The 115,343-nt window shown below is 36.9% G+C and carries 96 protein-coding genes and 2 riboswitches (1 of these 98 running past the window's edge); of the genes, 39 read left to right on the forward strand and 57 right to left on the reverse strand.

Annotation, left to right across the window (positions count from 1 at the left end):
- Positions 1–609: 609 nt before the first annotated feature.
- The 19 genes from CRS_RS15930 to CRS_RS16020 all read right to left on the reverse strand — a co-directional run bounded on the left by CRS_RS15930 (position 610) and on the right by CRS_RS16020 (position 26,339).
- Positions 610–1,287: a hypothetical protein gene (locus CRS_RS15930; protein ID WP_142725014.1), complete on the reverse strand. Its 678-nt coding sequence runs from the start codon at positions 1,285–1,287 to the stop codon at positions 610–612.
- Positions 1,288–1,294: 7 nt separating this feature from the next.
- Positions 1,295–2,158, reverse strand: coding sequence for a dTDP-4-dehydrorhamnose reductase (gene rfbD, locus CRS_RS15935; RefSeq protein WP_142725015.1), 864 nt, complete (start codon positions 2,156–2,158; stop codon positions 1,295–1,297).
- A gap of 44 nt (positions 2,159–2,202) precedes the next feature.
- Entirely contained in the window at positions 2,203–2,688 is a 486-nt protein-coding gene (locus CRS_RS15940) for a thioesterase family protein (protein WP_142725016.1), read from the reverse strand.
- A 70-nt stretch (positions 2,689–2,758) separates the two neighbouring features.
- Entirely contained in the window at positions 2,759–3,262 is a 504-nt protein-coding gene (locus CRS_RS15945) for an OmpH family outer membrane protein (protein ID WP_142725017.1), read from the reverse strand.
- 65 nt (positions 3,263–3,327) lie between these two features.
- A complete protein-coding gene (locus CRS_RS15950) occupies positions 3,328–3,882 on the reverse strand; it encodes an OmpH family outer membrane protein (RefSeq protein WP_142725018.1) in 555 nt (184 codons plus the stop codon).
- Between the two features lie 8 nt (positions 3,883–3,890).
- Positions 3,891–6,425 carry an outer membrane protein assembly factor BamA gene (gene bamA, locus CRS_RS15955; protein ID WP_142725019.1) on the reverse strand — a complete coding sequence of 845 codons (2,535 nt, stop codon included), beginning with the start codon at positions 6,423–6,425 and terminating at the stop codon, positions 3,891–3,893.
- 28 nt (positions 6,426–6,453) lie between these two features.
- A complete protein-coding gene (locus CRS_RS15960) occupies positions 6,454–7,203 on the reverse strand; it encodes an isoprenyl transferase (protein WP_142725020.1) in 750 nt (249 codons plus the stop codon).
- Between the two features lies 1 nt (position 7,204).
- On the reverse strand, positions 7,205–8,095 hold the full coding sequence (locus tag CRS_RS15965; RefSeq protein WP_142725021.1) for a DUF6089 family protein: 891 nt from the start codon (positions 8,093–8,095) through the stop codon (positions 7,205–7,207).
- A gap of 213 nt (positions 8,096–8,308) precedes the next feature.
- Entirely contained in the window at positions 8,309–10,810 is a 2,502-nt protein-coding gene (locus CRS_RS15970; protein WP_142725022.1) for a polysaccharide biosynthesis tyrosine autokinase, read from the reverse strand.
- Positions 10,811–10,812: 2 nt separating this feature from the next.
- On the reverse strand, positions 10,813–11,697 hold the full coding sequence (locus CRS_RS15975; protein ID WP_142725023.1) for a polysaccharide biosynthesis/export family protein: 885 nt from the start codon (positions 11,695–11,697) through the stop codon (positions 10,813–10,815).
- A gap of 34 nt (positions 11,698–11,731) precedes the next feature.
- Entirely contained in the window at positions 11,732–12,850 is a 1,119-nt protein-coding gene (locus tag CRS_RS15980) for a glycosyltransferase family 4 protein (protein WP_142725024.1), read from the reverse strand.
- Positions 12,851–12,964: 114 nt separating this feature from the next.
- Complete coding sequence (locus tag CRS_RS15985; RefSeq protein WP_142725025.1) at positions 12,965–13,966, reverse strand: glycosyltransferase family 2 protein; 1,002 nt, start codon at positions 13,964–13,966, stop codon at positions 12,965–12,967.
- A gap of 3 nt (positions 13,967–13,969) precedes the next feature.
- Positions 13,970–15,040, reverse strand: a complete 1,071-nt coding sequence (locus tag CRS_RS15990; protein ID WP_142725026.1) for a formimidoylglutamase — start codon at positions 15,038–15,040, stop codon at positions 13,970–13,972.
- 105 nt (positions 15,041–15,145) lie between these two features.
- Positions 15,146–16,606: a T9SS type A sorting domain-containing protein gene (locus tag CRS_RS15995; protein WP_172617094.1), complete on the reverse strand. Its 1,461-nt coding sequence runs from the start codon at positions 16,604–16,606 to the stop codon at positions 15,146–15,148.
- 366 nt (positions 16,607–16,972) lie between these two features.
- Positions 16,973–17,347, reverse strand: coding sequence for a hypothetical protein (locus CRS_RS16000; RefSeq protein WP_142725028.1), 375 nt, complete (start codon positions 17,345–17,347; stop codon positions 16,973–16,975).
- A gap of 368 nt (positions 17,348–17,715) precedes the next feature.
- Positions 17,716–20,277, reverse strand: coding sequence for a type I DNA topoisomerase (topA, locus tag CRS_RS16005; protein WP_142725029.1), 2,562 nt, complete (start codon positions 20,275–20,277; stop codon positions 17,716–17,718).
- 278 nt (positions 20,278–20,555) lie between these two features.
- Positions 20,556–23,975, reverse strand: a complete 3,420-nt coding sequence (locus tag CRS_RS16010) for a T9SS type A sorting domain-containing protein (protein WP_142725030.1) — start codon at positions 23,973–23,975, stop codon at positions 20,556–20,558.
- Between the two features lie 215 nt (positions 23,976–24,190).
- Positions 24,191–25,330 (reverse strand): EpsG family protein, encoded by a 1,140-nt coding sequence (locus CRS_RS16015; protein WP_228451277.1) that lies wholly within the window; start codon positions 25,328–25,330, stop codon positions 24,191–24,193.
- A gap of 1 nt (position 25,331) precedes the next feature.
- Positions 25,332–26,339: a hypothetical protein gene (locus tag CRS_RS16020; protein ID WP_142725031.1), complete on the reverse strand. Its 1,008-nt coding sequence runs from the start codon at positions 26,337–26,339 to the stop codon at positions 25,332–25,334.
- A 193-nt stretch (positions 26,340–26,532) separates the two neighbouring features.
- On the opposite strand from CRS_RS16020, the gene CRS_RS16025 reads away from it, so the two are divergent.
- The 5 genes from CRS_RS16025 to CRS_RS16045 are packed head-to-tail and all read left to right on the forward strand — an operon-like array spanning position 26,533 to position 33,166.
- On the forward strand, positions 26,533–30,186 hold the full coding sequence (locus tag CRS_RS16025) for an MMPL family transporter (RefSeq protein ID WP_142725032.1): 3,654 nt from the start codon (positions 26,533–26,535) through the stop codon (positions 30,184–30,186).
- A gap of 42 nt (positions 30,187–30,228) precedes the next feature.
- Positions 30,229–31,143 carry a dialkylrecorsinol condensing enzyme DarA gene (locus tag CRS_RS16030; protein ID WP_142725033.1) on the forward strand — a complete coding sequence of 305 codons (915 nt, stop codon included), beginning with the start codon at positions 30,229–30,231 and terminating at the stop codon, positions 31,141–31,143.
- Between the two features lies 1 nt (position 31,144).
- Positions 31,145–32,284, forward strand: coding sequence for a beta-ketoacyl-ACP synthase III (locus CRS_RS16035; RefSeq protein WP_142725034.1), 1,140 nt, complete (start codon positions 31,145–31,147; stop codon positions 32,282–32,284).
- Entirely contained in the window at positions 32,284–32,715 is a 432-nt protein-coding gene (locus CRS_RS16040; RefSeq protein ID WP_142725035.1) for a hypothetical protein, read from the forward strand. The genes CRS_RS16035 and CRS_RS16040 overlap by 1 nt, the downstream gene beginning before the upstream one ends.
- A gap of 7 nt (positions 32,716–32,722) precedes the next feature.
- A complete protein-coding gene (locus CRS_RS16045) occupies positions 32,723–33,166 on the forward strand; it encodes an ABC transporter permease (protein ID WP_142725036.1) in 444 nt (147 codons plus the stop codon).
- Positions 33,167–33,569: 403 nt separating this feature from the next.
- Here CRS_RS16045 and CRS_RS16050 read toward each other — a convergent pair whose 3' ends face one another.
- Positions 33,570–36,482, reverse strand: coding sequence for a pitrilysin family protein (locus CRS_RS16050; protein WP_142725037.1), 2,913 nt, complete (start codon positions 36,480–36,482; stop codon positions 33,570–33,572).
- Between the two features lie 356 nt (positions 36,483–36,838).
- Between CRS_RS16050 and CRS_RS16055 the strand changes: the two genes are divergently transcribed.
- The 16 genes from CRS_RS16055 (at position 36,839) to CRS_RS16130 (ending at position 49,363) form a co-directional block, all read left to right on the forward strand.
- Positions 36,839–37,243: a hypothetical protein gene (locus CRS_RS16055; protein WP_142725038.1), complete on the forward strand. Its 405-nt coding sequence runs from the start codon at positions 36,839–36,841 to the stop codon at positions 37,241–37,243.
- Between the two features lie 62 nt (positions 37,244–37,305).
- On the forward strand, positions 37,306–38,301 hold the full coding sequence (locus CRS_RS16060) for a BtrH N-terminal domain-containing protein (RefSeq protein ID WP_142725039.1): 996 nt from the start codon (positions 37,306–37,308) through the stop codon (positions 38,299–38,301).
- A 1-nt stretch (position 38,302) separates the two neighbouring features.
- Complete coding sequence (locus CRS_RS16065) at positions 38,303–39,061, forward strand: ABC transporter ATP-binding protein (protein ID WP_142725040.1); 759 nt, start codon at positions 38,303–38,305, stop codon at positions 39,059–39,061.
- Entirely contained in the window at positions 39,048–40,316 is a 1,269-nt protein-coding gene (locus CRS_RS16070) for an ABC transporter permease (protein WP_142725041.1), read from the forward strand. Before CRS_RS16065 ends, CRS_RS16070 begins: the two co-directional genes overlap by 14 nt.
- Positions 40,306–40,734, forward strand: coding sequence for a thioesterase family protein (locus CRS_RS16075; protein ID WP_142725042.1), 429 nt, complete (start codon positions 40,306–40,308; stop codon positions 40,732–40,734). Before CRS_RS16070 ends, CRS_RS16075 begins: the two co-directional genes overlap by 11 nt.
- Positions 40,731–41,873 (forward strand): beta-ketoacyl synthase N-terminal-like domain-containing protein, encoded by a 1,143-nt coding sequence (locus CRS_RS16080; RefSeq protein WP_142725043.1) that lies wholly within the window; start codon positions 40,731–40,733, stop codon positions 41,871–41,873. Before CRS_RS16075 ends, CRS_RS16080 begins: the two co-directional genes overlap by 4 nt.
- A gap of 10 nt (positions 41,874–41,883) precedes the next feature.
- Positions 41,884–42,423 carry a 3-oxoacyl-ACP synthase gene (locus tag CRS_RS16085; RefSeq protein ID WP_142725044.1) on the forward strand — a complete coding sequence of 180 codons (540 nt, stop codon included), beginning with the start codon at positions 41,884–41,886 and terminating at the stop codon, positions 42,421–42,423.
- Between the two features lie 99 nt (positions 42,424–42,522).
- Positions 42,523–42,780: a phosphopantetheine-binding protein gene (locus CRS_RS16090; RefSeq protein ID WP_002983724.1), complete on the forward strand. Its 258-nt coding sequence runs from the start codon at positions 42,523–42,525 to the stop codon at positions 42,778–42,780.
- Positions 42,781–42,864: 84 nt separating this feature from the next.
- Positions 42,865–44,064, forward strand: coding sequence for a beta-ketoacyl synthase (locus CRS_RS16095; protein WP_142725045.1), 1,200 nt, complete (start codon positions 42,865–42,867; stop codon positions 44,062–44,064).
- A complete protein-coding gene (locus CRS_RS16100) occupies positions 44,061–45,122 on the forward strand; it encodes a beta-ketoacyl synthase N-terminal-like domain-containing protein (RefSeq protein ID WP_142725046.1) in 1,062 nt (353 codons plus the stop codon). Before CRS_RS16095 ends, CRS_RS16100 begins: the two co-directional genes overlap by 4 nt.
- 152 nt (positions 45,123–45,274) lie before the next feature.
- Entirely contained in the window at positions 45,275–46,030 is a 756-nt protein-coding gene (locus CRS_RS16105; RefSeq protein ID WP_142725047.1) for a polysaccharide deacetylase family protein, read from the forward strand.
- Complete coding sequence (locus CRS_RS16110) at positions 46,023–46,649, forward strand: outer membrane lipoprotein carrier protein LolA (protein ID WP_142725048.1); 627 nt, start codon at positions 46,023–46,025, stop codon at positions 46,647–46,649. Before CRS_RS16105 ends, CRS_RS16110 begins: the two co-directional genes overlap by 8 nt.
- Positions 46,615–47,250, forward strand: coding sequence for a hypothetical protein (locus tag CRS_RS16115; protein ID WP_142725049.1), 636 nt, complete (start codon positions 46,615–46,617; stop codon positions 47,248–47,250). Before CRS_RS16110 ends, CRS_RS16115 begins: the two co-directional genes overlap by 35 nt.
- Before the next feature lie 82 nt (positions 47,251–47,332).
- Positions 47,333–47,713, forward strand: coding sequence for a 3-hydroxyacyl-ACP dehydratase (locus tag CRS_RS16120; protein WP_142725050.1), 381 nt, complete (start codon positions 47,333–47,335; stop codon positions 47,711–47,713).
- Positions 47,710–48,186, forward strand: coding sequence for a hypothetical protein (locus CRS_RS16125; RefSeq protein ID WP_142725051.1), 477 nt, complete (start codon positions 47,710–47,712; stop codon positions 48,184–48,186). Before CRS_RS16120 ends, CRS_RS16125 begins: the two co-directional genes overlap by 4 nt.
- 4 nt (positions 48,187–48,190) lie before the next feature.
- Positions 48,191–49,363, forward strand: a complete 1,173-nt coding sequence (locus CRS_RS16130; RefSeq protein WP_142725052.1) for a DUF2062 domain-containing protein — start codon at positions 48,191–48,193, stop codon at positions 49,361–49,363.
- A gap of 52 nt (positions 49,364–49,415) precedes the next feature.
- On the opposite strand, the gene CRS_RS16135 is transcribed toward CRS_RS16130, so the two are convergent.
- The 10 genes from CRS_RS16135 to hutH form a co-directional block, all read right to left on the reverse strand.
- Positions 49,416–52,052 carry a T9SS-dependent M36 family metallopeptidase gene (locus CRS_RS16135; RefSeq protein WP_142725053.1) on the reverse strand — a complete coding sequence of 879 codons (2,637 nt, stop codon included), beginning with the start codon at positions 52,050–52,052 and terminating at the stop codon, positions 49,416–49,418.
- A gap of 151 nt (positions 52,053–52,203) precedes the next feature.
- The gene (locus CRS_RS16140) at positions 52,204–53,457 is read right to left on the reverse strand and encodes a DUF3887 domain-containing protein (protein WP_228451278.1); all 1,254 of its coding nucleotides are present in this window, start codon (positions 53,455–53,457) and stop codon (positions 52,204–52,206) included.
- 6 nt (positions 53,458–53,463) lie between these two features.
- Entirely contained in the window at positions 53,464–53,829 is a 366-nt protein-coding gene (locus tag CRS_RS16145; RefSeq protein ID WP_142725055.1) for a hypothetical protein, read from the reverse strand.
- Positions 53,826–55,514, reverse strand: a complete 1,689-nt coding sequence (locus CRS_RS16150; protein ID WP_142725056.1) for a C45 family peptidase — start codon at positions 55,512–55,514, stop codon at positions 53,826–53,828. The genes CRS_RS16145 and CRS_RS16150 overlap by 4 nt, the downstream gene beginning before the upstream one ends.
- Position 55,515: 1 nt before the next feature.
- The gene (locus tag CRS_RS16155) at positions 55,516–57,042 is read right to left on the reverse strand and encodes an NAD(P)/FAD-dependent oxidoreductase (RefSeq protein ID WP_142725057.1); all 1,527 of its coding nucleotides are present in this window, start codon (positions 57,040–57,042) and stop codon (positions 55,516–55,518) included.
- 174 nt (positions 57,043–57,216) lie between these two features.
- A complete protein-coding gene (locus tag CRS_RS16160; protein ID WP_142725058.1) occupies positions 57,217–58,101 on the reverse strand; it encodes a lipid A biosynthesis acyltransferase in 885 nt (294 codons plus the stop codon).
- Between the two features lie 116 nt (positions 58,102–58,217).
- Positions 58,218–58,472: an acyl carrier protein gene (locus CRS_RS16165; protein ID WP_047377388.1), complete on the reverse strand. Its 255-nt coding sequence runs from the start codon at positions 58,470–58,472 to the stop codon at positions 58,218–58,220.
- Between the two features lie 4 nt (positions 58,473–58,476).
- Positions 58,477–59,697 carry a beta-ketoacyl synthase gene (locus tag CRS_RS16170; RefSeq protein WP_142725059.1) on the reverse strand — a complete coding sequence of 407 codons (1,221 nt, stop codon included), beginning with the start codon at positions 59,695–59,697 and terminating at the stop codon, positions 58,477–58,479.
- 105 nt (positions 59,698–59,802) lie between these two features.
- Entirely contained in the window at positions 59,803–60,534 is a 732-nt protein-coding gene (gene fabG, locus CRS_RS16175) for a 3-oxoacyl-ACP reductase FabG (RefSeq protein WP_142725060.1), read from the reverse strand.
- A gap of 77 nt (positions 60,535–60,611) precedes the next feature.
- Positions 60,612–62,132, reverse strand: a complete 1,521-nt coding sequence (gene hutH, locus CRS_RS16180; RefSeq protein WP_172617095.1) for a histidine ammonia-lyase — start codon at positions 62,130–62,132, stop codon at positions 60,612–60,614.
- 98 nt (positions 62,133–62,230) lie between these two features.
- Between hutH and CRS_RS16185 the strand changes: the two genes are divergently transcribed.
- Complete coding sequence (locus CRS_RS16185; protein ID WP_142725062.1) at positions 62,231–63,487, forward strand: NAD(P)/FAD-dependent oxidoreductase; 1,257 nt, start codon at positions 62,231–62,233, stop codon at positions 63,485–63,487.
- 32 nt (positions 63,488–63,519) lie between these two features.
- On the opposite strand, the gene CRS_RS16190 is transcribed toward CRS_RS16185, so the two are convergent.
- The 3 genes from CRS_RS16190 to CRS_RS16200 form a co-directional block, all read right to left on the reverse strand.
- The gene (locus CRS_RS16190; protein WP_142725063.1) at positions 63,520–64,128 is read right to left on the reverse strand and encodes a hypothetical protein; all 609 of its coding nucleotides are present in this window, start codon (positions 64,126–64,128) and stop codon (positions 63,520–63,522) included.
- A gap of 71 nt (positions 64,129–64,199) precedes the next feature.
- Entirely contained in the window at positions 64,200–65,492 is a 1,293-nt protein-coding gene (locus CRS_RS16195) for a phenylacetate--CoA ligase family protein (protein WP_142725064.1), read from the reverse strand.
- 92 nt (positions 65,493–65,584) lie between these two features.
- The gene (locus CRS_RS16200; protein WP_142725065.1) at positions 65,585–67,273 is read right to left on the reverse strand and encodes a M23 family metallopeptidase; all 1,689 of its coding nucleotides are present in this window, start codon (positions 67,271–67,273) and stop codon (positions 65,585–65,587) included.
- A gap of 450 nt (positions 67,274–67,723) precedes the next feature.
- Between CRS_RS16200 and ileS the strand changes: the two genes are divergently transcribed.
- From ileS to trpS, 7 genes are all read left to right on the forward strand, one after another.
- Entirely contained in the window at positions 67,724–71,119 is a 3,396-nt protein-coding gene (gene ileS, locus CRS_RS16205) for an isoleucine--tRNA ligase (protein WP_142725066.1), read from the forward strand.
- Positions 71,120–71,177: 58 nt separating this feature from the next.
- Positions 71,178–71,558 (forward strand): TraR/DksA C4-type zinc finger protein, encoded by a 381-nt coding sequence (locus tag CRS_RS16210; RefSeq protein WP_050019754.1) that lies wholly within the window; start codon positions 71,178–71,180, stop codon positions 71,556–71,558.
- 78 nt (positions 71,559–71,636) lie between these two features.
- Positions 71,637–71,882: a DUF6576 domain-containing protein gene (locus tag CRS_RS16215; protein ID WP_142725067.1), complete on the forward strand. Its 246-nt coding sequence runs from the start codon at positions 71,637–71,639 to the stop codon at positions 71,880–71,882.
- Positions 71,883–71,898: 16 nt separating this feature from the next.
- Positions 71,899–72,093: a DUF2683 family protein gene (locus CRS_RS16220; RefSeq protein WP_002983775.1), complete on the forward strand. Its 195-nt coding sequence runs from the start codon at positions 71,899–71,901 to the stop codon at positions 72,091–72,093.
- A complete protein-coding gene (locus CRS_RS16225) occupies positions 72,093–72,731 on the forward strand; it encodes a lipoprotein signal peptidase (protein WP_142725068.1) in 639 nt (212 codons plus the stop codon). The genes CRS_RS16220 and CRS_RS16225 overlap by 1 nt, the downstream gene beginning before the upstream one ends.
- Positions 72,732–72,744: 13 nt before the next feature.
- Positions 72,745–73,389, forward strand: coding sequence for a vancomycin high temperature exclusion protein (locus CRS_RS16230; protein ID WP_142725069.1), 645 nt, complete (start codon positions 72,745–72,747; stop codon positions 73,387–73,389).
- A 271-nt stretch (positions 73,390–73,660) separates the two neighbouring features.
- Positions 73,661–74,629 (forward strand): tryptophan--tRNA ligase, encoded by a 969-nt coding sequence (gene trpS, locus CRS_RS16235; protein WP_142725070.1) that lies wholly within the window; start codon positions 73,661–73,663, stop codon positions 74,627–74,629.
- A 47-nt stretch (positions 74,630–74,676) separates the two neighbouring features.
- Here the strand turns inward: trpS and CRS_RS16240 are convergent, their stop codons facing one another.
- The 9 genes from CRS_RS16240 to CRS_RS16280 all read right to left on the reverse strand — a co-directional run bounded on the left by CRS_RS16240 (position 74,677) and on the right by CRS_RS16280 (position 82,434).
- Positions 74,677–75,972 (reverse strand): HAMP domain-containing sensor histidine kinase, encoded by a 1,296-nt coding sequence (locus CRS_RS16240; RefSeq protein ID WP_142725071.1) that lies wholly within the window; start codon positions 75,970–75,972, stop codon positions 74,677–74,679.
- Complete coding sequence (locus CRS_RS16245; RefSeq protein WP_142725072.1) at positions 75,972–76,643, reverse strand: response regulator transcription factor; 672 nt, start codon at positions 76,641–76,643, stop codon at positions 75,972–75,974. Before CRS_RS16245 ends, CRS_RS16240 begins: the two co-directional genes overlap by 1 nt.
- 156 nt (positions 76,644–76,799) lie before the next feature.
- A complete protein-coding gene (locus CRS_RS16250) occupies positions 76,800–77,009 on the reverse strand; it encodes a PepSY-like domain-containing protein (RefSeq protein WP_142725073.1) in 210 nt (69 codons plus the stop codon).
- A gap of 28 nt (positions 77,010–77,037) precedes the next feature.
- Positions 77,038–77,487 carry a PepSY-like domain-containing protein gene (locus CRS_RS16255; RefSeq protein WP_142725074.1) on the reverse strand — a complete coding sequence of 150 codons (450 nt, stop codon included), beginning with the start codon at positions 77,485–77,487 and terminating at the stop codon, positions 77,038–77,040.
- Positions 77,488–77,708: 221 nt separating this feature from the next.
- Positions 77,709–78,404: a YjjG family noncanonical pyrimidine nucleotidase gene (locus tag CRS_RS16260; RefSeq protein ID WP_142725075.1), complete on the reverse strand. Its 696-nt coding sequence runs from the start codon at positions 78,402–78,404 to the stop codon at positions 77,709–77,711.
- A 203-nt stretch (positions 78,405–78,607) separates the two neighbouring features.
- The gene (locus CRS_RS16265) at positions 78,608–79,198 is read right to left on the reverse strand and encodes an RNA polymerase sigma factor (protein ID WP_142725076.1); all 591 of its coding nucleotides are present in this window, start codon (positions 79,196–79,198) and stop codon (positions 78,608–78,610) included.
- 193 nt (positions 79,199–79,391) lie between these two features.
- Positions 79,392–79,883 (reverse strand): hypothetical protein, encoded by a 492-nt coding sequence (locus CRS_RS16270; protein ID WP_142725077.1) that lies wholly within the window; start codon positions 79,881–79,883, stop codon positions 79,392–79,394.
- Between the two features lie 85 nt (positions 79,884–79,968).
- Positions 79,969–81,249 (reverse strand): methionine adenosyltransferase, encoded by a 1,281-nt coding sequence (gene metK / locus CRS_RS16275; RefSeq protein WP_142725078.1) that lies wholly within the window; start codon positions 81,247–81,249, stop codon positions 79,969–79,971.
- Positions 81,250–81,483: 234 nt separating this feature from the next.
- Positions 81,484–82,434 carry a LysR substrate-binding domain-containing protein gene (locus CRS_RS16280; protein ID WP_065396444.1) on the reverse strand — a complete coding sequence of 317 codons (951 nt, stop codon included), beginning with the start codon at positions 82,432–82,434 and terminating at the stop codon, positions 81,484–81,486.
- Between the two features lie 130 nt (positions 82,435–82,564).
- Here CRS_RS16280 and CRS_RS16285 point away from each other — a divergent pair, with 130 nt between their 5' ends.
- The 5 genes from CRS_RS16285 to CRS_RS16305 all read left to right on the forward strand — a co-directional run bounded on the left by CRS_RS16285 (position 82,565) and on the right by CRS_RS16305 (position 86,817).
- Complete coding sequence (locus tag CRS_RS16285) at positions 82,565–84,052, forward strand: catalase (RefSeq protein WP_142725079.1); 1,488 nt, start codon at positions 82,565–82,567, stop codon at positions 84,050–84,052.
- A gap of 105 nt (positions 84,053–84,157) precedes the next feature.
- Positions 84,158–84,925 carry an enoyl-CoA hydratase/isomerase family protein gene (locus CRS_RS16290; protein WP_142725080.1) on the forward strand — a complete coding sequence of 256 codons (768 nt, stop codon included), beginning with the start codon at positions 84,158–84,160 and terminating at the stop codon, positions 84,923–84,925.
- A gap of 39 nt (positions 84,926–84,964) precedes the next feature.
- Positions 84,965–85,387, forward strand: coding sequence for a dCMP deaminase family protein (locus tag CRS_RS16295; RefSeq protein WP_002983800.1), 423 nt, complete (start codon positions 84,965–84,967; stop codon positions 85,385–85,387).
- 6 nt (positions 85,388–85,393) lie between these two features.
- Complete coding sequence (xerD, locus tag CRS_RS16300) at positions 85,394–86,308, forward strand: site-specific tyrosine recombinase XerD (RefSeq protein WP_142725081.1); 915 nt, start codon at positions 85,394–85,396, stop codon at positions 86,306–86,308.
- Positions 86,305–86,817, forward strand: coding sequence for an NUDIX domain-containing protein (locus CRS_RS16305; RefSeq protein WP_142725082.1), 513 nt, complete (start codon positions 86,305–86,307; stop codon positions 86,815–86,817). The genes xerD and CRS_RS16305 overlap by 4 nt, the downstream gene beginning before the upstream one ends.
- Before the next feature lie 97 nt (positions 86,818–86,914).
- Here the strand turns inward: CRS_RS16305 and CRS_RS16310 are convergent, their stop codons facing one another.
- The 9 genes from CRS_RS16310 to CRS_RS16350 all read right to left on the reverse strand — a co-directional run bounded on the left by CRS_RS16310 (position 86,915) and on the right by CRS_RS16350 (position 96,942).
- A complete protein-coding gene (locus tag CRS_RS16310; protein ID WP_142725083.1) occupies positions 86,915–87,373 on the reverse strand; it encodes a heme-binding domain-containing protein in 459 nt (152 codons plus the stop codon).
- A gap of 4 nt (positions 87,374–87,377) precedes the next feature.
- Positions 87,378–89,183, reverse strand: a complete 1,806-nt coding sequence (locus tag CRS_RS16315; protein WP_142725084.1) for an Ig-like domain-containing protein — start codon at positions 89,181–89,183, stop codon at positions 87,378–87,380.
- Positions 89,184–89,208: 25 nt separating this feature from the next.
- The gene (locus CRS_RS16320) at positions 89,209–90,471 is read right to left on the reverse strand and encodes a serine hydrolase (RefSeq protein ID WP_142725085.1); all 1,263 of its coding nucleotides are present in this window, start codon (positions 90,469–90,471) and stop codon (positions 89,209–89,211) included.
- Between the two features lie 159 nt (positions 90,472–90,630).
- Positions 90,631–90,987 (reverse strand): hypothetical protein, encoded by a 357-nt coding sequence (locus tag CRS_RS16325; RefSeq protein WP_228451279.1) that lies wholly within the window; start codon positions 90,985–90,987, stop codon positions 90,631–90,633.
- Between the two features lie 107 nt (positions 90,988–91,094).
- Positions 91,095–92,024 carry a 2-hydroxyacid dehydrogenase gene (locus tag CRS_RS16330; RefSeq protein WP_142725086.1) on the reverse strand — a complete coding sequence of 310 codons (930 nt, stop codon included), beginning with the start codon at positions 92,022–92,024 and terminating at the stop codon, positions 91,095–91,097.
- A gap of 163 nt (positions 92,025–92,187) precedes the next feature.
- Positions 92,188–92,730, reverse strand: a complete 543-nt coding sequence (locus tag CRS_RS16335) for an acyl-CoA thioesterase (protein WP_002983813.1) — start codon at positions 92,728–92,730, stop codon at positions 92,188–92,190.
- Positions 92,718–93,470, reverse strand: a complete 753-nt coding sequence (locus CRS_RS16340) for a hypothetical protein (RefSeq protein WP_142725087.1) — start codon at positions 93,468–93,470, stop codon at positions 92,718–92,720. The genes CRS_RS16335 and CRS_RS16340 overlap by 13 nt, the downstream gene beginning before the upstream one ends.
- A 224-nt stretch (positions 93,471–93,694) precedes the next feature.
- Positions 93,695–95,812 (reverse strand): TonB-dependent receptor, encoded by a 2,118-nt coding sequence (locus CRS_RS16345; RefSeq protein ID WP_142725088.1) that lies wholly within the window; start codon positions 95,810–95,812, stop codon positions 93,695–93,697.
- Positions 95,813–95,919: 107 nt separating this feature from the next.
- Positions 95,920–96,011: riboswitch (TPP riboswitch) on the reverse strand.
- A gap of 160 nt (positions 96,012–96,171) precedes the next feature.
- Positions 96,172–96,942, reverse strand: coding sequence for a WG repeat-containing protein (locus CRS_RS16350; protein WP_228451280.1), 771 nt, complete (start codon positions 96,940–96,942; stop codon positions 96,172–96,174).
- A gap of 288 nt (positions 96,943–97,230) precedes the next feature.
- On the opposite strand from CRS_RS16350, the gene CRS_RS16355 reads away from it, so the two are divergent.
- Positions 97,231–100,014 carry a bifunctional aconitate hydratase 2/2-methylisocitrate dehydratase gene (locus tag CRS_RS16355; RefSeq protein WP_142725090.1) on the forward strand — a complete coding sequence of 928 codons (2,784 nt, stop codon included), beginning with the start codon at positions 97,231–97,233 and terminating at the stop codon, positions 100,012–100,014.
- 315 nt (positions 100,015–100,329) lie between these two features.
- Complete coding sequence (locus tag CRS_RS16360) at positions 100,330–102,597, forward strand: aconitate hydratase (RefSeq protein WP_142725091.1); 2,268 nt, start codon at positions 100,330–100,332, stop codon at positions 102,595–102,597.
- Positions 102,598–102,733: 136 nt separating this feature from the next.
- On the opposite strand, the gene CRS_RS16365 is transcribed toward CRS_RS16360, so the two are convergent.
- Complete coding sequence (locus CRS_RS16365) at positions 102,734–103,411, reverse strand: LytTR family DNA-binding domain-containing protein (RefSeq protein WP_142725092.1); 678 nt, start codon at positions 103,409–103,411, stop codon at positions 102,734–102,736.
- On the reverse strand, positions 103,404–104,423 hold the full coding sequence (locus tag CRS_RS16370) for a sensor histidine kinase (RefSeq protein WP_142725093.1): 1,020 nt from the start codon (positions 104,421–104,423) through the stop codon (positions 103,404–103,406). The genes CRS_RS16365 and CRS_RS16370 overlap by 8 nt, the downstream gene beginning before the upstream one ends.
- 189 nt (positions 104,424–104,612) lie before the next feature.
- Here CRS_RS16370 and CRS_RS16375 point away from each other — a divergent pair, with 189 nt between their 5' ends.
- The gene (locus CRS_RS16375) at positions 104,613–106,736 is read left to right on the forward strand and encodes an outer membrane beta-barrel family protein (RefSeq protein ID WP_142725094.1); all 2,124 of its coding nucleotides are present in this window, start codon (positions 104,613–104,615) and stop codon (positions 106,734–106,736) included.
- Between the two features lie 29 nt (positions 106,737–106,765).
- On the forward strand, positions 106,766–107,605 hold the full coding sequence (locus tag CRS_RS16380) for a DUF5694 domain-containing protein (RefSeq protein ID WP_142725095.1): 840 nt from the start codon (positions 106,766–106,768) through the stop codon (positions 107,603–107,605).
- Positions 107,606–107,661: 56 nt separating this feature from the next.
- Here the strand turns inward: CRS_RS16380 and CRS_RS16385 are convergent, their stop codons facing one another.
- Positions 107,662–110,406: a TonB-dependent siderophore receptor gene (locus CRS_RS16385; RefSeq protein ID WP_228451281.1), complete on the reverse strand. Its 2,745-nt coding sequence runs from the start codon at positions 110,404–110,406 to the stop codon at positions 107,662–107,664.
- Positions 110,407–110,701: 295 nt separating this feature from the next.
- Positions 110,702–110,799, reverse strand: a riboswitch (SAM-I-IV-variant riboswitch).
- Positions 110,800–110,918: 119 nt separating this feature from the next.
- Here CRS_RS16385 and CRS_RS16390 point away from each other — a divergent pair.
- Entirely contained in the window at positions 110,919–113,144 is a 2,226-nt protein-coding gene (locus tag CRS_RS16390) for an outer membrane beta-barrel protein (RefSeq protein WP_142725097.1), read from the forward strand.
- 193 nt (positions 113,145–113,337) lie between these two features.
- Here CRS_RS16390 and CRS_RS16395 read toward each other — a convergent pair whose 3' ends face one another.
- The 3 genes from CRS_RS16395 to CRS_RS16405 all read right to left on the reverse strand — a co-directional run.
- A complete protein-coding gene (locus CRS_RS16395; RefSeq protein WP_142725098.1) occupies positions 113,338–114,048 on the reverse strand; it encodes a HesA/MoeB/ThiF family protein in 711 nt (236 codons plus the stop codon).
- Positions 114,049–114,182: 134 nt separating this feature from the next.
- Positions 114,183–115,301, reverse strand: a complete 1,119-nt coding sequence (thiH, locus tag CRS_RS16400; RefSeq protein ID WP_142725099.1) for a 2-iminoacetate synthase ThiH — start codon at positions 115,299–115,301, stop codon at positions 114,183–114,185.
- 9 nt (positions 115,302–115,310) lie between these two features.
- Positions 115,311–115,343 carry the 3' portion of a thiazole synthase gene (locus tag CRS_RS16405; RefSeq protein WP_142725100.1) on the reverse strand. 744 nt of this gene lie beyond the right edge of the window, so only the last 33 of its 777 coding nucleotides appear in the window; the start codon falls outside the window, past its right edge — the gene reads right to left on this strand; it ends in the stop codon at positions 115,311–115,313.

The raw sequence follows: 115,343 nt of genomic DNA on the forward strand, positions 1-115,343 counted from the left end.
CCTGAGCCAGGATCAAACTCTCCATTGTATGTTTGTCTGACTCACTCAAAGTTTTTAACGCTTTAGTTTTTCCTTACTTGGTTGTTATATTGTATGTCAATGATCTTTATATCTTTCGCTTTTCACGAAGCAATCTCTCTGTCAGTGTCGCTCCGTATTTGCGAATGCAAAAGTAAAACTTTATTTCTTAATGACCAAATGTTTCTAAAGAAAATTTTAAAGTTTTTTAAGTAACCTTAATTCCTTTACTAACCCTCAATCATCCTACTCCTGCGCTCCCTTAATTGGGACTGCAAAGATACAAACTCTTTTTTATCCCGCAACTCTTTTTTAAAAAAAGTTTAAAGTTTTTTTCGCCTGTTTCTTTTTTGAAGTAATAATGTTTTTGCCTATCTAAAGGCTCTCCTGCGCTACTGATCTACTCTCGTTTTCAGTGGGGCAAAGATAACAACTTCATACAACGCAAAACAAGTTTATTTAACATAAATTTTACCGTTTCGTAATATTAAACCCTAAACCACTGAAAATAAGGAAGAAAAATTTAACTAACAAAAATTACTCAGTCCATTCTTTCCAATATGAACCATAAAAAACTGCTATAATTGATGTTTATGGGTTCTTTTCTTTATAGATTACGCTCAAAAATTCTGCATAAGACTTTTCAAGACCAATAATATCTCCCGATTTCAGGTTTAAACCTCCTACTCCTGAGTTATCGGATTTTACTTTTAAAGAAGAAACCTGGAAATACAGATTGTCATCATTCGCTTTTGGCTGAACTTTAACTGTAGACCCTAACAATTTTTTTGTTGAGATGGTATAGATTTCTCCCGGAACAATTTTTAATTTTAAAAACGATCTGGGCGAAATAGTATAATCTTTTCGGTTGACACTTATTTTCTGATCTTTTTCAGAAGAGGCAAATATATACATATCGCCATGTTTAGCAGCTAATTTTTCTTTGGGCGTATAGTATAAAGCAACTTTATAATTCGCAGCATTGAATGGCTGGGGTGTGCCGTCAATATTTTCGAAAGGCTTTAACTCAAACGTATTGGCACCGATCTCTTTTGCCTTTTTATATACTGAAGAAAATACAAGTGCATCATCTTTTGAAAATCCCTGTACTTCTATTTCTCCTAAATAAACAGCATCTGTAGCATCTTCTTTTCTGTAGAAGAATTTATCTGTGTTATCATTTGTCTTTTCCACCCTGGTCATATAAACATTCTGCGCGCTCCACAGCTGGATACATACTACAGAAAAGATGATTGCAATATTCTTCATATATATATTATTGATGTGAAAGTATTTCAACACATTCTTCAAGACTGTTTTCCCAATGCCTTGGTTCTATGTGATATGTTTCCTCTATTTTGTCCAGAGACATTGTACTTCTCGCTGGTCTTTTGGCAGGAGTGGGATACTGTTCGGTTGTTAAAGCATTTAATTTTATCGTTGATTTTGAGAACTCAGCAATTTTTTTTGCAAATTCAAACCAGGTCGTCTCCGGATAGTTTGAAAAATGGAAAATTCCATAGGTTTTTTGTGGAGCCTGAATGATCTCTATAATGGCTTCTGCCAAATCATTGGCATTAGTAGGCTGCCCGTACTGGTCAGCTACGATTCCCAACTCATCTTTCTGAGAGAACAGATTCAACATTGTTTTTACAAAATTCTTATTGAATTCAGAGTATAACCATGAAGTTCTCAGAATGATCGTTTTGGGATTAATTTCCAGAGCAAGCTCCTCTCCCTTTCTTTTTGATTCTCCGTAAACTCCTATAGGATTGGTAAAATCATCTTCAGAATAAGGAAGATTAGTGGTTCCATCAAAAACATAGTCCGTTGAAACATGAATCAGAGTAGATTTATAGTCTGCACAAGCCTGAGCAAGATGAGCTACTCCGCTTGCATTTACCGCAAAGGCTTTTTCTTTTTCTTTTTCTGCCAGATCAACCGCTGTATATGCAGAAGCATTGATGCAGTAATCAGGTTTGTTATCATAAAAAAAATCGTTCACCTGCTCTTCATTGGTAACATCTAAGGTGGATGAATCTGTAAATAAGAATTCATATTGATGTTCAAAATCAGGAGCTATCTTTTTTATACAGTTTCCTAATTGCCCGTTACTACCTATTACTGCTATTTTCTTCATTTATTTATTATTTAATTTAATTGGAACCTCAATAAGAAATGGATCTAAGAGTTTTTAGCATTTTGGGTTCTCAAGAACTTCACTCTTGACTGGAAGTCTTTCTGAATAAGATCTACATAGAATTTATCAAAAATTCCTTTGATTTCTTCCGGATGCACTTCAGATTTTCTTGTTTTAACATTGAAATAAATAACAGTCACCCAAAGTACAGCATGAATTGTTTTTTCATCCAGGCTTTTCATCAGGATTTCGACTTTTGCCGTTCTGTCCTGTACATCGATGGTTTTGCTGCTGATTACTACCTGAGTGTTGTATCTTACTTCTTTTAGGTAGGCGATTTCATTTTGAATTGCAATCCATGTACAGCCTGTTTTCTTGGTATATTCTTCGTAGGTAAAACCATAAAATGTTTCTACATGATCCTCTCTGGCATTGAACATATAATCAAGATATTTCACATTATTCAAATGTCCTATCGGATCACAGTCACTAAACCTCACTTTTACCGTGGTTGATACTTCTTTTTCCATTCCGCAAAAATAAAAAAACCACCTCTAAAAGAGGTGGTTAGTTTTATAAATCTTTGTTAATTTGCCGAAATTATTGAATTCCTAGTTCTTTTTTTACAGCAGCAGTAGCATCTGGTCCTGCTTTATAAAGGAATGCCGTTGAGTTTGCATCCATAATGTAGTCATAACCGTTAGCTTTAGCTACTTTTTCTACAGCATCATTTAATTTCTTTTCAATAGGTCCGAAAGCTACATCCTGCTTAGACTGCAGATCTTTTTGAGCTTTGTCCTGCATTTGCTGGATTTCATCTGCTAATTTTTTCATCTCCTCTTCTCTTGCTTTGTTTTCATCAGCTGTTTTTTTAGGAGCTTCTGTCTGATATTGCTGATATTTAGTCTGAGCAGCGTCTGCTTTTTTCTTAATCTCAGCTTGTTTAGTATCTAAGAATGTTTTTAGATCAGCATCTGCTTTCTTTTTCTCCGGCATAGCGTTAAGAACTCCCATTACATCTAAAGTAGCAATTTTTTGAGCTTTTGCCATACCTACAGATACAACCATCATTACTGCTGCAAATAATACACTTAATTTTTTCATAACTGGTAAATAAATAATTTAATTTGTTTTTAGATTTTAAAATATAGCAAAAGTTAATTTTAAAATTATTTTTTGCTTTTGCTATTTGTTTTTTCCTTCTTATCTGTTCCTTTTAACAGAATAGATAATACTTTTTCGGTATAATCATACTTTGACTGAAGGAAAATAACACTAATGTTATTGCTTTTATCAAGAACTATGCCCAAGCCGTTTTTTTCGGACATTGTTTTGATGGCTCCCCAGATCTGGTCCTGAAAAGGCTGCACCAGATTGGTTCTCAGTTTTGTGATTTCACCGTTAGCTCCAAAACGTAAGCTTGTTGTCGTTTTAATATTTTTATCAAGGTCCGTTACTTCTTTTTCTCTAAGTTTAAGCTGGTCCCCTATCAATAAAACTTTTTCACTCTCAAAAGCAGCCTTTTTTCTTTCATATTCAGATTGAAGGCTTTGAAGTTCAGATTCCCAGGTATCGATCTGAGAATTTAATCTTGCTTCAGCTTCTTTATACTGAGGTAATTTATTCAAAATTTCATTAGTATCCACTACTCCTATTTTCTGAGCATTGCCCAATCCGAAAATCAGAAGTAATATGAATATGAAAGTTATTTTAAAGTGCTTCATATTTGTAATTATAATGTTTGGTTCATCAAGAAGTGGTTACGCCATCCGGACTTGTCACCTGACAATGTTTTATCAAGACCAAGCGCGAAGTCAAATCCGATTAATCCAAATGCTCCCATATAAACCCTTACTCCTACACCGACTGATCTTTTCAACTGGAACGGGCTGTAAGTACTCCATGAATTCCATACGTTACCTCCTTCAGCAAATGTCAATGCATAAATTTTTGCAGTCTGGCTCATTGAGATCGGGTATCTTAATTCTAAGGTAAATCTGTTATAGATGGTACCTCCTCCTTTCTGGGTAATATCTTCTGCCTGACCTCCTTCTGTGGTGGCATTTTCGTACCCTCTTAAAGGAATCAATTCTCTACCGTCATATCTTCCTCCGAAAAGTCCTGTACCTCCCATATAGAATCTTTCAAATGGCGGTGCTCCCAGTTTACTGTTATATCCGTCCATGAATCCCATTTCAGCAGATGATCTCAGCACAAGTTTTCCGATGATTTCATTGTAAACATCTGCTTTAAACTTGATTTTATAGAACTCCATCCACTTGTACTTGTCAATTGGTGACATCGTAGAGTAATCTTTACTTTTAAATAAAGAGTACGGAGGAGTCAGTTTTGCTGAAAGCTCTATATTGGATCCCATTGTCGGGAAGATCGGGTCAATACCTGCTGAGTTTCTGCTCAGCCCCAAATTGACACTGAAGTTATTGGCTGTACCATTATATTCTGTAGTATCACCAAACTGGAACGGATAATTGTTGAAGTCATACTTCTGGAACTGTAATCCTGTATACAGGGAGAAGTAATCATCAGGCCAGTTCAATAATCTGTTCAATCCTGCTGATGCAGAGAAAATGTTCAATTTTTGAGCACTTCCATATTGGTCTGTATATCTTACTCTTGAGTTGTTCAAACTTACAGAGAGAGCAGTTGCCCTTGTACCGAATAACCAAGGTTCCGTGAATGATACTCCATAGTTCTGGAAGTACTGTCCTGCCTGTACCTGAATAGAGAAAGTCTGTCCGTCTCCCTGAGGTACCGGTTTGAAATCTTTGAACTTAAGGAAGTTCTTTAATGAAAAGTTATTAAATGTAAGTCCTAAAGTCCCAATAAAGCTGTTACCACCGTAACCTGCCTGCAGCTGTACCTGAGAAGATCCTTTTTCTACCAGTTTCCAGTTGATATCTACAGTATTATCCTGCTGATTGGGTTGGATATCCTGTCCAATCTGCTGGGGATCAAAGAATGACATCCCTGCAAGATCGAAATATGTTCTTTTAATTTCTGTTTTCTTGAATAATTCTCCCGGTTTTGTTCTCAGTGCTCTAAGAATTACGTGGTCATGGGTAGTTGTATTTCCCTGCCATGTTACTTTATTCCAGGTAGCCTGCTCTCCTTCATTAATTCTTACTTCAAGGTTTACGGCATCTCCTGATACTGATTTTTCAACAGGTGTTACGTTGGAGAAAAGGTAACCATTGTTCATATAAACAGATTTGATATCTGAATCGTCTTCTTTACCTCCGTCTTCTCCTACTTTTTTGTTGAAACCTACAGCATCGTAGATATCTCCTTTTTTATATCCAAGTAATCGCTGTAAATATTCTGTAGCGTATACTGTATTTCCCGTGAATGTAATATCCCCGATATAATATTTTTTACCCTCGTTAAGCTTTACATTGATTTCGTAGTTATTTCTTTTGTTTCTCCAAACAGAATCAGAAACGATTTTCGCATCTCTGTATCCCAGGGAGTTGTAATAACTGATAAGGCTTTGCTTATCCTCCTGATATTTATCTTCAATGAATTTTGAGGATTTCAGAATCCCGCCGATACCGAAACGTTTTTGTTTTGTTTCTTTGAAAGCTTTGTTTCTAAGCTTTCTATCGGAAACATTTTCGTTCCCTTCGAATTCAATATGGTCAATTTTAATTCTTTTCCCTTTATCTACATTAATTGTCCAGTCTACTAAGGCAGGATCTCCTGCATTTACTTTATCCTGGATACTGATTTTGGCATCTGCAAAACCTTTTTTAATATAATCTTTAGGAACATTGGTTTTAAGGCTTGAAACCAGGTTTTGAGTAATTTTGGTTCCAGGTTTAAGGTTGTTATCCTTTGCCAGTTTTTCACTTTTAGATTTACCGATTCCTTTCCCTGTAAATTTTACTTCTCCAAGTTCCTTCAGATCCTGCAGGTAAAATTTCAGAACGATTGTCTGTCCTTCAATGCTTTGAACATAAACTTCCACCTCAGAAAAAGATTGGGTATCCCAAAGCTTTTTTACAGCATTGCTGATTTTCTGTCCCGGAATGTCTACACTCTCTCCCTTTGTAAGGCCCGTAAATCTTAAGATCTGAGCTGGTGTATATTTTTTTACCCCATCTACAACGATGTCTTTAAGTGTGTAAGTACCTGCCTCATTTTCTGCATGTACAGCATTATTTACTTTTGTGCTGTCTTGTGGAGTTACTTGTCCATAAAAATGTGCAGAAGCAGCAAACATAATGATGGGTAATAGTCTAAACTTCATTTTATCGAGTCTTTCTTTTCTTAAAATTTTATTGGCCTTTTACTTGCTCACCGGTTAAACCGTATCTTCTCTCTTTGTTTTGATAATCAACAATACATTGAAAGAAAATATCTTTGGTAAAATCCGGCCACAGAACATTTAAAAACTGTAATTCTGCATAAGCGATCTGCCAAAGCAGGAAATTGCTTATTCTTATTTCACCGCTGGTTCTGATCAGTAAATCTACAGGAGGAAAATCTTTTGTATACAGATAACTTTCAAATAAACTTTCGTTAATATCTTCCAGCTCTACTTTTCCTTCTTTTACATCAGAACTTATATTTTTAACGGCTTCCAGTATTTCATTTTGTGAGCCATAGCTTATCGCCAATACAAGGTTTCCTTTTGTGTTTTCTTTTGTAAGTTCTACTACACGTTCCAGCTGCTCTCTTACTAATGGGGGAAGTTTTTCCAGATTCCCTATCACATGCATTCTCAATCCTTTGCTGAAGATCTCTTCTGCTTCAAGCAGCAAGGTTTCTACCAACAGATTCATCAGGGTATTCACTTCTTCTGCCGGACGGCTCCAGTTTTCTGAAGAGAATGTATACAGTGTTAAGTAAGGGATATTGATCTCATTACAGGCATTAATGGCATTCCTTACTGCATTAATGGCATTTTTGTGACCGAAAGTTCTTTCTTCGCCACGAGATTTTGCCCATCTTCCATTACCATCCATAATGATGGCTACGTGTTTCGGTAAATTCTCAGAATTTATTTTATCTTTAATCAACGACATATTATTCACAATAACATGGAGGTCTTCCGAACGAATACGTCAGTCCTAAGCTGAATGTATTGATCCAGTCATTGGATCTGTCATCTCCAATATTTCTCTTTTTAATAAACTCTGCTTCTCTTTCTTTAGAAACTGCATAGTAATTTCCAGACTGTAATAATGAACCACCGGTAGCAGGGTCCAAGATATCAGCATTAAAAGAAGTTTTTACATCTTTGGAAAGGATCTTACTGTGATCCAACTGATCCGTCAATGTATATCTGAACGTAGCTTCTGCAAATATAGCCCAGGAATGGTTGAATTTATACTTCAGACCGACACCAAAAGGGATATGCATAGTTACTTTTTTTCCCAATGAATAATTTGTTGTAGTGGTAAAATCCAATTCATTGATCGGAGCCTGTGCTACACCATCGGCATCTCTTCTGAAATCATTCATAAGTGTAGCTTTCGGCGCATCAAACATCAAAGCACCAACACCTCCGAAGATGTAAGGGCTTAGCATGCTGATCTGCTCATTATTGACAGGGAAAAAGTTATATTCAAACATTAAACTCGCCTCATACACATTGTTTTTTCCGTATGAGTTTCTATTTCTTCTGTAATCTTCCTTTGCCGCTTTATCGCTAAACTGAATCTGGTTATATCCTAAATCCAACCTAACGGTCTGATGCGGGTTAAAATTAAATCTATATAATAAACCACCATAAAATGGGACACCCCAATCTGACGTTCTGCTTAAATCCAACGGCTTTTGTAAAATATAATTTGTCCTTCCTACATCTCCCACTAGGTTACTCATACCTAGACGAACTCCCAATTCGTTTCTTTGTGCTTTGACACTTACCACTCCAAGGAAGGCAAGGAAGCTAAACAATAATTTTTTATTCATAAAAGAATATGGATTTATGGTTATTTTAAAATTTAATTTTTGCAAATATAAAACATTTTTATATTAATGATAATCTTAATGTTTAGTTAAAAATAAACAAAAAAACATAATTTGTTATAAAGTAAACGGCAAAGTGGCAAAAATATTCTTTTTTTCATAGAATGAAAATATAATAAATATGAAAAAACCCCCATTAAATGAGGGTTTAATGCTTTATTTTTTATTAAATAACACCCGTACTTTATTTCTGATTCTTATCAACAATGGCTCTTTATAATTTTTATCTTCATCAAAATAGCCGTAACCATAACCGTAACCGTAGCCATAACCGTAGCCATAACCATATCCCTGTTTTGTATTATAGTCATTATAAATAAGGCCCAGATTGTCAATTTCATCATTATGATATTTTTCCGTAATCATTTTCAGCATATACTTTTCTGTGTATTCATGGCGTACAACATAAAGATTAGCATCAGAAAGCTTCATCAGTTCATATGAATCTGCTACCAATCCTACCGGTGGTGAATCTATAATAATAAAATCGTATTTTTCTTTAAGTTCTTCTATAAATTTGATATTTCTCTGGCTCATTAAAAGCTCAGAGGGGTTTGGCGGGATGGGCCCCGAAGTAGCAACATCCAGATTAGGGATTTTTGTTTTGTTTACAATCTGATCAATTCCCACTTCACCCGTAAGGTAATTTGATATCCCATATTTATTATCAATCTTAAAATCTCCAAAGATTTTCGGTTTTCTAAGATCCATACCCAGCAAGATTGTTTTTTTGTCACTCAACCCTATAACTGAAGCTAAATTGATGGAAATATATGTTTTACCTTCTCCTCCTATGGATGATGTAATCAAAATGACTTTACCTTTCTCATTTTCATTATCCATGAGAAATCTCATATTTGCCCGTATTCCCCTAAAAGCTTCAGATACCGATGATTTTGGCTGCTCCAAAACGGTAAGCATATTTTCATTACTGTTATTTCCAATGACCCCAAGAAGCGGAATTTTCGTAGCACTTAAGAGTTCTTTGATATTCCTTATTTTGTTATCCAATACTTCTCCAACAAGGATAAATAACAACGGAAGCAGAAGCAGTCCTAAAATAATCACCGTCTTTGCCAGCTTTACATTAGGTCCTATAGGTCTTTGTCCTACATTTTTAGCAGGGTCAATTACTGTGATATCAGATTGATTGGTTGCCATTCTCATCTGTGTATCGCTCTGTCTACCCAAAAGACTGTTATAAGTGGCCTCAATCATATTATAACCTCTTTCTGCATCCAAATATCTTCTTTCTTTTTCAGGGTAAGAGGCTAAATCTGAGTTGGCTCCCGCTATTTCGCGGTCTATTTTATTGATTTCATCATAATATCTGTTGTAATAACCTCTCAGGCTATTGGATGATCCCATTCTCGCTTCATCAATCAGCCTGTTGATTTCTCTCATTGGTTCTGATGAAGGCTTGTAAATGGTAGCCATTTCTGCTTTTTTGGTATACAATGCTCTCAATTCAGAAACAGTGGCAGAGAAGACACCATCTTCAAAACCAGCAGCATTTGTTCCGATCATTTTGTCAAAATTCTGAGACTGAAGAGTATTTTTGATATTGTTAAGAGAACTGATTTTACTAATAATATCTGCTTTTTTTGCTTCCAGCTCTTTTATTCTTTCCAGAGATTTTTCGTCTCTGTCTTTAATATTATAAAGTTTTTCTGAAGTTTTCAGGTAATTCAGCACATTTGCACTTGAATCAAGTTTTTTACGGATATTACCAAGGTTTTCTTTTAAAAATACATCTGTATTTTTATTAACAATGTTTTTATCAGCCAGTCTCTTTTTCTGCAGTTCTGCAACGGATTTGTTCAGGAAATTAACCGTACTGTTAAGATTATACCCTTTTTTGGTAATAATCATAATAGATCTGATTTCTTTATCAAAATCTACCCCGGTTGTAGATACAATTTCATCTACACTCTGATTCACAGAGTTCAGGCTTATAATGATATTATCCAGCTTGATTTTAGTGGGAACGGGGTTTTTAAGCAATCTGAATCTAAGATTGGGAGAGTTATACCATTCATTGATCTTTATCACTTTATTAGCCGGTCTGCTGTAAGGGCTGATGCTTTGGAATCCTTCAACTTCATAATTATATAAGCTTGTAGACTCACCTTCATCAGGCAAAACCACCTCATAGGCCCCATTATCTTTGGGAATCAAAGTAATAGGATAATTGATCTGCTGAAGATGGCCTCTGTCTATCTGAAGAAAAACAGGGGAATCATCTTTGTCCAGGTAAGTAGATTTTATAAGTCCTTTGGTAGAATAGTTCACAAAAAGATCCAATTCTTTTACCAGGAACTCATTATGAGATCTGGATAGGAGCATTTTTTTCAGATAAAGCCCATCCTGATTTCCTGTATCACCCCAAATGAAATTAATAGACTGATTGGATTGGGTTGGCAGGAATTCTGACCCTTTGCTGGAAGTACTTAGTGATAAATCCGACGCATAAATATTTTGTGCATAATATTTACTGTATATCCAGGCAATGGCATAGCCTATAAAAAACATGAACACAAACCAGTACCAGTTTTTAAGAATTCTTCTTAAAAAGTGTTCTATGTCAAATAATGCGAACGACCCATACTTGTCTTTCTGAGAATTTTTCTCTGCAGCGGTTACTTTTTCTGGAATCATGACTATAGATTTTTAAGAAGTAAATAAATAGACAATGCAGTAGTAATCACTGAAACTCCGGTAGTCAAAGTCTGAATCGGATCTTTACCGAATCCATTCAAGCTTTTCGCTCTTGTGTTCAGATAAATTTCATCTCCGTTCTGGATATAATAAAAAGGGGAATTCATAAGATCTTCCCGGGTAAGGTCTATTTTGGCAATTTTGATTCCTTCCGGGAGCTTTCTGTGAATAACGATCTCTCTCTTATCAATGGTTCTGTTCAATCCTCCATTAATGGCCAGTGCCTCGGTAATGGTAAGCGTATTTTTATGAACCACCTTTTCTCCGGAAAGCCCTGTGGTTTCAACATCCCCCAGAATATAATAAGTAATACCGTCTATATTCAGTCGTACTTCAGATTTTCCTTCCTGGAAGTTTTCATTTACTTTTTCCTGTATTTCTTTTGAAATATCATCAAGGGTTCTTCCTTCAGCTTTGACATAGCCAATTCCAAAAACATTGATTTCCCCATTGCCGTCAACTTTCAGACCATTGAAATAAAAATTCATATTTCCTCCCCTGCTTCCTCCGGAATTAATACCGGCTGATCCTGCTACACTCCCTCCGCCAGAAATCGCAGAACTTGTTACACTTCCGCCGGCTATTCCACCGGAAGTATTGTAAGAGGAATAAAATTGTGCAGCATCTCCTTTGGGAGTTGTCACAATATTAAGATTAAGGATATCATTTTTAGTAATTCTGTATACAGGAATGTTGTAGGGAACAAGACCTTCTTCATTAATCACAAGGCTTTCACTTGGCTGTAAATATCTTACATCCTTTGTTGTGATACATGAGGTAACTAAAAGAGGGAATATTAGAAATAAATATTTAAAGTTCTTCATCATATATAATATTGTTTACAAAAGTAATATTTAATTGTTAATTTTTGTTATTTCTTAACCGATATAGCAAATCCGGGAGGTAAGCACCGAAAAATCCTAATAAAATAATCACCAATAATAAAAGATTGACATTCATGTGTCTTAAGTAATAAGCTACCCCTACAATCATCAGATAATAAAGAATAATATAAAAAGTAGCTCTTCTGTGAGTAAGATCCAGCTTAAGCAACTTATGGTGAATATGGTTTTTATCGGCGTCGAATGGTGATTTCTTGTTGTAAAGCCTGATCATAATTACATTCAATGTATCTACAATCGGAAGAATAAGAATAGCCACAGCTACTACAGGAGCAGACTGCAGATGATATCTTGGCACATCTGCCAGTTTTTTATCTATAAAAATATCTATAAAACAAATGGAAGTAAAGGCAAGTAAAAAACCAAGCAGCATAGACCCCGTATCTCCCATAAATATTTTACGGGTCCTGTAATTGGACAGATTATAATAGAGAAATGCCAGCACTGTCCCGATAATAACCACAGACAATACGACCAGCGGATAATTATATTCTCCCAACCGATAATAGCTTATTCCAAATAAGGCACTGCAGATGACGGAATATCCACCGGCCAATCCATCTATCCCATCTATCAGATTGAAAGCATTGATCAGGATAATAAAAGTAATAATACTGAATATCACACTTACAAAATACTCCAGCTCATAAACCCCGAATATTCCAAATAAACTTCTGATCCTGATATCTGAACCAATAACCACCAACGCGGAAACTACAATCTGTGCAACAAGCTTTTTATAAGCTCTCATCACCACAATATCATCCATCACTCCCACATACAGAAGGATAATCAGTGAGGCAAATAAAAATTTGTAGAGATCAAACAGCTCATAGGCAAAAATAGAAGCACAGATTCCTATCGAATAAAAGATAGCGATCCCACCTAAGTTAGGAATTTCTCTAAGGTGAGAGCTTCTTATTCCAGGCTCATCCATCAGATTTTTTCTTCTTGAAATCTTGACAATGGTAGGAATGGAGAAAAATGTAATTAAAAAGGAGAATACAAAGCCTAATCCTATTTTTATATAGAAAATAGGTATTCCCGATCCGCTTAAGAACAATTCAAAGTTTTTCATTCTTTCTTACTCAGCACTTGTATCCTGTGAATAAAAAATTATAACGCCGGCTGTTATCAAAAACCTCACTACTATTTTTTATTGACCGAAACAATAGTACTACATTTGTGTTTACTAAATCAGTTTTCTTATCAATTTTTTCTGTCCCGCAAAAAATAACAGATAAAAAATTTTTTTCTTCAAGGGCAAAGATAAAAGATAATTCTTACCAAAACGACTATACTTCAATATATCTTGAATTTTTATCTGTCTTTCTTTCATAAAAAGAACCAGCTGCTCAGACATTTCATAGAATATTTCTTCTTTTTTCACGAAGGCCAGATAGGCCAGAAACGAATATACTCCTTCAAAAATCTGAAAATTTTTCAGTTCTTCCTGTTTGCTGGCATATGGGGACTCTCTGAACACCTTTTCTACATCTGATACCGCTTTCAGCATATCAAGTCCTTTTTCTGTATGGGTCTTTGTAATAGAATCTGTACGTTCAAAGTACTGATAATGGAAACTCTGCGTCTGTGCTATAACATCACATTCCAGCAAAAGCTGTGGAATAAGCTGAATATCTTCAAAATGAATTCCTTTTTTAAATCTTTTCCGGTCAAAAAGTTCTTTTTTGAACAGCTTATTACATGCAAAGTAGCTGATATCAGAAAATACAGAAAAGTTACTTTCAAGGATAATTTTTTCAGGCATATTGGGAAGCTGAGTCAGTTTTTGGGTGACTTTTCCGTTTTCGTCCACTTTCTGAATATTACAGATCACCATTTTTGCATGATGTTTTTCTGCTAAAAGAAGCATTTCCTCAAACATATTTTCTGTGACATAGTCATCACTGTCCACAAATCCTATATAATCACCGGTCGCCCTATCAATCCCAAAATTACGGGCGTCGCTTAAACCTCCATTTTCTTTGGTAAAAGCTTTTATTTTATCCGGATATTTCTGAGCATATTCTGTAATGATTTTTTCAGAACGATCTTTACTTCCGTCATTCACAACAAGAATCTCAATATCCGGGAGACTTTGGTTTACCAGAGAGTCAAGGCATTTTGTCAGATAATTTTCTACATTGTAAACGGGAACAATAATGGATACTCTTGAGGGAACATTTGTCATACATTAAATTTTCGTCAGTCTTGCATTCAGCCATCCTTTTTTAGCTTCGTCAAAATCTTTTCTGGAACACGGAATGCAGTTTTCTATATTTTCATCATCACCAAAATACCACAAATTACTGAAAGTATCACGCCTGAATGCATACTGCCTGTCATCTATTAAAACATAGAACAGCTCATAATTTCTTTCTTTCGGATGAGAGTGCTGAATGTTGATCCCTTCAATCAGATACCATAACATCTGCGCTAAAAGCTGATGGTTCAGCTGGTTTTCCGAATAGATATTATAATTAAAGATCCCGACAGACTTCAGGTTTTCACTCAGTCCTATTTCCTTCATGTAGGCACAGATTTCTCTTCTGTTCAATCCGTTGACCTGTGGATTCATAGAAAAAGGCTCACTGAAACTTTCGACAGCATCACAGTTTACAGTCACCAGGTCTGCTTTTCTGAAGAAAGGCTCTGTTTTTTCTGTTGAGTTCATCATTTCAGCAAGACGGATAATATCAAATTCCACTTCTTTGATCAGTCTTACAGAATCCATTTCGTTCAAATGTTTCTGATAACCTAAATGATGATAATTTTTAATGGAAAAATTTTTGGCACCAAAAATTTTGCTTAAAAAGGTATGTTCATTGATTGTCTCTCCCTGCTGGAGAGAAATAATGTTACTGATCTGGGTATAATTGAGACTTTTCTTGTGAAAATTCAATGCTGAAAATAATGAAAAGGCAAAATCATTGGAACCTCCGATAATCACCGGAATAGCTCTTTTATAGTGACATGCTGACAGAACTTCCTGCAAGATATAGTGGGTATCCTGAACTGATTTTCCTGATACCAGATCTCCAAGATCTACTACAGGAATTTCAAAGTCCATTTGTGAGAGCTTGTAAAATTCTTTTCTTACTGCTGTAAAGTCCTGCACTTCCGCATCTCCACCAGCTCCTCTGTAATCTGACACAAACAAGAGAACAATGCTGTCCTCTCTGATATCTTTAGTAATCCGATTTCCTATCTGCCAGCTTTCTGTTTTGAAATTCCTTGGTGAAATGATAAAGTCTTCGAAATCCATATTTTAATTTGAAATGTAATAAATGATTAATTGCTTGATCTAACAAACTTACAAAAAAAGCCTTCCTGGAAGAAGACTTTTGGTAAGATAAGAATTATTTATCAATTATTTTTTTATAAATTTTGATACAACACTTCCTTTAATTGTTTTCATATCGATAAAATACAGCCCTGAAAGAAGACTACTTACATTAATCCCCCCTTCTGATAATTGAGTTTCCGAATACATTATTTTTCTGCCATTTGCGTCATATATAGCATAACCCATTATTTTATCAATTGATGTAACATTCAGAAAATCTTTAGCAGGATTTGGGTAGAGCCCTATTCTTTCCACTGCTGTTTCGGAGGTTTTCAGACTGCTTGCATTGAAAAAATATTTACGGGCAGTTCCTACATAACGAGTTTGCGCTCCATACCATATTGAATAAACCCCAAATAAAACGATTGAATTTCCATACAGTTCGAATCCTCCATTGTACACACTCTTATTCAGCATTTGTGGGGTAATGATTTTACCATTTAATCCAAAGGAGTTATCAAGATCTCCATTTTCATCCATCTTCAAAGCATAGGTATTGTACCAACCTGTTCCTGAAATCATAAAGCTGCCATCCGGAAGGCGAATCACTTTCATAGGAGTTGAATCAGATTGGACCGGAATAACACTAATTCCTGTATTTTTAAATGTTGTATCTAAAGTTCCGTTTGCATTCAGCCGATAGGTAATCAGTCCAAAACAATTACTTCCGTTACAAATACTTCCAGCAGTTAATCCCAATATTTTTCCATTATCCAAAAACATTAAATGAGCACTGCTGTTTACGTTCTGCCCTGGTGAATACAGAAAAGTACCTGCATTTCCGAAAGACATATCAAAACTACCGTTAGCCTGAAGCTTTGTAACCACGATCCTCTGATCACTCACTGCAACAATTTTCTGGCCAGCCATAAAGATTTCATTATTGTTATTTACGCTTACTTTTCTGTACCGATACGTAAACCCTAAAGCCAGTGTACCTCCGTTTCCAAAAGAAGCATCTACGGTTCCGTCTGGTAAAAGACGTACCAGGCTGTAATCTGAGCCGGAATTGGATGTTGTATATTTCAGAAGATAAATTCTTCCACTTTGATCTATATCTATATCTGCATAGGATGCAGATTGGGTGTAGGGAGTAAAATTATTGACAAAATTTCCATTTTCATCTATTTTTTGTACCCCTCCGAATCCTATATCCATGATAATATAATTACCATCGCCTGCAGGTTTTATACGACCATAGTTTTTCTGGGAAAAAAGCTTATATCCGGAACCATTGGAAAATGAAGTATCTAATATCCCATTAGAAGTAAAACGGGCAATGAAACTTACTCCTACTGCCAAAACTTTTCCATCAGGAAGTTTTGTTGTAGCCTGAATTTCCAGCCCTCCAGACATTTGACTGCCATTATAAAAAGCAAAATCGGTATACCCACCGCTTAAACCATACGTTGTGTCCAGCAGGTTTTCCTGTGCGAAGACATTCATAGTGATGAAAAGCCCTAAAACAGATAGAATTTTATACATAAGCCTCAATTTAAAATACATTTCAGGTTATTAGTTAGTTTTTAAACGGTCAAAGGTAGAGATTTCATCATAAAACTAATGAAAAAATTTTCCTACAATAATTATAAAGGAACCACGAATAAACAACATTAGCAGTTCCTTTATTCTGTTACATTTCTATTAGCAGCTGGAATTTCATTTTCACCAAAAGTTTCAGTATCCCAAAAAACCTATTCTGCCAAGGAAAATTATCATACAACAAGATTTTAAATTAAAATAATTTTTATTTTCAGGTGTCATTCATTTTTTTTACATCCTAAGACTTCAAAAACAAATCCGTCCCATATAGCATATGAGACGGATTTTATTCTAATCAGAAACGATTAATTAGCACTTTCCGAATGACTGGCTGATAATTGTTATTCCGGCTATATTAATATTAACTCTAATTCCTGTTGGGATCCCCCAGGTAGTACATATTGATAAACAAGCCTGACCCGCTGTTCCATTAGGAATACTTAATGGGATGCTAAAGCAATATTTCCCAAAACCTAACGGTAAATTGATACAGACTTTGTTATTCTCAACAGTAATTGATATACACTCTGCCGTTACAAGAAGATAACCGGCACTGGCATTCACCAGGCTTAAATCTGATTCTGCTCCTACCGCACGGCGACTTGCCTGGCTGTCATCGTGTGATCTTTTTGCTGCTTCTAATGCGTGTGAGATAGCTTCTTTGCTAAAATTAAATTCTGACATGATCTTATAGTTTTTGTTTTCTTACTCATATGGCTTTTCAGAATCCGCCCCGTTTTTAAAGTGGTTTCTGAACTCCACTCTCTGTAATATTACGATGTAAAACTACAGATTTAAAATACTGAATATCACAGTCTTAGTACTGTATTTTTCATTTACGTATTTATACTTAGAACTAAGCAATCATCGCCATCCGCAAGGTTAAATCCCTACAAAGAGAATTTAGTTAACTGTTATCATAGGTCTTTTTATATTTTTTAATGATTCTCAATGAAAAGCACTAGCCCATATAACCATCATTTAGCAGCCAGCTTTATAAAAGCAAAAAAGCACAGACTTTGTCTGCGCTTTCATATTGTATTAAAAACTATTTATTTCTTTTTGGCAGCGGTTTTCTTTACCGCTGTTGTTTTCTTTGTAGTAGCAGTTTTTTTAGCTGCTGGTTTTTTCTTTTCCGCAAAGGCTTTCGGATCCTGATCAGTAATCCATTTTTTAACCTCATCTAAAGAAATTTCTTTCAGTTCATCTGATTCATATTTTGTATCATCAGCTTTCTTTGGAATTTTGAACATTGCTTTTCCGAATTTGATGAAAGGACCCCATCTTCCGTTTTCAATGGAAATTTTTTCTTTTTCCCACTGTTGGATGTACCGGTTCGCCTCTTTTTCAAGTTTAGCATCAATCAGTTCATTGATATCACTCTGAGAAAGGTTTTCAAAATCATATCTCTTAGGAACATTTACGAAAATATCCCTGTACTTGATAAATGGCCCGAATCTTCCTGTACCTTTTGTTACGGGTTCCCCTTTATACGTTGCAATCGGAGCATCAGCAATTTTCTTTTCACTGATAATTTCCTCAGCACGTTTCTGATCTACAGAAAGCGGATCTTCACCTTTCGGAATACTGATATAAGTTTCTCCCCATTTTACATAAGGTCCAAATCTGCCCACTCCAACAGAAACCGGTTGTCCGTCAACTTCATTTAAGTCAAAAGGTAATTTGAACAATTCCAAAGCTTCTTCAAAAGTAATGGTTGCAATATTCTGTCCAGCCATTAAGGAGGCAAAGATCGGTTTTTCCTCATCATCTGTTTCTCCAATCTGGATCATTGCTCCAAATCTTCCGATTCTGGCATGTACATTTTTACCGGTCTTAGGATCTACTCCTAAAAGTCTGTCTCCTGTTGCACGGTCTGCATTTTCTTCTACGTCTTCAATTCTCGGGTGGAATTTTGAGTAGAAATTCGTCATCATCTCCTTCCATTTCTGATCACCGCTTGCAATTTCGTCAAAGCTTTCCTCCACTCTTGCTGTGAAACCATAATCAAGAATTTCTCTAAAGTTATCTGTTAAGAAATCATTGACAACTTCACCGATATCTGTAGGTACAAATTTATTTTTATCACCACCGAATTTCTCTTCAAGAACCACTTTTTTGATCTTGTCATTCAGCAGAGACATTTTGATTACTTCACGGGTTTGTGGTTCTATTTCTCTTTTATCCACATATTCCCTGTTCTGTATCGTCTGAATTGTAGGCGCATAAGTAGAAGGCCTCCCAATTCCCAGTTCTTCAAGTTTCTTCACCAATCCGGCTTCAGTATACCTTGCGCTTGGCCTTGTGAATTTTTCAGTGGCTGTTATAGATTTATAATTCAGGATCTCACCTACCTTTACTTTCGGAAGTAATTTTTCATTGTTTTCTTCATCATCGTCCTCCGCTTTTACAATTCCATAAGCTTTCAGGAAACCGTCGAATATAATAACCTCTCCCTGTGCTTCAAAATGATGCGGCAATGATGTATTGCCTATTTCAATCACTGTCTTTTCAATTTTGGCATTAGCCATCTGAGAAGCCAGTGTTCTTCTGTATATTAATTGATACAACCTGTTGAGCTGCGCATCTCCTATACTTTTCACTCCAAAATCCGTAGGACGGATGGCCTCGTGAGCTTCCTGTGCTGAAGCTGACTTTGTAGTATAGTTTCTCGGAGAAGAATATTCTGCTCCATATTCTGATACAATTTGTTTTTTCGCTCCTTCAATAGCTTCCTGCGAAAGATTCACAGAGTCTGTTCTCATATAGGTAATGAAACCCTCTTCGTATAGCCTCTGAGCCAGGCGCATCGTATTGGTTACGTTATATCCAAGTCTTGAAGAAGCTTCCTGTTGTAAAGTAGATGTTGTAAAAGGTGCTGAAGCCGAACGTGTACCTGGTTTGGTTTCAACATTCAGAACTTTAAATTCCGTAGTCCTGGACTGTTCCAGGAATTTTTCTGCTTCTTCCTCTTTTTCAAAGTCTTTTTTCAGCTTGGCAGCAATTTCCTGCTCAGCTTTATTTAAAAAGATCCCATCAAGCTTAAAACTTGCCTTTGGCGTAAACTCACGGATCTCCTTTTCTCTTTCAACAATCAGTCTTACCGCTACAGACTGTACCCTTCCTGCAGACAGTCCCGGTTTTACTTTCTTCCATAAAACGGGTGACATTTCAAAACCTACAATTCTGTCCAGCACTCTTCTTGCCTGCTGGGCATTCACCAAATTCTGATCAATATCTCTGGGATTGTCGATTGCTTTTAGAATGGCATTTTTAGTAATCTCATGGAAAACAATTCTCTTTCTGTTCTCAGGCTTCAGCTTCAGTTCATCCGCAAGATGCCATGCAATGGCCTCTCCTTCACGGTCCTCATCGGAAGCAAGCCATACCATATCTGCTTTCTTTACAGCGGCCTTTAATTCGGTTACCAATTTCTTTTTGTCTGCTGAAACTTCGTAATCAGGACTGAAGGTAGCAAGGTCTATCCCCATTCCTTTTTTAGGGAGATCCCGGATATGCCCGAAACTGGATTTCACTTCAAAATCCTTTCCTAAATATTTTTGAATAGTTTTTGCTTTAGCCGGGGACTCTACGATTACTAAATTTTTCGACATTCTAACTAAAAATTTTTGCAAAAGTAAAGCTTTTTTATTATATACTTTTTGTTAAACGGCTTTAATTTAACAAACAAATTAGTTTATTCACTATTTCAACACCTCTTTTTAAAAGAAACAAATGCCTTTCCAGTATAGGTTTTAGGCTGTTATGAACATATCAACATATAATGATATAGAATTTTTCATCATTCATGATAGATGCAAGAAATATGCATATTAGTAAAACAGCGGAATAAGAGATCTTATACCGCTGTTCAACTGTCTTTTTTTCAGTATTACCGTTTTATAATTTTTACCATTGCCTCTGAATTATTTATCCTTATTAAATACACGCCTGTATTTAAAGATGAGAGATCTGTCTGATTATTGATGAACTTTCCTGATTTTACAAGCTGTCCCAAGGCATTAAAAATTTGAAAATTATATTCTTTATTTTCCGTTGCCTTTATATAGAGAATATTGGATACAGGGCTTGGATATAGGGATATCTTGTTCTCAACAGTTTTAAATACTGTATTTGCAGTACTTAATGTAGGACCATTGGGTATTATGGTAGTTCTTGAAGCAGGTCCTTCTTCATTACCATTGGCATCATATTCTATTTTCACGCATCGGCATCCTGTTCCGAAGTAAGGATCATTATTATCATGAAAAACTATTATTCTATTAGTTGTAGCAGCTGCATCAAATAAGACATTGACTGATCTTCCCAGATAATTAGAATTTAAAGCAGCCGTCCAGACAGCAGGATACTGAAAGTTCAGAACATTAAATGTTCCCTGTGCTGTTTGATTCGCGGTCACACTTCTGAATCCTCTTGATCCGGCATCAGGATAATTTCCCAAAGGATATACAGGATTATTGAAGGTATATCCTACCGTAGCATTGGCAGAGTTTCTCACTCTTGTACCTGAATAATCCGTAGCAATACTGTATGACGTTGCTACATTTTTATCTTTTTTATACCAGGGAGTCTGCCCGAAATCTGTTCCTGAAACCAAAGCGACATTGGTAAGATCAGGAACCCTCCATCCTTCAGGACAAGGATCAAAAGGTGATTTCCTGCCTCCTCTCCCCCATCTGTCCGGAGCTAAGTTAGGCTCTGTTGCAAGCCAGTCTGTTCCGTTGGTATAATTAGGTGTCGTGCTGTTGTAAGGGGCAAAAGAACTGGGAATCATATACACCAAAGGGTTCTTCACAGAATAAGATAATATTTTGGAAATTTTGTCTGCCGGTTTATCTACAACCTGTACATTAGATGATGCAGCATAAGTATTGTAAGGCACAATATAACTTCCTGAAAGATTGTTGTAGTCCGTGGGATTGAGTGTACTGTAGGTAACAGTTCCATTAGCTGCTGCTGTCCCTAAAAACACATTATAGAAACTTCTGTTATCTGCATATTGAAATACAGGAATAGGATCTTTTCTTCCCCATTGATAGTGCAGGCCGGTAGAGGCGCGTATTTTTAAAAGTTCATCAACAGTAGGAGCCTGCGGATTGGCAATTGCAGGAAAAGCATCTGTAGCCCCAAGATTCCGATCCATAAAAGTCGTCTGGAAAACTACATCGGCTTTATCTGCATAATTTACATAGTTCGTAACTGTTGCCGGAGCTTCAGTTGTATAAGTATAAGATCCTACAGGAGAATCTGTCACCCAGACATGCCAGCTCCAGTATACCGGTGAAGATATACTGCCGTTATGCAATGTCACAACTGCATTTCCACTCTCATTGGGAGCAATTTCTACAGATAATTTAGAATTGACAATATCCTGCAGTGATGAAGGTGAAGGGTTCACTACTGAAATTTTACTGACAAGGCCTGCATTGGTTGTCCAGAGAACATTTCCTTTTAAATTGTTAAAACTGGAAGGATTTAGTATTTCAGCATTATTCAATAATTGACTTTGCACAGAAAATGCTTTACTGACCGGAATTTCGATGATAGTCACAGCCCCGCTTTTTACAATCTGGTAGGTATTCGGATTATTGAATCCTTCTTTATATTCTGCAGCTGAAGGCAGATATTCAGTTGGAAAATCATAGTCATTGATCACATAGAGTGGATCTTTTATACATCTGCAGCCATTCGCATCCGAAGTGTACATTATGGACATTGGAAAATAATAATAGCGTCCTTTAATATTAGGGTAGTTTGCATCCGGGACATCAGGTTGTGTCTTGTCCGGAATCATAGAAAGTCCTCTGACCGTAACGGCAGGAGAAGTATCAAACTGCCGGGCCATGGTAGCCGTCCAAAGTGCCGTGTGGTGCTGATCAGTATACTGCCCCTGGTGAGCACCCCTGATAAGCTGCCCGTTTCCGGGGAAGATTCCCATATTATATCCCCCCACAGATGAAAGATCAAAACCCCAATTGGGATAAATTTTAATTCCTGTCATGAAAGCAGGGACGCCTGCATCAGTAGGTTTTATAATGTGATATTTATTGGTTTCAAAAACATTTTTCGCCATATTGGTTCTCACTCCGAAGGGTGAAAAGTCTATTCTTATATCATCTACATAAGATGAGGAAGCAAGATTTGCAACAAGCATAGAGGGTACACGCCATCCGTTGGGGCATGGATCATATGGCGATTTATCTCTATAAGGTTTTGCTTTATCATCAGTATTGTAAACAGATTCTATTTTTCCCTGTGCATTATCAGACCAGAGATTAAGCTCTGAAAGCCTGTTATTCGGTAAAGCTGTCGATTTTCCAAACCAATTGACAGGGAGATTAAGATTATTGTTGTAATAAGCCTGGCCAGAGTTATCATCTTTGTTCACATAAATAAGGCTCAAAGGATTTTTTACAGAAAGCCTTATATTATTGGTTACTTCTGCTTCAGAAAGCAGAACGAATTTCCTGAGGTCATCAATACTTACAGCATTGGTCATATTCTTTGCTCCTCTATGCCTGATTCTGCCTATAGATCCTGAGGCTTCATAAAAATCATTTCCTCTGGTAACTAATGGAGGAATAGGATCTTTTCGTCCCCACTGATAAAGGAGCCCAATGCTTCTATTCCAGTCTGATGCAGTGATAGAGCTTGTAATTGCTCCAAGATTCCTATCCATCCACTTCCAGTCGGAGTCAGGAATAACTTCGGTACTCCCGTCTGATTTCATTCTTTTAACATTGCTGAAACTTCTGTAAGCAGCTCCGTTTGTGGGATCATCAGTCACCCAGATATGCCAGCTCCAATAAATTTCTCCGTTTACTTTGAAAGCAATGACGGCATTTCCTTTTTTTGTTTTATTGACCGGAATTTTTATTTTGGCATCCTGTCCGGTTCCTGTTATTTCAAGAGCATAGTTTACTCCGGATTTTATAAGTCCATGAACATCTTCCCATAAAACATCCGCCGTTACGGTACCAGCCGGGATACCACTCCCATTAAGATACCCCCCTCCTTCCCACATGGCGTAGGCCTTCTTTACCGGAACCAGTAATCCCTCGCTATTCTGACCGGGATCAAAAATGTAACTGTTAGGAGCTTTTTTCCAATCCGGAAGGAATAATTTTGCCAATTCGGGTAACGGTCTGGCCAGTGAGTCCGTATTTTCAGCAATCCATACTGCTCTTATAGGTCCATGTGAGGAAAGACTCTCTCTGGTGCTTCCTTTAGAACAGATTCCCAATGATATCAGACAGAAGACTGTCGCTAATTTTTCAGCTAACCTTTTCATACCTTATAATTTAGTGTCATTACCCAAATACAATTTTTAAGCCTATCTCAACAAAAAGAGATTTATTTTATAAATAAAAACAACATAAATTAAATATGTTATTAATAATTTAAAAACAAAACTAGTAAACAGTATAAACATGAACAAACCTTTCATAAAAAAAGACAGCTGTAAGGCTGTCTTTTTTTATCTGATTATATCTAATCTCCGAAATCCTATGGAAGAATATAATTTTGATAACGTTCTATTGAAAATCGTCCGGCCTTGATATTATTAAAAATCGCAAAAACGACAAAATTGAAGACGACGAGTGAAATAATGAAGGCATAAATCATATTTCTGACCCTTCCGGAAACAACATACATTGCATTGGGAATAATGATGTATGAGAAGCCGATGAAAGCGCCTGCCAGCCTCGACGAAAATATAGGGTTATTTCTAAAAATAAAGTAAAGGCATATTCCTATTACAGCATAATTCCTATGATATTCATAATAAGGATACAGCGCTTTCATCTTGTTATCAAAAGCAAAAAGAAAGAATGTCAGGATAGCCATCATGACTTCCGGAATTCCAATACCTCCGTTCAGTCGCTGCACCGTTTCATCCATATACCCGTTAAACCCTTCCACAAGCATATTATCAGAGGCCATCCCATCTAAAAAGCTACCAAAACTTCGGTATATTTCAAATGGAGACAGGAAAACCGAGCCAATAATCATAACCAGCATCACTGTCTTATTCAGCGGAACACGAGCCAGCCAGTACATTGGCAGGAATAAATAACAAACACTGTGTATCCCGGACCCTATAAATATGAAAAATAAGTAATGCCAGAATTTTCGTTCTTTGATATACCGTATGGCAAAATAAACAATAAAAGTTCCCAGGTTTTGTCTGATCTGCCCGCTTTCTCCGATAAAAAAATTGGGAATAAACATGAAAAGGGTAAAAGTAAAAGGGTAAAAGGTATTATCCTCTGTATATTCCACCTTTAGGATCATTGCAAAAATAGCAATAACCAGAGTCACCATATAAAAAGGAGCATCAAAAACATTGAGCAGAATTTTATTGATCAGTGTATACAGCCATTCCACATCCAGGTTTTCCGTCCCCTTCATGTGAAGCATTTTCATAAATATGCTGTAATAGCTTTTGGTATCCGAGTAAATATAAATTCCTTTGTAACTTCCGTAGTCCGGTCCTACATCTTTTCTAAAACCAACAATAATAATAAAATAAACAGCAAGGAACCAGAACCATTTTTTATCAACTTTTTTCCCAAACACCTCCTGAACACTGAAGAACAGCATATAAAGGATTGCAATTAAATAATACGGATGTAGTAAACTCATGCTAAATCTCTGATGTTTTTTTAAACTGATGATATGCTGTGATAATTCCGGTCAGGATTAAAGGTAAAAAAAGCCTTACTTCCCAAAAAAGCCCTACTAAAGTAATCATAATAAGATAAGGGATGGAAAAGAAAAAGTATTTTCCAAAAATACTTCTGTTTTCTTCTTCTGCGCAAAGCCTGTATATAAAATAAATCACAATAAGCGCAAAGACAAGTCCGGCAAGATTGAAGGGGCTGGAAAAATTTCTGTTGATGTAGAACCCTTCCACAAAAGTAGTTTCATCCTGTACAAGTACCGCTCTCAATCCAAGATACGGAATAAGAAAAGCAATCACCAGCGGAATTGTTTTCCAGATTACCTGATAATTTCTTTTTTTAAGCTCATCAATATCAAAAAATACTGCCGCAAAAAAAGCAATATTCAGACAGGCCGTTTCTCTTACCAGTGTAGAGATCCCAATCAGGCCAATGAGAATAAAAAAGAAAATATTTCTTCCGGTGTCTAAATATTTCAACGTTAGGAATACACCTGTCAGATAACAGAAAAGCGCTATCGTGTCACAGTTGGTTGGTGCATACTGTGTGATTACAATAAAAAAAACAGATAAAAGATGGATAATCCTTCTGGCATTAATATTCAGAAGAAGTCCTGTTGATTTCATTTTGAAAACAGCATTTAAAATCAAAGAACACCCAATAAAGAAAACACTGTTCATCAGGAAAAGCCCATGATAGAAAGGGGTTCCGTTCTTTGACAGAAAATCTTTGAAGAAGGAAAGAGGGCCGTTGATCAGATGGTACATCAGATCTGTCATCTGCACACTCAGATAATTGGGGATTACCCTGTAAGCATATACCGAGGAAAATAAAAATTCGGGGGTGGTTTCTGACGTCTTAAGTCTTGTATAGGAAGATTCAAATCCATAATAAGACATCGCAAACAACAGAAGCGGAAGTACTATTACAAATAGAAATCCGTTTAATTTTTCATCATTTCTTTTCAACATATCTAAAACAGATTCTTATTTATTTAATAATAATGGTGGTTTAAAATACATTTTTTCAAAAGGGAACTTTTGCAAAAGTAGAATATTTTTTGAATCTTCCTAGAATATTTTATTGATTTTCAGCCAAAACTTATCCTTAACTATTTTGAACTAATACTTAAAAAATTAAATTTGCAGACTTGATTTAAATGCAATGCATCGCTTTTTTATATTTTTATATTATCTGATTTCCAAAAATAAAATCCTTTCTGTACTGACAGCTCTGGGAATTGCTTTTTTATGCATTTTCTTTGCATCAAAGATCAATTTTGAGGAAGACATCAATCAGATTATCCCAAAAAATGAAAAATCCGATCTCACAGCAAAGGTTCTTAAACAGCTCAATTTTTCGGATAAGATCATTGTTATTATTGAGAACAGATCAGGTGAAGACAGCTTCCTGCTCTCTGAAACGGCAGATACTTTCCTGAAAAAAATCGAACCTCTGCAAAAATACATTGGTTCCGTTCAGGGTAAAGTGAATGATAATGAGATTTCTGAAACCTTTGATTTTGTGAATCAAAACCTGCCACTATTCCTTAATGAGAGTGATTATAAGCAAATTGACGGAAAGCTTCAGAAAGACAGCATTGCCAGACAGGTAGAGAATAATTACATCTCTCTGGTTTCTCCGACAAGTCTTGTTACAAAAGAATTCATTAAAAAGGATCCTCTGGGACTTACTTTTTTAGGAATTAAAAAACTGAATGCCCTGAACATCAGTAAAGATTTCAAACTGGAAGACAGCTATATTGTAACCAAAGACGGCAAAAATCTCTTACTGTTCATTGATCCCAAAAACAAAAGCAATGATACAAAGGCAAACGAAGCATTTGTCGACCAGCTTAATTCTATTAAAGACAGCATCAATAAACAGTTCAGAGGAAAAACAGAAATCAGTTATTTCGGTTCCCCTGTCATTGCCGTGGCCAATGCCCAACAGATCAAAAAGGACATCCAGAATACGGTAGTCATTTCAATGACGGTTCTTTTAATTCTTTTGATTTATTATTTCCGGAATTTCTTTACACCCATCATAGTATTTCTGCCCACCGTATTTTCAGTACTGCTTGCTTTATTGGTCCTTTACTTTATTAAGGACAAAATTTCAGCCATTTCATTAAGTGTAGGTGCTATTCTGATTGGGATCACAATAGATTACGCCCTGCATATTCTTACGCATTACAAGCACAACAATAATATTGAAGAGCTTTACAAAGAGATCACCCAGCCGATTATATTAAGCAGTGCAACGACTGCCGTTTCATTCTTATGCCTGGTCTTTGTACGTTCTGAAGCATTGAAGGACTTAGGACTTTTTGCCGCTATAACAGTAATTCTTTCTTCAATCACAGCATTGATTATCGTCCCCCAACTTTATAAACCAAAAGAAAAAGGAGAACACCTCAACACTAATTTTATCGATAGGATCGGGTCTTATCCATACGAAAAAAACAAGCCTTTGATCATAGGCTGTTCCATTATTATCCTTGCCTGCCTGTTTGGATTCAGGCATGTAGGCTTCAATGAAGACATCGGCGATCTGAATTATATCCCAAAAGAATTAAAAATAAGTGAAGCAAAGCTGCAGAAACTTTCCGACATCACTTCAAAATCTATCTATACCATTTCTTACGGAAATTCTGAAGAAGAGGCATTAACCAGAAATTCTGAACTAAGCCGTTTTCTTGAAAGCGAGAAAAAAGAAGGTAAGATTCTAAGCTATAATTCGATCGGAAGTATTGTACTTTCAGAAAAAGATCAGCAGAAAAAGCTTGATGAATGGAACCATTTCTGGGATGAACAAAAAAAGAATCACACTATTTCAGAGCTGATCAGTAATGGAAATAAATTCGGATTCAACGGTTCTGCCTTTGATCATTTCAATGAAGCTTTGCACAAAAATTATACGGTCCTGAGTCTGAAAGACTATCAAAAAGTGAAAGCGCTTCAGATTTCAGAATTCATGAGCAACGAAAACGGCTTCTATACCGTTTCCAACGTCGTAAAAGTAGATGAAAATAAGCGGGATATTTTCATCAAAGATATTGAGAAGAAACATGATGCCATTGCTATTGACCGCCAGCAGATGAATGAAAATTTCCTTGGTTTGCTGAAAAGAGACTTCAATACCTTAATCAATTATTCTCTTCTTGCGATCATTTTAACGATTATCGTTTTCTTCAGAAATTTTGAATTAACTGTTCTTACCATGTTCCCGATCGTCTTAACAGGAGTTGTGACAGCCGGAATCCTCTATTTTCTGGGACTAGAACTGAATATTTTCAGCACAGTAGTGTGTACGTTGGTATTTGGGGTTGGAGATGATTTCAGCATTTTTCTTACCCAAGCCATGCAGAAGGAACATACTACAGGGAAAAACGAACTGCCTACCTATAGGATCTCCATTATTCTTGCCGTATTCACGACTATCCTTTCTATTGGCTCCCTGATTTTTGCCAAGCATCCGGCTCTGCATTCTTTAGCTTTAGTAGCATTGATTGGAATGTTTTCAGTAATTATTATCACCTCTACCTTATATCCTTTCTGGTTCAGACTCCTGATAACCAACAGGGCAAAAAAAGGACTTTCCCCCATCACGTTCAGAATGTTTATATGCGCAGTTTTCTCATTTTTGTATTATGGTGTGGGCGGGCTCCTGTTTTCTGCTTTCGGAAGTTTCTTTGTCAAAAACTCCAGCGGAAATATCCTGAATATTATCAAAATTATTTTAGCCCGATTTTTAACTTCTGTCCTTTATTCTAATCCTTTTGTAAAGAAGAAGGTCATTAAAAATCCGGCAGAAGATTTCAGTAAGCCTGCTGTAATCATTGCCAATCATACTTCCTTCCTGGATACGCTGGCTATTGCAATGGCCACCCATAAAATCATCTATCTTGTAAATGACTGGGTGTACCAGTCGCCTATTTTTGGAAAGCTGGTGAGAGCTCTTGGGTTTTATCCTGTTTCACAGGGAATTGAAAATGGGATGGAAAAGCTGAGAGAAAAAGTTGAACAAGGCTATTCACTGGTTGTTTTCCCAGAAGCTGAACGTTCTTATACCAATGATATCAAAAGATTTCATAAAGGAGCATTTTATCTGGCAGAACAGTTCGGACTGGATATTCTTCCAATTTACATTCATGGAAATTCTGAGGTATTGCCGAAAGGTGATTTTATTATCTACGATGGAAGCATTACTGTAAAAGTAGGTGACAGAATCAGTAAAGACAATGTGAGTTTCGGCAAAAATTATTCTGAGAGAACAAAAAAAATCAATGCTTATTTCAGAGAAGAATTCGCAAAACTGCGTGAAGAGATTGAGGATGAAAATTATTTTAAAAAGAAACTGTTCCTCAGCTACCTGTATAAAGACAGCGAAGTGGTAAAAGAAGTAAAAGAAGACTTCAACACCAACAAATCGGTGTATTTTGAGCTCAACAAACATATCTCCAGCCAAGCCAATATTCTTCATATCGCTGATGATTTTGGACAAAAGGATGCATTGTTAACATTATATCAGGCAGGCAGAAGAGTCTTTTCTCTGATCAGAGATAACGAAAAAAGAGAAACAGCAGCACACAGCTATCTGATAAAGAGAAGAAAGATACATTATATAAAAGATCTTTCCGCGATAAATAAAAAGATTGATGTACTGCTTGTCTCTGATGAGCACTTTCCAATGAATGACCTGCATGAACTTCCCGAAACCATCATTTTTGTAAATATAAAAAACACCTTATTTGAAAGTGAAAATTATACATTAAAATGGAGCTCTGAGTCCATAAAAATATTTAAAACCAAATAATAAATATGAAAAACATATTTTTGTAAACGCTAAAGAAAACTAATGAAAAAAAATATACTTGTCATATATTATTCACAAACAGGCCAGCTCGAAGATATTGTGAAGAATATAGCTAAGCCTTTTGAAGCCCAGAAGGAGCAGTATGACGTTACTTATTACAATATTCAGCTAAAGGAGGATTTTCCGTTTCCGTGGCCAGGTGATGTTTTTTTCAACACTTTTCCGGAATCTTATCTGCAGATTCCCAAAGAAATTCTTCCCCCGTCAGAAGAAATTCTGAACAAAAAATATGATCTTATTTTCTTTGGATATCAGGTATGGTATCTCACACCATCCATCCCTATTATTTCATTCTTAAAGAGTGACTATGCCGGACGCATCCTTAAAGATACTGCTGTAGTCACCATTTCCGGAACCAGAAATATGTGGATGCTTTCCCAGGAAAAATTAAAAGTATACTTAAGAGATTTACAGGCGAAACTTGTCGGAAATATAGCACTGGTAGACAGACATGACAATTATACCAGCGTGCTGACTATTCTCAGATGGCTTACTACAGGGCAAAAAGAAAAATCGGGAATGCTTCCGGCCGCAGGAGTTTCCGATGAAGAAATTTCAGGTTCGGTAAAGTATGGCGAGATTATTGAAAGACATCTTCATAATAATGATCTGAATAATCTGCAGCCTGATCTTGTGAAAAACGGAGCTATTGAAATCCGTGCGTTTTTGGTGCGGGTAGAAAAGGTTGGAAATAAAATTTTTACGGTATGGTCTAATCTGATTATCAAGAAAAAAGAGAAACGCCCATTGCTGATAAAATTCTTTAAGGTATATTTGATGGCAGCGATATGGATTATCTCACCTGTCGTTTTGGTATTACACCTGCTTACAACCCCTATATTTTGGTTTAAAAGACAAAAACAAAAAAGATATTTACAAGGAATTAATTTAAAATAGAATGTACGACGTATTTATAACAAAAGCATCAAAATACTTACCCAATGAGCCGGTAGCGAATGATGAAATGGAGACTTATCTTGGGCTTATCAATGATGCGCCATCTAAAGCAAAATCACTTATCCTAAGAAATAATAAAATCACAACAAGATACTACGCTTTAGATAAAGAAGGAAACCCTACCCATTCCAATGCGCAGCTTACAGCAAAAGCAATAGAAGGTCTTTTTGATGAAAATTTCAAAAAGGAAGATATGAAACTGTTATCTGTAGGAACTACTTCACCAGACCAGATTCAGCCCTCTCATGCTTCTATGGTCCATGGTGAGCTGAATATCGGAAAATCTATTGAAATTAATACTTCAACAGGTCTTTGTAACTCAGGAATGAATGCCCTTAATTACGGATTTCTTTCCGTAAAAGCCGGCGTGCAGGAAAATGCAGTGTGTGCAGGTTCTGAAAGAATGTCTGCATGGATGACAGCTGATAAATTCAACCATGAAGCTGAAAATTTAAAACTGCTGGAAGAAAGACCTATTATTGCTTTCAAAAGAGAGTTCCTGAGATGGATGCTTTCTGACGGAGCAGGAGCCTTCCTTCTGGAAAATAAACCGAGAGAAAACAGTACTTCTTTAAAAATAGAGTTCATTGATTTTTATTCTTATGCTCACGAAATTGAAGCATGCATGTATGCAGGATGTGACAAGCAGGAAGACGGAAGTCTGAAATCATGGGCAGATTACCCTTCTGATGAATGGCTGAAACAATCTATTTTTGCCATCAAACAGGATACTAAAATCCTTGATAAATACATCCTTGTAAAAGGAGCGGAAAGTTTAAGGTCTTCTTTTGACAAACATAATCTGGATCCTGAAAAAATTGATCACGTACTGGCTCATATTTCTTCAGGGTATTTTAAAGATGGACTGAAAGAAGAATTTGCCAAAAAAGGAATGGATTTCCCTGCAGAAAAATGGTTCTACAACCTTTCCGAAGTAGGAAACATCGGAGCCGGGTCTATTTTTATCGCTCTTGAAGAACTGATGAATTCGGGAAAACTGAAAAAAGGAGAAAAAGTACTTCTTTGTGTCCCTGAAAGCGGAAGATTTGCCTATTCCTGTGCCTTATTAACAGTTTGCTAATGGAAACCAGACTGCCCACATCCGATACAGATTTTGTAGAAAGCCTAATTCCGCAAAGATATCCATTTGTGATGGTACACGAATTGACAGAATATTCTGAAAATCATCTTCTGTCAGGCTTTGAAATAAAAGCTGACAATCTTTTCATTCAGGATGGCCTGTTTCAGGCTTCAGGATTGATTGAACACCAGGCACAGAGTGTTGCACTGCACACAGGATATAAATATTATTTATTGGGAAGAGAAGCTCCTACAGGCTATATAGGCGCCATCAAATCTTTTGAAGCTGAAGTATTACCTAAAATAGGTGATCAGCTGACATCTGAAGTAACCATCCTCAACGAAGTAATGGGAGTGACCCTTGTAGATATCGTTACCAAACTGAACGGTGAAGTGATTGCAAAATCCCAAATGAAAACTGCTGTAAAATAAACAGGAAATGGAAATAAAGGAAGATAATATCATTAATATACACAACTTTTTACCGCATCGCGAACCGATGCTTATGGCAGACTATATCCTGGAACTGACCAAGGAAAAAGTAGTAACTTCCTTTGAAATCAAAGAAGACAATATATTTGTTCACAATAATGAGTTCGCTGAGGCAGGATTAATTGAAAATCTTGCGCAAACCTGTTCATCTATCCTTGGACAAAGCTTCTTTGAAAATCCTGAAGCAGATACCAAAGTAATAGGCTTTATCACCAATATCAAGAAAATCGAAGTTTTTGCTCTTCCAAAAGTAAATGACAAGATCATTTCAAAAGCATCCCTGATTTCCCAGTTTGAAAACATCTGCCACATCTTCTGCGAAACCTTCAATAATGACGAATTATTGATCAGAGCGGAAATTAATCTTTTTATTCAGGAAGTAAAGTCGTAAAGACCCATTCAACATAAAATAGAAAAGCTGTACAAAACGTACAGCTTTTTTGTTGCTAACACTCCATATTATTCTGCAGTGGCTTTGTGAAGCTTTGTGCAATCCATTGGTAATTTTGTATTGAATTAAGTTTCAGTTAAAAGGCTGCTCCTATTGAACTGATTATAAAAACATTACAATAGAAACATCCATTTTTCGTTATATTCTACATTTATTACATTACAGCAAAACAACTGATAACCAATTTACTACAAGTACAAAAACCTCATCATAACATGAATTATTTCACGTGAAACATTAGACAAATCCGTGGAACACCTATTATCAGAGAGAAGTATATTCAGACAACAAAAAAGTGAGACATTGCTGCCTCACTTTTAAAATTATTTTGTCTTTAAAAGAATTAGTACCCAAAGATCTCTTCAAGAGATACTTCCTGAAATTCTCCCATTTTATTAACAGATTCCATGTTAAGGTTTTCTTTTTTACCGATAATGGCTGTATTATATTTTACAGGTTTCACTTCTGTATTGTAGAATCCTGTAAGCTGCGGTAATGACAGTCCTTGAATTTCGGCATAAATATCTTTTCTGATATCATAATCAACTCCCAGTTTTTTTAATGCCAGCTGATTGAAGAAAATATTTGTTCTGTTGATTCTGTTGGAAGCAATCTGCTTTAATGCGGAACCTTTTGCATTTTCAAACTGCGCAGGAATCTGTGGCAACGATACCATAAGATCATTCATTGCATTTACCGCTAAAGGAAGCTTATTAGCCTGTGTTCCGATATAATTGGTTACATAATTCGCTTTACCCTTTTCCGAAGCATTGGCATAAGAAACATACGCTGTATAAGCCAATGATTTACTTTCTCTGATTTCCTGGAAAACGATTGAGGATAAACCTCTTCCAAAATATTCATTGAAAACGTTTGCTTTACCAAAGTTACCAAGGTTTACCGTATTGGCTTTCGCTACCTTGGACATTTCCATCTGTACCATATCATAATTGGTAAAATATACTTTTCCTTCGGTAGCCGGCTCTGCATATACTTTAGCCTGTGCAGGCTGAAGTGTTGTATTGGAAATAAATGGTTTCACAGCTTTCTCCAACCCTGCCTGATCCTGTCCGTAAAGCAATACCTGATAAGGATATTGGTTCAGGGTCTTCACTTTTTTCATCAGTTCTGAAGCATCAATACTCTCAAGACGCTCTTTGGAAACAATATCTGTCATTCTTGAGTTTTTACCAAATTTGGCATAATTCGAAAGCGCTGCCATAATTCTCACTTTATCTTTCTTTGCAGCAGCTCTTGATTCCAGGATGGTTTTTACAGTCTGAGCATAGATCGCTTTATCAGCTTTTACGTTGCTCATCCAGTGGTTCATCAGCTCAACACCTTTCTTCATATTGCTTTCAAGCCCACTCAGGGTGATCACGATCTGATCATTGCCAGTTCTAAGGCTATAGCTGATTCCCAGTTTATAAAACTCTTCTTTCAACTGCTCCGGAGTATATTTATCCGTTCCCAGATATTCAAAAAGAGTTCCTGCAACAGAAAGTTCCTTATCATGATCTGTCCCGAAAGGAAATACATAACTTACCTGAGCGATATCATTATACCTGTTCTTTACAAAACTTACTTTTTTATCTTTGATCTGAGAAGTTTGAATAGCTGTTTTATAATCAATAAATTCTGGCTTGATCTCAGGTACTTTTGTATTCAGAATATCCTTAAGGAAAGGAGACTGTGCCTCTCTGTTCAGTTTAATCGGTGTAATTCCCGGATTTTCTACACGGACAAGCTTATCATTCACTCCTTTTTCTTTATAAACAACCACATAGTTATCCTTAAAGAAACTGTTGGCAAATTTTATAACATCCGCCTTCGTGATCTTCTCGTACTGATTGATCTCGTCAAGCTCCTGTTCCCAGCTTCTTCCATTGATATAAGAATCATAAAGTTCTGTCGCCAGCCCATCAGCCGTTTCCCAGTCCTTCATACGCTGAACTTTTTTATCATTTACAATAGCTTTAAGCATCCAGTCCGGAAACTGTCCCTTTTTTATCAGGTCCAGCTGATCCATTAATAATTTTTTTGCTTCATCAAAGCTTTGTCCTTCCTTAGGAGTTACTACCAAAGAAAATGAACCGTACATTTTGAATGGTGACTCATAAGCACCTGCTCCAAGCGTTTTCTGTTTCTGATTAATATTAAGGTCAATTAACCCTGCATCTCCCCTATTGCTCAAAATTCCAGCAACAACATCTGCTAATCTGGCCTCCTGCGTTCCATAAGAATCTGTTCTCCAGGCAATGGTCATTCTCGGAGTAGATGGGCTTTTTACTGTTCTCGAAACAATCTGGGTCATCGGTTCTTCGGTAACCATTTTTTTCATTGGAAGCTCTTTGTACTTGAATCCTCCAAAATACTGATCAACTAATTTTATAGTTTTATCATAATCAAGATCCCCAACCAATACCACAGCCATATTATTTGGCACATAATACGTGTCAAAGTATTTATGGATGGCTACCATCGAAGGACTTTTTAAGTGCTCAGAAGTTCCTATTGTTGTCTGCTGGCCATTCGGATGTTTCGGGAAAAGAGCTTCCATCAAAGCATAGTTTACAAGACGTCCGTCATTATCCTGAGCTCTGTTGTATTCTTCGTATACGGCTTCAAGCTCTGTATGGAAGAGACGCAGCACCAATTCTGAAAAACGCTCCTTTTCCACTCTCAGCCATTTCTCCAGTTCATTAGAAGGAATATTGTTTTTGTAAACCGTTTCATCCAGCCATGTATGTGCGTTTGTTCCTGTAGCGCCCAGCGAAGAAATTGCTTTGTCATATTCATTCGCAATCGCATATTTAGAAGCTTCCTGAGAAACTTCATCAATTCTTTTGTAAAGCTCTTTCTTTTTTACAGGATCTTTCTCCGCTTTATGCTGTTCATAAAGATCAGAGATCTGCTGTAATAAAACTTTTTCCTTTGCCCAGTCCTGGGTTCCCAGATGTGAAGTTCCCTTGAAAACCATATGCTCAAGATAGTGAGCCAATCCGGTATTATCACTTGGATCATTATTAGATCCTGTTCTTACCGGAATATATGTTTGAATTCTCGGTGCATCTTCATTTTTTGCAAGATAAACCTTAAGCCCGTTTTTCAAAGTGTAAACGCGTACACCGGCTTGATCATTCTTTACAGTTTCATAAGTATACCCTTGGGCATCAGTTTGCTTCTGGGTTTCAAATTTCTGTGCCATTGCGCTGATCATGCAGAAAAGCGAAACAGAAATAAAAAACTTTTTCATAGTTGTTATTTAATAATTATTTTTTCTATCCAAATTTCTTAACTATTAGTCTTATTTATATAGACACTTGTTACAGGAAAACTGTTACAGGCATAAACAATCAGCCAACAGTTCATTTAAGATGCTTTATGATAGAATTAGTTAAGAAGCCATCTTTCAAAATGAGGAAAAAGAAAGACCTTTCAATCAGAAATATGTGGATTTTGTCGGTAAAGCCTTTATTTCAAAGCAATAATCCACCGAGATTTAATATGATTTACATATAATGTATTTTCACTATTTTAGCCACCTGATTAAAAGAATCAAAAAACAGGTGAACCATTTTCATCTGGAATCTAAAAAATAATATTATTTAGATGAAAAAACAAGACCTACCTCAAGATGAAAGTAACCTGAAATCCGCTAACATGACAGAAGTTCTGTACGTAACGGATGAGAACGACAACTACACGACAGCAAACAGTACAGGCTGGGATGCCAAGAAAGCTGCTCTGGATGAATCGATGGAACTTATTTATGAAAGAATTGAGGAAGCAAAGCAAAATGTCGCCAATAATACAGTAAGCCCCATCGTTTATTTCATGGAACTGAATAAAATGGACATTGGCGTTCTTGCTTCTTATGTAGGAATGTGGCAATGGAGGGTAAAAAGACATTTTAAACCCAAAATATTTAACACACTAAGCGAAACTACACTGAAAAAATATGCTGATGCATTCGGAATTTCAGTGGATGAATTAAAAAACTTCGACGGGAAATAAATGAACAAGGCTAAAATGCAATGCCTGTTTCATTTAACCAATGAAAAAGATAAAAGCTGCAAATGAAATTAAACTTTGAACACCATCAGACTGCGCATTGCGAAAACGGTGTTGCTTCTAATCTACTGCTTAATAAAGGACTGAAACTAAGTGAGCCCATGATCTTCGGAATCGGTTCCGGGCTTTTTTTTGTCTACCTTCCTTTTTTAAAGGTGAATTTTGCTCCTGGCTTCAGCTATCGCCCGATGCCGGGTGCTATTTTCAGTAAAGCTGCCAAAAGATTAGGAATTAAAATCAAAAGAGAAAAGTTCTCAAATCCTAAAGATGCCCAGAAAGCGCTGGAAAGAAATCTGGAACAAAATATACCTACGGGACTTCAGGTGGGTGTTTTCAATCTTACTTACTTCCCGGAAGAATACAAATTCCATTTCAATGCCCACAACCTGGTGGTCTACGGAAAAGAAAACGGAAAATTTCTTATCAGCGATCCGGTAATGGATTATGTGACCAGTCTTTCAGAAGCAGAGCTTGAAAAAGTAAGATATGCAAAAGGTGCGTTGCCTCCCAAAGGACATATGTACTATCCTATCTATGTTCCGGAAAACATCAATCTTGAAGAAGCCATTAAAAAGGGAATAAAAGATACCTGCAAAAATATGCTCGCTCCGGTACCGCTTATTGGCGTAAAAGCCATGAGATGGGTAGCGAAAAGTATCCCTAAATGGGCAGAGAAAAAAGGCACAAAAGTAACCAATCATTATTTGGGACAGCTGATCAGAATGCAGGAGGAGATCGGAACCGGAGGTGGTGGATTCAGATTTATCTACGGAGCATTTCTTCAGGAAGCGGCTGTTATTCTTAAAAATGATGAGCTTAAGGAATTGTCCAAAGAAATTACCTCTATTGGTGACCTTTGGAGAGATTTTGCCGTGGATATTGCCAGAGTTTATAAAAACCGAAACTCGAAAAGTAATATCTACAATGAACTTTCAAAAACAATGCTGCACATTGCAGATCTGGAAGAAGCTTTCTATAAAAAACTGAGAAAAGCGATCTGATATGGCGGAAAATATGATTGAGATCAGGAACTTATATAAGAAATACAAAAATTCTGAAGATTTTTCGGTAAATGATATCTCATTAACGATCACCAAAAATGAAATCTACGGAATTCTGGGACCTAACGGCGCTGGAAAAACGACTTTAATTTCCATGCTTTCCGGTCTGATAAAGCCTACTTCAGGTCAGTTTACCATCAATGGTTTATCTCCGCAGAAAGATGGCTTTAAAATCAGGCAGATCATCGGAATTGTTCCTCAGGAATATGCTTTATATCCTACCCTTACCGCTAAAGAAAATCTTATGTTTTTTGGAAGTTTGTATGGATTAAAGCACAACCAGCTAAAAAAGGCGATTGATGAATCCCTGGAAATCATGGGACTTTCGAAATTTGCCAATAAGCAGGTAGGACAGTTTTCAGGAGGGATGAAACGCCGCTGCAACCTCATCGCCGGAACGCTTCACAATCCTAGAGTTCTGTTTCTCGATGAACCTACTGTTGGGGTAGATGTTCAATCTAAAAAAGCGATTATTGACTATCTTTTGGATTTAAATAAACAGGGAACCTGTATTATTTACACGTCACACCATCTTTCAGAAGCAGAGGAATTCTGTACTAAAATTGCCATTATTGACCATGGAAAAATCCATGCGGTAGGGACCCCTGAAGAACTGGTGAACAGAGTAGCAAGCGCAGAAAACCTTGAAGATGTTTTCATTTCATTAACCGGAAAAGAACTAAGAGATGTTGTTGTATAAACTGTGGAGAAGCTTTATTAAAGAAATTCTTCTGCTGAAAAGAGATATCGGCGGGATTGTCATCATCTTTGTGATGCCGCTACTTCTGATTGTCACCATTACCCTTATTCAGGATTCTACCTTTAAAAACCTTGAAGGTTCAAAGATTCCGATTATTTTTATTGATAATGACAAATCTGATGTTTCCAAAAATATAAAAGCAGAACTGGAAAACAGTAAAACATTCCAGCTGCTGACCAACTTCAATGAGAAATCTGCTCAGGATGCTGTTTTCTCCGGAGATTATCAGATGGCTATTGTCATCCCCGAAAACTTAACGAAAGATTTAAACTCCAATATTGATTCTAAAGTTCAGACTATTGTAAGTTCATTCGGGCTGGAAGGAGATTCCGCAAAGGTGCATAAAATAGCACCGAAAGCGAAAGAAATTCATTTATACTTTGATCCTGCAACCAATATAGGATTCAAAAATTCTGTCATGAATTCCGTCAATAAAATGGTTTTCGAGATTGAAAACAAAAAGATCTACAAAGCATTCCAGGATCAGCTGGGTACCACAGAAAATCTTGACGAGAATAAAAACCTGATCAGTTTTAAAGAAATCACCCCAAAGAAAGGAGAAATGGATGTTATGCCGAATTCTGTTCAGCACAACGTTCCCGCGTGGACTCTTTTTGCAATTTTCTTCATTGTGGTTCCCTTATCCATCAATCTGGTTAAAGAAAAGAGCCAGGGAACAAGCGTAAGGGCAAGAATAAGCCCTACTCCCTACTTTGTACATATTTTAGGAAAAACATTTACCTACCTGATCATCTGTATCATTCAGTTTTTACTGATGGTTGCCGTAGGAATCTATCTTTTCCCTTACATGGATCTTCCGGCCTTTGATGTATCCGGAAAGATGTTCCCGCTTGTGATTGTAACCCTCTTTGCCGGGTTGGCAGCCATCGGATTTGGTGTCCTATTGGGAACTGTTGCTGATACTCAGGAACAGTCTGCCCCTTTCGGAGCAACTTCTGTAGTGGTTCTGGCTGCTGTGGGAGGAATTTGGGTTCCTGTATTTTTAATGCCGGAATTCATGCAGACTGTAGCCAAATTCTCTCCAATGAACTGGGGACTGAATGCTTACTATGATATTATTTTAAGAAACAGCGGCATTGGTGGAATTGCCAAAGAACTGGTTTTACTGTTCTTATTTTACCTTGCCACAGTGGCTGTTTCCTTATTTTACGAAAAGAAACAAAATGCAGTCTAAAGAAAATATATTAACCTGTACTGAGGAAGTCAGAGTTCGGTTCAATGAAACGGATCCGCTGGGAATTGTCTGGCATGGACATTATATCGTGTATTTTGAAGATGGACGAGAAGCTTTCGGGCGCCAGCATGGTCTTACTTATCTTGACATTCAGAACGCGGGATATGTAACCCCCATAGTAAAAAGTACCTGTGAACATTTTCTTCCTTTAAAATATGGAGAAACCTTCAGAATTGTAACAACGTTCATTAATTCTGTTTCCGCCAAGCTGATCTACCGATATGAACTTTTCAATCAGGAAAACCAATTGGTATGCAGTGGTGAAACCATTCAGGTATTTCTGGACAGTAATGGAAGTTTATGCCTGTACAATCCGGAATTTTTTCAGAACTGGAAAGATAAAATGGGGTTATCATGAAGAAAGAAATTTACATCACAGATTACAATTGTGTAACTCCGTTGGGCTACAATGTAGATTCCAACTGGAATGCCCTTCTGGAAGGAAAATCAGGGGTTGCTTTACATAGCATCATAGATAATCAGGAGGCTTTTTATGCTTCCATGATTGATTCTGATCAGCTTAATGAAACATTTAACAGATATTACGATCAGAATGAAAACTATACCTTTACAAGACTGGAGAAAATGCTTCTTTTAAGCTTACAGCCTCTTGTAGAAAGACACACCCTATCAGAAGATACTGCTTTTATTCTTTCAACAACAAAAGGAAATATAAGCCTGTTAAAAAACCAGCCTGAACTGCCGGAAGGCGTTTACTTATCAAGACTGGCACAGAAAATAGCAGACTTCTTTGGATTTAAAACAAAGCCAATCGTGGTTTCCAATGCCTGTGTTTCAGGAGTAATGGTAATTGCTGTTGCCAAAAACATGATTCAGGCAGGAAAATATAAAGATGCTTTCATTATAGCCGGAGATGAGCTATCTGAATTTGTTATTTCAGGATTCAATTCATTTCAGGCAATAGGATCAGGACCATGCAAACCCTATGATAAAGACAGAGACGGAATCAATATTGGCGAGGCTGCTGCTTCTGCTTATATCACTTCAGAACCCTCCGAAAACGAAAAATTTAGATTTAAAGTTCTCGGAGATTCCGCTGTTAACGACGCCAACCACATTTCCGGACCTTCAAGAACAGGTGACGGTTTATACGCCAGTATCAGAAATGCCATGGCTGAAGCAAATATTTCTTCTGAACAGATTGATTTTATTTCTGCTCACGGAACGGCCACTTTATATAATGATGAAATGGAAGCAATTGCCTTCAACAGAATGGAACTTCAGAATATTCCCCTCAACAGTATGAAAGGCTATTACGGACATTGTCTGGGTGCATCCGGACTTTTGGAAAGTATTATTTCTATGGAAAGCTCTCTTCACAGTACTTTGCTTCCCTCAAAGAATTTTGGAGAAATGGGAGTAACCCAGCCATTGAATATCATCAGAGAAAATCAAATGGCAGAAATTAAATATATTCTAAAGACTGCTTCCGGTTTTGGAGGCTGTAATGCGGCAGTTGTGCTGGAAAAATGTTAAAATGAATGTCATGAAGAAAACAAACAGCTGTACTATAGAACATTCAAAAATAACCGTTGACGGAAATCTTATTTTTGAAAGCCAAAGCGAAACCTTCCAGGAGTTTGCCAAGGAAGCCTATAAGAGTTTAGATCTTAGCTATCCTAAATTTCATAAAATGGATCATCTGAGTAAACTGGCGTTTCTTTCTGCCGAGCCCATCTTGAAAGATGAAGATCACAGCAGAACGGCTATTGTTTTTGCCAATAGATCATCCAGCCTGGATACAGATTTTAAATATCAGGAAAGCATCAATGATCCTGATAACTTCTATCCGAGTCCCGCAGTTTTTGTTTATACTTTACCCAACATCTGTGTCGGGGAAATCAGCATCAAGCATAAGATGCAGACAGAAAATGCCTTTTTTATTTTGGATGAACCTGACGAGAGTTTTTTAAACGACTATTCTGAACAGATTCTGCGATCCGGAAAGGCAGACAAAGTATTATGCGGCTGGATGGAATTGTATCAGGAAAATTATAAAGCTTTTGTATATTTGCTCACATTATAATTCAACAATGTACCAATCTGATCATGTACCAATGCTAAAGGCAATAACAACTATTGGTCAACTGGTACATTGATATATTGTTACATTAAAATAATATTTATGGAAAATTTAAAAACAGAATTGAAGCACAAAATTATTGAAGTCCTTAACCTTGAAGACGTATCTGTGGAGGAAATAAAAGATGCTGATCCGTTATTCGGAGGAGGACTAGGACTGGATTCAATCGATGCTTTGGAATTAATCGTTCTTCTTGATAAAGACTATGGAATAAAACTAGCTGATCCTAAAAAAGGAAAGGAAATTTTCCAATCTATCGATACGATGGCTGCCTTCATCGAGAACAACAGAACAAAATAAATGAATGTAACAATCTAACAGTGTATCAATGTAGCAATTATTGGTAAATTGTTAGATTGATGCATTGGTACATTATATAATACCATGAGTCAAAAAATTGCCATAACGGGAATGGGCATCATTTCCTCCATCGGAAACAATGTGGAGGAAAATTTTATTTCATTACGGTCCGGAAAACATGGGATTTCAGATATTGAAATGTTTGAAACCCGGCATAACGGGCTCATTAAAACGGGTGAAATAAAATTATCCAACGAAGAACTTGTACAGAAACTTCATCTTGATGAAGACAACAATGTCACAAGAACGTCTTTACTGGGAATGATTGCAGCTAAAGAAGCTGTAGAAAGTGCAGGAATTTCAGATATCAATAGTTACAGAACCGGCCTGATATCTTCTACCAGTGTAGCCGGAATGGATATCACTGAAAAGTACTTCTACTCATACGAAGACTTCCCCGAAAAGCAAAAGTATATTGACGCCCACGATGCCGGAAATTCTTCATTAGCCATTGCTGATTATCTTGGATTAAAAGGAATGGTTTCTACCATCAGTACAGCGTGTTCATCAGCAGCCAATGCTATTATGATGGGGGCTAAACTGATTAAAAACGGAGTTTTGGACCGTGTCATTGTGGGAGGAACAGATTCTCTTTCAAAATTTACCCTGAACGGATTCAATACCCTGATGATCCTTACGGACTCTTACAATACTCCTTTTGACAATAACAGAAAAGGACTTAATCTTGGAGAAGCTGCTGCTTTTTTAGTCCTTGAATCTGAAGAAACAGTCAAAAAAGAAAATAAAAAAATCCTGGCTTATCTTTCCGGGTATGGAAATGCCAATGATGCCCATCATCAGACAGCCTCTTCTGAAAACGGACAGGGGGCATATTTAGCTATGCAGAAAGCATTGAAAATCTCCGGATTGGATAAGGAAAACATAGATTATATCAATGTTCATGGGACAGCTACCCCCAATAATGACTTATCTGAGGGAATTGCCATGATCAGAATTTTTGGTGAAAATCAGGTTCCTGAATTCAGCTCTACGAAAGCATTTACAGGACATACATTAGCTGCCGCTGCCGGAATTGAAGCCGTTTTTTCAATTTTAGCGATGCAGCACAGTCTTATTTTCCCGAATCTGAATTTCAAAACTAAAATGGAAGAGTTTGACCTTGTTCCTGTCACTGAACTGAAAGTAAAGAACATCAATCATGTGCTTTCCAATTCATTCGGATTTGGAGGAAACTGTTCAACTTTAATTTTCTCAAAATCATGAGTCCGGTATACATCAACAGTGCATCCTGTATATCTGTTCAGGACACTTTAAACGAAAATATCCTTCAGAACCTTATTCCTGAAATTTCTTCCAACATCCTCAAGGCTGTAGAACCCAATTACAAAGAGTTCATTCCGCCTGCTATGATCCGAAGAATGTCTAAAACCGTAAAAATGAGTTCTGTAGCGTCGCATTATGCATTGAAAGAAGCCGGCATTGAGCAGCCGGACGCCATCATCGTAGGAACCGGAATGGGTTGTTCCCAGGATTCTGAAAAGTTCCTTAAAAATGTGATCGACAATCATGAAGAGTTCCTAACGCCTACTTTTTTTATACAATCTACCCATAACACAGTAGCCGGACAGATTGCTCTGGGATTACAGTGCCATGCTTATAACTTCACCTACGTAAACACTTCTTCTTCACTGGAGTTTTCATTACTGGATGCTCAGCTTCAGCTCAATGACGGAGAAGCAGAAAATGTTCTTGTGGGCTCTACAGATGAGCAGACTGCCAGAACAATGGAACTTTACTGTTTAAATAATACTATAAAAAAAGAAGCAGATCTTCCCGCTGATTATCTGCATTCCACCAGCAATGGAGTGATTTGGGGTGAAGGTGCCAGCTTTTTTATAATAGGTAAAGATAAAACTGAAAGTTCTTACGCCAGACTTCACAATATCTGCATCAGCAACAAAGTTGAATTGAATGACGTTCAGGATTTCATTAAGAATTTCTTGGCTCAAAATAATCTTTCCAATCATGATATTGATGTTGTAATCTTTGGATTCAGTGGAGACGCAGAATCCGATGTTTATTATACAAAAGCAATAGATCTGTTTCATGGCTCATCACAGCTGTATTATAAACATCTGAGTGGAGAGTTCAACACGGCAAGTGGTTTTTCAACATTTATAGCCTGTCATATCCTTAAGGAACAGCAGATCCCGGAAATAATGATGATCAACTCTGAGAAAAAAGAAAATGTGAAGAATGTTCTTCTTTACAATCATCTTGGGGGCAATGATCATAGTTTGGTGTTATTGGAAAAGGCATAATTGATGAGAGATAATAAAAGCAGTACTGTTGTCATTCTGACGAAGGAAGAATCTCTGCTTTTATATGATAGATTCTTCATTTTGCTTCACTACACTCAGAATGACAAAAAGCATATAAATCAAGAAAGTTTAACCATATTAAACACCCAGCAATGAAGCACTACCCATTCATCCTGTTCTATCTTTTCTGTAACGTTTTTATTTACGCGTTCCATGGAAGTTTTTGGGTATATCTGTTTTGCTTTTTTGCTTTTTTCGCAGTGATTATCTGGGGTTCTTTTGATATTGAACTGGGATATTTTATCAACAGTATCACCCATAAACGCACCAGAATTAAGGAAGTTGCCCTTACTTTTGATGACGGACCTACTGAATTTACGCCAAAGTTTTTAGACCTTCTTAAAGAGCATCAGGTAAAAGCCACCTTTTTCTGTATTGGAAAACAGATTGAAAAATATCCTGAAACGTTTCAGAGAATCATCGCAGAGGGGCATACTATCGGAAATCATACCTTATCACACTCCAATTCCACGGGATTTTTGTCCACTTCCAAAATGACTGAGGAAATTGAAGGATGTGATGAAGTCATAAAAAATATTGGAAATATCAGGACCACCCTCTACAGACCTCCTTTTGGCGTTACCAATCCCAATATTGCAAAAGCGGTCAAAAGAACCCATAAAGTAAGCATAGGATGGAATGTACGCTCTCTGGACACCATCATTGACGATGAAAAGAAAATCTATCACAGGGTAACTAAAGGCCTGAAAAAGGGCAGTATTATCCTTCTTCATGACACTTCGGAAAAGACCTGTCGCGTACTGGCAGATTTATTAGTATTTTTGAAGAACAAAAAATATTCAACTTTTACTGTTGATACAGTGATAAATTCAAATAGAAATGATTAAAAATATTGCTTTCGGAGCACTCATACTGGTTTCAGGATTCTCTTCTGCACAAAATACAGCAATGTCAGGAGCTGAAGCTAAGGCATTTGTGTCTAAAGTTTCTTCAGACACCAAAGAGATCAAAACTTTACAGAGTGATTTTACCCAGACTAAAAAGATGGATTTTCTGGATAAAAATATTGTCACCTATGGGAAAATGTCACTGCAGACCCCCAATATGCTGAGCTGGAAATATACCAAACCTTACCAATACAGCATTGTTTTTAAAAGCAATAAGATCTACATCAATGACCAGGGGAAAAAATCTTCTGTAGATGCCAAGAGCAAAACCTTTGAAAAAATCAATAAACTGATTGTCGGAAGTTCCAACGGAACGATGTTCAATGATCCTGAATTTACCGTAACTTATTTTAAAAATGGGAATTATAATGTGGCAAAGTTTATTCCTAAAACACCCCAGCTTTTAAAATACATCAAACAGATTGAATTGTATTTCCCCAGGAATCAGTCTACAGTTTCCCAGGTGAATATGACTGAGGCTTCCGGAGATACCACGAATATTGTTTTTAAAAATACAAAGATCAATGCTTCCATTCCTGCGTCAGAGTTTTCTTTATAGCCTGATTCTTGCACTGGCTGTTTCCTGTAAGACGTATAAGTTAACAGATGTAAAGCCTGTTTCTTTGTCTGAAAAAACGGTGGAAAACTTATATTTTACTTCTGGTGAAGATTATGTTTACAAGTGTCAGATGGATATCTATAAAAACCATGTGAGTGGTATTCTGATTATCAAAAAACTGAATGAAACGACACACCGCGTCGCTTTAACTTCTGACTTCGGGAATAAACTGATTGATTTTGAAGTCTCAGACAATGATTTCAAACTGAATTATGTACTCCCCGATCTGGATAAAAAAATAGTCATCAACTTTCTGAAAAATGACTTCCAACAGCTACTGAAAAGACAATATCCGGTAAATGAAAGCTTTGAGAATAAAAATGCTAACATCTATCTTTCCAAAATTGATAATAAAAGCTATTATTTATTCTTCAGTAAAGAAAATAATTTGCTGAAGCAGATTATTTACACGAAAAATAACAAGGAAAAAATCGATTTTACTTTTGATGCAAAAAAAACTATCTTCGCGGATAGTTTAAATCTGCAGCACAAAGACTTTAAGATCAACATAAAACTATTTCAAATAACCGAAACGGAGTAATTTCACAGGAAAAACTACCTAAATATCCATGTAGTTCCCGGAAAGAAACTGATGATACATTTAATCTTAAAAAAATAAGATCATGCAAACCATTCTTACAGACTTTTATACTTTAACATCATACGAGAAGACAGAAGACGGAAAGTTTACTGCTTACATTCATCTGAATAAAGACCATGATATTTTCAAAGGCCACTTTCCCGGAAATCCGGTAACGCCCGGCGTATGCATGATGCAGATTATCAAAGAACTGACGGAGGAGCTTACAGGTTCAAAATTATTCTTAAAAACAGCATCAAATGTAAAATTCATGGCGATCATCAATCCTTTTGAAACTCCTGATTTACAGCTTCAGCTTGATATTGATGAAAACGGCGAGGATGTTAAAGTAAAAAATACAACTTCTTTTGGCGAGACTATTGCATTGAAACTGTCTGTAAGCTATAAAAAAATAACGTTATGAAACTAATTTTGTCATTTTTAACGGCATTTATTTTTTTCTTTCAATCTGATCTTGAAACATTGAGAAACAGTTATGCCAAAGCCAACGAATCCAATAGCAATACGGAAAGTTTCATCAATACAGCGGAAAAACAATCCGGATCTGATGCAGTAACTTTAGGATATAAGGCAGCAGCGAAAATCATGGAAGCGAAAATTGCCAAAAGCAATAGAAAAGCCTTGGTAAAAACAGGAGCAACAAGTCTTGAAGGCATTATCAAAAGTAATCCCAACAATGCAGAGCTTCGTCTGATCAGATTAAGTGTTCAGGAAAATATTCCAAAAATTGTAGGATACCGAGGAAGCCTGAAAGATGATAAAGCTTTCCTGTTGAATAATTACAGCAAACAGAATACAGCATTGAAAGGCTATATCAAGAGGTTTGCTATGCAGTCTAAAACCATTACAGAGGCAGAAAGAGCCACTTTAAAATAAAAAAATGTCCTTTGCTGAAGTACAAAATGCAATTTCTGAAAAGAAAATATGCGTTTTAATACCTACCTACAATAATGAAAAAACCCTGAGAAGGGTAATTGACGGTGTTCTTAACTACACCGGAAGTATTGTTGTGGTCAACGATGGCTCTACAGATTCTACACCTCAGATTCTTGCTGAATATCCTCAGATCACGGTAATCTCTTTACCGGAGAACAAAGGCAAAGGAAACGGGGTTAAAATAGGCTTCAGAGAGGCAAAAAAATCAGGATATGATTATGCCATCACCATTGATTCAGATGGGCAGCATTACCCGGATGACATTCCTGTATTTGTAGAAGCACTGCTGCAGGAAAAAGAAGATGTTCTCCTGATTGGAAACAGAAATATGTCTCAGGATGGCATTCCTAAAAAAAGCAGTTTCGGGAACCGTTTTTCCAATTTCTGGTTTTGGTTCGAAACAGGTATCAAACTGGAAGATACACAATCCGGCTACAGGCTCTATCCTTTACATAAAATTCCAAAGAAATATTTTACCCCTAAGTTTGAATTTGAAATTGAAATCATTGTAAGAACTGCATGGAGACATGTTCCGGTAAAAAATGTTCCGATCAAGGTCTTGTATGACCCTGCTGAACGGGTTTCCCATTTCAGACCTTTCAAGGATTTTACAAGGATCAGTATTCTGAATACGATACTGGTAACGATTACTCTGCTTTATATTATTCCGAGAAACTTTGTGAATAATTTCAAAAAAAAAAGCTTTAAAAGATTCATACAGGAAGATGTCTTAGAAAGTGACGGTAGCAACCGTACAAAAGCTTTTTCCATTGCATTGGGAGTATTTATAGGGCTTTCACCTTTCTGGGGATTCCAGACTCTTCTTGTGATCAGCCTGTCTGTGCTTTTTAAACTCAATAAAGTCCTTGCTTTTGTAGCTTCCAATGTGAGTCTTCCTCCTTTTATCCCTTTCATTATTGCAGCTTCTCTATTTCTGGGAGCACCATTTGTAAGTGGAGACAGCAATATTTTACATCAGGATTTAAATTTTGAACTGATCAAGAACAACCTGCTGCAATATGTCATAGGCAGTTTTATATTAAGCACAGCTCTTTCAGCTGTTGCAGGAGTAACTTCTTTTCTGTTTCTGAATAAAGTAAGTCCTGAAACCAATTAAAAGATAAAAGCCTGGAACTTGTTCCAGGCTCATCATAATTAGGTATTATTTTCTATTTTGAAACTATAATTTTCTGAGAGTAATCCATTGAGTCGTTACTAACTTTCACAATATAAGTACCATTAATCAGCTTCTCAGCACTGATCGTATTCTGCTTATTAAGATTGATACTTTCTTTGGATATCAGTTTTCCTGTAAAATCAAAGATAGAAACAGTCGTAATTCCTGACAGATTAACATCCGATGGAGTTTTTATCGTGAATTCATTTCTTACAGGATTCGGATAGATGGATATTCCCTTAGAGCTGTTGATTTCTTTCACTGCCAGCGCACATTCTGCAGGAACAGTAAAATCTTCTACCTGATCACTCATATCCGCTAACGGCTGGTTCGCACCAAACTCCAAACCATTAAGGCCCCCTGCAGATGCATTCACTCCTAACCCTCTTTTAGCGAATGCAGTCCAGATCATACATTTGTTCTGTCCTCCTGTGGACGCCTGATCAGCAGCAAGAATTGCATCTCTCCCCTGAACAAACGTAGGGTTACATGGCTGTAATTTGAGAGCATCCATTACCAACTGTAGAACTCTTGCGCTTCCACTGTTCGGATCTGCAAGAACATTACTATTATACCCGTATTTTTCTACATATTTCCAGTTAAGATCCCAAAGCATTGAAGCCCAGATAAATCCGATACTATGAACATCTGGCACCGTAACAGGGATTCCCTGAATACTTGTGCTTATTTTCATCCCGTTTGTACGTCCATAAGTATAATCATTGATGGCAAAATCAGGTGAATATTTTGCAGGTCTGATTCCTCCTCCTGTAGTAGTCTGCCCTGAAACAAAAGTTCCTACGCCTCTGGCCATAGAAGAAGTATCTCCAGGTCTAGTTGTCATCATCAATGCGAAGAAGTCAGACCATCCTTCCCCCATCTGCTCATTGGAAGAAATATAAGACAAACATGAACTTCCTGTTCCGGTAAGTCGGTTAGAAATTCCATGACCATATTCGTGGCTGATTACTCCGTTATCTAAGCTGGCATCTTTATAAACCGCTGTAGTTTTTAATGTTGCATTTCCAACAACACCATTGGTTAATTCATTAACTAGAAACTGTCCTTCTGATAAGCCTACCATTATTGTTGGGATGGTAATGGTAGCATCTGTTCCCCCCATTCCTACAGGAGTATTACTTGACGGGTGGTATTGTATAACACCTACCGCTCCTGCATTTTGCAAATTCTTCGTTTTAACAGAAAAATTACATCCTGCTGCATTTACTACTGCAATTTTTCCTGTAAGGCTTCCTGCAGTAACTGCAGTACATGCGTCGGCCGGAGTTGAAAGAGCAAGATCTCCCGTTACAGGTGGATTTCCCATAATCTGAGGTCCAAAATTGGCAGGTGCAGTGAGTGGAGCTCTGGAAGTATAAGTTGAAGGTGAATTATAATAAAGATATCTTATATTTCCACTCGGTGAAAAAAGAAACATCTGCATTCTTCCGCTTGTTCCGTCAACCCCTGGATTAAAGTTTGCATTGTTCAGACCGCTCCCATCTCTTGATTCTGCAAGAACAGGATCGTTACCCGTTCCCCCGTTGCCAAAATTGTTTACCTGATAATTTCTTGCAGATTCTGTAAATCCGAACTTATAAAATACATCGTGCATTTTATTTGCGTTGTAGAATAAATTGGTTACCGCTGCTGAGGTATAGGTTGTATGAGCTGCTGTTACATCTAAAGGAAAATCAAATACGCGGTTTGCACCTCCGTCAGGAGAAAATTGAGGTGTATTGGTATTATTTTCGTCAGTATATGCAAAGGTATTATTCCCTCTTGTTATTGTATAATGATTGGTTCCATCAGAATGCCAACCTTCCGGTGAAGCTGTCAGGTCCCACGGGTTTGTAAGAAGTGTTCTTGTACCAAATGTAGGAGCTTCAGTAGGGAATGCAAATACGTTATAAGAAGCATTATCAGGTGCCAGTACAAAATTTGCAGTCCTCTGCAGATCTGTTGCAGCAACATTTTCAGGTAAAGAAGCCGCAATATTTTGTGCAGATGAACCAGAGTGGTGGTCATAAGCTTCATCATGAAAACTGCATGACAATGTTGTATTTTCCTTATATAAAACGGTCCCGTCTTCTGCATTGACAATAGTGTTCCATACGTTACCGGTTCCTTTTTCTTCTACATAAAACTGATACCCTAATATCAATTCTCCTCCTTTTGCAAAATAAACAGAATTAGCCTCTACTGGCTTTTCTTTTCCGTTGATATCTTTTACTGTTGATAAACCATTCAGTTTTGTAATAGTTTCTGCTACTAAAGCAGCTTTTCTGCCACTTTCTTTTCCTTTGATGGCAGAAGGATAATTCTTAATAAAAGTATCTGCAAAGTTTAAAACTTTTCCATCTCGGATTAAAACATTCGCAGAGCTCCCAAAAACAGGAATTCCATTAACTGTTTGCTGTATACCTACAACATCTCCATTTAAGCTTTTGGAAGGATCTACATTGATGATTTTAAATACTTTCAGTTCAGGATTTACTCTTTGAAATGATCCCTGAGCAGAATTAACATAGTCCTTAATAGTCTGCTCATATTTTTGTGCGGATAATGCACTTACGCCGAAAAGACAACAACATAACAACAGCTTAACACTTAGTCGAATTTTTTTCATTTAGATTACTTTTAACAAATATTAATAGATTAGATGCAACAGTTAGTAGGAAAATAATCTAAAATGTTACATATTTCCACAATATTTATTTAAAAGCCCAAACCAAATGATATGTATTGCATTTATTTAACCGTTTTTCAAAATCTAAAAACTATTTCAGAATAAACTGAATAAGATCCTTTAAAAACTGCTCATCCACCTTTCCTTTTATTTCATAGTCTTTTGGTGAAGGTTTTCCGGAACCTGCAATAAATAAATGGCTTAATGCCGGATAAAATTTAAAAACAGCTGTTTTATCATTTTTCAAAGTATTTTTCCAAAGATTAAAATCTTTTTCGGTTACCTGATAATCCCTTCCTCCCTGTGCAAAAAACATGGGAGCCTGGATTTTTTTCACTTCATTAAGCTGATTGTAATCCTTCAAATATTTCCAGTAAGCAGCGGACTGCCCCAGTGGAAGTTCTGACTTAAGTGAATTTAAGTTGAATTTGGATGAGTTTAAAAAAGCAACCTGCTTTTTTATTTCCTGAACTGCTTCTGCTGGGACTTTTGTCGGGTCTAAAGAGTGAAGATATTCGTACTGTTCAACTAACAGGTCCTGCAAAGGTCTTGCATTCCCAGCCATAAAAATATATTTCGACACCTGGGCTTTCTTTGCTATTTCAGGCATCAGATAAGCACCCTGACTGTGTCCCAGGATAATAATCTCGTAGCCTTTATAATCAGGAAGATTTTTAAAATAAAGAGCCGCATTTACCGCATCATTAATTGTTTCCTCCTCCACAGTAGATTGGTCATTAAATGTTTCAGAATAGGAATAAGTTCTTTTATCATACCGGTAGGAGGTAATTCCGTTGGTGAGAAGATATTCTGCGATATCTTTAAAGGGTTTGTTTTCACCAATTGTTTCGTCTCTGTCATGGGCTCCCGAACCATGCACGAAAATCACCAGTCTCTTTTTATTGTTGGAAGGGGGAACCAACAGCGTACCATTCAGTTCAATAGCGTCACTCTTTATTTTGAGTACCGTCTTCTCATCATGCTTTTCAAATGTTTTATGAGGGACGAAGAAGAAACCCAACAGTTTATTGTTCTCACCAAAGGTAAGCTGGACATCCAGTTTTGTCTTTTCAAATTCAGTATAGTAATAGTAAATATTTCCTTCGTTATTCACTTCAAGGACATTTTTCAATGCACCAATCTGTCCCTGAAGCTGTTCTGGAAGAGCTTTGAGCTGTTCCACAGGAATCTGGCCGGCAACGGAAGAATCAAAATAAGAATGGGCCTTCTCTGCATTTTTGTCAACCAATAATGTTTTGATGAAAGTATTTCCGATCTCTTTTCTGTCCTGAGAAAATGACAATAGAAACCAGATGGTAAGCAATAGGGTTAAAAGTTTTTTCATAATCAATTATTTATAGACCACATCAGAAAATGATAGCGGAGTCATCATTATGGTAACAAATATCGCAATAATTACCAAAGCCAACTGTGTGATATGGTATATTCTTTCTATTTCGTTTTCGTTGATTTCAAAGGTAAACTTTATTTTATCCGGCCTCCTGATAACCAGCCAGATAAAAATAAGTACAGCCAGGTTCATCAGGATCGGAAACACCAGAAATATTTTACTTCCGTAGTTATCTTTCATATTTCCATATCCGTGAATCGGAATGACGGCAGGTATCGAGCTGTACACCGTACATAAGTACACCGAATAACAAATGATAATGACAAAAGGAATGCAGAACAGCAGTTTTATGTATTTGGGGATCATTTCAGTTTCTTTAAAGTTTTCTTCAGGTATTTTTCTACATTTTTCCTGTCCGGGACGGTTGTAATCTCTTTTGTAAGGGCTTTTTCAAACGCTTTTTTTGCCTGTGAATATTCTTTTTTATTAAAGTAATATTTCCCTGACTGATAATACACCAGCCAAAAGTCGGGATTCACAGCCTGATAAGAAGAAATCAGATCGTCTGTCAACAGTATATTTTTATCGTTAGCAGCCTCGCCTATTTCTTTACCATACATTTTAGAGCGTTCATAGTTCTGGAATTCTTCAGAATCGGCAAATGGATCCTTTACAATATTGAGTTCTGTTCTGGCTTTCAGACTTTGCGATAATGGCTTACCTGAAAAAATCTCATTCAGGTCGTAACAAACAAATTCTCCTAACTGATACGGATTGGAGGAAACCCAGACCAGCTTTTTCTGAGGTGAAAATATAACGGCATGGTGCGCCAGAAGCTGGTTGAGTGCTTTTTCATTTCCATAACCGATGTTTTCATCTTTTAAGCCGGACCTGTTTCTTAAAATAGAAGCCATTTTTTCAGGAGTTAATTTTTTTTCTTCCTGCAAAAGCTCCTGAAGTCTTTCATAACGGTATTCGGAATGGCTTTCTTCAATATGTTTATGATTTCTTTTGTCGTCCTTATATGCCTCCGACTGAAAATGATTGGTACAAACCACCCTACTGGTATTCTGAACGCTGTACACTCCGAAATTTTTAGGCGAAACTTCAATGATTACTGCATTTTTGTCTGCGGCACTTCCCACCAGAATAGATTCGGAAACGAATACTTTTCTTTTTTTAGCAATCACAATCGCCTCTTCTATATTTTTTGCATACTGCAGAATTTCTCTTGTAACAAATGAAATCGGGGTTTTTGCTGTCAAAGGAATTTTTGATTTCCCGGCATTAATGGTCACAGTAATTCCTTCTTTATTCATTCCGGAAACGACCCCAATCATTCCCGGCCAGCTTACCGACATATAAGGAATTCCTTCGTCCGGCTGAACAAATTCTATCAGTTTGTTCTTTGCAAAATCATCACCTACATAAAAATCAAAATTTCTTCCTATTAACAGATCTCCATCTTCAGTATTTTCGTTCCACACGGCAAGTGAACTACAGCCTACCATCGCCAGGTCCTGCATGGCATGCCCAATATCATGAGCTCCGTGCAGGTAAAGGTTTCTTAAATATTTAGGAGCAATAAAATCATAACGGTCAGATGAATATTGTGACAGACCATATAGTTCTGCCTGATAATCTTCTCTTACATTGAGGTACATTTTTCTGTTATACCATTTTAAAAAACCTCTTAAGAGCCGCTGCTTGAATTTTGATGGCACAAATCCTTCCACTTTTGAGAAAAAAATTTCTTCCTGCTTCTGCATTAAGTTTTGTGTCAAAGCTCCGTTATTATACCCCAGTTGTAAAGGATTTCCTTTGATATAAAGTTCCCAGAGCTGCTGTTTATTTTTGGTAAGATAGTTTTGATTGTAGCTGAAAGTGCTGTCATTCATTCTGTCTACTTTAGGAACATCTAATGAATAACGTTGTACATCAGGAACATGATGTACAGACTTTGATATTCCACAGGACGTAAGGGAAAAGCAAAGAGCAAGATAAAGGAGACTGTTTTTATGGGATGAAGAGATGGTATTAGTTTTTTTCACTTTAGTCTTTATTAATCATTCGGGCCAGTCTCATATCAATCGTTTCTTTTCCAAGAATTTCCGCACAGGTATTAAAAGCACCGATGGTCACTCCTAAAATTCCATGCATATTGACAGACTGTCCTGTCAGATAGAGATTGTCAATTTTAGTGCGGGGAGAAACCATTGTTTTAAGCGGGTTCTCTGAACTTTTCATGTATCCGTACATATTACCTTCAAAATTACCGATATAATCTCTGTACGATAAAGGAGAAGACGTATATATTGTTTTGATGGCATGCTTTATGTTCGGAATTTTCTTTTCCAGGGCATCCAGCATCTTTTCCGTCTTTTCAAGTTTAAATCTTTCATAAGCCTCTCCTCTTTCATGTTCATCTGCTACGGTATTGAAAGTATTCTCCCATGCTTTAACCTCCTCAAAATCCATATAGGAAATAGCGGTAAGGCTTTCTGCAAATTCAGGATGATGTTTCGAAGGCGTGGAGGAAAGCATATAGGTTTCCGGCCATGATTCTTTTTGATATTGGAATGCGTTCCAGACCAGATCCTCTGATGCGTAATGATATCTGTTATAATTAAAATTCGGAAGACTGTGAGGTTTTAAAACCAGATAAATACTAAAGCAGGATGAAACCGGCTTCCAGCTTAAAACTCTGTTCAGAAAGGATTTCTTCAGTCTTTCTTCACCTATCAGCTTAATGGTGGAACGAATCTCAATATTGGAAATAAATTGTTTTGAGGCATATTCTTTTCCTGTCTTTGTTTTTACAGATGTCAACACGTTATTTTCATTAAAAACAAATTCAGAAACCTCTGAATGCTTGTGGACTTCAGCTCCATATTCCCTAAGCTTTCTGATCAGGAGTTTAGAAATCTGGCTTCCTCCTTTTACACATTTGTAGGCACTTTGGATGTAGGAATTTACTGTTAAGGCATGTATATAAAAAGGGATATTTTCAGAGTCTCCGGCATATAAAAAGTTGGAGCCCAGTAAAACCGACTGAAGCTTTTTGTTATGGGTAACAGATTCAATGAATCTTTTCGTATTGAGATGCAGGATTTCTTCATTGTAACTGTCTTTTCCTACTACATGGTATCTTGGGAACTGACTACAGACATATTGAATTTCTTCACAATAGTTCTCAAGGTTTTCTTTTTCTTCCGGAAAATATTTTGAAAGCTGTTCCACAAAATTCTGATAACCCTGTGCATGTGGGTATTCTATTTCATCATCACCAAAACTGATCCTGTCATAGCCGTCTTCATCCATCAGCTGCAGTTCAAGATCATCCATAATTTCGAGATAGGAAAAGAAACGGTTCAGATTCTGACCTTCTGATAAACCTCCCAGATAATGAACTCCGGTGTCAAAAATAAGTTTGTTTCTCGAAAAGGTCTGCAGATTTCCTCCATATTGGTTATTCTTCTCAAGAACACATACCTTCAGACCTTCTTTCGCCAAAATAAGAGCCGAAACAAGACCTCCCAATCCGCTGCCGATTACAAGTATGTCATATTCTTTTTTCAAAAGAGAATGTGCTTTTAATAATTAAGAAACAGGGAATTTAAGATATTTAAAGATGACTTTAGTATAGTAAGTAAAGATTTTATCTGAAAAAATACTATTTCATGATCTTAATTCTCTGTACCTCTTAATGGCTTTTAGTTTTTTGTTAGTTTTTATGGGATAAAAATAGAAAAATTAATCAACATCATCCCAAAAATCAAAATAATTGAACCATTGAAGCGGATATTTTTTCACCATGGCTTCTAGATTCTGAACATAAGACTGTAAAAGCCCCTGCGAATCTCGGTTTTTAATATTTTGAGCGACTCTTGCATACAGATGGTAATGGAGGTTATTCTCTTTCATCACATACACATAGACAACGGGAACACCTAATCTTGAAGCAATTAAAAACGGGCCGGCCGGAAATTTTGCACTTTTACCAAGCAGTTCCGCTTCCAGATATTTTGACCCTTCAAAATAGCGGTCTCCGGTAAAACAGATCAGTTCATTTTCTGACAAAGCTTTGTTAATCTCAAAGATATGCGACATATCATCTTTGACATAGATGAATTTAATGTTGCTCTTTTTTACAGCAACACTTTCCAGATATTCCTTGATTACCGTCACTTCCTGATCTGTGGTCACCAGATTGATCTGGCAGTCGAAGTCAATATCAGCAAAAAAGTGTTCTGCAATTTCAAAATTACCGATATGGGCACTGATGAGAATTCCTCCTTTTTTAGCGGCTAAAAGATTTCTCAGGTTTTCAATACCATCAAATTCATAAGTATATTTTTCTCTGAGCCCGGCAGAAATAGCTGTTTTATCAATCAAAACTTTTCCGAAGGTAAAATAGCTTTTAAAAACAGACATTTTGGATTTCCAGTATCCGTAGTTCAGTCTTTTTCTGAAGTAATAAAGAATATATTCGTTGCTTTTTTTCTGAAACAGTGAATAGTAGGCCGCTACAAAGTAAAGCACCCCATATGAACTTCTGATGCCGATATTTCTAATACACCAGACGAATATTCTGTATCCGAGTACTGTTCCTTTAGATTTACCTTTCCACTTGTTCATATATGCAGTTTAATATAACAGAGAACCAATGTAATATTATCTTTAAGTGCTCATTACCGAAGCACTGCGATATTATTACATTGGCACATTTTATAGAATAAAGATTGACTCAATAACTATGCGTTTTTTTCAGCAATCTTATTTTCAATCGTTGTATAGAAATCGTCAAATGTTACCATTTTCTTGAAATCTGCTTCTCCTAATTTCACCCCGAAATTGGATTCGATCACGACTACCATGTCGATATAATCAAGGCTGTCTAAGCCCAGAGTATTTTTAAGGTTGGCATCATTACTGATTTCATCCCCGTCAACCTCGAATTCATTGACCAGAAAATCATTAACGATAGCAACAATTTTTTCCCTTTCCATGTTTTTAATCAAATTTTTTAACTATTAATGCAGAATTGGTTCCCCCAAACCCAAAAGAATTCGACAAAAATACATCAATTTTTTGATTTTTTGTTTTTGCAACTAAATTTATCTTTTGTGCTTCATTATCAGGGTTTTCCAGATTAATATTCGGAGCAACGAAATCGTTCTGCATCATCAGAATAGAGTAGATAACTTCACTTGCGCCCGCCATCCAGCACTCATGTCCGGTCATGGATTTGGTAGAACTTACCGGAACTTCACCACCAAAGATTTCATAAATGGCTTTCGCTTCATTAGCATCCCCAATTGGGGTAGAAGTTGCATGAGCATTGATATAATCAATGTCTGAAGCTTTTAAGCCTGACTGTTTTAAAGCCCGGTCCATTGCTAAGGCCGGTCCATCCACATTCGGCGTTGAAATATGCCCTCCGTTTGAAGAGAAACCGTACCCGATAATTTCTGCAATAATCGGAACCCCTCTTCTTTGAGCCGACTCTAAACTTTCCACAATCAAAGTAGCTGCTCCCCCACTTGGAATCAATCCGTCTCTTGCGGCATCGAAAGGTCTGGACGCTTTTGTAGGTTCATCTTCTCTGGCTGAGAAAACTCCCAATCCGTCAAAGCTCGCCATGGAATATTTATTGGTTTCCTGAGCCCCGCCACAGATGATCATATCCTGAAATCCATTTTTGATCATCATATACGCCAGTCCCAAAGAATGTGAGCCGCTGGCACATGCTGCACTGATGGTAAGATTGATCCCTTTCAGTTTAAAGATGGTTGAAAGGTTCATTGTTACTGTTGAATTCATTGATTTGAAGATCGCTCCCGATCCCATCAATGTTGTATCTTTCTTTTCCCTTGCAATATCGATAGACTCTACAACTGCCTGAGAAACACTGTCATTTCCGTATAAAATTCCCACCTCATGGGAATCTAAGAACTCCTCATCCAGATTCGCCTGTTTCAATGCATCAATGGTCGCCAGATAAGCATATTCACTTTCTTCTCCCATGCTGACACGCTGGCGTCTGTTCAGAAGATTTTTAAGATCCGGTTTTGGAACCACACCCGTAAGACCTGACCTGAACCCAAATTCCTTTCTCTGCTGATCTAAAACAATACCGGATTTTCCTTGATATAGGGATTCCCTGACCTCTTCTAAAGACGTCCCGATGCAGGAATAAATTCCCATTCCGGTAATTACAACCCTATTTTCCATTTATTTATATTGAATTTAGTAATGTATCAGTCTAGCAATGTAACCATATTTCATTGAGATCAACCAACATTGTTACACTGGTACATTGGTATATTGTTAGACTATTTATGAGTAAATTCCTCCGTTAATATTAATTACTTCTCCTGTAATGTAGGATGATTTTTTAGACGCTAAAAATGCGACAAGATCTGCCACTTCTTCTGCTTCTCCGAATCTGTTGGCAGGAATCATTGCCTTCAGTTCTTCCTCATTGAATTCCTGGGTCATATCTGTCCTGATAAAACCGGGAGCCACAGCATTTACTGTAACATTTCTTTTGGCAACTTCCTGTGCAAGAGCTTTCGTTGCCCCTACCAAGGCTCCTTTTGCCGCAGAGTAGTTCGTCTGGCCGGCTGTTCCTTTTACTCCGGATACAGAAACCATATTGATAATTCTTCCGTATTTGTTACGAAGCAGCTTTTGGATGAAAAAATTGGTCACATTGAAAAACCCATCCAGACTGGTATTGATCACATGGTTCCAGTCTTCTTTCTGCATCCACATAAAAAGACCGTCTCTTGTGATTCCGGCATTATTGACAATCACTTCTACCACCGCATCAGGATTTCTTTCCTGCCATTCCGTTAAAACAGCCTTTGTTTCTTCGGTATTGCCTACGTCAAATTTAAGAATTTCCCCTGTTGTTCCCAGCTCTTCTACTTTAGCCAATGTCTCCTTTGCTGCCGTTTCGTTTGAAGCGTAGTTGATAAGGATATGATAGTTTTTCTCTTCAGCCAGTTTTATACAGATTGCTCTGCCGATTCCTCTGGAGCCCCCTGTTACAATTGCACATTTCATGCGTTAGTGTTTATATCGTTTTTAGTTTTTTTAAGTTGTACCGGATCCCTTTATAGACAATCCATGGCAGCTAATCGTTACATTCCTTTCAGGTATTTCTTTACTTCTTCCAGGTATGGATACATGACCATATCACTTGAGAAGGCAGGAATAATTTTTCTGATTTCATGATACAATTCTTTTGTAGATGAAGAAATCTTATCCTGGAATCCAAGATATTCAATAGCCTGAACAATAGTAATGGCTTCTATCGCCAATACTTCAAAAGCATTTTCAATGACTTTTCTGCAGATTACCGCAGCATTGGTTCCCATACTAACGATATCCTGGTTATCATTATTATTCGGAATACTGTGAACATACATAGAATTCGACAACATCTGGCTTTCCGCTGTAGTGGAAGTTGCCGTAAACTGTACACCCTGCATCCCGAAATTGAAACCTAATTTACCCAAATTGACAAAAGGCGGTAAAATTTCATTGATTTTAGCATTCAGAAGATAGTTTAGCTGTCTTTCTGCAAGCATAGTCAGCTTCGTTACCACAATTTTCAGTTTATCCATTTCCAGGGAAATATAATCTCCATGGAAGTTTCCTCCGTGATAGACGTGCTGGTCTTCCACGTTGATAATCGGGTTATCATTGGCTGAATTGATCTCATTTTCAAGAACTTTTTCTGTATATTCCAGCGTATCCAATACCGGGCCTAAGATCTGAGGAACACATCTTAAAGAATAATATTCCTGAACTTTTTCCTTGAATACTTTTTCCTGTTCCTCGAAATGAGTATAAAGGTGATCTTCTCTTTTTCTGATCAGTTTACTGTCTGCCAAATGAGCGCGCATTCTCTCTGCCACTTTCTGCTGGCCAGCATGTCTTTTTGTTCCGTTCAACGCTTCTGATAAATGATCATCATAAGCCTGAACAATCTCATTGATTGCACAGGAAAGCCTTAAAGAAATATCCGTCAGCTGATTAGCTTTGTAAGCATTCACAATACCAATCCCTGACATTACCGAAGTTCCGTTCATCAAGGCGAGACCTTCACGGATCTCTACTTTTATCGGTGCTAAGTTCTCTGCTTCAAAAACCTCTTTTGTAGATTTTCTTGCTCCTTTATAAAACACTTCTCCTTCTCCGATCAGTACCAGAGCCAGATGAGCCAGCTGAACAAGATCTCCGCTTGCTCCTACTCCTCCATGTTCAAAGATCAGTGGAGTAATATCTCTGTTGATCAATTCCTGAAGAAGATAGATGACAGACTGATGTACTCCTGAATTCCCTAATGATAAAGTATTCAGCCTCGCCAGCATACATGCTTTTACTTCTTCTGCAGGCAAAGGATTGCCTATTCCTGAAGAATGGCTTCTGATAAGATTATACTGAAGCTGGTGTGTGTCTTCGTCACTGATCTTGAATTGGGCCATCGGGCCAAAACCAGTGTTCACACCGTATATTACTTTATTTTTTGAAAACTCTTTTAAAAACTGAAAACTTTTATCCACTCTTGATAAAAGTGATTCATCCAGTTCTATTTTTTCATTCTCAATGATAATTTTTTGAAAGTCTTTCAGTTCTAAAAAGTTATTTATTTTCATCAATTAAAAGTAATAGTTGATAATTTTGTAAAATATTAATTATTTGTCACTAATTTTGCGGCAAAGATAAAAGTTATTATTAAAATAAAAAATCAAAGATGAGCAAAGAATTTGTTGACGTTCTTGTAATCGGAGCCGGACCTTCCGGATGCGTGTCTTCTTCGTACTTAAAGAAGAATAACGTCAACGTGAAAGTAGTCGAAAAAACAAAATTCCCCAGACTGGTAGTTGGAGAGAGCTTAATCCCAAGGGTAATGGACCACTTTGAAGAGGCCGGCCTTTTCCCTGCATTAGACAAAATGGGTTTTGAAAAAAAGCTTGGAGCGCGCTTCCTTCGTGGTGATGAAGTCTGTATTTTTGATTTCAGCAACAAATTCGGAGAAGGCTGGGACTGGACCTGGCAGGTTCCAAGAGCTGATTTTGACAATACTCTTGCTCAGGAAGTGATTAATAAAGGCATTGATCTTGAATTCGAGACTGAAGTTATTGATATTAAGTTTGACGGAACAGATTCTGTGACTACAGTAAGAAATAAAGATGGAGAAACGAAAGAAATTCATGCGAAGTTTGTTATTGATTCCAGCGGTTACGGAAGAGTACTGCCCCGCCTGCTTGATCTTGAAAAGCCTTCAAAACTGTCTCCTCACTCTGCAATCTTCTCTCATGTCAACGATATTAACAGAGAGCCGGGAGAAGAAGGAACTTTGATTTCTTTTGATATTATTGAAACAGAAGTATGGCTTTGGGTAATTCCTTTTTCCAACGGAAACACAAGTTTAGGAATTGTAGGCCCTACTGACTATATTGACAGATTATCTGAAAACGGAGACCCCACTGAAGCTTTAAGAAAGGCAATCTCTCTTTCTGATTATTATGTAAAACGTTTTGGGAATGTAGATTTCCTTTTTGAACCAAAGCATCTGAAAGATTATTCCTGCTCGGTAAAAAGTTTATTCGGAGACGGATTTGCTTTAACGGGGAATGCTTCGGAATTCCTTGACCCGGTATTTTCTTCGGGAATGGCTTTCGCTACAGAATCGGGAATGCTGGCAGCAAAACTGGCGTTAAAACAATTAAACGGAGAAAAAATCAACTGGCAGACAGAGTACACTGATTATATTTTATACGGAGTGGATGTTTTCACCACATATGTAAAAGAATGGTATACCGGAAATCTTCAGGAATTATTTTTCCACCAGCCGGAAAACCCTGATGTAAAGAAAAAGATATGTGCAGTTTTAGCAGGCTATGTCTGGAATAAGGACAATCCTTTTGTAAAAAAACATGATACAGTGATTAAAAATCTTGCGAATCTGATCAAACTAGAAAAACAGGAACAGCAAAATCAAGCATAAAAAACGGTCTGAATTTTTCAGACCGTTTTTTGTTATTTTAAAGATTTTTTGATTTCTCTTCCCAAATATCTTCCGACAGATTCATAAGCTGCTGCTATTCTTCCATACTCCATTACAAATTCTTCATTTTGCACAAATTTATCAAACTTTTTAAGCTCTATTTCAGCTAAAACAGTAGAAGGATTATTGGTTTCCACCAGTTTTATTTTTCCAGTTATTTCGGCAGTCATTGCTGTAATTCCCGCATGCCAGCCAGGAAAAATCCAATTTGTCTCTACCAACAGGGTATATTTTGCGGCTGCATCTTTTTTAAATGAAATATTTTTGTAAGTTTTATTCAGTCCTTTTGCGAAATAATCCACATAATATTCCTTTTTATATTTTTCCCATTCTCCAATCCATTTTTTCCAGGCTTCTTCGCCTCTTTTGGGATTTTCAATAACTTGTTTTTTTCTGTTTTCAAGGTATTGAGCTTCTGTAATATTTTCTTTCATAAATAGTACGTTCTCAAATTTTACCTCAACATTTACTTCGGTCTGATCTTTCAAAACACTCAAACTTCCGGCAACTATTTTCATTTTCTCCTGTCCGAAAGCTGTAGTCATTATAACTAAAAAGACCAGCAATAATAATTTTTTCATATGGTATTAGTTTATTTTAAGAGTCCAAAGATATTATAAAAGAAGGTTTCTATTGACTCTTTATTTTAAATTTATCTTAAATCAATAAAAGTAATAGGCTTTCTGCTGTTTGGATTAAAAACGGTTTTAGATAATATATCAAAATCAATGATTTCAATTTTTGGGCTTACTCTCAATTTTGCCCTGAAATGGTCTCTGACTTCGTTCACAAAGCTATCGTGTTCTTCTTCTGTGCTTAGTTTAATAATAATCTCATCAAGACCAATTTCGTTGGCCTGAATAACAATCTGATAGCATAAAATATTGTTGAAATCATTCAAAATATCATTCATGGCCGGCGGATACAGCGTTGTTCCCTTATATTTGATCATCTGCTGTTTTCTACCTAGTACAGGTCCTAACCTCATTGTATTTCTTCCGCACTGACACGGCTCATGATGAGCTTTTACGATATCCCCTGTTTTAAATCTTAATAAGGGAATGGCTTCAACACCTAAAGTTGTAATGGTAAGCTCCCCACTTTCTCCTTCTTTAACTGGATTTCCGTTATCGTCCAGAATTTCTGTAATAATTAATTCCGGATGGTGATGTCCTCCGATCTGGAATTCGCACTCTGTGAAAGCAGTACTCATCTCGGTAGAAGCATAGGTTGAAAAGAGTTTGATATTCCACTTTTCCTTAATTTTCTGCGAAAGAATATTATCCGTAAAATCCTGATTTTTGATACTTTCTCCGATACATACAGCTCCGTAGACACTTGAATTTTTGTAATCCAATCCATGCTTTTCAGCATAATCAATCATTTTCAGCAGAAAAGAAGGTACTGTGATCAGGTATTTCGGTTTGTATCTGAAAATAGAATCCCATTGCAGTTCAGGAATTCCCGGCCCCATTCTCACCACACTTGCCCCCATTTTTCTTAAGCCTAAAAAATAAGCAAGTCCAGCCATAAACCGCTTGTCTATGGTTGTAATCATCTGTACAACATCTCCCTTCTGAATTCCTGCGCAGGCAAAGGAAATGGCTTCATTGTAAGCAAGTCTTTCAAGATCGCTGTCAGACAGTCCAAAAGTAACCGGATCGCCCAACGTTCCGGAAGTGGTACTGTAATCAACAATTTTATCCGGTGTTATACAGAAAAAATCATGATTGTGCTGCTGAAGATCATTCTTTGTGGTGGTAGGAATTTTCTGAAGGTCTTCCAGCGTAAGAATGTCAGCAGTATTAATATTATTTTTTTTAAACAGCTTCTGATAAAAAGGTGAATGCCTTTCAAGATAAACCAAAAGCTCACGAAGCTTTTCTTCCTGAAATTTTTTAATTTCCTGAATGCCTGCTTTCTCGATTGACGGATGAAATTCCAATGATTTTAATTTTTAAAAGGCAAATGTATTTAAAATTACATGATTGTAAGATGTATTCATGTAAAATGTATTCATGATTTCTACCACAGCTTTTATCTCTGGAAGGTAAAAGTTTGTGTATTGATATTTCCGGCAGTATTGATGGTGGTTACTTTTAAAGTATGGGCACCTGATCCTTTTGGACATTTTTCATCAAAAATGTAGACAAAATTATCTTTTATGCGGGCAAAGCGAAGCCACTTTCCGTCCAGTTCGGCCCGGAATGAAATAATATCACCCACTTTCGTTGTTCCTTTTAACAATAAAGAACTGTTGTTTACCAATGCTCCTTCTGCCCATCCTGATAAAACAGACGGCAGGGTATTGTCTATTAATAATTTCGCTGTGCCCAATCTGTTGAACTGTCCTTCTGCACGGTCAGCATTCCATTTTGCTTTTACGAAATCTTTATCACTTCCGTAATCAAGAATAATAACAGCTTTGTCTTTTTCTGTATTGGTTAATTTTCTATTCGGTTTTATTTTTAAAGAATACTCATCCTGAACGGGAATATATGGACTATGCAAAACAATGGTATTTGAAACAGCATTTGGATCTGTATCCGGTTTTTCATAGGCATTGAAATTTACAGCATCGTAGACGGCATTTTTACTGAAACTGATTTCCGCATTTTCTGTGGTAATTGTTTTCGCTTCATTAGCTATTATCGTTTTTGCCGTAGGAGATATTTTGTCTGAGGTTTTGCTTAACTGGAGTTTTGTTGTTAAACGGCTTGTATTTCCTTTTACATCTTTCAGAACAACTTCAATGGTGTGAACATTTTCATCCTGCAATTTGATAATCCCTGTTGCATTTGAAAGACTATAATTCTGCAGTTTCATTCCCGGTAAGTCAGACAAATGCTGAATCCCAATTTTATCCCTGATGAATTTAGTATAATCTATACAGCCGTTAATATAACGGGTATCATCATAGTGTATTTTATCAATTTTAAAACTGTAAATCAGCTTCCCATCCATCAATAATTCTGCATTGTAAATACCCAGATTAAAACCTTGATTGGCCTTATCTACAGCCTTAATGGCAAAACTTATTTCTGGAGAATTAACCTGAACAAGATTAGCAGTATAAATATTTCCTGCTTTTTTCACTTCAATTCCATTAGCTCCAGGTTCGTAAGTACTGAAACGTCTGTCATACCAGTAGAGTCCACTGATAATTGGTGCAACAGTATCAGGAATGGCAAAACCGAAAAGTAACGGGTTGAGACATTCTTCTGTTTTGGTATCTCTTATTTCGAAATGCAGGTGTGGGCCTGCTGAACCTCCTGTGTTTCCACTCAATGCAATCTGCTGTCCTTTTTCTACCGGAAACTGTCCGGGCTGAAAAGTAATATCCTGTTCCCACTTTTCCTCTTTATACTGCTTTTCCTTTACATATTCATCGAGTTGATTGAAATATTTATTCAGGTGAGCATATACTGTAGTATAACCATTGGGATGAGTGATATAAACAGCATTACCAAAACCATATCTTTCTACTTTTATCCTGCTTACATAACCTTCTGCTGCAGCTAAAACAGGTAAGTTTTCCTGACTATTTGTCCTCAGATCCAATCCCATGTGAAAGTGATTGGTACGGATAGCGCCAAAGTTAGCGGCCAGCTGCATGGGAATATTCAGTGGATTTCTGAAATAATTTTGAGGGTAATTATTTTGAGCCTGTATAATAATACTATTGATTAAACAAATAATAAATATCAGCTTGGGAAAGTTTTTCATACAGCATTTGGGTTTATAGGTTTACTTAAATGTACAACATTCCGGCCAATAAGCGGTTACTGCACCGACCTTTTTCAAACCAATTTTGTTTTTTACCCATATTCCTCTGCTGAGTGAAGCGCCTTTACGAACAATTTTAACCCATTCATAAGATCTTTGTGAACTTTGCGCAATCATTAGGTTTTGGCTAAAGCCGTTGGATTTGTTTTTTTATTATTTAAGCGGGCTAAAGCCCGCTCCTATTAAATAAATTACGCTAAATTTTATATAAAAACACCCAGAAAAATTCACTTATTGATCATTCATCATTCACTTTTTCTCACTTTCTTCATTTATATTTCTGAAATTGAACTTTTTAATAGATGATATCAAAATAAAACATATATTATAAACCGACAAATTTTAGTAAATTTGCAGACTTAATTAATCAACGATATTGAGATATTTACAATGAGCCAATTTAAAGAATACAAAAACCTCAACCTTATTGACGTAGCAGAGAATGTAGCGGAATTTTGGAAACAAAATAAAACTTTCAGTAAGAGTGTTGAGATCCGTCAGGGAAATCCTGAGTTTGTTTTTTATGAAGGTCCGCCTTCAGCAAACGGTATGCCTGGAATTCACCACGTAATGGCAAGAGCATTGAAAGATATTTTCTGCCGTTACCAGACTCAAAACGGAAAGCAGGTTTTCCGTAAAGCGGGCTGGGATACGCATGGCCTTCCTGTGGAACTGGGTGTAGAAAAAGAATTAGGAATCACAAAAGAAGATATTGGCAAAAAAATCTCTATTGAAGACTATAACAAAGCTTGTCGTGAAGCGGTAATGCGTTATACCGACGTTTGGAATAACCTTACCGAGAAAATCGGATATTGGGTAGACCTTGATGATCCGTACATCACGTACAAGTCAAAATATATGGAAACAGTTTGGTGGCTGTTGAAGCAATTGTATGATAAAAACTTATTGTACAAAGGATACACGATCCAGCCTTACTCTCCAAAAGCGGGAACAGGGCTTTCTTCTCACGAGCTGAATCAACCTGGAACCTATCGTGATGTTTCGGACACAACGGTTGTAGCTCAGTTTAAAGTGAAAAAAGACTCTTCAGCATTATTCAATGATGTTGACGGGGATGTTCATATCCTTGCCTGGACGACCACTCCATGGACGCTTCCATCCAATACTGCTCTTACCGTAGGGAGAGATATTGAATATGTTTTGGTTAAAACCTTCAATCAGTATACATTTGAACCTGTAACTGTAGTTTTATCAAGTGTTCTTTTACCTAAAGTTTTCGGTAAAAAATATGCAGAAGGTACAGATGAGGATTTTGCCAACTATACTCCGGAGACTAAAGTAATTCCTTTCAGGATATTAAAAGAATTTACCGGAGAGAAACTTGTTGACACAAGATATGAGCAATTAGTTCCTTGGTTTACACCTAATGACAACCCTGAAAACGCATTCAGAGTAATCTTAGGAGATTTCGTAACGACAGAAGACGGTACAGGTATCGTTCACACGGCGCCTACTTTTGGTGCGGATGATGCAAGAGTTGCTAAAATGGCTCAGCCTGAGATTCCGCCAATGTTGGTAAAAGATGAAAATGACAATCTTGTACCATTGGTAGATTTACAGGGCAGATTCATCAAAGGAGAAAATGTTCCAGAGGTATTTTCAGGAAAGTATATCAAAAACGAATATTATGATGAAGGAACAGCCCCTGAGAAATCATGGGATGTAGAATTGGCGATCCTGCTGAAAACAGAAAATAAAGCCTTCAAAGTAGAAAAATATGTCCACTCTTACCCACACTGCTGGAGAACAGATAAACCGGTGTTATACTATCCGCTGGATTCCTGGTTTGTGAAAATGACCGCTGTAAAAGAAAGACTGGTTAATTTGAACAAAGAAATCAACTGGAAGCCAAAAGCTACCGGAGAGGGACGTTTTGCCAACTGGCTGGAAAATGTAAACGACTGGAACCTTTCCCGCTCTAGATATTGGGGTATTCCGCTGCCAATCTGGAGAACAGATGATTTGAAAGAAGAAAAGATCATCGGTTCTGTAGAAGAGTTATACAACGAAATTGAAAAATCAATTGCAGCCGGACTGATGACTGAAAACCCATTCAAAGGTTTCATCATCGGAAATATGGCTGAATCTAACTATGAGCTTGTGGATCTTCACAAAAATGTGGTTGACAAAGTCATATTGGTTTCTGATTCAGGAAAAGCCATGAAGCGTGAAAGTGATTTGATCGATGTTTGGTTCGACTCAGGTTCTATGCCTTATGCACAGTTGCATTATCCTTTTGAGAACAAAGAATTAATTGACAACAATAAAGCATTCCCTGCTGATTTCATTGCTGAAGGTGTTGATCAGACCCGTGGATGGTTCTATACGCTTCACGCTATCGGAACTGCTGTATTCGATTCGGTTGCTTATAAAAATGTAATGAGTAACGGTCTTGTTCTGGATAAGAACGGACAAAAGATGTCAAAACGTTTAGGAAATGCAGTAGATCCGTTCGAAACCCTTTCTGTGTACGGGCCGGATGCTACCCGTTGGTATATGATCTCCAATGCCAACCCTTGGGAAAACCTGAAGTTTGACATTGAAGGAATCGATGAAGTAAGAAGAAAGTTCTTCGGAACACTTTACAATACCTATTCATTCTTTGCTTTATATGCGAATGTAGACGGCTTTAACTATTCAGAAAAAGAAGTGGAAAACCGTCCTGAAATTGACAGATGGATCCTTTCTGAGCTGAATCTTCTGATAAAGGAAGTGAAAGCTTTCTATGAAGATTATGAGCCGACAAGAGTAGCAAGAGCGATCAGCACTTTTGTAAATGATAATCTGAGTAACTGGTATGTAAGATTGTGCAGAAGACGCTTCTGGAAAGGAGAATATTCTGATGACAAAATCTCTGCTTACCAGACCTTATACACCTGTCTTGAAACAGTAGCTAAACTTTCTGCTCCTATTGCTCCTTTCTTTATGGATCAATTGTATCAGGATCTGAATAAAGTGACAGGCAAAGAAAATGGTGAATCTGTACACCTTACAGATTTCCCGGTAGCTGATGAAAGCTTAATTGATCAGGATCTGGTTGAAAAAACGCATTTGGCTCAGAACATTACAAGTATGGTCTTCTCTCTGAGAAAGAAAGAAAATGTAAAAGTTCGTCAGCCGTTACAGAAAGTATTGGTTCCTGTATTGGATTCTAAAACAGAAGAACAGATTCTTGCTGTTGCAGACCTGATCAAGCAGGAGGTAAACGTAAAAGAATTACAGTTAATTAATGCTGAAGAAGCATCGCACTTAATTGTAAAGCAGATAAAACCTAACTTCAAAGCGCTTGGTCCTAAATTAGGAAAAGACATGAAGATGGTAGGTGCAGAGATTGCTAATCTTAGTGCAGAACAGATTACCCGTCTAGAAAAAGAAGGAAAAACAGACGTTCAGGGATATGAAATTACTCTTGATGATGTAGAGATTTCTACCAAAGATATCCCGGGATGGACAGTAACTTCTGACGGAAAAACAACTGTGGCATTAGATTTGACGTTAACCGATGAGTTAAAATCTGAAGGAATCGCAAGAGAATTCATTAACAGAATTCAAAACCTGCGAAAAGACAAAGACTTTGAACTGACAGACAAAATTTCAATTGCATTGGAAGAAAGCTCTCCTTTCTTGAATGATATTAAGAAAAATGAGGAATATATTTCTTCTGAAGTCTTGTCAAATAAAATAGAAATTGTATCTTCACTTTCAAATTTTAACGAAATCGAAATAGATGAGGTTAATTTTAAGATAAATATTGAAAAAAATTAACATGTAGTTATTGTATTTCAAATTCCATTTCATAATTTTATTAAAAAAGAGAAAGAATATGTCAGACGAAAGAGTTAGATACAGCGATGCTGATTTACAGGAATTTAAAGCGGTCATTAAAGAAAAAATAGAGAAAGCAGAAAAAGATCTTCAGCTGATCAGAGAAAGTTTCATCAACGACCAGAATAACGGAACCGATGATACTTCACCTACCTTCAAAGCTTTTGAGGAAGGAGCAGAAACGCTGAGCAAAGAACAGAACTCTATTTTAGCAGGAAGACAGGAAAAATTCGTGCGTGATCTTAAAAATGCTTTGATCAGAATCGAAAATAAAACGTACGGTGTTTGCAGAGTAACAGGAAAACTGATTCCTAAGGAAAGACTTTTAGCCGTTCCTCACGCTACGCTGAGCATCGAAGCGAAAAATATGCAAAAATAGCCGTAAGGTTTGTAAAATAATATTGGGTTTATATCGTATTCACGGATACTTTATAAACCTAATTTTTAATGTATACCCATGAGCGAATTATTAATTTTGGGAGCTATTATTGCAATAGTATTATTATTTTTCAACAGAGAGTGGATCAAAAACAGGTTCTTTCCTGATCCACAGAAAAACTATACTATTGATGATCAATTCAATTCCGATAAACGTGAAAGGGAGAAAGAAATTGACAGGCTTTTGAGTAAGATGGGCAAAAACGGAGTGAATGATCTCTCTGAAAAAGACAGAAAAAGACTCGATGAGCTGTCTAAAATGTAACAATTAAATATAAGAAATGGAATCTATCATAGTACATCCTAAAAATTCTATGGAACTGAGTGCACTGAAAAGTGTGCTGAAAGAGATGGGTATTAAATTTGAAAAAGCACATGTTAAAAGCTCATTCAACGGACAGAAAGTGGTCAAGAAAGCAAGCGATAACAAAAATGTAAAGCCGGCAGCAAAGCCTTCAAAACCTAAAGGACAGTAATGAAAAAGATATTAGCCATAACATTTCTTGTGTTATTAATTGATCAGGCTTCGAAAATTTATATTAAAACCCATTTTAATCTGGACGACAGCATCACTGTTTTACCAGGCTTTAAACTGACGTTTGTAGAAAACCCCGGAATGGCCTACGGGTTTCACTTCGGAGGGATTATCGGAAAATATTTCCTTGTAATCCTGAGAATATTCCTGATCGGAGGAATGGTGTATATGTTCAAAAAATGGCTGAGAGAAGGAGCTTCCAACTATCTTTTAATCCCAATGGCAGTGATCTTTGCAGGGGCGATCGGAAATCTTATTGACGGAATGTTCTACGGAATGATCTTCGACAGCGGGACTGTTTATGATCCAAGCATTGACCGATGGATCGGCTATGGAGGCATCTCAAAATTTGCTCCTTTTGGTCATGGATATTCCACTTTCATGAAAGGATGTGTTGTAGATATGCTTCACTTCCCGTTAGTAGACTGGAATGTTCCTGAAAGCTGGCCTCTGATAGGTGGAAAACATATTGAGTTTTTCAAATATATTTTCAATGTTGCCGATTCTGCCATTACCGTAGGTGCAGCATTCTTATTAATATTCAGAAAAAAAGCTTTCCCGAACGGTCTGGAATTTTAAAGGATATATTCTGATGAAAAAAATAATCAAAAATATTTTTAAAATTTTCCTGCTTCTTCTTGTTGCAGGAATTATTTTTATTGCCTGGGCTAATTATAGCATCAAAAAAGACAGCGGGCCATTCGTTTCCTACAATATTGCTGATGTGCCGGAAGCAAAAACAGGTTTGTTACTGGGAACCGGGAAATTACTGAACAACGGAACCCCTAATGCATATTTTTACAACAGAATTAAAGCCGCAAGCGATTTATATAAAAGTGGAAAAATACAATATATAATTGTCAGCGGTGACAACAGTACCAAAGATTATAATGAACCTGAAGATATGCAGCAGGCATTGACGGAGAATGGAGTTCCAAAGGATAAAATTATTTTAGACCATGCCGGATTCAGAACGCTGGATTCTGTTGTAAGAGCGAAAGATATTTTCAGCCAGACAAAACTTGTTATTATCTCTCAGAAGTTTCACAATGAAAGAGCCGTTTTCCTGGCCAAAAAAAATGGAATGGAAGCATTTGGATATAATGCCGCAGATGTGAATAAGTATGCAGGCTTAAAGACCAATTTGAGAGAGTATTTTGCGAAAGCTAAAGCGTACTGGGATCTTCTTTTTGGGATAGAACCTAAATTTGGAGGAGAGAAGATTGTGATTCCTTAGTTATTTTAACCGCGGATTTCACAGATTGAAACAGATAATTGAAAGGCAGATTGATGATTTTGGATTGATAGATTTTGGCTCAAGCCAATAGACGGATGTTGAATTTTAAGCTGGCTGGGCTAAAGCCCACCCCTATTGGATCCAGATACTTAAAGGAACATCTTTTATCTTTTATCTTTTATCTTTTATCTTTTATCTTTTATCTTTCGTTATTCCCGGCAAACCTTGTAAATTTGCAATTCATTAATTTTTAAATATAAATTTTAAACAAATGTCAAGAATTCTTACCGGCATTCAAGCCACCGGAACACCCCATCTTGGAAATTTATTGGGGGCAATTATTCCTGCAATCGAACTATCTAAGCAGGAAGGAAATGAATCATTTTTATTTATTGCGAATCTTCACACCCTTACACAGATTAAAGATGCGCAGATTTTAAGACAAAATACCTACGAGATTGCTGCGGCTTGGCTTGCTTGTGGATTAGATACTGAAAAAACATATTTCTACAGACAAAGTGATATCGCTGAAACCTGTGAACTTTCTTGGCATTTATCATGTTTTTTTCCTTATCAAAGATTAACATTAGCCCATTCATTCAAGGATAAGGCAGACAGACTTCAGGATGTCAATGCAGGTCTGTTCACTTACCCTATTCTGATGGCTGCAGATATTTTACTGTATGATGCAGAGATCGTTCCTGTAGGAAAAGATCAGCTTCAGCACCTGGAATTCGCCAGAGATGTTGCCTCAAGGTTCAACAATCAGATGGGTGAAATTCTTGTATTGCCACAGTCTGAACTTCAGGAAGACACCAAATATGTTCCTGGAACAGACGGTCAGAAAATGTCAAAATCCCGAGGAAACATCATCAATATTTTCTTACCGGAAAAAGAACTTAAAAAACAGGTGATGAGCATTGAAACGGATTCTAAAGCTTTAGAAGACCCTAAAGATCCTGAAACGGATAAAGTTTTTGCCATTTACCAGCTGATTGCTACTCCGGAACAAACCGAGGAATTAAGAGCCAAGTATCTTGCCGGAAACTTCGGATACGGACATGCTAAAAAGGAATTGCTGGATCTGATTCTGGTACGTTTTGAGAAGGAAAGAGAAACGTTCAATTATTATATGAATAATCTTGATGAGCTTGAAGCAAAGCTTCAGCAGGGAGCTGAGAAAACCAGACCTATTGCTCAGGAAACTCTTAAAAGAGTAAGAACAAGCTTAGGATTTTAATTCTGAGTTTTAAAATATAAGAAAGCCTTTCCAATGAAAGGCTTTCTCTATTCATTGTAGCGACTATTATTTTTAGTCAGGATAAAGTAATGCATATGATCTCCGTATTCATAGGCAATATCCCAAGCCGGGTATTGTTTGATAATGGTCTTGATGATAGACAGCCCCAATCCGGTAGATGTACGGTCTGATCCCTGTTTATAGAACCTGTTAAATATCCTTGACTGATCCAGAGGCACAGGAGTTCCGCTGTTTTGAAATACGATCCTGTTATTTTCAATGATAATATTTAATGTTCCTTCTTCATTATTGTATTTGACTGCGTTTTTAAGGAGATTGGACAGTAGAATGCCTGCCAGATCGTGATTAAAATCAGCTATAAATTTTCCTTTTTCAATAATACTGACCTCTATTTTTTTAAACGCAATAAAGTCTTCGTAATTCTGAACCAACCGGATAATCATTCCGTTAAAATCAATATCTGAAGTTGTATTAAACTGGCTGTTTTCAATTTTGGAAAGCATTAATAAAGATTTATTTAACCCTACCATTCTTCTGAGATCATTTTTCACCTCCGAAAGCAGGCTGATGCTTTTTTCATCAAGTTCTTCATTTTGAATTTGCAGATCTATTTTATTGATGACAATGGCCAAAGGGGTTTGAAGTTCATGAGAAGCGTTTTCAATGAATTGTTTCTGCTGATGAAATACAATCTCATTACGTGCAATCATTTCGTTGATTTCTACATTGAGTTCTTCAAACTCGGTGATTTTATAATTCTGCTTTTCCTGAGAAAAAGGAATTCCAAACTGATATTTTTTAAGCTTGTCCAGAATCTGATAGAAAGGTCCCATCGCCTTATTCAACAAATATCCGTTGACTGCTACAATACTTATGACCAAAAGGATATAAAGTACAATTAAAGCAGTAGTAAGATCATAGATCAATTCGTCTTCTTCTACCGTTGAAGTTCTTATAACAAGTCGCTGATGGCCTTTGAACTGATCCATAAAGTCTGCTTCCAGAACTCTGTAAGGCTGGTCTTTATCATCATACTCCATATAATACATCTTGTTGTAAAGCCTGCTTTTGTTCTGATAATCCTGAGCTTTAACCGGATTGATTTTAAATTCATTGAATCCAAATTCATTATTTTTCAGCAACTGAGGATTTAGGTATACAGCTTTGATAATCTGTATTTTTCTGTCTCTTAATCCATCATCTACATTATCATGTACTTCATCCAGGATATAAGCATAAAAAAGGCCCGCCCATACCGCAATGATCAGCAACAGGATCATGATAAGGTATTTTATCGTGTAATATTTTAATGAAACTTTCATCAGACAAATTTATAGCCTATACCGTATACAGCCTGAAAGTCTGCTTCAGCGTTGACTGTTTTTAACTTTTTACGAAGATTTTTAATTTGGGAGTAAATAAAATCCAGACTGTCTGCCTGATCAATATAATCTCCCCAAATCGCCTCTGCGAGTGTAGTTTTTTGTAATGTTTTCTCCGGATGAATGGCAAAATAATATAACAAATCATACTCCTTACGATTCAGTATAAGCTCCTCGCCTCCTACCAAAACTTTTCTGCTATCCGGATCAATACTGATATTTTTGTATTTAATAATATTCTCCCCATCCTGATGATTGCGTCTGATGACCGATTTTATTCTCGCCATTAACTCTGCAAGATGAAAAGGTTTCGCAAGATAATCATCTGCACCAATCTCCAGCCCTGTGACCTTATCATCTACAGAATCTTTTGCAGACAAAATGATCACCGGGTCCTTTTTATGCATTTGTTTTATCTCTTTCAACAGATCAATTCCATTACCGTCGGGAAGCATGATATCCAAAAGAATGCAGTCATATTCGTAAGAAATAATTTTTTCCAGTCCGGAGTAATATGTATCAGCATATTCCACCACAAAATGTTCTGCTTCCAGAAATTTCTGCACCGTATTTTTTAATTCCGGTTCATCTTCTACTATTAATATCTTCATATGCGATTTGAGCCTCTGTTACAGGATTAAACTTATATCAAATATATGAAATTAAAAGCCGGAAGGATTGAAGAGGGAAGCCGGAAGTAATGTGTACAGCTTATAACATCTGTAGTTTTCCGCTCTTTCCCCTTCCTGTTTCCAGCTTCCTTAAAATCAATTCGATTTCACATATCTTCCATCTTCGTCAAAAACGAGACATAAGCCATTCATCAGATTAATTTTATAAGCGTTATATTTCCTTTCAATAGAGTCTATTACACTGCCGGGGTGGTGCTTTGTCATAAAAGACACAATACTCTTTCTAATCTTATTGGAAGAATCTCTTCCTCCATTACTTCTAATTAAGCTCCAGTTGACCATCATACTAATTTTATTGTTATACTTCGTTTAATCAGTCATCAATTTTTTTAAAGTTTCCGTTCCTGTCAAATTCAAGCTCTAATCCATTGGAAAGTTCTGCTTTGTAAGACCATCTTTTCTTTTCTATTTTGATGATATAAGTATTAGGAAAATTTTTCGTACTGTAATTTCTGATTGACATGGGAATAAAGCCATACGGAATTTTCTGATGCCTGCCATCCACTTCTTTCCAGTTACCGCTGCTGTCGAACTCCATTTTCATTCCATTGGTCAGGTATACTTTGTACTCATCCACGCCATAGATTTCTCTGTCTTCTATGGCAGAGTTTACAGGGATGCCTTTAAAATGGACAGAAAGAAAGTTTTTAGCTGTCTTAGGCAGCTGATTGGCTGTGATTGCCCTGTCCTGTGCAGCAGCCAGGCTTCCCATCAATAAAAATATGACCATCAATACTCCGGTGATTTTCTTTGCATTTTTCATACTATTACATTTTCTGTTGTTAATATGGAGCAAAGTTCATCATCAATTTGGGAAAGAATTAGGAAAATGGTTGTGGTAAAATAAATAGACTCAAAATTTAATGTAACTATGGGTTGACGCAGATGATCAAAGATCTTAACATGGGTTTTTAAAATACATTGAGAATAAAAAAGCCGCTAAATTGAGTTTAGCAGCTTTTATGAGATTTTATAATCTTATATTTATAAGTATTCTTTGATCTGGTGCAGATGGGTAATAGCTTTTAATCCTTCCTTCTGCTTATCTTCTTTATAAACATCAAAGAAAATAGCATCCATTCCAAAATCTGTAGCGCCCATCGCATCAGCAATCCAGTCGTCCCCGATAAGGATGCTTTCTTCTTTTCTGGCTTCAGAAAGCCCCAGAGAGTATTCAAAAATCTTTGGATTTGGTTTTCGTACTCCTACAGAATCCGCACTGGTAATAGTTTTAAAATAGGGTGCAATTCCGGACAGGATACATTTCCTTTCTGTTACCTCCTGAAATCCGTTGGATATAATATGCAATGTATAATTTTTGGCTTTCAGGTATTCCAGAACATCTTCTGCTCCTTCCACCAATTCGTTATGACTTACAATATTATCAAGGAAGTTTTCCTCAAAATAAAGGGCCAATTCTTTATTCTCTACACCAAAATGTTTAAATGAGTGATAAAAACGGTATTCTCTCAAATATTCTTTGCCAATAATTCCGTCTCTGATCTTTTCCCACAATTCTTCATTGATATCATGATAAACAGAATGAAACTCTTCAAAATCGATATGGTACTTTGAAGTAATTTCCTGTTTTTCAAAAAGGTCTTTGATGGTAAGATAGGCATTTCTGCGATGATCCCAGAGTGTATTATCCAGGTCAAAAAAAACGTGCTGCATTTTCATACAGCACAAAGTTAATAATTTTAATTTTTCGAGATAGGGTAGTTTTTGCTTTTGCTCTTCACAACTTCAAGGTTTTTGGAAAAATTAAGCAAAAAATCAATGGTTTGTTTCTTAGGTTTCAAAGTTTTCACTTTTAAAGAATCATTTTTTTTCATAGGCGAAGTATGTTTTTCTTTAAAACGTGAAATTTTACTAAATATTATTTATCTCGTTAATATTATATTATTTTCATCCATGATTTTTCTCAGGTTTATGAGTGCATATCTTACTCTGCCCAGTGTAGTATTAATGCTCATATCCGTATGATCTGCAATTTCTTTGAAACTCAAACCATCAAAAAATCTCAGCTTGATGACTTCCTGCTGGTTGGGTGGCAAAAACTGAAGCATTCTCATAAGATCTTCCTGTATCTGGTTGGTGACAAGCTGGTCTTCAATATTTTCAGAAGGCTCCCTGATTAAATCAAAAATAGAATATTCGTCCGTTTCAAAAGTAGTTTCTGAAACTTTGATATTCTTGGCTTTTGATCTGAAATGATCAATGATTAAATTGTGAGAAATTCTTTTTGCCCAAAGAATAAATTTACCTTCTTCGTTATAGCGCCCTTCTTTCAGCATAACAATAATCTTCATAAAAGTGTCCTGAAAGATATCGTTGGCCAAATCTTCATCATTAATTTTGTAAAAAATGAATGTAAAAAGTTCTCTCTGATGTCGGTGAATAAGGGTTGACAATGCACCCTCGTCTCCTTTCTGGTAAAGGGAAATTAGTAAACTATCCGATTTTGATTTCATAACTCTTCTCAATATAAATATTTGCAGACAGGTATTCCTCCAGATATGATATCTGGCCTTTGCTGTATAAACAAAACAGTTCTAGAGTAGAGTCTATTCTATAGGCGGTACAAATTATTATGATGTAAATATAATAATTTTTTAATAACTGTTAACCAATTATTAAATTTCTGAAAGAAAAATTTAAAAAAAATCACTTAAACATGTCATGAATGAAGACCGTAGGGATATTTAATGTAAAATTAATATTCAAGCCTTTCATTTCTTTTCCGTTTAATCGGGTGTCTCCGACAGGAAAAGCATATCCCCCTGTAAGATCCAGCATTCCAAATAAGGTGACCCCTATCTTAGGGGCAATGTATTTATTGGTACCTTCCACTCCCGCTAGAAAATAATATGAGTGGTAGAAATCCACATTCTTTTCAAAATTAAGTAAAACATCAGCCTGCAGCTTTGGCATAACAGCAAATCTGGAATCCACAGACCCCATCAGGGCAGATCCTCCCAATCTGTAAATCACATCATCATTTTTAAGGAAAAGCAATTTACCTCCTACTTCGCCAAAACTTTGATTCTGATAAGTATACCCCACAGTGATCATTTTGTGCATGGTATATTGAGCTTTTACCAACGTACTTAGCAAAGACAGGGACAGGATGGCAACTACAGTTCGAAAATTCATCATCTTTCTATATTATTAAGGTGTAAAATTAAAAAAAACTGCCTTATCGAAAGATAAAGCAGTTCATTATTATTCTTTAAAGGGAAAATTAAATTCCGAAAGCGGCTTTAATTTCCTCTACTTTGTCTAATTTCTCCCAAGTAAAAAACTCAAGGCCTTTGAGTGTAAGCTCATTTTTATGCCCTTTATTGAAAGTTTTATCAGCTACATAGTGTTCTTTCCCCATGTGCCCGTAAGATGCTGTTTCCTGATAGATAGGGTTTCTCAGTTTTAAGTTCTGCTCAATAGCATAAGGCCTTAAATCAAAGATGGCAGAAACTTTTTTAGCAATTTCACCGTCATGAAGATCTACTTTTGCAGTTCCGTAGGTGTTGATATATAAACCACAAGGTTCAGCTACCCCAATTGCATAAGAAACCTGTACCAAAACTTCATCAGCAACTCCTGCAGCTACTAAGTTTTTAGCAATATGTCTTGTTGCATAAGCAGCACTTCTGTCTACTTTAGACGGATCTTTTCCTGAGAAGGCCCCACCACCGTGGGCTCCCTTGCCTCCGTATGTATCAACGATGATTTTTCTTCCTGTAAGACCAGTATCTCCGTGAGGTCCTCCGATGACGAATTTTCCTGTAGGATTAATGTGATATTTGATCTGATCATTAAATAAAGCTTTGATTTCCTCTGTTTGCTGAGCAACGACTCTTGGAACCAGAATATTTTTAATATCCTCACGGATCTTATTCAGCATTTCTTCTTCTGTTCCGAAGTCATCATGCTGAGTAGACACTACGATAGAATCAATTCTGATAGGTTTGTGATCATCAGAATACTCAATAGTAACCTGGCTTTTTGCATCAGGACGAAGGTAAGTAATCTCTTTATTTTCTCTTCTGATGGCAGAAAGTTCTTTCAGGATCGTATGGGCAAGATCCAACGCAAGAGGCATATAATTAGCCGTCTCATTAGTGGCATATCCAAACATCATTCCCTGATCTCCGGCACCCTGTGCATTCGCTTTAGCTTCGAAAGATTCGTCATTTACGGCTCTGTCAACCCCCTGGTTGATGTCAGGTGACTGCTCATGGATTGCAGAGATCACCCCGCAAGAATCTCCATTGAACATATATTCTCCTTTTGTGTATCCAATTCCGTTGATTACTTCTCTGGCAATGGTCTGTACATCAAGATAAGCATCTGATTTTACTTCTCCTGCCAATACCACCTGTCCGGTAGTTACAAGAGTTTCACATGCTACTTTTGAATCTTTATCATATGCTAAGAAATGGTCAATTAATGCATCGGAAATTTGATCGGCAATTTTATCCGGATGTCCTTCTGAAACTGATTCAGATGTAAATAAATAAGACATATAATTCTTTTGTTTTAAAGATTTAAAATTTTGTTTGCGAAAAATATGAATGAAATTGCCCAGAAAAAAGAATACTGTTTTAGCATTTTTTTATAGAGGTTGCAATCAGGTCAAATTTTTCCTCGTAATAAACGTCAGCAAATTTAAGTACTATTTTCGTAATACTCAAAAATTTTGTTTACTAATTATGCTTTTATTTAAATTGATGATTTCTATCACTTTAAGGCATTCTTATTACTGTGGCTTAATGCTTACAAACTCTTTTGGACTTTCGTGATAATTCAGCTTAAGTTCTAAAGAATTTTTGATGGAATGTGATAATTCATCAATGATTTTTTGCTTAAAGGTTGGCTTATAGTAAATAATACTGATTTCACGATAAGGGAAAGGTTTTTTGAATCTGAAAACATTTTTCTTCTGTTCCTCAGAAAGCTGGCTCAATGCAAGCTCAGGCAGAATACTGATTCCCCCTACCTTATCTACCATATGTACTAAAGTCTGAATATTGGAAGCAAGGAAATCCAGATTTTTGGGTTTCAATGTATTTTCCTTCAGATGGCAGATATTCTCAAACTGATTTCTAAGACAGTTTCCTTCTTCAAGAAGCCATACTTTCTCTACATTCAGTTCTTCAGGAATGATATAAGAATTCTTTTTATTGGCTTCCGTATTGGAACTGTAAATCATCAGCTCTTCATTGAATAAGAAATCCTGGTAAAACTCGTCAGCCGTATCATAAGGAGTAGAGATAATTCCCGCATCCAGTTCTCCCGCTTTTAGAGCTTTAATAATATTATCCGTAGTCATTTCTTTTACATTCATCTGGATTTTTGGATTTTCTTCAAGAAACTTGAAGATTTCCGTAGGCAGTATGAAAGAAGAAACTGTAGGAATGATTCCCAGGTTAATGGTTCCTCCTAAAATATTATTCAACAGGTTAGCCTTGTTTTTCAACTCATTCACAGACTCGATAATTACTTTTGCCTGATCAATAATCTGAAGACCTACATCTGTAGTACGGATCGGGTGAGTCGTCCTGTCGAAAACCTTCACATCCAGTTCATCCTCAAATTTCTGTATCATGGCACTTAACGTAGGTTGGGTAATAAAACACGCCTGAGCGGCTTTACCAAAATGTTTATACTTATCAACAGCGATAAGATACTCCAGTTGCTGAATGTTCATTTGATTAATATTATCTATTACAAAGATATAACGTTTTTGCTATTAGCAATTAAAAATTCAAGTAAATTTGATATTCACTACCTTTACACTTGGATTTAGAAAAAGAACAATTATTCAAATCATCAATTATATGGATTCTAAAAAATTAACGTTAAGTAACGGAGCACCTTATTTTGAACATCAGGATTCACAGACGGTAGGACCAAGAGGCCCGGTATTACTGCAGGACTTTATTCTTCAGGAAAATCTTGCACATTTCGTTAGGGAAAGAATTCCTGAAAGGATTGTGCATGCCAAAGGAAGCGGAGCATACGGCACATTTACTGTAACCCATGACATCAGCCAGTACACGAAAGCAAAGCTGTTTTCAAAAGTGGGAAATTCATGCAGAATGTTTGCAAGATTTTCTACTGTGGGCGGCGAGAAAGGAAGCGCAGATACCGCAAGAGACCCGAGAGGTTTTGCCTTAAAGTTTTATACTGAAGACGGAAACTGGGATCTTGTAGGAAACAATACACCTGTATTCTTTATTAAAGATGCTAAAAAATTTCCTGATTTTATTCACACTCAAAAAAGGGTTCCAAAAACCAATTTAAAAAGCGCAACGATGATGTGGGATTTCTGGAGTTTAAATCCGGAATCGCTTCATCAGGTTCTTATATTAATGTCTGACAGAGGAACTCCATACGGATACCGTCATATGCACGGATTCGGCTCCCACACTTTCTCCATGATCAATGATAAAAATGAAAGAGTATGGGTAAAATTCCATTTTAAAACAAAGCAGGGAGTCAAAAACTTCACCGATGAAGAAGCAGTAAAAATGGCTGGGGAAAACCCTGATTTTGCACAGGAAGATCTTTGCAATGCTATTGAAAGCGGAAATTTCCCGAAGTGGACGATGTATATTCAGGTAATGACAGAAGAACAGGCCAAAGATTTCAGATGGAATCCTTTTGATGTTACCAAAGTATGGTTCCATGATGATTTCCCTTTAATTGAAGTAGGAGAAATGGAACTTAACGAAGTCCCTGTCAACTACTTTGCCCATGTGGAGCAGTCTACTTTTTCACCCAGCAGCCTGATTAACGGGATCAGCTTTTCACCGGACAAAATGCTGCAGGGAAGATTATTCTCTTATCCTGACGCGCACCGGTACAGAGTGGGGGTCAATTCACATCAGCTGGAAGTGAACAGATGTCCTTTTGCAGTCAACAATTATCAGAGAGATGGTTATATGGCAGACTCAAGCTCCTATCAGGACAAACCGAATTATCATCCGAACAGTTTTGATGATATCAAACCTGACCCATCCTACAAAAACTTTGAGTATGAGCTAGACAGTGCTCATGTTGCCAGTTACAACAGAAATGACAACGACAGTGATCATTATACACAGCCGGGGCTGCTTTACTCAAAAGCAATGAATGCAGAAGACAGAGATCATCTGATCAAAAATATAGTAGGCAGTATGAGTGGCATAAGCGGACCTAAAAAAGACGAGATTATTAACCGTCAACTGTGTCATTTTTTCCGTGCCAACATTGAGCTTGGCATGAAAGTAGCTTCTCAGCTAAATGTCAATATTGATGCAAATATGATGAATCATTCCAAATAATCATATTGAACGATAAATTAAAAAAAAGGAAAAAAAAATAATATTTTTTCCTTTTTTTTGTAAAAAATTCATAATTTGCAAAGGATGATATTTTAAAGTGGAAAAATGAGTTACGAGAACATATTATTAAAAAAAGAAGATAAATTATCTATCATTACCATAAACAGACCTGAAAGTTTAAATGCCTTAAACGCAAAAACAATTCAGGAAATCAGTACCGCATTGGACGAGCTTGACACTGATACTTCCTGTAGGGTGATCATCCTTACCGGAAGTGGAGAAAAATCCTTCGTAGCGGGAGCTGATATCAAGGAATTCAGTGATTTCGGACAGGAAAAAGCTGAAGAACTTGCGAGAAACGGACAAAATAAGTTGTTCAACAAAATTGAAAACATGTCTAAACCTGTCATTGCGGCCGTGAACGGTTTTGCATTAGGAGGAGGTTTAGAGCTTGCTATGGCATGCCACATCAGATATGCATCGGAAAACGCCAGATTAGGACTTCCTGAAGTAACGCTCGGATTAATTCCGGGTTATGGAGGAACCCAAAGGCTTCCCAAACTTGTCGGAAAAGGTATTGCCAATGAAATGATCTTCTCTGCCAAAATGATCCCTGCTCAAAAAGCAAAAGAGATCGGACTGGTCAATGAAGTATACCCTATAGAAGAATTATTAACCCAAACGAAAGAATTAGCAAACACGATTGCCCACAACTCACCAATGGCAATATCTAAGGCTATCAACGCCGTGAATTTATCTGACACAGAAAAAGGTTTTGAAACTGAAATCAAGTATTTCGGTGAACTTTTTGATATGGAAGATAAGAAAGAAGGAGTAACTGCTTTCCTGGAGAAAAGAAAGCCGAACTTCTAGATTTTAATCCAAATTATTTCGAAAAAACAATGCTGTGGTATGAATAAGTTTGATAAAGCTTATCTAAAAATGGCTCAGGAATGGGCAAAACTCTCCTACTGTAAGAGAAAACAGGTAGGAGCTCTTATCGTAAAAGATAGGATGATTATTTCAGATGGTTACAACGGAACTCCTTCGGGATTCGAAAACTGCTGTGAAGATGAAGAGGGAAAAACACACTGGTACGTATTACATGCGGAAGCCAATGCTATATTAAAGCTGGCTGCTTCCACACAATCTGCAAAAGGGGCAACGTTATATCTGACGCTGTCACCCTGTAAAGAATGCAGCAAGCTGATTTTACAGGCAGGAATTACGAGACTGGTGTATATTAATGAGTATTCGGATGACGATGGTATATCGTTCCTGAGAAACCATAATATTGAAATAGAACAAATATCGGACTGTGAACTAAAAAAATAAGCACAAATGACTTGGGATGAAAAGATCAAAGATTTTGAAATATTTCTTCGTTTCGAAAGAAATTTTTCAGAAAACACACTCGACGCCTACGTTCGGGACATTAAAAAATTAAAAGATTACGCAGAAGAGGATCTGGAAAATGTCGGTCCGGACTCTATCGGCTACGAAAACCTGCAGGAATACATTTTCAATCTTTCCAAACAGAAATTCAGTGAGAGATCACAAGCGAGATGGATATCCTCCATCAAAGCCTTTTTCAAATTTCTGCTTGAGGATGAATATCGTGAGGACAATCCTGCGGCACTACTTGAAGGCCCTAAACTGGGGCTATACCTACCGGACACTTTAAGCCTGCCTGATATCAACAAAATTATTGCTGCTATTGAGGTCAATACAGATCTCGGAAAAAGAAACCAATGCATCATAGAGGTACTATATGGCTGCGGACTACGTGTTTCTGAACTGATTGATCTGAAGATCTCCAATATCAACTTTAAAGAGCAATACATCAAGGTACACGGAAAAGGAAACAAAGCCCGTTTTGTTCCTTTGGCCGACTATACCGCTGATCTGCTCGAAAGCTATATCAAAGAGGTGCGTTCTAAGGGTAAAATCAATAAGAAATATGAAGACACTCTGTTTTTGAACAGCCGCGGGACTTCTATGTCCAGAGTAATCGTATTTCTTATCATTAAAGAACTTACAGATAAAGCAGGGGTTAACAAAAAAATATCTCCACACACATTCAGGCATTCGTTTGCTACGCATTTATTGCAGAATGGAGCAGATTTACGTTATATTCAGGAAATGCTGGGCCATTCCAGCATTACAACGACAGAGATCTATACGCACCTGAAAACTGAAGAATTAAGGGATGTTATTTTGAGTTATCACCCGAGAAATATTAATATCGCTCAATGAAAGTATTGAAATATTGTCCAAGCTGTGGCAAAGAGTCCTTACACTGGGATGGTGAAAAGAAATGGAGCTGCCCGGAATGCGGTTTTACTTTGTATAATAATGTGGCAGGTGCTGTAGCAGTAGTCATCAGATACGGAGACGAAATTTATCTTACCAGAAGAAACAGAGATCCTAAAAAAGGGAAACTCGATCTTGCGGGAGGATTTGTCGACCCTAAAGAAAGTGCAGAGGAAACCTGTAGAAGAGAACTTTTTGAAGAACTTCAGCTTGATATTGATATTTCTAATCTGAAATACCTTACCAGCCTTCCTAATATCTATCAATATAAGGAAATTGATTACAATACAATCGATCTCTTTTATGAGTACAATGTTTCGGAAAAATTTAAGGTAAGTCTCGAACTCTCCGAGATCTCAGAAGCGGTTTGGATTCCCTTACAGGATCTGGATCTTGAAGATATTGCTTTTGATTCTCAGAAGAGATTTTTTGAGGACTATTTAAAAAAATAATTTTTGTAAAAATTCTCCCGCAGACTTTACAGATCAACAGATATTTTAAACCATCTGTTTAGTTTGTAAAGTCTGCGGGAGTTTTTTATTGTAGAAATTAATATGTTTTGGCAGTCAGTATTTCTTCAAAATACTGAATCAGCAATGCTCTTTCTGCTTCTGAAAGATTAGCTTCTCTGTGGTAAACTATATAACCGGGCATTGGCATTGTCCTGTTCTGGATCGTTTGAACAGCTTGAGTAAGCATATTCTTTTTCAAATCCTTATTATAGCTTCCCCAAACAGAAAAATTAAGATGCTCCCTGCCTTCATTCACGTGGCTTTTTACCGACCACGAAACAGGAGCAATAAATGCATATTTAGGATAAACTGTTTCATTGGAATGACAGTCATAACAAGCATTTTTAAGCAGTGTTCTGATCTTTTCCGGTGATTTTCTCGCATCTACAAAATTTACAGCAGGATCAACAGGTTTATTAACTCTGTCAACAGGAAAAAACTGAATCAGTGCAAACGCGACCAATGTCCAGAATAGTATTTTCTTAGCGGTCTTCATCTGTTTATTTTGCCGGAGTTAAAACGGCATTGCCGGATTTAAATTCTTTCTTCAATAACTGTTTTGTTGTCGCAGATTCAGCAGGCAGCTGAGTTGTTGATGTAGAAGAAGGAGCAGGCACAGAAGTTGAAGCAGGTGCTGCAGTTGGTGATTTTGGACTATCCAGCGTTCTTGTGTCCTTTAGGTCCCAATCTTCTCTCGTTTCCCATAAAGCTCTGACAATAACTTTTTTATAGAAAATATAAGCATCTTCAGCGAAAATATCATTGGCAAAATCTGCCTCATCCCAATATTTATTCCCGTTATTATCTACCAGAATTCTCACAATATATTCTCCCGGCTGCAGAATATCAAATTTCACCTTATCTCCTTTCAAATACTTTTGATAGGCTATTTTGTCTGAAGAATCAACCAACTGGATCCAATAATTTGCAGTCGGAGCATTCGAAATGGAGAATTCAACACTTCCGAACTGATCTACTTTTGCCACATCGAAATCAAAACGCTTTGATTGGGTATTTTTTGTAAAGAATGAAGACACCGTTTCTTTAGGAACAGTAAGTTCATAGCTTTTTCCAGGTATAAAATCTGACTGAATCTGTATCTGATATGGATTTGTTTCTGAGATTTTAGCATTGAATGGCAAAACGTTTAAACTGTCTCCTTTGATATTCAATGTCCATTTCGAAGGATCAATTTTATCAACAATATAATTGGATGCAATTTTTAAATCTGATTTTGGCGCCAGTGAACTTCCGCCGTTATCACTAAAAACATCCATCGCATTCTTCTTATTATATTTGTAAAATAAAGAAACACTATAGGCACTGTCTTTTTTCGGCCCTTTATTATGAGTAAAGATAAGTTTTTCATTAGCAGTCTGTCCGACATCATCTTTTACGGCATCAAACCATATTCTGACAGAATCAGATTTCGGGTTGTGCGTTATTTTAACGTCCTTCAGTTTTTCGTTCAGTGACTGTACCTTTACGTCTTCAGGGTTCCCTTCAAATGTCATCAGAACACCTCCTGCGATCTCTTTCATTTCAACATACTTCACAGGTTTTTTTGAAGGATATACTTTTAAATTTAATCCTGAAATCGATTTCTCAACATTGATCGGATCTTTCTGGAAACCTACTTTTTCTTTTCCTGGATCATACATAGAATTTCCGTTCTCATCCTCGAAAGCGATAATTTTATATTTTCCTGGGGTAAGATAGTTTAATTCATAATATCCGTCTTCATCTACCTTAGTAATATAATAAGGCTTCTTCTTATAATCCATGGTATCTTTTACCTGATACAATCCAACCACCAGTTTATTCTCAGCTGACGCAGCAGCTTTCTTTTTAGTATCTAATGCATCCTTTACCTCACCACTGATGTACAGATCATCCAGTTTATCTCCCGTAGAAAAAGCAAAATTGAAATACCTCAGCACATTCGACTCGTTATTATCAACAATGGAATTCCCGAAATTAAAATTATAGGTAGTATTAGCCTGAAGAGTATCTGTCCACTGAATCAGCACAAACCTGTTTGCAATATTAGAGGGAAGGATCCTCGTTATTCCCTTAATAGGAGGCGAGATAATCAGATTTTTATTGATATCTTTCAATGTTACATATTCATCAAAATCCAGGCGGAGTTCGCGAATATCCCTTTTAACATTAATTCTTGTTGTATCAATGTTTGAACTTAAAAATCTTGGTGCCAAAGTATCTTTAGGCCCACCAACAGGAGACCCTACTCTTGCACATGAGTGTACAAGAAAACAGATAATGAATAATAAAAGAAACCTTTTCATGAAAATGTTTAAGCAAAAGTAAACATTATTCTCCAAAAACTTCCTGTCCGGAATTCAAACTATCTTTATTGTCGTTCATCACTGTATGAAGCTTATCTTTCTGCAAAGGAAAATCCTCGAATAATCCCGATAAAGCCAGAGCCGTATACACTTTATTTGAATATTTATTTCCAATGGCTACAATGGTCACTTTAGATTTTAAAAGATGAGCAAATACAGAATTTGTACCATGCCACCATCCGTTATGATAAGTCAGCTTTTCTCCATTGTCGAATATTTTCATTCTGAAGCCTAATCCATAGTTATTCATACCTGCTTTTTCATTGCTGTAAGGAGTGAAAACCATCTGCATCAGTTCCGGCTTCAGGAAGTTTTTTGAAAACATTGCTTTTGAAAAATTATATAAGTCTCTTGGGGTCGTATATACATTTTTATCTCCGTAGATAAGATCCAGCCTGTCCAGAGGATAAAGCTTATTTCCGCCGTAATAGAAAGACTGTGAAGCAGTAGGAATATCTTTTTCCTGGAAGATGTAAGTATTATTCATTTTCAATGGGGTGAAAACCATTTCTTTCATCGCCTGAGGAAAAGGAGTTTTGGTCACTTTCTCAACCAATAAAGCCAATAAAGCAAAGTTCGTATTACAGTACATAAATCCGGTATCCGTATCCCTTGCCAGGTCCGGTTTATACTTGATAATCATATTCAATACATCCTGATTCGTAATAAACGGTTTGGAAAGCTCTGCCGGAGCCGGTTGTATCTTGGTAATAAAATATTCGTATTTTGGAAGACCGCTTCTTTGATCCAGTAAAGTCTGAACTGTAACATTGGGATAAGGAAATCCCGGAAAAAACTGAGTCAGGTGATCTGTAAGTTTTATTTTCCCGGCCTCTATCAGCTTCATCATGGCCATAGCTGTTAATGTTTTTGAAACGGAAGCTACGTGCAAAGGAGTATTCTTATCAATTGGCATCTGGTTTCCTTCTCTTCCGAAACCTCTGTAATTTTCGTATAGAATTTCATCACCTTTGGCAACAAGAATTCCTCCGCTCAGATTTCCTCCTTCCCATACTTTTTTATAATACTGGTCTATATAACTCACCGTAGTCTGTCTGTTCAGAAGCTGTCCGTCACCTTTCGTGAAAACATTTCCAAGATCTACGTTTCCATAGTTAGGAAGATTGGTGGTATTTTCTACTGAAACCTCTTTGGCTTCAGACTTTTTTTTACAAGAAAACAGGGATAAAAAAACAGTTAAGATAAGTACTAAATTACGCGTCGTCATGAGATTCAAAAATGAGCGGCAATTTAATAAAACTCAAAATAAATAATAAATATGAGTTGGATATTATGAATTATTTAACATAAATGAATGGAGAAGTAAAAATATGGCATAACTAAAATTGCAAAAGGACAAAATAGAGAAAGCAAATTTCTTTTAGAATCAAATGGGAGGACCGGCCTGCCCTATTATCCTTCCACCAAATGTGATAAGACCGTAAAGACTTAAAACAGCAACATTCAAATCATCCTGATTACAATAATAATCATCAATTGTTCCATAGGTTGAATACTCTGAAATATTAAATCCCTCTTCAATATCATTGTAATAAATTACTCTTCTACCTATTAATCCTACCACCCAAAAACCACCTCCTTCCCGTCCGTAATCTACTTCGTCCCATTTTTCAGGATATATTTTGATTAAATCCCAGAAGTTTAAAAGATTTCCATTGAAGTCTTTTTCTGCGGAGTAAATTTTTGCAAATATTTCTTCAATGGTTATTGGTGTCCAGATCATGATATATAGTTAATTGCTTTTTCAAAATTATTATAAAGTGAAAGTTAATAAAAAAGCAGATTCACTTTTTGTAAATCCGCTTTTTTATATTTTATTTTTTAAAATAGTTAACAATGTGAAGCAACTATTTTATCTACAATGAACTGAGCCAGTTTTTCTTTGCTCTGATGGGTCCAGCCGGCAATATGCGGCGTTACAATCACTTTTTCAGATTCAAGAAGATATTTTAAATCTTCATTTTCTGCTTCAAGGTGTTCGAAAGAAGATTTTTCATATTCCAGTACATCCAGACATGCTCCTTTTACTTTTCCGGACTTCAACGCTTCTACTAAACTTTTAGTTTTCACATTTTTCCCTCTTGCTGTATTGACAAAATAAAACCCGTTTTTCATCCCATTAATGAAAGTTTCGTCAATAAGGTAATGCGTCTCAGAAGTCAAAGGAATATGTAAGCTTACAACCTCTGCAGACTGTTTCAGTTCTTCCAGGGAAACCTGAGTGGCATATTCATCTGAAAGGTCAGGAAGAATATCATGAAAAATCACTTTACAACCGAATCCGGAAAGCCTTTTGGCTGTAGCTTTACCCATATTTCCATATCCGATCAACCCGACTGTTTTTCCTAACAATTCATCCCCTCTGTTTTCTTCACGTTTCCAGATCCCGCTTTTCACTTCCTGGGAGGCAATGAAAAGCCTGTTCATGATAACCAGCAGCATTCCTACTACGTGCTCTGCCACAGAATCCCTGTTTCCTTCCGGAGAATTGATCAGTTGGATTCCCAGTTTTTCAGCGACAGGTATATCAATATTCTCCATTCCGGCTCCTACTCTTGCAATAAACTTCAGGTTTTTACCTTTTTCCAGAAAGTTCTGATCTAATGGAATACGGCTTCTGATGATAATTCCGTCATAATTCTCAATTTTCTTACAAACCTCATCATAGGATGACGTAAAATCCTCTTCCAGTATAAAATCCTGAGCTAAAAGCTGTTCAGTGATAAGAGGATGATTTTTATCTAAAAGAAGTATTTTCATTTTTTATTTAATGGTTTTAGAGATAGGAACATATTCCTAAGATTACTGTTTTTATTCTACCGCAAAGTTCGCAAATTTCTGAAAAAACAAATGCTTTTAAGCTCACAAAGGCGTTAGCACTCAGCAAAGTTTAAAAGCATTTTTATGGATAAAGTATATAACTCTATTTTTTGTCTTTCTTAGACTCCTGCGGCTCCTGGAATAACTTTTTAAGTTCTACAGATTCCAAAGGTTTCATTCTTCCGGAAAGGATCAGTGAAAGTTCTTTTCTACGGAATGCAGCAGCAAATCTTTCTTTTTCCTCATCTGTTTCGGGAATCATTTCAGGAATAGGAATCGGACGGTTGAATTCATCCACTGCAACGAAAGTATAAATTCCTGCATTAGTGTGGACTTTCTTCTGATTGATCGGGTCATCCAACCATACATCCACATATACTTCCATAGAAGTAGAGAATGCTCTGGAAACTTTAGATTCCAAAACCACTACTCCACCCTCCGGAATCGGATGATTAAAAGATACGTGGTTTACAGAAGCTGTAACTACTCTTCGTTCGCAATGTCTTGCAGCAGAGATAGACGCACAACGGTCCATTTTTGCCAAAAGCTCACCACCGAAAAGGTTTCTTAAAGAATTGGTTTCGTTCGGAAGAACGATATTGGTCATAATGGTCAGAGATTCTGACGCTTTTTTTATTTTTGCCATCTAGTCTTAGTGTTGTTTGGAACGGCCGGAGCGGGTTTCGCTTCTTTTCCGACAGGTGTTACTAATGAATCTTTTTTCAAAGAATCTGAAACAGGTGTTTCCGTAGGGTGTACCATCATCTTAACCGTATCTTTTACGATTCTGTGGGTAGATGTCTGTACAGAAACCTTATTGAAAGATTTTTTCCCAAAAAGAAGCTCCTGCTGGGTCAATGCCAGATATACAATCCCCAGAACCGGAATAATCAGAAGGAAAATCCAGAGAATTGTTTTTTTGAATTTAAAATCCTTTTCACGATTCACTGTTGCATTCACTTTTTCTCCGTTATTGATATCTGAAAATCTGATTTCTTCCAATCCATAAAAGTCAGGACGCCCGGATTCTATTCTTTTCCCCTTGAAATGGGTGTGTCCTTCTTCAATGAAAACAGTTCCAAGGTTTTGAATTTCAAGAACCTGTTCGGCCTGAAGCTTTTTCTTCCAAAAATCAGTCTGGATTTTAAGATCACTTTTGGAAGCTTCCAGGGACATCTGTTTATGTTCTGCAATAAAAGCAGTAAGATCTTCAGTCTGTACTTCGTAATCTATTGTAAATTCAATCTGACTGGCCGGAGGTAAAATACTTCCGTTTTCGGAATTGATGATCGCCTTAGAATTTTTCAGTGAAAACACCCCAAAGCCTGGAACCGTGGCAGTTCCAAATTGTTTTAAGTATTCTAAAATGTATGCTGAAATATTCATTTGGCAGCAAATTTATAACTTTTTCATGACTTTTTAAGATATTTAACCTTTATAAAAAAAGACTGCCGAAACAGTCTTTTAATTATTCTTTATTAAAATAGGAATACGGCTATTTAAACTTCTTTTTTTAAGCTTAAAAAGAATAAAACCGATAAAAAGCAAAAGGCTGATTCGTAAATTAAGATCGATCTAGATCTGATCTTGCAACTTTATCATTTTGCCAGCTATTGTATTTTCCAGCTCACTCCAAACATGAAATTTGTTCCTGCCTGTGAAAAATAATAAGGCTGTCCTTCATAAACAGATCCGTTATTCACGTATTTCTTGTTGAACAGGTTATTTACCAACAGCTTTAAGGCAATTTCATTATTGGCTATTTTAAACTGATATTGAGCGTTGAAATCCGTCAGGAAATAATCTTTAAGCTGAAGGTTTGCATCTTGTGTATTGTCGAGATATTGCTTTCCGACATACTGATTCATTAAAGCAAACTGGAAATTTTTTGTAGGATTGAATTTCAAGCTTACATTGGCAATAACATTCGGTGAGAAAGAGATCTGGGTATTTCCAAGACTTTTAGGCACATCACCATTTTGAATATTGAAGTCCTGATTTCTGTTCTGGCTTAGTGTTACATTTCCGGAAACCTCCCATTGCCTGGATAGTTTAGCCAAAGCACCGAGCTCAACTCCTCTTCTATAACTTTTTCCTGAGTTTGTTCTGATAAATGCTCCTACATTGTTAAGCTCTCCGTTCAAAACCAACTGATTAACATAGTACATATAGTATACATTCGCGGTAAATGACAGTATTCCAAACTGTTTTTCAAAACCTGCTTCAAAGTCATGAAGCTTTTCAGCTTTCACATCATTATTGGCCATCAGGTCATCTCTGTTCGGTTCGCGGTGAGCATGAGCATAGGAAAGAAATATTTTACCTCCATCTATTTTGTAATTCACTCCGGCCTTAGGATTGAAGAAGAGCCAGTTTTTACTTAGATCGGCTCCTTCACCATCTCCTGCCATCAGGATCTTGGTATTATAGTTAATTTTTCTGAGCTGTAAATCACCAAAAAACTCAAAGTTATCTACTCTGAATAATGCTTTTGCAAAACCCGAGACTTCATTTTTCACAGAGCGGTTTCTGTAATATTCACTTTCATCAATCTGAGGAAAAAATACACCGGTAACATTTCCGTAATGTCTCCCATAGTATTGGTTGGCAACTGCTCCAATATTCACATCCAGGTTTTCGAATTTTCCGTACAACGTGGAAACTACCCCATAAAAATCATTGTTCAGCCATTTTTTTCTGATAAAATCGGAATATTTTACAGTTTCTCCATCTACAATTATATCAGGAAGGTTATACCTTGAAAAAGGGTTTCCCTGTTTATAATTTTCGTAATATCCTTTTCCTTTTGTATAATGAAATGTGGTTTCAAGATTCCAGCGGTCACTGAATTTCTGTTCCCAAAGTAACTGATAATGGTTTTGTCTGTAATTATCAGTTTCGTTGTCATAAAAACCAACAATATTTTCCCAATTGGCATCATAAATGGCTCCCGAAATATTGAATTTCGGATCAGTTTCCCAGGTTTTACGGTCAATCCCGTTCCAGGCCTGATAGGTTTTTTCTTTTCCTCCGAAGGCCATTAAGCGCAGTTTTGTATTTCCTTCTTCAAATAAAGCCGTAAAGTTATAGGAATGTAAATTTGAGGAAGCCCTGTCAATATAGCCGTCAGAATGAATATGCGTATATCTTCCCATTACGGAAAGACGGTTTTTCCAGAACTTTCCAGAACCTATTTCTGCTGAATATTTGTAGGTATTGAATGACCCATAGCTGTCGTCCGTTTTAAAATAAAACTTTTCTTCCGGATCTTTAGAAAGCACATTAATACTCGCCCCAAATGCGGAAACACCATTATTGGAAGTTCCTACCCCTCTCTGAATTACAATCTGCGATGCAGAACTGGTTAAGTCCGGAACATTGACAAAAAAGGTTCCCTGGCTTTCTGAATCATTGTATGGAACACCATTCATCATTACATTGATTGCACTTCCCGAAACACCACGGATCCTGAATCCGGTATATCCGACTCCGTTTCCGGCATCTGAAGTAGAAATAATGGAAGTTTGGTTTTTCAAAAGAATAGGAAGATCCTGACCCAGGTTTTTTCCGTCTAAATCTTTCTGTACATTGATGATCTCCTTGGCTACCGGTAATCTTTTGGTAAAGTTGACAGCCTCTATTTCCCTTACTTTCAGGGAATCTTTATTCTGAGCCTGGATAAAGGCTACAGAGCCTATACTAAGCCCTAAAAAAAATAATCCTTTCATTCTATAAATCTTTAACATTTAATGAATAAAAGGGGTCGAGCAATAATGTAACAATTTTATTAATTTAACAGTCTAGCAATGAGAATTGGTATATTGTTATACTGTTTCATTGGTACATTTTCAATTCCCTAAACAGCATTACCTGTTCCAGGTTCATTGGGTATAATCTCAGCCTGTTAAAGCACCCCTTTATTTCAGCGGCAAAATTACAAAAAATAATATGAATGTAAATTCGGACTGCGGGATCCGGGATCTGGGATAAAAAATTTCACGGGAAACAGAAGTTATGAGATGAATCAATCATCAATCATCAATCATCAATCATCATTCATCATTCATCATTTATAATTTATAATTTTCTAGTACGTTTTATTGTTTGCATCTATATAATAGTAATGCTGGCCATCTTTTGTTACTTCAAACATTTTACCCAGTTTCCAGCTGAAATTCCTTTTTATATTAGCATATTCAAATGGTATGATAATCTTATTGTTAACATCAATAACACCGAATTTATCATTATTGGAAGCAATAATCATGGGGTTGGCCACATCATCTCCTTCCAGAATAAACAGATACTGATATTGGGGATAGATCTGATACTGTCTGTAATCAGCAGCATTTACAAATTTTGATTTTTCAATGATTCCGTAAAAGCCGTTCAGAATATACGCTTGAAACAACTGCTGTTTATATTCTTCGAATTTACATTTTCCGAAATCTGCTTCCTTGAACTGATATACCCTTTTCCCGGACTGGTCTATCCGGTAAGAAATCATATCTTTTTCTACTGTAGCATACTCTTTTGTTCCGAATTTTCTTACTTTCTCATTAGGTGAATTCAAAAGATTACAGTCTTCATAAAAAAATACAGCAATATGATATTCGGGCTGAATAATAAATTTCCCGTTTTGGTTGACATATCCGAAATGATCGCCTTTCTTTTTAGGAATCAAAACCGGGATATCTTTATTGATCACCACCAGATCAGGATTGGGCTTATTGGTTTCTGTAATTTTTTTTACGGTATTTTTTGTTCCTTTCTTCGCACTACCTTTCTTCACAGATTTAGCCTGCGAGAAAACGAAAATCGAAATAAAAACACATAAAATATTCAGTATATTTTTCATATCCGGCATTTGTTTACAAAACTTCTGCCAAAAATAGATATTATAAAATTCATATTTATAAAGAATCTAAATAATTTCATCCTTATAAAATTCTAAAATTTCGTAATTTTGGGAACATTTTGAAATGTTTGATAATTTTAAAAAACTTTTAAAAAAAGTGTAGATTATGCTGACTTTATTCGGTTAATGTTGCGTCAAAATGCGAGAACTCAAAATGTCATTAACTGTATTTATACAGACCGGTAAAGAAAAAGCAGGGCTACCTTTAATTTTGAAAGACCTTCTATTATGAGTATTTATAAGGATTACATCAAAGAAATTGAAGAAAGAAAAACCCAGGGGCTTCATCCAAAGCCGATTGATGGTGCTGAATTACTAAGCGAAATCATTACACAAATTAAAGACTCAGGTAATCCTGACCGAGCGGATTCTCTTAAATTTTTCATTTATAACACATTACCCGGAACAACAAGTGCAGCGGGAGTGAAAGCTAAATTTTTAAAAGAAATTATTCTAGGTGAATCCGTAGTAGAAGAAATTTCCCCGGCATTTGCCTTTGAACTATTATCTCATATGAAAGGCGGACCTTCTATTGAAGTGCTGCTGGACCTTGCTTTAGGGAGTGATGCAGCTATTGCTAAAGAAGCGGCCACTGTTCTTAAAACACAGGTTTTCCTTTATGAAGCAGATACTACCCGTCTGAAAAATGCGTATGAAAGCGGTAACGAAATTGCCAAAGAAATCCTTGAAAGCTATACAAAAGCGGAATTCTTCACCCAGCTTCCTGAAGTTGCTGAAGAAATCAAAGTCGTAACATACATCGCCGGTGAGGGAGACATCTCTACAGATTTACTTTCTCCAGGTAATCAGGCCCACTCGAGATCAGACCGTGAACTTCACGGTAAATGCATGATCACTCCACAGGCCCAGGAAGAGATTAAAGCTTTACAGGCACAACATCCTGATGCAAGCGTTATGCTTATTGCTGAAAAAGGAACCATGGGCGTAGGATCGTCAAGGATGTCAGGAGTAAACAACGTTGCTCTTTGGACAGGAAAACAAGCCAGCCCATATGTACCATTTGTAAACATTGCTCCTATTGTAGGAGGAACAAACGGTATTTCTCCGATCTTCCTTACGACAGTAGACGTTACCGGAGGTATTGGGATCGACCTTAAAAACTGGGTAAAGAAAGTAGATGAGAACGGAAACCCTGTTCTTAACGAAAACGGTGAACCCGTTCTTGAAGAAGCTTATTCTGTAGCAACAGGAACTGTTTTAACAATCAATACAAAAGAAAAAAAATTATACAACGGAGATAAAGAACTCATCGACCTTGCCAAATCTTTCACTCCGCAGAAGATGGAATTCATCAGAGCGGGTGGTTCTTATGCCATTGTATTCGGTAAGAAGCTACAGACATTTGCCGCTCAGCTTTTAGGAATTGAAGCACCTTCTGTTTTTGCTCCATCAAAAGAAATTTCTCACGAAGGACAGGGGCTTACCGCTGTAGAAAAGATCTTCAACAGAAATGCTGTTGGAGTCACTCCAGGAAAAGTATTACACGCAGGTTCAGATGTTCGTGTAAAAGTAAATATTGTAGGTTCACAGGATACCACAGGTTTGATGACTGCTCAGGAATTGGAATCTATGGCTGCAACCGTAATCTCCCCTACTGTAGATGGAGCTTACCAGTCCGGATGCCACACCGCTTCTGTTTGGGACAAAAAAGCTCAGGCTAATATTCCGAAGCTGATGAAATTCATGAATGAGTTCGGTCTGATTACAGCCCGTGACCCGAAAGGTGAATACCATGCCATGACTGATGTTATCCACAAAGTTCTTAACGATATCACTGTAGACGAGTGGGCTATCATTATTGGTGGTGACTCTCACACAAGAATGTCAAAAGGTGTCGCTTTCGGAGCTGACTCAGGAACTGTTGCGCTTGCATTGGCTACCGGTGAAGCATCTATGCCAATCCCTGAATCTGTAAAAGTAACCTTCAAAGGAAACATGAAAGAACACATGGATTTCCGTGATGTGGTACACGCAACGCAGGCTCAGATGCTGAAGCAGTTTGGAGGAGAAAATGTATTCCAGGGAAGAATCATTGAGGTTCACATCGGAACACTTCCTGCTGACCAGGCATTCACCTTTACAGACTGGACGGCTGAGATGAAGGCAAAAGCTTCGATCAACATTTCTGAAGATAATACATTAATCGAATCACTGGAAATCGCAAAAAACAGAATCCAGATCATGATCGACAAGGGTATGGATAACCACAATAAAGTTCTTCAGGGACTAATTGATAAAGCCAATAAGAGAATTGAAGAGATCAGATCAGGAGAAAAACCAGCCCTGACTCCGGATGCAAACGCTAAATATTATGCTGAAGTAGTTGTAGATCTTGACGCTATCGTTGAACCCATGATTGCTGACCCGGATGTAAACAATGAAGATGTTTCCAAAAGATATACACACGATACCATCAGAGATCTTTCTTACTATGGAGGTGAGAAAAAAGTAGACCTTGGTTTCGTTGGATCTTGTATGGTTCACAAAGGGGATCTTAAGATTGTTTCTCAAATGCTTAGAAACCTTGAAAAACAACAAGGAAAAGTAGAATTTAATGCACCACTTGTAGTTGCAGCTCCTACATATAATATCATTGATGAATTAAAAGCAGAAGGAGACTGGGAATTATTAGAGAAATATTCCGCATTTGAATTCGACGACAATGCTCCAAAAGGAGAAGCGCGTACAGAGTACAAAAACGTCATGTACCTTGAGCGTCCGGGATGTAACCTTTGTATGGGTAACCAGGAAAAAGCTGCTAAAGGAGATACTGTTTTAGCAACTTCTACCCGTCTTTTCCAGGGAAGAGTTGTTGAAGATTCTGAACGTAAGAAAGGAGAATCCCTGCTTGCTTCTACTCCGGTTGTGGTATTATCTGCAATTATCGGTAGAATTCCTAGCATCGATGAGTATAAAGCAGCCGTTGAAGGCATTGATCTTACAACGTTTGTACCGTCTATTAAAGAACTGACCAGTACAAGCGCTCACTAAGAGAATTAACAAATAAGTCGCAAGACTTTTGAAAACTATATAATTGAAAGATTTTAGTCCTTTAGGATTTAAGATCTTTCAATTTTTTGTTTAGAATGTTTCTATTTTAAGTTAAATACGATTTTTTTTCAATATAACCTGAAAAACGAAATCTATTTTTTCTTAAATTGAAAGTTATAAAATCTCTTGATTTTATAGTCAAAATCATTCCTATTAATGGACAATAGGAACGTTTTTTGATGTGTAAAGAAATAGTTTTTCTTTTTTATCATCAAAGAATGAGACTTTACAGACAAGAACAAAATTAAATACGATATGACTTTTGATATTGATATGATCAAAAAGGTATACGAGCGTTATCCTGAAAGAATTGCAGCAGCAAGACAAATCGTTGGAAAACCTCTTACCCTTTCAGAAAAAATCCTTTACACCCACCTTTGGGAAGGAAATGCTACACAAGCACATGAAAGAGGGAACTCTTATGTAGACTTCGCACCAGACAGAGTAGCGATGCAGGACGCCACAGCACAGATGGCACTTTTACAATTCATGCAGGCAGGAAAGGCTAAAGTAGCTGTTCCTTCTACTGCGCACGCAGATCACCTTATCCAGGCAAAAGTAGGTGCTGATAAAGACTTACAGGAGGGGATCAACAAAAACTCCGAAGTATTCAATTTCTTAAGTTCTGTATGTGATAAATACGGAATCGGGTTCTGGAAACCGGGAGCAGGGATCATTCACCAGGTAGTATTGGAGAACTATGCTTTCCCAGGAGGTATGATGATCGGTACTGACTCTCACACAGTAAATGCCGGAGGGCTTGGAATGGTCGCCATTGGTGTAGGAGGTGCTGATGCAGTAGATGTAATGGCCGGAATGGCCTGGGAGCTTAAAATGCCTAAACTTATCGGAGTAAAATTAACCGGTAAAATGAACGGATGGACTTCTGCAAAAGACGTCATCTTAAAAGTAGCAGGGATTCTAACGGTAAAAGGAGGTACAGGATGTATCGTAGAATATTTCGGGGAAGGAGCAGAATCTCTTTCAGCAACCGGTAAAGGAACTATCTGTAACATGGGTGCTGAAATCGGGGCTACAACTTCTACTTTCGGATACGATGATTCTATGAGAAGGTATCTTGCGGCTACCGGAAGACAGGACGTAGTAGATGCCGCTGATAAAATTGCCGAACATCTAACAGGTGATGCTGAAGTATATGCCAATCCTGAACAATATTTTGACCAATTAATAGAAATCAACCTATCTGAGCTGACTCCACATTTAAACGGACCTTTCACTCCGGACTTGGCAACTCCGGTTGCTGAATTCAGAGCTAAAGCTGAAGCTAACGGATGGCCGCTGGAAGTTGAATGGGCTCTTATCGGTTCCTGTACCAACTCTTCTTATGAAGATTTATCAAGAGCAGCTTCAATTGTTGAAGATGCTGTTTCAAAAGGAGTAAAACCTAAAGCTATCCTGGGAATCAACCCTGGTTCTGAACAGGTGAAATTCACTGCAGAAAGAGACGGTTTCTTAGATTCTTTCAGAAAATTCGAAAACGCAAGAATCTTTACCAACGCTTGCGGACCATGTATCGGACAATGGGACAGAGAAGGAGCAGAAAAAGGAGAGAAAAACTCTATTATCCACTCTTTCAACAGAAACTTTGCCAAAAGGGCTGACGGTAACCCGAATACCCATGCTTTTGTAGCTTCTCCGGAAATGGTTGCTGCGGTTGCGATATCAGGCAGACTTGATTTCAATCCAATTACAGATACATTAACTAACGAAGCCGGTGAACAGGTAAAACTTAATGAACCTAAAGGGTATGAACTGCCTTCAAAAGGTTTTGCAGTAGACGACAACGGATATCAGGCTCCATCAGAAGACGGCTCTAAAGTTGTTGTGAATGTAAGCCCAACTTCAGACAGACTTCAGTTATTGGAAGAATTCCCTGCCTGGGATGGTAAAAACATTACAGGAGCCAGAGTACTGATCAAAGCTTTCGGAAAATGTACTACCGACCACATTTCTATGGCGGGGCCATGGCTGAAATACAGAGGTCACCTGGACAATATTTCAAACAACATGTTGATCGGAGCGGTAAATGCTTACAACATGGAAACCAATAAAGTTAAAAACGAATTAACCGGTGAATACGGTGAAGTTCCGGCAGTACAAAGAGCTTACAAAGCGGCGGGTATCCCAACCATCGTTGTAGGAGACCAAAACTATGGTGAAGGTTCTTCAAGAGAACATGCTGCGATGGAACCGAGACACCTTGGCGTGAAAGCTGTACTGGTAAAATCATTTGCGAGAATCCACGAAACCAACCTTAAGAAACAAGGAATGCTGGGAATCACTTTCGCAAACGAAGCAGATTATGACAAAATCCAGGAAGACGACATCGTTAATTTCTTAGATCTTGATCAGTTCGCTCCGGGAAAACAGCTGACTCTAGAGTTCATCCATACAGATGGAACTAAAGATATCATCATGGCAAACCACACTTACAACGATCAGCAAATTGATTGGTTTAAGGCGGGTTCTGCTCTGAACCTGATCAAACAACAGGAAAAATAAGATTAATTGTTAGATTAATTAATATAAGGCGGCTTCAGTTGAAGCCGTCTTTTATTTTAAATGTCTTTAAATTTTCCTTTGCTGAACTTTGTGGGTACATACTCCAAACCTGTAAGGTTTAGCTCTCATATGTATATTATGATATTCTATCAAGAAGACCTGCTCTATAGCTTTCTCCAATAGGAATCTCATAATCAGGAAGAATCACTTTTTTAGCCCCGATACTTTTCACTTTATCCAGATTGACAATAAAAGATTTATGAATCCGCACAAATCTTTCAGGAAGCTGGTTTTCCATTGATTTAAGGGTATCAAGAACAATAAATTCATTATTTTCCGTCCGGATATTGACATAGTCCTTGATACTTTCAACGTAAAGAATCTCGTGAAAGCCTATGCGATGCTTTTGTCCCGAAGACTTTACAAAGAAATGAGTATTTTCTTGCTGTGAAAAAGAAAAACGCTCCTGAGCCTTTAAAACACTTTTTTGAAATCTTTCAAAAGAAACAGGTTTCATAAGGTAATCCACTACATTATGCTCATACCCTTCCAGTGCATATTCCGAATAGGCTGTTGTTAAAATATATTTTTGATTGGTTCCTACAATTTTCATAAAGTTGATCCCTGTAAGTTCCGGCATCTGGATATCCAGAAAGATAAGGTCAGAATCATTTTTCTGCAGATATTCCAAAGCCTGAATAGGATTTTCTGTAGAAAAAACCAGTTCCAGAAAAGGTATTTTTTCCACATAATGCTCGAGAAGAGAAATTGCCAATGGCTCGTCATCAACGATAATGCATTTTATCTTATTCATCCTTTAAATCAATTTTTAAATCTACAATAAATTCTGTTTCCGAATCCCGGATTTCAAGCTGATGCTTAGGATATAATATTTCCAGCCTTTTTTTCACATTCTGAATTCCAATTCCTGAAACAACATCTTTCATTTTCTGTGTTTTATAATTAAAAAGATAAAAATACAGTATCTTGTCATTATCTGATATTTTCATTTCAAAACCCTTATCACGGAAATCTCCATGTTTAAAGGCGTTCTCTACAAAAGGGACCAGCAGCATGGGTGAAATCTTCAGATGAGGATGCTGAATATTTTTCTCTATGATTAACAGTTCAGGGTTTCTGATCCTGAGTTTCTCCAGTGCAATCAGACTTTCAATATATCCAATTTCCTTATCCAGAGAAATCGAGTCTTTTTCAAGGTCTTTCGTGCTGTATCTCAACAACTGCCCAAGCTCTTCTATAGCGGGAAGCGCTTTATCTGACTTCTGATAGACAAGTGAATAAATATTATTTAATGAATTAAAAATAAAATGAGGATTGATCTGGGTCTTAAGGGCCTGAAGCTCTGCCTGTTTCTTTTCGATCATAAGCTGCTTTTTATCATTTTCAGCCACTCCATATTTCTCCAATATCCATAGAATCCCGGCAATGAAAGTAGTGAGAGAGCTATTGTATATATTATCAAAAAGATAGTAAAGAAGTCCTGTATTTTCATCATAGTTTCGAAAACCAAGAGTAGAAGGCAGAATAATTTCTTCTAAAGCATATCTCATCCCGGCAAAACATAGCAGAGTCAGTACAAAAACGAAAACTGCCGAATACAGTTTTTCAAGTTTAAAAACTTTTGGGAAAATAAAGAAATACGATATATAAAATGTAACAATTTTCACAATAAAGAAAGTGACCCTCAGAATGTGTACTTCCCGACGGTTAGTTTCCGGAACAAAAAAATTAGGCGTAATGACAGTTCCTATGAAATTGAAGCCCCAGTAAATAATTTGAAGCCAGATAATTTGCTTTTTATTCATATTCAAATATAAATCTCTAAAGGCATAATTCATCAATTGTTTTCGACAAAAACCTGTTTTTTTCCGACGAAATTTATTTGATACACAGAATTCTGCACTTCATCTAAAAACAGTTTTACTGATTGATTACAGCCTGTATTTTTGCAGAAGAAATGTAATATAAATATCATTCAATCTGTCATTTATAATATGGAAAAACACATTTTATTTATCGCTACCCTGATTTGTTCTTTTTCAGCAGCACAAACCAAAGACACCGCCAATGTCAACAAAATAGAAGCGGTTACAGTGAATGGTAAAAAGGTACTGATAGAGCGTAAAGTAGATCGTCTTGTCTACAATGTTCAGAACTCTATGCTTTCACAGGGAAGTTCAGGAACTGAGGTTCTAGCCGGCACACCTCTACTGCAGGTAGATGAAAACAAAGGACTGCTTTCCATAGCAGGGAAAAATGGAGTCTCTGTAATGGTCAATGACCGAATGCTGAATCTTTCCGGGACTGAACTGATCAATTATCTGAGAAACCTGCGTTCCGAAAACATATTGAAAGTTGAAGTGATTACCACACCACCTGCTAAATATGAAGCTCAGGGAAACAGCGGAATTATCAATATTGTTCTTAAAAAAAATCAGAATCTTGGATGGAGTGGCTATCTGACCACAAATTATACCCAAAAGACTTATGCTGCTTTCAGTAGCGTGGCAGGGGCAAACTATCAGAATGAAAAGATCAAAGCTTCAGTAAAAATCCAGGGATATGACGGAGACAAAAGATCGGTAGAAAATTATAAGATAATCGGCCAAAGTTCTTCCGTCAGCAGGGATGAAAGACGGGATATGAATGACGGATTGGGACTGAATGTTAATGTTGATTATTCTCTTTCCAAAAATTCCAATATCGGATTGGTTTATGATATTTCGAAGGGACATTCCAATATGGATATCAACTCTAAACAAAACTATTTTACCGACAATACTCTTACTTTACAAACAGATACGGATTCCAGGCATCGTTCTTCTTTTACTTCACAGATGCTGAATTTATATTTTGATCAGAAATTCGGAGAACATAAGCTAAGCCTGGGAGCCAATTATTATGGAAATCTTCCGGATACAGAGGTAAATTTTACCACAAGTAATGTCGCTAACAACTCAACACAGACCGTAAGAAATCTTTCTTCTGTAGATTACAAGATCCATTCAGCGCAGGCAGATTTAACGTTGAACTTCAAAAAAATACAGCTGGAAACCGGAGCAAAATACAGCCGGTTTTCTAATAATTCAGACATCGGATATTTTAATTTTATCAATGGTGATTACCTTATAGATCCTTCGAGAAGCAATCTTTTTGATTATAATGAAAAGAATTATGCTGCCTATCTGAGTGCCAGTAAAGATCTTGGCGAAAAATGGTCTGTGAAAGCAGGACTCCGCTACGAATATACACAAACCAACGGATTTTCCCCTACTACACAATCGCAGTCCGAAAATAATTATGGTAAGTTCTTCCCAACAGCTTATTTGTCTTATAAAGCCAATCAGGATAATCAGTTCAGCGTTAATTATTCCCGGAGAATCAACCGCCCTTATTTCCGGGCTTTGGATCCGTTCCGATGGTATTCCAATCCGAACTCGTATTATTCAGGAAATCCAAGCCTGCAGCCTTCTTTCAATCATAATATAGAACTTAACTATATGTTCAAAAATAAGTTTTCGGCCAATCTATACTACCAGAGAACCATAAATAACTTTGATCAGATCACATTCCTGACAGGGATTAACCTCGTTAGTACATTCGAGAATTACTATAATCAGGATAATTATGGTATCAATCTGAATTACACGGATACTTTCTTCAAAATATGGGAAAGCAATATTTCAACTTCGTTCAGTTATAATGAAACTCAGATTACAAGATTCAATCTGGTTCCTAAAAACGGACAGTCGTTCTATTATTCACTCAATAATACATTTCAATTAAATAAAGCTAAAACGTTCATGTTATTTGTTAACTACTGGCATAATCTTCCTTCCCGTGACGGATACACCGCTGTAAGGAACAGAGCGAGCCTTGATGCTGGAATAAAGATGAGCTTTGTGAAAAAAGCACTTCAGGTTAACCTTTCGGTGAGTGATATTTTTAAACAGTCCGGATATAAGGGAGATATGTATTTTACAGATAATACACAGTCATTCAACAACTACTGGGATGCCAGAAGAATGACACTCAGCATCACTTATAATTTTGGAAACCAGAAAATCAAATCCAATAACAGAGCGGTGAATTTCGAAGAAAAAAACCGCGCACAATAATAATTAACAGTAATTTAAAAAATAAACTCATGAAAACTTTTATTTACATCCTTCTTGTATGTCTTTCTACATCAGTAGTTGCTCAAAAAAAACCTTCAGATTATTTTAAAAATCCAAAGACAAAAGTCCTTGTGGTAGGCACCTTTCATTTTGATTATCCTAATCTGGATGCTCATAAAACCAATAAGGAAGATCAGGTAGATGTACTCTCTCCTAAAACAGCAAAAGAAGTCACAGAACTTGTAGAATATATTAAAAAATTTAAGCCGACAAAGATTGCGATAGAAGCCTGGCCAGGCTGGAACGCCAATCAAAAGCTAAAGGAATACAACGAAGGCAAACACCGTGACAAAAGAGATGAACGTTACCAACTTGCCATGAGACTAGCCAGTGAACTTACAATAAACGAACTATTCAGCATTGACGCAGAATCTGTTCTGGATGATCTTGAAAAACATTTTGGGAAAACTGATTCTGCATTTTTTAAAAGTCTTAGTAAAGATTATGATTTCAGAAGTGATGACCCTATCTCCCAACAGTTTATTGCTTTCTACAAGAGTTCCGAGCCTAAAAATTTTAAATCTCTTTTGGACACTTTTACTTATATGAATTCCAAAGAAAGCCATCAATATGGATACGGAGCCTATTTGAGCGGCGATTTTAAACTGAGAGAACATGACGGTGCAGATATGCTTGCGCTTTACTGGTACAGCAGAAACCTGAGAATGTTCCGTAATATTCAAAACATTCCTCACAACACTGAAGACAGAATTCTTGTGATTGCCGGAAATGGACATGCCGCAGTATTAAGACAGCTTTTTACCTCTTCCGCAGAATATGATTTCACTGAGTTTTCTTCACTGAAATAAATAAAAAGACAGAGATTGAACCTCTGTCTTTTTTAATCAAAACGTCAGTCTTTATATTAGAAACTGAATTCAATTCTTACAAACAAGAACCTTCCGCCTATACCATATTGGGAAACCTGTCTGGAATAGACAAACTGGTTATCTGCTGTTAATGAACTTATAGCAGGGCTTTTAGAAGGCAAAATATTAAAGATATTATTGCTTCCTACTGTTGCTGAAATATTTTTATTAAAATTATAACCTACTGACAGATCTGTTATCACGCGGCTGTTAAGAACGAAATGCTCTGTACTTCCCGTTACTCCGTCAAAATTGGCATCCAAAACATCTGCATCCGTCACTTTACCAAAGAAAGAATTACGCAGTACGAAAGTAAAACCGGAAACTCTTACAGTATTGCCCAATGTAGCTTTTACACGGGGTACAGCTTCTTCAAAATATATTCTGTTGGGCTCTGAAAAATAATTATTGATCTGACTTACCAGTTTAGGAGATGCATGAATATCCCCTATTCTTTTGGTCTGATTAAAGTTGATTCCCAGGTTATTCTCCAAAGAAACCCCTGATGAGATTTTTGAGTTCTGGGAAATGGTAATATCCAACCCTTTTGTCTGAGAATCTACGGCATTGGCAAAGAAATTGGCTGCGCTGGCTCTTGCGAGATCAAAAGCATCCTGTAGAACGGCCTGATCTGAGCCAGGAGTAAAACTACCATCAGGACGGTAGAAAAGATCAGTCAGTACGACTCTGTCTTTAATCTTTATTAAGTAAGCATCTGCTGTAAAGGTCAGGCTTAATGCCGGGATCTTCCATGTAATTCCTGTGCTGTAGGATTGTGAGGTCTCCTGTTTTAATTTTGGAATACCCAATGCCTGTGCAGCCTCAGAATTATTTCTGAAAGTACCTACCTGTGTTGTCTTTCCCTGCTGAATCAGCGTAGAGGTAGAACTGTAATAGATTTGAGCCAATGAAGGTGCTCTGAACCCTGTAGAAACAGCACCTCTCCAGTTGAGATTGGAAGCCAGTTTTACATTGGTTGCCACCTTATAATTGAACGTAGACCCGAAGTCTGAATAATTCTCATATCGCACAGCCCCTTCCAACAGCCATCTGTCCGTAATTTCCAGTTCTGCATCGGCATAAGCTGCAATACTGTTTCTGTTACCGGAGACTGCATTTTCAGGACTGAATCCCGGAAAAACCTGAGCTCCTGCGGGTCTTACACTTCCAAAAAAATCGGTTACCTTTTGATTTTCAGGAGTTTTAGATGTCACTACACGGCCATAGATATCATAAGAAGCATAAGAATTTTCTTTTCCAGCATTTACTTTATAATTTTCGTGTCGGTATTCACCACCAAATGCAATGTTCAACCCTTTCAGGACATCATATTTTTTGGAGAAATCCAGGTTGACGGTATTTTGTGAAAACTCAGATCCTCCGGCATCAAAAGTTCTTGGAGAACCATCTGTAAGGGATGCATTAAAAGTATTGACAACACCAAAACCGAAAACATTTTTCCCGAATGTATTACTGAAATCCACATTCCATCCATTCCATTTTCCTTTAATTCCGGCAGCAAGGGAATAATCATTTACGGTGGCTTCTATCTGGGGCAGATATCCATTGGGGGTAATTCCATTGATATTTCTTTCATTATTCGGAAGCCTGTAAAATCCTCCCGCATTTCCAAGACGGTAACTGTAGCCTCCAAATGAATAAACTTTCCATTCATCATTAACAGGAATTTCAGAGTTGAAAAAGAGCTGCCCGGACTGTAGTTTTGACTGCCCGGCTCTCAGACTGAAATCTTTTCTCTCCAATCCCCTGTAATTAAGCTCCTGGGAGGTAAAATCTTTACCCAATATTTTTTGAAGCTCAGAAATGCTGTTTGCTCCCGATATTTGAGTTTGAAAATCATTCCCGAAATAATCTACTTTGGTGGCATACTGTTTAATGGTGTTGATAATTTGCTGAGTGTTGGGAGTATTGGTAATATTTTTATAGAGTCCATCAATATTCACTCCATCCTGTAATGCTCTGTAATTAATAGCATTATAAGCATTGAAGATATCACCTTCTCTCACTCCGGCTCTGGAATAAGGATCACGGTATTGAGCAGAACCGGTAACATTAAAAAATCCGGTTTTCCCTATTTTAGCTCCGTAATTGAGATCTACAGAAATCGTCTGCCCGTCTACTCCTCCGGAGAAATTATTGGTAACAGGAGAAGCATATCCTCCTAAAAATACCTGTCCGGAAAGCCCCAATCTTTTTTTCAGCCCAAGGTTTATCACTCCCGCAATAGCATCAGATCCATACTGCGCAGAAGCCCCATCCCTTAAAACCTCTATTTTTTCTAATGCAAAAGCAGGAATAGCATTAAGATCAGTTCCCACAGAACCTCTTCCCGGAGTAAGGGTAACATTAATAAGCGAAGACTGATATCTTCTTTTTCCATTGAGTAAAACTAAAACCTGATCCGGTCCTAATCCCCTCAGGAGAGCTGGGTCTACAAAATCAGTCCCGTCATTCACTGTGTGAGAGGTGGATGAAAATGAGGGTACGATATAATTTAAAGCCTGACTGATATTGTTAGACGGACTTTGTTTTAAAATTTTTGATATATTAATGATATCTACCGGCACAGGAGTATCTGTAAGCGATCTCCCCGAACCTCTTGATCCAAGGATGACCACATCATCTATTTTTTTAGATTGTAAGGTATCTGTCTGCGCATAATAAAATGTAGAAATAAGCGCAATAGAAGGGATAAAAATTCTTTTTTTAAAATTTTGCATAGCGTATGTTGTGTTTTTTGTTGTTAAAAATTGTTTTTTGAGCAATACACATCCTGTAACCCTATATACTAAGGTTACCATAAATTCCGGAATGTTGTATTATTTTTTAGAAATAGAAAAGGCTAGAAACAACAACACATGCGCATGTAGAAATGGCATGAGAACATATCAGAATAATGAAGATTTCCTTCATGATCTGAAGAATAAAAAAATACTAATGTTGGGGGATTTCCCTTGTCTTTAAACATTTGATTCTAACTTTAAAACAAAAATTCAAGATGGGAGTAATGATAGAATGATAAACATTTTTTCCGGGAGATCCGGCTTATCGATTGCAGCACCTTGCTTGTTTTTGCAGGTTGCTATCCCATCTAGAGATTCTTGATAATTACCTGGCAAAGATATGATTATTTCGGAAATAAAAAAATATTTAGCCTAATTTTTCGATTTTCAACATTTTAGCGTAACAAATTATCTTTTTCAGCGTCTAACCTGATAACAGTAAAAACATTATGAAAAAAACGATTTTCGCTTTATCTTTATTAAGTTCTGTTTTTGTTTTTTCACAGGAAAAAAATAATAAACCTCAGGAAAAGCAAATTGAAGGCGTAGTGATCACCAAAACTAAAAAAGCCGTTGAACAAAAAGCAGACCGTACTATTTTTGACTTTTCTGAGCAGCCTCAGCTGAACAACGGAAATGTTCTGGAAGGGATAAAAAAGCTTCCAGGGCTTGTATCTACCGATATTGCAGGAATGATGTACCAGGGAAAAATGCTGGAAGTATACCTTAACGGAAGACCATTGAACATTACCTCCAATGAATTGAACTCCTTCCTTGAAGGGATGCCCGCCAACTCTGTAGAAAGAATAGAAGTAATCACGCAGCCAGGCGCAGAATTTCCGGCAACTTCCGGAGGTGCCATCATGAACATCATCACCAACAAAAATGCAAACAAATACTTAACGGCTACTTATTCAGGAAATTATTCTTTTACAAATTATGACCAATACAGAAGCAGAACTACAAATTCCGTTAATTTAAATGCGAGAAATAAATATTTCGGATGGCAGCTGAATGTAGGGCAGAATTATCGTGAAAGTATGTTGAACGGCCAGCAGGACGAGCTTTTAACAAGTCATACCGATCGATACGGACGTGGATATTTTGCAAAATCCGGATTAACTTTCGATTTGGGACAGGACAGGTTATTACTAAACTACGATATTTACCACAATAATAATGACAACTATACTTTAAGTGACGGGCATGGAGATTTACCTTTCAGAAGAGATCCGAAGGATTTAAGAGAAGCTTTTTATACTTCTTCTGACGTTGCCCATACCAATAATTTGAGACAGGAAGCTGTGGTAACGTATCAGAAACGTTTTGCTGATAAATCTCAAAAACTGGACTTCCAGTTTGGATATACGAGATCAGACAGCAAGTTTTCTCAGGACAATTATTTTCAGGATGGAACATTTGTAAACGATCCCACTGAGCCCCTTGACAGCCCTACCAATGGATTAAAAGACATTCTGAACAATAAATCTGTGATGAATATTGCCAACTTTAAAGTAGATTATGCCCAGCCTATCAAGCTTCTTGACGGAGGGAAAGTAAGCTTTGGTGGTCTATATGAAAGACAGGATTATCACACTGAAAGTTTTGGTTTGACCAATCTTAAATATCAGAGACAGACCGCTTCAACCTATTTAGAATTCCAGGCTAAGCTGAAAAAGTTTGATTTCACATTGGGTTCGCGTGCAGAAAACTATGATATTTCCGGGATAACAAGGTATTTTGATAAAGATGCAAAACTGGTGGAGGCCAATTTGATTCCTTTCAATAAATTTAAGTTTTTTCCGAATGCAAGCGTACAGTATAACATGATGAATCAGGTTTATATTGCCGCGAATTACAACAGAAAAATCAGCCTGCCAAGTATTTCTGCCCTGAACCCGAATAACGTAACATTCTCCGGGCCAAGTACAGAAGTAAACGGTAACCCGAATCTCCAGCCTACTATTTTTGATAATTATGAATTGAAAATATCAGCTTTTGATTATGCGTTTATCGGGTACAGTGTAAGCTCAGCAAGCAATCAGGTAGCACAGATCATCCGAAAAGACGGAAGAAAACTCTTCAATGAGCAGGTGAATATTTCGAATATGAAAATTCACAACTTCAATGTTGGGCTACCGGTTCCTTTTATGATTTTCAGCAAGCCTTTGAGTGAGATCATGAAATTCGATTTCAATCCTGACAAAATCAACTTCATGTACTTATACGCCGGCTATCAGAAACATGAAATCGATAATCTGAATAATAAAGGATTCTGGATTTTCAATATCATGACGCAGATTATTTTGCCTAAAAATATCAAACTGACGGCCAATTACAGTTATCTGACTCCTAAAGCAGGATATTTCTACTTCACTGCAGAGAAGCCGTTCAACAACTCGTTTGATATTACATTAACGAAAAAGTTTATGAACAACCGTCTGACACTTTCTGTTTTTGCCAATGATATTTTCAACGGACAGGTGATGCAGGTACGTTCTAATCCGCCATCAGGAAATCCAGTGATGATCTACAGTAAGTATGACACAAGAAACTTCGGACTTTCCATCAACTATAAAATCCCAACAAGGAATAAACTGGCAAAAGAGGATCCGAATATTTTAAATCAGACCAAAAAAGAAGATACCGGAGGTGTAATGCAGCAGGCACAGTAATTCTTTTTTACAATATATAAATAAAAATAGGCGTAAAATGATTTGTTTGCGCCTATTTTTTTATTTGTTGGATAAGTTTTGGCTAAAGCCAATGGAAGAATATTAACAGATTAAAATGGGCTAAAGCCCGTTCCTATTGATATTGAATTAGTATTATTTGTAAAAACATTTGTGACATTAGTGTTCATCTATATCAAAAATCGATCGTCTGAAATCTCCAGTTCAGTGTGTCTACCAATGTCAGCTGATTAACACTCACCGGAAGATCTGTAATAATTTTCAGGGTTTGAAGCGCCATCATACTTCCTATTACTCCGGGAAGAGCTCCCAATACCCCAAGGCTGTCGCAATCCGGTATATCTTCATCAAATGGCGGCTCCGGGAAAATATTTCTGAGGTTTTTACTTCCATTATGATTAAATACGGCAACCTGCCCTGCAAAACCTAAGATACTCCCATAAACAAGCGTTTTTTTCAGTTGCACGCAGGTATCATTCACCAGATATCTTGTTGAAAAATTGTCTGAACCGTCAATAACAACATCGTACTGAGAAATAATTTCTTCGGCATTATCTTCATTGATTTTTTTTTCAATCCCTTTGAATATAACCTGATGATTGAGTTCTTTTACAAAGGTTTCAGCACTCCTTACTTTGGATAATCCTACTCTGTTTTCCGTATGGATAATCTGCCGGTTCAGATTATGAAGTTCAACCTCATCAAAATCTGCAACACCTAAAGCTCCTACCCCTGCAGCAGCCAGATATTGAATAACAGGACTTCCCAAGCCTCCTGCCCCGATGACAAGAACTTTGGAGAACCTTATCTTCTTTTGTCCTTCCAATCCTATTTCTTCAATAAATATCTGCCGGCTGTACCGTGAAAAATAATCTTCTTTTTTCATACTTTATGATAATTGAACCATTAAGATTCGTGAAGAGTTAAGCTGGGCTTCGCGTTAAAAGATGCTATGTTAAAAATCTTCGATTTTTCTTAATTCAGCTTCACTTCTTCAAAGTCCTTAACGGTTTAAAAATTTTAAAATCCACTGTAAACAGAATCCCAGTCTTTCATCACAGGATCATAGCCTGCCTTTTTGATCATGATTTTAATCTCTTCCATACTTCGTTCATCACTGGTTTCAAACTGTTCCAGAGATTCTTTATCTACAGCGTAACCTCCCGGATTGGTTTTTGAACCCGCACTCATGGCCGTTGCTCCAAGAGACACAATATTGTTTCTGAACACTTCATTTTCTCTGGTAGAAATAGAGATCTCAAGATCTTCATTCCAGATTCTGTAGGCACAAATCAGCTGAAGAAGATCTCTATCTTCCATAATAAAATTGGGCTCAATAATTCCTTCAGCGGGTCTGAGCCTTGGAAAGGAAACCGAAAACTTACTTTTCCAGTATTGTTTCTGAAGATAATCGATGTGTAAGGCATTGAAAAAGCTGTCCACTCTCCAGTCTTCCAGTCCAAGCAGGACTCCCAGCCCTATTTTATGAATTCCTGCTCTTCCTATCCTGTCAGGAGTTTCCAGGCGGAAATGGAAGTTTGATTTTTTACCTTTCGGATGGTATTCCCTGTAGACATCCTCATGATAGGTTTCCTGATAGACCAATACGGAATGTACTCCTTCTTCATGAAGCAGTTTATATTCTTCTTCCATTAAAGGCTGAACTTCGATGGAAATATTGGAAAAATGAGGCTTTAGTTTACGGACAGCATTTTGAAAATAAGGTACACCTACTATTTTATTGGCCTCACCGCTTACCAGCAGTACATGATTCACACCCATTGATTTCAGAACTGATGCTTCTATCATCAGCTCCGTATCGGAGAGGGTTTTCCTTTTCAGATGATTATCAAGACTGAATCCGCAGTACGTACAGATATTCTGGCATTCATTACTGAGGTACAGTGGGGCATAAAGCTGAATGGTTTTTCCAAATCGTTTCTGGGTAAGTGTCCTCGTCATCACTGCCATCATTTCCAGTTCCTGAGAAGCAGCTGGCGAAAGGAAATTAAGAAAATCCTCAATTGTTTTGTTTTTCTTCTGAAGACTGTATCTTACATCAGCCAGGCTTACTTTTTCAAGCTTATCCTTTACCTCATCCCATTGGTAGTTTTCAAAAACCTCTTTAAAGCTTTTCATAATCTTAATTTATTCAAATAAAAACGAAGTCAGCGGACTTGA

This window comes from Chryseobacterium sp. ON_d1 (assembly GCF_006829085.1).
Classification (GTDB): domain Bacteria; phylum Bacteroidota; class Bacteroidia; order Flavobacteriales; family Weeksellaceae; genus Chryseobacterium.

Coding starts and splice junctions, on each gene's coding strand:
- CRS_RS16225 (WP_142725068.1), top strand. CDS start 72,093: ATGAAAAAGATATTAGCCATAACATTTCTTGTGTTATTAATTGATCAG.
- bamA (WP_142725019.1), bottom strand. CDS start 6,425: ATGAAGTTTAGACTATTACCCATCATTATGTTTGCTGCTTCTGCACAT.
- hutH (WP_172617095.1), bottom strand. CDS start 62,132: ATGAAAATAAATAACTTTTTAGAACTGAAAGACTTTCAAAAAATTATC.
- CRS_RS16115 (WP_142725049.1), top strand. CDS start 46,615: ATGCTTCCATTCCTGCGTCAGAGTTTTCTTTATAGCCTGATTCTTGCA.
- metK (WP_142725078.1), bottom strand. CDS start 81,249: ATGTCTTATTTATTTACATCTGAATCAGTTTCAGAAGGACATCCGGAT.
- CRS_RS16230 (WP_142725069.1), top strand. CDS start 72,745: ATGAAAAAAATAATCAAAAATATTTTTAAAATTTTCCTGCTTCTTCTT.
- CRS_RS16145 (WP_142725055.1), bottom strand. CDS start 53,829: ATGATCCCCAAATACATAAAACTGCTGTTCTGCATTCCTTTTGTCATT.
- CRS_RS16055 (WP_142725038.1), top strand. CDS start 36,839: ATGAAAAAACAAGACCTACCTCAAGATGAAAGTAACCTGAAATCCGCT.
- CRS_RS16245 (WP_142725072.1), bottom strand. CDS start 76,643: ATGAAGATATTAATAGTAGAAGATGAACCGGAATTAAAAAATACGGTG.
- CRS_RS16060 (WP_142725039.1), top strand. CDS start 37,306: ATGAAATTAAACTTTGAACACCATCAGACTGCGCATTGCGAAAACGGT.
- CRS_RS16050 (WP_142725037.1), bottom strand. CDS start 36,482: ATGAAAAAGTTTTTTATTTCTGTTTCGCTTTTCTGCATGATCAGCGCA.
- CRS_RS16220 (WP_002983775.1), top strand. CDS start 71,899: ATGGAATCTATCATAGTACATCCTAAAAATTCTATGGAACTGAGTGCA.
- CRS_RS16265 (WP_142725076.1), bottom strand. CDS start 79,198: ATGAAATCAAAATCGGATAGTTTACTAATTTCCCTTTACCAGAAAGGA.
- CRS_RS16330 (WP_142725086.1), bottom strand. CDS start 92,024: ATGAAAATACTTCTTTTAGATAAAAATCATCCTCTTATCACTGAACAG.
- CRS_RS16130 (WP_142725052.1), top strand. CDS start 48,191: ATGTCCTTTGCTGAAGTACAAAATGCAATTTCTGAAAAGAAAATATGC.
- CRS_RS15995 (WP_172617094.1), bottom strand. CDS start 16,606: ATGTATAAAATTCTATCTGTTTTAGGGCTTTTCATCACTATGAATGTC.
- CRS_RS16320 (WP_142725085.1), bottom strand. CDS start 90,471: ATGACGACGCGTAATTTAGTACTTATCTTAACTGTTTTTTTATCCCTG.
- CRS_RS16160 (WP_142725058.1), bottom strand. CDS start 58,101: ATGAACAAGTGGAAAGGTAAATCTAAAGGAACAGTACTCGGATACAGA.
- CRS_RS16120 (WP_142725050.1), top strand. CDS start 47,333: ATGCAAACCATTCTTACAGACTTTTATACTTTAACATCATACGAGAAG.
- CRS_RS15970 (WP_142725022.1), bottom strand. CDS start 10,810: ATGATTCCAGAAAAAGTAACCGCTGCAGAGAAAAATTCTCAGAAAGAC.
- CRS_RS16000 (WP_142725028.1), bottom strand. CDS start 17,347: ATGTCAGAATTTAATTTTAGCAAAGAAGCTATCTCACACGCATTAGAA.
- CRS_RS15985 (WP_142725025.1), bottom strand. CDS start 13,966: ATGACAAATGTTCCCTCAAGAGTATCCATTATTGTTCCCGTTTACAAT.
- CRS_RS16360 (WP_142725091.1), top strand. CDS start 100,330: ATGACTTTTGATATTGATATGATCAAAAAGGTATACGAGCGTTATCCT.
- CRS_RS15930 (WP_142725014.1), bottom strand. CDS start 1,287: ATGAAGAATATTGCAATCATCTTTTCTGTAGTATGTATCCAGCTGTGG.
- CRS_RS16310 (WP_142725083.1), bottom strand. CDS start 87,373: ATGAAGACCGCTAAGAAAATACTATTCTGGACATTGGTCGCGTTTGCA.
- CRS_RS16085 (WP_142725044.1), top strand. CDS start 41,884: ATGAAGAAAACAAACAGCTGTACTATAGAACATTCAAAAATAACCGTT.
- CRS_RS16035 (WP_142725034.1), top strand. CDS start 31,145: ATGTACGACGTATTTATAACAAAAGCATCAAAATACTTACCCAATGAG.
- CRS_RS16100 (WP_142725046.1), top strand. CDS start 44,061: ATGAGTCCGGTATACATCAACAGTGCATCCTGTATATCTGTTCAGGAC.
- CRS_RS16365 (WP_142725092.1), bottom strand. CDS start 103,411: ATGAATAAGATAAAATGCATTATCGTTGATGACGAGCCATTGGCAATT.
- CRS_RS16345 (WP_142725088.1), bottom strand. CDS start 95,812: ATGAAAGGATTATTTTTTTTAGGGCTTAGTATAGGCTCTGTAGCCTTT.
- xerD (WP_142725081.1), top strand. CDS start 85,394: ATGACTTGGGATGAAAAGATCAAAGATTTTGAAATATTTCTTCGTTTC.
- CRS_RS16340 (WP_142725087.1), bottom strand. CDS start 93,470: ATGAATATTTCAGCATACATTTTAGAATACTTAAAACAATTTGGAACT.
- CRS_RS16325 (WP_228451279.1), bottom strand. CDS start 90,987: ATGATCTGGACACCAATAACCATTGAAGAAATATTTGCAAAAATTTAC.
- fabG (WP_142725060.1), bottom strand. CDS start 60,534: ATGAAATGTGCAATTGTAACAGGGGGCTCCAGAGGAATCGGCAGAGCA.
- CRS_RS16280 (WP_065396444.1), bottom strand. CDS start 82,434: ATGAACATTCAGCAACTGGAGTATCTTATCGCTGTTGATAAGTATAAA.
- CRS_RS16290 (WP_142725080.1), top strand. CDS start 84,158: ATGAGTTACGAGAACATATTATTAAAAAAAGAAGATAAATTATCTATC.
- thiH (WP_142725099.1), bottom strand. CDS start 115,301: ATGAAAAGCTTTAAAGAGGTTTTTGAAAACTACCAATGGGATGAGGTA.
- CRS_RS16015 (WP_228451277.1), bottom strand. CDS start 25,330: ATGAGTTTACTACATCCGTATTATTTAATTGCAATCCTTTATATGCTG.
- CRS_RS16385 (WP_228451281.1), bottom strand. CDS start 110,406: ATGCAAAATTTTAAAAAAAGAATTTTTATCCCTTCTATTGCGCTTATT.
- CRS_RS16200 (WP_142725065.1), bottom strand. CDS start 67,273: ATGAAAAACTTTCCCAAGCTGATATTTATTATTTGTTTAATCAATAGT.
- CRS_RS15950 (WP_142725018.1), bottom strand. CDS start 3,882: ATGAAGCACTTTAAAATAACTTTCATATTCATATTACTTCTGATTTTC.
- CRS_RS16010 (WP_142725030.1), bottom strand. CDS start 23,975: ATGAAAAGGTTAGCTGAAAAATTAGCGACAGTCTTCTGTCTGATATCA.
- CRS_RS16305 (WP_142725082.1), top strand. CDS start 86,305: ATGAAAGTATTGAAATATTGTCCAAGCTGTGGCAAAGAGTCCTTACAC.
- CRS_RS16020 (WP_142725031.1), bottom strand. CDS start 26,339: ATGTTGAAAAGAAATGATGAAAAATTAAACGGATTTCTATTTGTAATA.
- CRS_RS16315 (WP_142725084.1), bottom strand. CDS start 89,183: ATGAAAAGGTTTCTTTTATTATTCATTATCTGTTTTCTTGTACACTCA.
- rfbD (WP_142725015.1), bottom strand. CDS start 2,158: ATGAAGAAAATAGCAGTAATAGGTAGTAACGGGCAATTAGGAAACTGT.
- CRS_RS16135 (WP_142725053.1), bottom strand. CDS start 52,052: ATGAAAAAAATTCGACTAAGTGTTAAGCTGTTGTTATGTTGTTGTCTT.
- CRS_RS16395 (WP_142725098.1), bottom strand. CDS start 114,048: ATGAAAAAAGAAGATTATTTTTCACGGTACAGCCGGCAGATATTTATT.
- CRS_RS16140 (WP_228451278.1), bottom strand. CDS start 53,457: ATGAAAAAACTTTTAACCCTATTGCTTACCATCTGGTTTCTATTGTCA.
- CRS_RS16170 (WP_142725059.1), bottom strand. CDS start 59,697: ATGGAAAATAGGGTTGTAATTACCGGAATGGGAATTTATTCCTGCATC.
- CRS_RS15980 (WP_142725024.1), bottom strand. CDS start 12,850: ATGAAAAACTTTGAATTGTTCTTAAGCGGATCGGGAATACCTATTTTC.
- CRS_RS15940 (WP_142725016.1), bottom strand. CDS start 2,688: ATGGAAAAAGAAGTATCAACCACGGTAAAAGTGAGGTTTAGTGACTGT.
- CRS_RS16090 (WP_002983724.1), top strand. CDS start 42,523: ATGGAAAATTTAAAAACAGAATTGAAGCACAAAATTATTGAAGTCCTT.
- CRS_RS16390 (WP_142725097.1), top strand. CDS start 110,919: ATGAAAAAAACGATTTTCGCTTTATCTTTATTAAGTTCTGTTTTTGTT.
- CRS_RS16270 (WP_142725077.1), bottom strand. CDS start 79,883: ATGATGAATTTTCGAACTGTAGTTGCCATCCTGTCCCTGTCTTTGCTA.
- CRS_RS16260 (WP_142725075.1), bottom strand. CDS start 78,404: ATGAAAATGCAGCACGTTTTTTTTGACCTGGATAATACACTCTGGGAT.
- CRS_RS16095 (WP_142725045.1), top strand. CDS start 42,865: ATGAGTCAAAAAATTGCCATAACGGGAATGGGCATCATTTCCTCCATC.
- CRS_RS16255 (WP_142725074.1), bottom strand. CDS start 77,487: ATGAAAAATGCAAAGAAAATCACCGGAGTATTGATGGTCATATTTTTA.
- CRS_RS15960 (WP_142725020.1), bottom strand. CDS start 7,203: ATGTCGTTGATTAAAGATAAAATAAATTCTGAGAATTTACCGAAACAC.
- CRS_RS16355 (WP_142725090.1), top strand. CDS start 97,231: ATGAGTATTTATAAGGATTACATCAAAGAAATTGAAGAAAGAAAAACC.
- CRS_RS16370 (WP_142725093.1), bottom strand. CDS start 104,423: ATGAATAAAAAGCAAATTATCTGGCTTCAAATTATTTACTGGGGCTTC.
- CRS_RS16375 (WP_142725094.1), top strand. CDS start 104,613: ATGGAAAAACACATTTTATTTATCGCTACCCTGATTTGTTCTTTTTCA.
- topA (WP_142725029.1), bottom strand. CDS start 20,277: ATGTCGAAAAATTTAGTAATCGTAGAGTCCCCGGCTAAAGCAAAAACT.
- CRS_RS16210 (WP_050019754.1), top strand. CDS start 71,178: ATGTCAGACGAAAGAGTTAGATACAGCGATGCTGATTTACAGGAATTT.
- CRS_RS16070 (WP_142725041.1), top strand. CDS start 39,048: ATGTTGTTGTATAAACTGTGGAGAAGCTTTATTAAAGAAATTCTTCTG.
- CRS_RS16030 (WP_142725033.1), top strand. CDS start 30,229: ATGAAAAAAAATATACTTGTCATATATTATTCACAAACAGGCCAGCTC.
- CRS_RS16185 (WP_142725062.1), top strand. CDS start 62,231: ATGAGCAAAGAATTTGTTGACGTTCTTGTAATCGGAGCCGGACCTTCC.
- CRS_RS16190 (WP_142725063.1), bottom strand. CDS start 64,128: ATGAAAAAATTATTATTGCTGGTCTTTTTAGTTATAATGACTACAGCT.
- CRS_RS16025 (WP_142725032.1), top strand. CDS start 26,533: ATGCATCGCTTTTTTATATTTTTATATTATCTGATTTCCAAAAATAAA.
- CRS_RS16075 (WP_142725042.1), top strand. CDS start 40,306: ATGCAGTCTAAAGAAAATATATTAACCTGTACTGAGGAAGTCAGAGTT.
- CRS_RS16215 (WP_142725067.1), top strand. CDS start 71,637: ATGAGCGAATTATTAATTTTGGGAGCTATTATTGCAATAGTATTATTA.
- CRS_RS16240 (WP_142725071.1), bottom strand. CDS start 75,972: ATGAAAGTTTCATTAAAATATTACACGATAAAATACCTTATCATGATC.
- CRS_RS16350 (WP_228451280.1), bottom strand. CDS start 96,942: ATGAAAAATATACTGAATATTTTATGTGTTTTTATTTCGATTTTCGTT.
- CRS_RS16250 (WP_142725073.1), bottom strand. CDS start 77,009: ATGATGGTCAACTGGAGCTTAATTAGAAGTAATGGAGGAAGAGATTCT.
- CRS_RS16065 (WP_142725040.1), top strand. CDS start 38,303: ATGGCGGAAAATATGATTGAGATCAGGAACTTATATAAGAAATACAAA.
- CRS_RS15990 (WP_142725026.1), bottom strand. CDS start 15,040: ATGGATTTCGAAGACTTTATCATTTCACCAAGGAATTTCAAAACAGAA.
- CRS_RS15975 (WP_142725023.1), bottom strand. CDS start 11,697: ATGATGAAGAACTTTAAATATTTATTTCTAATATTCCCTCTTTTAGTT.
- CRS_RS16080 (WP_142725043.1), top strand. CDS start 40,731: ATGAAGAAAGAAATTTACATCACAGATTACAATTGTGTAACTCCGTTG.
- CRS_RS16165 (WP_047377388.1), bottom strand. CDS start 58,472: ATGGAAAGGGAAAAAATTGTTGCTATCGTTAATGATTTTCTGGTCAAT.
- CRS_RS16295 (WP_002983800.1), top strand. CDS start 84,965: ATGAATAAGTTTGATAAAGCTTATCTAAAAATGGCTCAGGAATGGGCA.
- CRS_RS16045 (WP_142725036.1), top strand. CDS start 32,723: ATGGAAATAAAGGAAGATAATATCATTAATATACACAACTTTTTACCG.
- CRS_RS16380 (WP_142725095.1), top strand. CDS start 106,766: ATGAAAACTTTTATTTACATCCTTCTTGTATGTCTTTCTACATCAGTA.
- CRS_RS16105 (WP_142725047.1), top strand. CDS start 45,275: ATGAAGCACTACCCATTCATCCTGTTCTATCTTTTCTGTAACGTTTTT.
- CRS_RS16110 (WP_142725048.1), top strand. CDS start 46,023: ATGATTAAAAATATTGCTTTCGGAGCACTCATACTGGTTTCAGGATTC.
- CRS_RS15965 (WP_142725021.1), bottom strand. CDS start 8,095: ATGAATAAAAAATTATTGTTTAGCTTCCTTGCCTTCCTTGGAGTGGTA.
- CRS_RS16040 (WP_142725035.1), top strand. CDS start 32,284: ATGGAAACCAGACTGCCCACATCCGATACAGATTTTGTAGAAAGCCTA.
- ileS (WP_142725066.1), top strand. CDS start 67,724: ATGAGCCAATTTAAAGAATACAAAAACCTCAACCTTATTGACGTAGCA.
- CRS_RS16335 (WP_002983813.1), bottom strand. CDS start 92,730: ATGGCAAAAATAAAAAAAGCGTCAGAATCTCTGACCATTATGACCAAT.
- CRS_RS16125 (WP_142725051.1), top strand. CDS start 47,710: ATGAAACTAATTTTGTCATTTTTAACGGCATTTATTTTTTTCTTTCAA.
- CRS_RS16285 (WP_142725079.1), top strand. CDS start 82,565: ATGGATTCTAAAAAATTAACGTTAAGTAACGGAGCACCTTATTTTGAA.
- trpS (WP_142725070.1), top strand. CDS start 73,661: ATGTCAAGAATTCTTACCGGCATTCAAGCCACCGGAACACCCCATCTT.
- CRS_RS15945 (WP_142725017.1), bottom strand. CDS start 3,262: ATGAAAAAATTAAGTGTATTATTTGCAGCAGTAATGATGGTTGTATCT.